Source organism: Metabacillus sp. 84, from assembly GCF_050107715.1.
Taxonomy (GTDB): domain Bacteria; phylum Bacillota; class Bacilli; order Bacillales; family Bacillaceae; genus Metabacillus_B.
The window spans coordinates 1-113842 of record NZ_JBNILN010000003.1; the positions used below are offsets into that span (position 1 = coordinate 1).

Sequence of the window (113842 nt, forward strand, 5' to 3'; positions counted from 1 at the left end):
CAATGAGATGCCCCTGTCTTGAAGGCTGTTCAAAACAGAAATGGACTGCGAACGTTTAGTCATTCAAGAATCCCACCCGTCACACCGTAAGGTGTAGGGCTTGCGGCTTTAGCCGTGGGAGTCTCAAATATGATAGGTACGGTTAGCAAGCAATGGAGGGACTTTGAATTATGCCAACACCCAGCATGGAAGATTACATTGAACAAATTTACAATCTTATAGAAGAAAAAGGGTATGCCAGAGTCTCAGACATAGCAGAAGCACTTGGTGTTCATCCCTCCTCTGTGACGAAAATGGTGCAGAAACTGGATAAAGACGAATATTTAGTGTATGAAAAATATAGAGGTCTCATCCTGACTCCTAAGGGGAAGAAAATCGGCAAGCGTCTCGTTTTCCGTCACGAATTGCTTGAGCAGTTCATGAGAATGATCGGAGTCGATGAAGAGATCATTTATGATGATGTGGAAGGAATTGAACATCATCTAAGCTGGAATGCTATTGACAGGATTGGAGACCTTGTCCAGTACTTTGAAGAGGACCCTAAAAGGGCCGAGGATTTAAAAACCGTCCGAAAACGCAGTGAGCAGGACCCTTCTTAGTTTAGCAGCCTGCCAAGCCTGCTTTTCCATCCCCTTCTTTTTAAGACCCCGTTTCCTGAATCGCTTTCCTGCACGCGTCCCGCATTCTTTCCGTCAGTTCTAAACCGCCAGCCTGGTGAAGTAGAATAAACAAAATTTTAAGACCCCGTTTCCTGAATCGCTTTCCTGCACGCGTCCCGCATTCTTTCCGTCAGTTCTAAACCGCCAGCCTGGTGAAGTAGAATAAACAAAACAGCGGACAGAGGGGGAATCCTGTGTATATAGATGGTGTTTTTTCCGGCGGAGGAATAAAAGGCCTTGCAATGGCCGGGGCTTACCAGGCTATCGAGAAAAAGGGTCTTGAGTTTACGAGTCTCGCCGGAACGAGTGCGGGCTCCATCGTAGCTGCTTATATCGCTGCCGGATATAAAAGTGAAGAAATCATCCGCTTGCTTGAGGATGTAAATTTAAAGGATTTTATGGATGAGCGGATTTCTTTTTTTCCTCTCCGATTCTTAAAGTGGATCTCCATTTACTGGAGGCTTGGTTTGTATAAAGGGGATAAGCTTGAAAATTGGATTGCCTCAAATTTAAAAGCGAAAGGGATTTCAACTTTCGGTGATCTCCAGCCTGGAGCTTTGAGGGTCGTTGCGTCGGACCTGACCAACGGGAAGATTGCCGTGCTGCCGGACGATCTGCCCTACTACGGAATCAATCCCGAAAACTTTTCAGTTGCGCGTGCGGTGCGCATGAGCTGCAGCCTGCCTTACTTTTTTGAGCCGGTAAAGCTAACATCACGGCAGGGGAATTGTGTTATTGTGGACGGCGGGGTGCTAAGCAATTTTCCTATTTGGCTCTTTGGGGAGGAACAATTTCGCAAAAGGCCGGTCCTCGGCATCCGGCTGACGCCGAACGAACAGGAACGGCCTAAAAATAAAATTACCAATGCGTTTGAGCTTTATGGAGCATTGTTTGAAACCATGAAGGATGCTCATGATGCCCGTCATATTTCACGGAGGCATGAGCGGAATATCATTTTTCTCCCGGTAGATCACATTTTAAGTACAGAGTTTGATCTGACGGAAGAAAAAAAGCTAGCTCTCATTGAGCTAGGCAGAAGTCAAACGGAGTTTTTCCTCCGAACATGGGCCTATTAATAAAGGGCCCTGTTTTTCTTTTTCCCTTTTTTTCCTTCAATCACTGTCAGGTGGCTTGAGCTCTTGCTTTTCTTTTTCAGCGGTTTGCTTTTCGTATACTTTTTAATCGGTGTTACCGTCTTGGAAGGGGATGCGGAATAAGTCTTTTCACGCGCAGGCCGTTTTTGCTGCTTTACCGCTTTTGAATACGATGAATGCTCAGCTCCCATTCTTTTTTTCATAAAATAACGGAACACAAGATAAACTATGGCGATGGTGATTCCGATAATCGCTGCCTGCCTGAGCAAGCCGGCCGGGTCCGTAATTAATGCCGTAATCAAGTACAATCCTGCAAGACCGACAATAGCCAGAAAAAACCAGTTTGATCCGCGTTTCATGAATCCACCTCCCAGGTTAGTAAAAAGAGTGCTAAACGATTTGTTCGTTTGAAAGCTGAGTTTCTTTCTCCAATTTCAGCAACTCCTCAAAGCTTGTAATCGCTACTTCAACCTGCTGATTGTCAGGTTCTTTTGTCGTTAACAGCTGCAGCCACAAACCGGGAAGACCGAGGGCTTTTAAAACCGGAACGTTTCGAAGCGAGTTCGTCAGCTGCAGAACCTCAAATGAAATGCCCAGCACAACCGGAATCAGCGCAATCCGGTTAGCGACCCTGACCCACAATGGATCGGTCGGAACAAGCAGATAAACGAAAACCCCGACGATGACGGTAAACAGGATGAAACTGCTTCCGCAGCGGTAATGAAGCCTCGATTGCATTTGAACGTTTTCGACCGTCAGCGGCAATTCGTTCTCATAGCAGTTAATGACTTTATGTTCAGCTCCATGATACTGAAACACTCGTTTGATCAAAGGTGTAAGCGAAATAAAATAGATGTATGCGAGCAGCAGAATCAGCTTGAAAGCTCCTTCAGCCATGATTTGGGAAAAGTCGCTGCTGAAAATAAAGCGTGTCGATTCTGCAAGGAAAACCGGAACTAGAGTGAAAATGAACTTTCCGAACAGGAACGACAGGATTCCGACTGCCGCGACCCCGAGAATCATGGACAGCTTTGACTCTTTTCTCTCCTCAGCTGCTTTTCCGTCATCTTCCGGAGCTACATCAAACCGTTCAGTTGAAAAATTCAAATGCTTCGTTCCGTTTGCACTTGCTTCCAATATAGCTACAATGCCCCTGATAAATGGGATCTTTTTTAGTTTTGCAAGTGTGGGATGGGTCTTTCTTGGTAAATGGAAAAACTCGATGGACTGATCCTTCCTCCGAATGGCTGTAACGTAGTGATGCTTCCCGCCGAACATCACACCTTCAACCACTGCCTGCCCGCCGTATGCGGGCTTTTTCTCTGTAGACATGAAACACCAACCTATCTAAAAGGGTCACTTCTGAAAAGCGAAACCGCCAAAAGTGTTATGATTCTATTTTACCTAAAAAACAGGCAAACCACTAGGCTGATCTTTCATTGTTTTTACTTTAATGTGCGGGTCCAGTCTTCTAGAAATAGTATACCCGTCCATTTTTTTCTTACACATTTATTCTGACTGTCATGGTCTGAAGCAAAACCGGGCATACTTATGCCGAGGTGAATGCATATGAACAGTCAAAATACCGGCGGGGGAAAAGCAGGTCCAACAGCTGTTTCGATTTTAGGAAGAGTGGCGTCAACGGGGTTTGCAGGAGGACTGCTATGGTCAGCGGGGGGCTTTATTGCTGCATTTTTTAAGCTTGCTGAAGTCAGTCCCAATATGATTCTGCAGCCCATATCGGCAGGAGCCTGGAAAGATGGCGCGGCAGGGAATATCGTCAGTATTTGCCTGCTGAGCGTGATCTCGATCGGGATCGCTTTTATTTATTACCTGATGTTTCGGAAAATCCATTCCATCTGGGGGGGGATCGGTTTTGGAATCGGCTTGTGGGGGTTGGTATTTTTTCTTGTTCTCCCATTGTTCCCGGTTCTTAAGACAGCGGCCCAGCTTAGCTCCGATACGATTGTCACAACGCTCTGCATCTACATTCTTTATGGAATGTTCATAGGCTACTCAATCTCCTATGACTACAGCGAGGTGCAAAAAGAAACAGAGTCCAAGAACTCTAAACCATTAGAGGAAAATAGCTGATTATGGTAATATAAAGAAGGATACATAGCATTTTGGCTTGCTGCGGCTTGGTTTTTCCAAGCTTTCTTTATTTTTTGGCTTTGGTGTTGATTTTAGCACCTGTTGATTGGAGCGGAACTGAGGAGAAGCGGACGCCTGCCAGCTGCACAGCCACGTTTAACAGAGCTTATTTTTCTGAGATGGGGGAGAGAGAATGAACAGGTATCTCGTTTTAAATGGACCCAATCTGAACCTCCTTGGAAAACGGGAACCGGGAGTTTACGGTATGAAAACGCTGACGGAGCTGGAACGGGAGCTGCTTCATTTTGGGGGGGAATCCGGAATAGAAGTGGTATGCTTCCAGTCAAATCATGAAGGGGATTTAATCGATGCCATTCATGAATCGGAAGGCCAGTATGAGGGAATTGTCCTGAATCCAGGGGCTTTTACCCATTACAGCTACGCAATTCGCGATGCGGTTGCAGGAGTATATGTTCCCGTTATGGAAGTACATATATCAAACGTTTATGCGCGGGAAGAATTCCGTCATCATTCAGTAATAGCACCTGCAGCAGCGGGACAAATTGCGGGTGTTGGATTTTACGGGTACAAACTGGCGCTTATGGCTTTAATGAATCAAAAAGGGGGAAATGAACATGCTTGAAAAATTAAGACATTCATTTAAAGATTCAGGGATTGACGGCTTGCTCCTGACAAGTGAGTACAACCGCAAATATGCAACAGGCTTTACCGGATCTGCAGGGCTTGCCATCATTTCAGAATCGAAGGCTGTTTTGATTACAGATTTCCGCTACACCGAGCAGGCTGCTAAGCAGGCGCAGGGCTTCGAAATTATCCAGCACACCGGTTCGATTGCCGAAGAGGCGGCTGTTCAGGCGAAGAAATTGGGGATCGTCAAGCTCGGGTTTGAACAGGACCACGTGACCTTTGCTTCTTACGAAGGATTTAAAAAAGCAATGGGAGGAATTGAACTGGTACCGGTTTCAGGAGCGGTGGAAAAGTTACGCTTGATTAAGTCCCCTTCAGAGATTAAGATATTAAAGGAAGCGGCGCAGATTGCAGATGCCGCATACTCTCATATCCTTCACTTCGTCCGACCGGGCTTAAAGGAGATCGATGTGTCAAACGAACTCGAATTTTTTATGAGAAAAAACGGGGCGGCTTCTTCTTCATTTGATATTATTGTAGCCTCCGGTTTCCGGTCAGCGCTTCCCCACGGAGCAGCGAGTGATAAAGTAATTGAGTCCGGTGACTTGGTGACACTTGACTTTGGCGCTTATTATAAAGGGTATTGCTCTGATATCACAAGAACCTTTGCAGTCGGAGAGCCTTCCGATAAGTTAAAAGAGATTTATTCCGTTGTCCTTGAAGCGCAGCTGCGGGGCATGAACGGGATAAAAGCAGGAATGACAGGCAAAGAAGCCGATGCATTGACCAGGGATCTCATTACGGAAAAAGGGTACGGTGAATACTTCGGTCACTCCACAGGCCATGGCCTTGGAATGGAAGTTCATGAAGGACCGGCTTTATCCAAGAGGTCTGAAACCATTTTGGAGCCAGGAATGGTTGTTACCGTTGAGCCAGGGATTTATATTGCAGGCCTTGGCGGCGTCAGGATCGAAGATGACACAGTGGTAACTGAAACAGGAAATGAATCCCTGACTTCTTCCCCAAAAGAACTGATTATCCTGTAAAAAAAGCCGCTATCGCTTTTTTACATAAGCTATCCGGGACCTTCCCGGAGCAAAAGATTGCTAGGAGGAACACATTTATGATTTCAGTTAACGATTTTCGTACAGGTTTAACAATAGAAGTGGACAACGGCATTTGGCGCGTTATTGATTTCCAGCACGTAAAACCTGGAAAAGGAGCGGCATTTGTACGCTCCAAGCTTCGCAACCTTCGTACAGGTGCGATTCAGGAGAAAACGTTCCGTGCAGGTGAAAAAGTGGGCAAAGCCCAAATTGATACCCGCAGAATGCAATACCTTTATGCAAACGGCGATATGCATGTTTTTATGGACAACGAATCCTACGAGCAGATCGAGCTTCCCGGAGGATCCATCGAATACGAATTGAAATTCCTAAAGGAAAATATGGAAGTTCAAATCATGATGTACCAGACGGAAACGCTCGGAGTGGAACTGCCGAACACCGTTGAGCTGAAAGTTACCGAAACAGAGCCAGGCATTAAAGGCGATACAGCATCAGGCGGCACGAAACCGGCTACACTTGAAACCGGCCTGACCGTTAACGTTCCGTTCTTCATCAATGAAGGGGATGTTTTGATTATTAATACAACAGAAGCATCTTACGTCTCAAGAGCTTAAATAACAGAAAACCCGCCATTCCGGCGGGTTTTTGTGTTTAGCAGCTGTAAGACCGAATAAAAGAATAACCAGCAGAAAATCACTCTCTTCCCCTCTTTTAAATCATCCAGATTTTCCCTTGTTTCGTCCTTCCTGGCAGAGGGTAATATATGAAAACCATCTGTGTAAAACTTTACCCCCAAAAATGAAGAAGACAATACGGTTTATTTATTAAACGATTGATTTTTTAACAGGCATTGCTGCAACTGGTTTTTCATGACTGCTGCCGCTCATTCCTCTTCAAAGTCAGCTCAAACCGGTTCTTTTCCATTATCATTCATTGCTTCATTGGCAGTTACTCTAAATATCTGTGAGGTCATATATGCGCATTCATTTTAATCACTTATCAGAAGTCCCAGTAAAAAAAATATTCGGTCCGCCTTCACAGCAAATCCATCATTTAACGTTTGATTCCCGCCAAGCAAACGATAACTCTGTATTTTTCAGCATGAGAGGGGAAAATCACGACGGGCATCAATATATAGAAGACGCATTGAAGAAAGGAACGGTTGCCGTCTTCGGTTCAGATTATGTGCAGCTTCAGCAATTAAGTGTAAAATACCCGGCCTGCACCTTCCTCACTGTGGATAACGTACGGGAAGCGATGGCGAAATTCTCTAAACACTATTACCATCATGCAGATGAACAACTGAAAACGATAGGCATTACAGGAACAAACGGAAAAACGACAGTCGCCGCATATGTCCGTTCGCTCCTGACTTTGCTTGGAATGTCTACGGGATCTATCGGAACAACGGGCATATGGTCTTCACGAAAGAAGCTTTCCTACAAAAAAAGTACGCCGACCACTCCTGAGTCCCTGGATCTGCAGCGAATATTCCGGGATCTGGCTGATCTGGGAGAGGAAGCTGTGGCGATGGAGGTTTCATCCATCGCTCTGGACCAGCACCGGGTAGATGACATTTTATTTGATGTAGCCATTCATACGAATCTTTCAGAGGAACATTTGGAATATCATGGTACATTTGAGCATTACAAAGAATGCAAGCTGCGTCTGTTCAGGCAGGCTAAGTATGCCGTTATCAATATTGATGACAACGGGATGGGGAAGGAGCTCGCAGGCACGTTCTCCGGGCTACATTTCACCTACAGCATGTCAGAGGACAAGCAGGCCGATCTTTACGCATCGAATATTGAGATCTTGCATACAGGCACTGCCTTCGAACTGCGTTATGCAGGCAGCGACTACAGGGTGGAAGTTCCTGTATTTGGAGAATACAACATCGCAAATGTCCTGTCGGCCATCGGGGCGGCTCTGTTATTCGGGTACCACATAGAGGACATTATTAAAGTGCTTTCCAGTCTGGAGAGCCCTGAAGGCCGTTTTCAGATCATCAATGGACCCGGCAGCCGCAAAATCATTCTTGACTATGCTCATACGCCTGTTGCGCTGACCCGGCTTTTAGAAGAAGTAAGGAAGCTTCCGCACAGCCGATTAATTGTCATGATTGCAGGAATCGGCATCAGGGATTTTGCAAAAATGCCCAAAATGGCGGCTGTTGCTGAAAACAAAGCGGACGAGATCATCGTTACGGTAGACCACCCCGGAGAACATGACCCGCAGATCATTGTGAACCAGGTAACGAAGGGCTTTCGCAAGCCGCACCTGTCCTCCATTCATCAGGGACTGACGAGGAAAGATGGGGTTTTAAAGTCTTTAGAACTTAGTCAGAGCAACGATATTGTTCTGCTTACAAGCGGGTGCATCAATGGGGCCCAAATCGTTAAGGGAGAAGCCATTCCGCATTCTGACGAAGAAATTATTGAAACCTTTTTTAAATCCTGGAAACAGGGAAAAGCCGGCCGGAGGGTATCACATAAAAAGCTAATCCTGAAAAGAACCGAGCGGCTCCCGGTTGCGTGCAGAAAAAATGGATAACCAGATAAACCCGGTTCAAACGTGAACCGGTTTTTTTTTATTTGGCTTTGTTCATGCATGATGCTGATTTATTAACAGCTGTTGATTGGAGTGGAAGCCATGAGACTGCTCCGTAAAAAGAGAAGCGGTAAAGGTGGAACCACAAAGGCTCAAAGCGGCGGGGAGGCTCACCGCCCTTGGATAAGCGAATGTCTGCTAACTGCAATCAACAGCTGAGTGAGCCAATAACAAAACTAAAATACATCCTGGAGAGGCAATGAGAGCAAGTCAGACTTTAATGTGAAAAAAAATCGCAATAGAAAATAGTGGAATGCAAAGCCTCCGGATACCGGAGGTTTTCTTTGTGGGTACCGTTTCGATCTAAAAGTATTGGTTATAAGGCGGAAGGAGCGAAAAGCAGCGGGACAGATGAGATCGCGCAGCCGATCAGAAGCGGGTTTTCACTGCCCCGCCCGCGGCCGCAGAGCTTTAAAACGGACTGAACGAACAGCCTCTTTAGTATAAAACCATTGACGGGAATAAGGCTGCCGTTATCTCCAACCCTGATATTCAGCGGATCTTAAAGAGTTTTCTTTCTATTTCTTGTCCATTCCGCATAGGCTGTACAAAACGGATTTGAGGTGAGGGTATGAGAAATTGGTGGGGCGGACTGGATCAGACTGTGCTTGCGATGGCCGGCCTTAGACTGCTGTCTGCAAGCATTGAGCTGACGGCAGCCATTTGTATGCTTTTGGTCAATGACGTTCGAAAGGCGATTGCGATTAATTCTGTCCTGGCGATTGTTGGACCGGCCATTTTTATCGGGACGATGGCGATCGGGATTTACCAGATTGCTGGCGATGTTTCATATGGGAAGATGGTGTTTATTGCACTCGGAGTGGTTTTTATTTTAGTGGGGATTTACAAGTAAGCAGTAGCATAAAGCGGACAGGCGTGCATACATTTTTTATAACAGGCGGTATAAGGAGGAGTCCTCAATGGATGAGATTATGCGGGTCCTTCCTGATTCGATCAGAAGGCATTTGCAGGAGCTTTCTGAATCAGAGCGCAGCCAGCTTGAAGAAATACGGATTCGTATTTTCAGGCCAGTAGAGATTCTATTAGGCGGCGGTCACCTGTTCTTGCCTTATGCTGCGAGTCCTGATGATGGACAAGTGCTTCTGAATGAAATAAGCGGATTCTCAATTTATACCCTGGAAGAGGAGCTTCGAAGGGGGTACATTACCATTTCAGGAGGACACCGGATCGGACTTGCCGGAAAAGTCATTACGGCTGGAGGACGCGTGAAAATGATCCGGGATGTAACCTCTTTTAATATAAGGGTTGCTAAGCAGAAGATTGGGGCAGCCGATCCGCTGCATCCTGTTTTATTTAATGGATACTGGATGAACACGCTTATAGTTGGCCCTCCTCAAACCGGAAAAACGACCTTGCTGCGGGACTTGGCGAGAATCATCAGTTCAGGGACAGACAGTGAAAAGAGCAGGAAGGTCGGAATTGTAGATGAACGATCTGAAATTGCAGGCTGTGTAAACGGGATCCCGCAGCATGAGTTAGGCCATAGAGTGGACGTGCTGGACTCCTGTCCAAAAGCTGAAGGAATGATGATGATGATCCGGTCTCTCAGTCCGGACGTCATGATAGCAGATGAAATCGGTTCAAGCGAGGATTGCGGGGCCATTATGGAAGCTGTCCACGCAGGCGTGCGAATTATAGTCAGTGCCCACGGATTCGATGCTGAGGATGCAGCGAAGCGTCCATCTATTTTGCCGCTGTTTGAAAACCGTGTCTTTGAGAGGGTTATCGAGCTGAGCCGGAAGAATGGAGTCAGGAGTCTGCGCATTCTGGATGCAGATCTGAATTTAGTCAGCGGGGAGGAACGGATATGGTCAAGCTGATCGGAGCGGTCATGATCCTGTTTGCTTCAACTTGGATTGGGTTTGAGATTGCCGGCAGATTCGGGAAACGCACGAGGCTGCTGCGGGAGTTAAAGGTAGCTCTTCAATCACTGGAGGCAGAGATCGTGTTCAGCCAAAAGCCAATAAAAGCAGCCGCATCGGATTTAGCAGGACAGCTTGAACAGCCGCTTTCCCATTTCTTTTCCCAATTCTCCTCCATCCTTTCAGGAGGCGGAAAAAACACAAAAGCTGCCTGGGAGGAGAGCCTTGAGCAGCTGGCCGCTTCGAGCACCTTGCAGAAAAACGAGCTTGAGGTCATGCGGCAGTTTGGGGAGACCCTGGGCAGGCACGATCTCATTTCCCAGCAAAAGCATATTAAATTGGCCATGGTCCATTTGGAACGGGAAGAAACCGAGGCGGCAGACAGGCAGAACCGGTATGAACGGATGATCAAAAGCATCGGATTTTTAAGCGGGCTGCTGCTCGTGATCGTACTGCTGTAGCAGCGAAAGGAAGGAGCTTTTTAATGGGCGTCGATATCAATATCATCTTTCAAATTGCCGGAATCGGGATTGTGGTTGCTTTCCTTCATACCATTCTTGATCAGATGGGGAAGAAGGAATATGCACAGTGGGTTACGCTTCTTGGGTTTATTTATATCTTGTTTATGGTTGCCTCCATTGTGGACGATCTTTTCAAGAAAATTAAAGCGGTCTTTCTGTTCCAGGGATAGGGAGGCGGTCACAATCCAAATCATTCAGATTGTTGGTCTTGGCCTCGTTGCTACGTTTTTGGCGCTTGTATTGAAAGAGCAAAAGCCCACGTTCGCGTTCCTGCTTGTTGTGTTTACCGGCTGTGTCATCTTCCTTTATCTGGTAGATCAGGTGTATGAAATCATCCGGATGATTGAAAAAATCGCGGTCAACGCGAATGTGAATCTCATTTATGTTGAAACAATCATGAAAATCATCGGCATTGCCTACATTGCTGAATTTGGAGCCCAATTAACAAAAGATGCCGGACAGGGGGCCATCGCTTCAAAAATCGAGCTTGGCGGAAAAATTCTCATTTTGACGATGGCGATCCCAATCCTAACCGTCATTATTGAAACCGTTATTCAAATGATTCCTGAATTTTAACCGAAATGAGGGAGGGAAATGAACAGACTGGCCGCACTTGTTTTTTATTTGATTCTTTTTTGGCCGGCGATTGGACAGGCTGAGTCCGGTTCCTATACTGAAAGTCAGGACGAAAGCACACCTGAAGGAGAGATTTCACCTGTATCCGCACACCCCGCCGTACCGGAAGCCGTTGTGAAAGAGCAAGCAGACAGGCTGGATCTGGAGCGGGTCAAATCGTTTTGGGACGAGCTCTTGACCGAGTATGGAGGGTTTTTGCCTGAAAGCCAAAAAGGAAGTCTATATGATTTTGTGACCGGAGAAAAGCACTTTTCCATGACAGAATGGTTTCAGGCGCTGCTGAAATACTTATTCCATGAAATTCTCGCAAATGGCAAACTGCTTGGTACACTGATACTTCTTACCATCTTCAGCATGCTGCTTCAGCTTCTGCAAAACGCTTTTCAGCAAAGCACCGTCAGCAAAGTCGCGTATGCCCTTGTTTACATGGTGCTGATCATTATTGCCCTGAACAGTTTTCACATCGCCATCCAATATACAAGTGATGCCATCCGTTCGATGACCAACTTTATCATGGCTCTCATTCCATTGCTCCTGGCCCTGATGGCCTCTTCCGGCGGACTTGTATCCGCCGCCTTCTTTCATCCTGTGATTCTCTTCCTTATGAACACAAGCGGGGTGCTGATTCAAAACATTGTCCTGCCGCTCCTTTTTTTATCGGCACTTTTAAGTATTGTCAGCACGCTGACCGATCAGTATAAAGTCACCCAGCTGGCTCAGCTGATGAGACAGGCCGGGATCGGGCTCCTTGGAACCTTTTTGACGATTTTTCTCGGTGTCATATCTGTTCAGGGCGCATCCGCTGCTGTAACCGACGGCATCACCATCCGGACGGCCAAATTTTTAACGGGAAATTTCATTCCGGTCCTTGGGCGCATGTTCACAGATGCGACCGATACGGTGATCAGTGCGTCTGTTCTTCTGAAAAATACGGTAGGGATAGCAGGAGTAGCCATTCTTCTCGCCATTGCGGCCTTTCCTGCTCTGAAGGTGCTCTCTCTCGCGTTTATCTATAAATTTGCAGCAGCGATCCTGCAGCCTGTTGGCGGCGGACCGGTTATTAAATGCCTGGATATTATCAGCAAAAGTGTCATCTATATTTTCGCGGCTCTGGCAATCGTTTCTTTCATGTTTTTTCTGAGCCTGACCGTCATCATCGCTGCGGGCAACTTAACTTTAATGGTTCGATAGGAGGGCGAATATGGCATTTTTAACAAGCTGGATTACGAATATCATATTGTTTATTCTTCTTGCCATCGTCATTGATATGCTGCTTCCGAACTCCTCCATGCAGAAATATGCCAAGATTGTCATCGGACTAATGCTGATTGCGGTCATTTTAAACCCTGTCTTCCAGCTGTTTTCGGTGGATATCAATGAGCTGATCGAAAAATTTCAGTTGACTCAGGGGCAGCAGGATGAAGAATCAAATAAATTGATAGAATCTCAAAAAAAAGAAATACAAGCCTCCCACCGTGCATATATTTTAGAACAAATGGCTGTCCAAATGAAAAATGATGCCGGGGAGGAACTGAAGAAAGAATATCAGATGGAAATACAGGATATTGCGATTCACGTCTCTGAGGAGCAGGAAGCGATTGAAAGCAGCAAAGATGTAAGCACAGTCGAAGTATTGGTTCGCGCCCCCTCAGAAAAAAGAGCGAACGCCATTGAGGCCATTGAGCCCATCGAGATTGATGCATCAGAAGAAATCGTTCCGGAAGGGGAGCACGAGGCTGATCATCAGCTTCGGAGTATGGCCTCTTTGCTCGCGCAAATTTGGGAGCTGGATCAGAAGCAAATTCTAATCCGTGCGGAAGGAGGGGAGGGTCAGGTTCATGAGTGACAAAACGACGGTCATGGAAAAGGTGAAGAAGTTTTTCAATCAGCACGGCGGACAGTCTAAGCTAAACCCTAAGACATTGCTTATCCTGCTGGCAGCGGGAATCGGCTTAATGCTTCTGAGCAATCTGACAAGTGGAGGAGCCAAACCGGAATCCCCACGGTCTGCAGCCGTTACAGGCAGCAGCGGGACAGCTGAAGATCAGGAAGTGTTCAAGCAGTCCGGCGATACTGAAAAGGACTTGATTGCAGGATATGAACAGGAATATGAGAACCAGCTAAAAGAAGCCCTGGAGACCATCAGTGGGATTGATGATGTATCAGTTGTAGTGAATGTAGATGCGACCTCCTTAAAGATATTGGAAAAAAACCGCAATTCGCAAAGCCAGGTCACCAATGAAACCGATCGGGACGGAGGCGAACGCAAGGTGGATGACCGGACGGTTGATGAACAGGTCGTCATCATCAAGCAGGGCGATAAAGAAACACCGATCGTTCTTCAATATACAAAACCTTCTATCAGGGGTGTTCTCGTTGTAGCCAAAGGGGCGGACAACGTTCAAATAAAAAAACTGATCGTGGACTCTGTAACACGGGTGCTTGGTGTAGAAAGCTTCAAAGTTGCAGTAGCTCCGAAAAAAATAAAGGAGGGCTCATAATATGATGCTCAAAAAACAAACCGTTTGGCTGCTTACCATGCTTAGCTTAGTCGTAGTTCTGTCTGTTTACTACATTACCTCTCCAGAGGGCGGAACCAATATGGCAGGTGTCAGCCCGGATCAAAAGCAGGAAGAAAAGGAACAGGGGAAAGAAACGTCAGCTCAGGAATCAAAAGAAGCTGCCCAGACGAAGGAAGAAGCAAAATCGGCAGAAGGTGAGGGTGGAACGGTCGTGTCCACCGTTGAAAGCGATGAGCTGTTTACATCTCTGCGCATGGAGCTTGAAGATCAGCGAAGCCAGCTGAAAAGCGAATTAGAGGGAATCGTGTCCAGTAAAGATGCTTCAGCGGAAGAGAAAAGCAAAGCCTATGAGCAAATGAAGGAGCTTTCAGATACAGCTGGCAAGGAGGCGATTCTTGAAACCCTGATCAAATCAGAGGATTACGATGATGCACTGGTAAGAGTAGAGGACAACCAAGTGCTGATCACCGTTAAAGCAAAAGAGCATAGTGCAGCAAATGCGAATGATATTATCGCTCTTGTAAGAAGCGAAATCGCCGGTATGGAAAATGTAGCCGTTTCCTTTGAACCGGCCAAGTAATGATTACCAGCCCGCATCAGCCTGCAACCGCCTATTAGAGCGGCTGCAGGCTGATTTCATTTTCTGCATGGGATGACAGGGTGACCATCTGCATACATTTTGGAAAATATGGGCATCGTTTGAAAGCGGGAGGGGTGTAATTAAGCGTGTTTATAAGGCCTGGAATCAGAAAAGTATATTTCTGCTTAAGATAACTGCCCCTGTGTACCTGCAGCTGGAGGCCAGCTCACGGATGCTGCTGAAATGTGCTGTAGGAGAAAATCCTTGCGGTTTTTACACATTTTTGCTCTTCCAGCCAATCAAAAGCCATTATGACAGCCTGATTACAAATGATGACAGCGTTTCAAAAACAGGTAAGTTCGACTATAATAGGTACAGGGTTATTCCTTTATGAATCCTTCCAAAGTCGTATAGCGAATCAATTATAGTTGAATTAAGCTTGCATAGTATCGTAAGATGTTTATGAGACTTACTTTTAGTACTAGATGATAATGCACGTGCCATCATCACGTAACTTTCCATTAAGGGGTGCCAGTTTATGTTGAAAATCCAGGAGATTCGGGAACTGATCAAGCTAATCGACCAATCTTCAATTGACGAATTTACATACGAAAATGAAGGGGCCAAGCTTTTATTGAAAAAGTCGGCTCCTGAAGTGGTTTACAGCAGTCATGCTCAAGCTCCCGCAGAGGCGCAGCAGACTGCACCGGCTGCACCACAGCAGCAAGCAGAGCAAGCAGTTCCAAAGACAGACAGCAAACCGGCTGGAGAGCCGGCACAGGATGAAAGCCTCGTGAAGATCACTTCACCGATGGTCGGAACCTTCTATGCCGCCTCTTCACCAGAAACAGGGAACTATGTTGAAATTGGTTCCAAGGTAAAAGACGATACAGTTGTATGTATTGTTGAAGCGATGAAGCTGTTTAACGAAATTGAAGCAGAAACTAAAGGAGAAATCGTGGAAATTCTGGCGGAAAACGGTCAGCTTGTAGAGTACGGCCAGCCCCTCTTCCTCGTAAAGCCTGAATAAGGAGCGAACGTTATGATCAAGAAGCTACTCATTGCGAATCGGGGAGAAATCGCTGTCAGAATTATCCGTGCGTGCAAGGAACTTGAAATCGAGACAGTTGCGGTATTTTCAGAGGCAGACAGAGATGCCCTGCATGTCCAGCTGGCAGATGAAGCGTATTGCATCGGACCGACTTCTTCAAAAGACAGTTACTTAAATTTTACAAACATCATCAGTGTTGCGAATTTAACCGGATCCGATGCGATTCACCCAGGCTACGGGTTTCTCGCTGAAAACTCCGACTTCGCTGAGCTTTGCAGAGAGTGCAATGTAACATTTGTCGGCCCAAGCCCGGAAGCCATTTCCAAAATGGGAACGAAGGATGTAGCAAGAGAAACGATGCGGGAGGCGAATGTGCCAATCGTTCCCGGATCTAAAGGTATTATTAAAAATCCGGAAGAAGCGGTTTCCCTGGCAGAGGAAATTGGGTATCCCGTAATTATAAAGGCCACCGCAGGCGGAGGCGGGAAAGGAATCCGTGTTGCCAGAGATCAGAAGGACCTTGAGAAAGGGATTCGGATTACGCAGCAGGAGGCAGAAACAGCCTTTGGAAACCCGGGCGTATACATTGAAAAATTCATCGAAGACTTCCGCCATGTTGAAATTCAGGTCATGGCCGATACCCATGGCAATACGATTCACCTGGGAGAACGGGACTGCACCATCCAGCGCCGTCTTCAAAAGCTTGTCGAGGAATCTCCTTCCCCCGCGTTAACTCCTGAAGTCCGTGAAGCAATGGGACAGGCAGCGGTGAGAGCGGCAGAGGCAGTCCGCTATACAGGGGCCGGCACGGTTGAGTTCATTTACGATTACCGTGAGCAAAAGTATTATTTCATGGAAATGAACACAAGAATACAGGTAGAGCATCCAGTTACTGAGATGGTGACCGGAATGGATTTGATCAAAGAGCAGATCAAAGTCGCTTCCGGAGAAAAACTCAGTACGAAACAGGAAGACGTTGAATTTAAAGGATGGTCAATCGAGTGCCGCATAAATGCGGAGAATCCAGCCAAAAATTTCATGCCTTCACCTGGTAAAATTGAGATGTATCTCCCTCCGGGCGGGCTTGGAGTTCGTGTGGACTCTGCAGTTTATCCCGGCTATTCCATTCCTCCATACTACGACTCCATGATTGCCAAGCTGATTACATATGGGGAAACAAGGGAAGAAGCAATTGCACGAATGAAGCGCGCTCTTTCGGAATTTGTTATCGAAGGGATTTCAACAACGATTCCCTTCCATCTGAAATTGCTCGATCATGAAACCTTTAAAAGCGGAAACTTTAACACAAAGTTTCTTGAATTGTATCCGGTCATGGAAACTTAATTTGATGGAGGTGCGGGAAATGAAAGAAAATCGCTTGTTAGAAATGAACCAGGAAGACAGTACCCTTGGAAAAGTGGAAATTGCTCCGGAGGTTATCGAAGTGATTGCCGGCATTGCAGCATCTGAAGTAGAAGGTGTTGGAAATATGCGCGGGAATTTTGCATCCGGTGTAGCTGAGCGCCTTGGCAAGAAAAATCACGGCAAAGGTGTGAAAGTGGATCTTTCTGAAGAGGGGATCTCGATCGATATCTACTGCACAATGGCATTTGGAGTGTCTATTCCGAATGTTGCACAGTCTATTCAGGACAACATCCGTCAGGCGCTGATTACCATGACGGCCCTTGATATTACAGAAATCAATGTCCATGTTGTCGGAATTCTTTTCGACTCAAAAACACCTGAAGTGGAAATTGATCAGGAAATGTAAGCTGAAAGAAAAGCAGCGGGAGGCTGGCCTTAGGGCCGGCTCCTTTTTTTATGCGCAGTAACAGAGGATGGAGAATGCAGCCTTCATTGTTCCTCAGCTGGTAAAATGCCGAATGTTTAACCGATTACAAAAGATTTTATTCGGATATTGTGCTTTTGTACGTATTTTGGAAGTGATTCACGTTCAGAATTATGATATGATTTGGCTAGACATGGACATGGAATAACTGAATGTACATAAACGGATGGTAAAAGGAGCAGAAACAGAATGAACAGAAGAGCAGCCCGAGAAAAAGCTTTGCAGGCATTATTTCAAATAGACGTCAGCCAGATTGACCCGGCAGAAGCACTGCAGCATGCATTTGATGAAGAAGAGGTCAACTCTTTCACGCGCGATCTTGTAACGGGAACGGTCGGACACTTGGAGGAAATCGACGGATTAATCAGACCTCATTTGGTTAAATGGAAGCTGGAACGATTGGCTAATGTGGATCGGGGCATTTTGCGCCTCGCTGTCTATGAGATGAAATTTGAAGAAGAGATTCCGGCCTCAGTCTCAATTGATGAGGCAATTGAACTTGCTAAAGCATTCGGTGATGATCAGTCAAGCCGCTTTGTAAACGGAGTACTTTCTAACATCAGAAAAGATATCGAATCTAAGTAATCAGTCTGGAGGAATGTACGATGACCGCTTCCATCATCAGCGGAACAGAGATAGCCAAGCAAACTAGAAGTCAGCTTGCAAAAGAGGTGGCACAATTGAGGGAGGAGGGAGTAGCCCCTGGCCTTGTAATCATTCTAGTCGGGGACAACCCTGCCTCCCTATCCTACATAAAGGGAAAAAGGAAGGCTTCCGAGGAAATAGGAATTGACTTCAAGCTGGAGCAGTTTCCTGAATCCCTTTCTGAAGAGGACCTTCTGCGAGTTATAGACAGCTACAACGAGGACAGCCGCTTTCATGGAATCCTTGTTCAGCTTCCTCTTCCGAAGCATATTGATGAAATTGCTGTCATTGAAAAGATTTCTCCGGAAAAAGATGTGGATGGATTCCACCCGGTCAATTTGGGGAGAATGCTGACAGGGCAGAAATGCTTCCTTTCATGCACACCTGCAGGCATTATGGAAATGCTTCGCATAAAAGGGGTAGATCCTGCAGGAAAGCATGCAGTAGTCGTTGGAAGAAGCAACATTGTCGGGAAACCAGTCGGTCAGCTTTTATTGAAGGAAAATGCCACGGTTTCCTATTGCCACTCCAGAACAAGAGATTTGTCCTCAATTACGAAGCAGGCAGATATCCTTGTAGTAGCTGCGGGCAAGGCGAATTTAATAACTGGGAACGATATCAAACCGGGTGCGGTTGTAATTGATGTGGGTATGAACCGGAATGAGCATGGCAAGCTATGCGGTGATGTAGCGTTTGATGAGGCGAAGGAAGTTGCGTCTCTTATTACCCCGGTGCCGGGCGGAGTTGGTCCTATGACCATCACGATGCTTGCCTATAATACAGTTGAAGCAGCAAAAAAAACACGTTCGTAACCCGTCATGCCTCCGGGAACGGAAGAAAGGAGCGGCGGATTTGAGTGATATCAGGCACGTAACCGTTACAGCCTTAACAAAGTACATTAAACGGAAGTTTGATGTGGACCCGCATTTAAGGGATATTTGGGTGAAGGGCGAGCTTTCGAATGTGAAGATCCATTCAAGAGGCCATTTGTATTTCACGCTGAAGGACGAACAATCCCGTATTTTAGGAGTAATGTTCTCCAGTCAAAATAAAGCCTTGAAATTCCGTCCTGAAAATGGGATGAAGGTGCTTCTCCGCGGTGAAATCAGCGTTTATGAACAAAGTGGCCAGTATCAGATTTACGCGAAGGAAATGCAGCCTGACGGAATCGGCAGCCTGTATCTCGCCTATGAGGAACTTAAGAAAAAGCTTCAAAAGGAAGGGCTTTTTGACGAAAAATACAAAAAGCCCATCCCGGCTTTCCCTCAAACAATCGGAGTCGTGACATCCCCTACAGGAGCGGCTGTTCGGGATATCCTCATTACAATCAAAAGAAGGTACCCGCTCGCCAAAGTCATTATTATCCCTGCCCTTGTTCAGGGCCTGAGTGCAGGGGAATCTGTCGCTAGCTCAATCGGTAAAGCAAACCGCCTAGGTGTTCTCGATACGCTTATAGTAGGGCGGGGCGGCGGATCCATTGAAGAACTATGGGCATTCAATGAAGAAGTGGTTGCCAGAGCCATTTTTGATTCAGAGGTTCCTATCATTTCTGCTGTAGGCCATGAAACAGATTATACCATTTCGGACTTTGCAGCAGACCTCAGGGCTCCTACCCCAACTGGCGCAGCAGAGCTCGCCGTACCCCATTTCGCCGATTTGCTGGAGAGAGCAGCGGAACGGAAAGCCCGGCTGATGAGAGCGATGCAGGAGAGAGTTACGAGGGACAAAGAACGGCTGAAAGCTTTTAAAAGATCATATGCCTTCCGCTACCCAAAGCAGCTGTATGAGCAAAAAGAACAGCAGCTTGACGATTTAGTTGAGGACCTTCAGCGGGAAATGCTGCGGGCCCTAACCTATAAGAAGGATCTTTTCCGGAATAAGGAAAACCGCTTGCTGAGAGTTCATCCTAAAACCCAGGCTACCGCTGCCATGCGGAGGCACGAACAGGCAGTAAAAGCATTGACGAGAGAAATGACACAGTCCCTGACTGAAAAACAGCGGGAGTTTCAGCATGCCCTTGAAAAACTTAATGCTCTTAATCCCTTGAGTATTATGGAGCGCGGGTATAGTCTCGTTTATAAGGAAGATCAGCTCGTTAAATCAATTAGCGGAACAGCCGAAGGAGAAAAAGTAACGGTCAGACTTCAGGATGGGACCCTATTTTGCGAAGTCATAGAGAAGGTGGAGGAAACAAATGAGCCAACAAAGGAATCAGGAAGAAGTGACATTTGAAGAAGCGATGGAACAGCTTGAAGAAATAGTGGGAAAGCTTGAACAGGGAGATGTTCCCTTAGAGCAGGCGATCAATTTTTTTCAGGATGGAATGAAATTGTCCAAGCTGTGCCATGACAAGCTTCAGCGTGTAGAAAAACAGATGGATTATATCCTTCGTGAAGGCGGAGAATTGGAGCCTTTCGAAATTCAGGAGGAAGAATAACTTGCCGGAATTGTTTAAGGATTTCATGAAAAGCAGAAAAGAACGGATTGAAAAGGAGCTTCCGGTTCTGATTGGAAGTCTGGAAGCTCCTTCTCATCTTAAAGAGTCCATGCTTTATTCCTTGAATGCGGGGGGGAAGAGGCTGCGGCCGATTCTTGTGTTAGCCACTCTCCATGCGTTTGGAAAAGAAGAGGATCCAGGTATGCCTGCTGCCTGTGCAGTGGAGATGATTCATACGTATTCTCTCATCCATGATGACCTTCCATGCATGGACGACGATGACCTTAGACGCGGAAAGCCGACCAATCATAAAATGTTTGGAGAAGCTATGGCGGTACTGGCGGGGGACGGCCTGCTTACCCATAGCTTTCAGGCATTAATCGCAGGGGATTCAATCAGCCCCGAACAAAAAATCCTGCTTGTAGCCGAGCTTGTTCATGCGTCCGGCGCCGAGGGTATGGCAGGCGGTCAGGCTGCGGATATGGAAGGTGAAGCAAAATCTCTTTCCTTAAGCGAGCTCGAGTACATACATACACATAAAACCGCGAAGCTGCTGACGTTCAGTCTTGTAGCCGGAGCCATAATCGCCGGAGCGGACAAAGAAAAAATAGAAAAAATACGGGGTTTTGGGCAGCATATCGGCATCGCTTTTCAAATCAGAGATGATATTCTGGATATTGAAGGAACAGTGGAAAAAATAGGCAAGCCAGTCGGATCTGATACGGAAAATCAAAAGACGACGTATCCTTCCCTGCTGACTCTTGATGGCGCCAAGGATAAATTGGACAGCCATATTGCTCTGGCAAAAAATGCTCTGCAGGAGCTTGATCTGCACGGGACTTTTCTGCAGGATCTAACCGATCTTGTCGCGCTTAGAGATTCCTGAGAAATAGGAAAATGAGCCTGCTAGTAAATTTTGTGCTATAATGTCCTAAACTAATCGGGTTGTTTGGGACTTCATAATGATCCTCAGCAGCCGTTACCACAATAGTGCTAGCGGTTTTTGTTTTCCTGCAGCCCTCTTGGATGGATGAACCATTGATTCCAGCCTGCACATTGGTAAAATGGTTCATGGCTCCAAAACATGTTCAATCCGGTAAAAGTAGTTTAACATGGAGAAAATAGGATAAAGAATTAAAATACGCATCCATATAGAAACCACCGAAAGTGAGTGATCCAATTGGATCTATTATCCATTAAAAATCCAAGGTTCCTGAAAAAGCTTTCAACAAACGAGCTTGAGAAATTAAGCGGGGAGATCAGAGAATTTCTAATTGAGAAATTGGCCGCTACAGGAGGCCATATCGGTCCCAACCTTGGGGTTGTAGAACTGACAGTTGCCTTGCATAAAGTGTTTGACAGTCCCAAGGATAAATTTCTATGGGATGTCGGCCATCAATCCTATGTTCATAAAATATTAACCGGGCGTGCAGGGGAGTTTGACACGCTGCGCCAGTATCAGGGGCTTTGCGGTTTTCCGAAAAGAAGCGAAAGCGAGCATGACGTCTGGGAAACAGGGCACAGCTCAACTTCACTCTCCGCAGCGATGGGAATGGTGCTTGCCAGGGATCTGAAAAAGACAGACGATGTCATCATCCCGATTATAGGGGACGGTGCACTAACAGGCGGTATGGCGCTTGAAGCACTAAATCACATCGGGCATGAGCAGAAAGATATGATTGTCATCCTGAATGATAATGAAATGTCCATCGCCCCGAACGTTGGAGCGCTTCATAACGTACTTGGCAGACTGCGGACAGCCGGCAAGTACCAATGGGCGAAAGATGAGCTTGAGCTTTTGCTTAAGCGGATTCCTGCCGTTGGGGGAGCACTTGCTTCAACAGCTGAACGGATTAAAGATTCCCTGAAGTATTTACTTGTATCCGGTGTGTTTTTCGAGGAGCTTGGGTTTACGTACCTTGGGCCAATCGACGGCCATAATTATGAGGATTTGCTGGAAAATCTGCGTTATGCCAAAAAAACAAAAGGTCCGGTTCTCATGCACGTGATTACGAAGAAAGGGAAAGGCTATGAACCAGCAGAAGCCGATAAACTGGGCAACTGGCACGGAACCCCTGCTTATAAAATTGAAACAGGCGACTTTGTCAAACCTGTAATCTCTGCTCCGTCCTGGAGCGGGCTTGTGAGTGAAACGGTCCGCAAAATCGCAAGAGAGGACAGCCGCGTCGTTGCCGTGACCCCAGCTATGCCTGTTGGCTCCAAGCTGCTCGGATTTGCAGAAGAATTTCCGGAACGCATGTATGATGTTGGAATTGCAGAACAGCATGCCACGACAATGGCTGCCGGTCTTGCAACTCAGAACATGAAGCCTTTCCTGGCGATTTATTCTACATTCCTGCAGCGGGCGTATGATCAGGTTGTGCATGATGTGTGCCGTCAGAACTTAAACGTCTTTTTCGGAATTGACAGGGCGGGTCTGGTCGGTGCCGATGGAGAAACGCACCAGGGCGTGTTTGACATCGCCTTCATGAGACATCTGCCAAATATGGTGCTCATGATGCCTAAAGATGAAAATGAAGGCCAGCACATGGTTCATACAGCGCTGAAGTATGATGATGGTCCAATTGCTATGCGCTACCCCCGCGGCAACGGTCTGGGTGTTAAGATGGATGAAGAATTGAAACAGATTCCGATCGGTTCCTGGGAAGTTCTCAGAGAAGGTACCGATGCTGCCATCCTGACGTTCGGCACTACCATTGGAATGGCTCTGGAGGCTGCTGAAGTTCTGGAAAAGCAAGACATTTCAGTGAAAGTAGTCAATGCCCGGTTTATCAAGCCGCTGGATGATAATATGCTGAGCGGACTCCTCCGAAAAGACATTCCGATTCTTACAATAGAAGAGGCTGTTCTGCAAGGCGGATTTGGAAGTGCTGTGCTGGAATATGCGCATGAGCAGCATTACCACCATGCAGTTATTGAAAGAATGGGAATTCCAGACCGCTTTATCGAGCACGGAAGCGTATCTAAGCTCTTGAATGAAATCGGCATGACAACCGAGCACACGATTGCTGCTATTAAGAAAATTACACCACTTAAAGAAAAAAGGGCCTAATAATGAGCAAAAAAGAACGATTGGATATACTCCTCGTCGAAAAAGGCTTGATTGAGACGAGGGAAAAAGCAAAAAGAGCGGTCATGGCCGGGATTGTTTTTGCCAATGAAATGAGATTGGATAAACCCGGTGAAAAAGTGGATAGGGATTTGCCGCTCACGATAAAAGGAAATGTACTTCCATACGTCAGCCGTGGTGGACTCAAGCTTGAGAAGGCCCTCAGGGAATTTGATGTAGAAGCTGAGGGCAAAATTCTGATTGATATAGGATCATCCACAGGGGGATTCACCGATTGCGCGCTTCAAAACGGGGCAATAAAATCCTATGCGGTGGATGTCGGCTATAATCAGCTTGCCTGGAAGCTCAGACAGGACCCAAGAGTCATTGTTATGGAGCGGACAAATTTCCGCTACTCAGAGCCGGCTGATTTTCAGGAAGGGCTGCCGGAGCTTGCAACAATTGATGTTTCATTTATTTCCCTCAAGCTTATCTTGCCGGCATTAAAAAAGATTCTTGTTCCTGGCGGAGACTGCCTGGCGCTTGTGAAGCCGCAATTTGAAGCCGGCAGGGACCAGGTAGGCAAAAAAGGCATCGTCAGGGACCCGGCCGTGCATGAACGGGTCGTTTCCGGAATGATTGATTTTGCAGTAAAAGAAGGCTTCGATTGCTTGAATCTTTCTTTCTCGCCTATAACCGGAGGAGATGGAAACATCGAGTTTCTATTGCACCTCCGCTGGACTGGGAATGATAATCAGGGAAAGGTGATTCTTCCGGTCCTGACAGCAGAAGTTGTTAAAAAGGCTCATGAAGGATTAAAATCCAAGGCCTTGCCGGAAGCGGAATGAAACGTTGTTTCATTCCGTTTTTACATAAATTCTGCCGCAAGCTGGCGGATAAGAAAAACCGAAATGGAAAAAACATACATAGAAACATGCCTGACTGCTTCGTTTGGCAAAAGGATGTACTTTTATTATCCTTTCATTTAACATGTAGGGTATAAACACAAGATGGCGATAAAGACAGTAAGGGGTGCCGCATGAATAAAGGGCAGAGACACATAAAAATCCGAGAAATCATAACACATGATGAGATTGAAACTCAGGATGATCTGGTGGACCATTTGAAAAGCGCAGGCTATAACGTCACACAGGCCACAGTTTCAAGAGATATCAAAGAGCTGCATCTTGTTAAAGTGCCGATGATTGATGGCCGCTACAAATACAGCCTGCCTGCTGATCAGCGCTTTAATCCTCTGGCTAAGCTGAAGCGTGCGCTAATCGATGCTTTCGTAAAGGTTAATTCCGCCGGTCACATGATTGTTATGAAAACATTGCCTGGGAATGCCAATGCGATCGGCGCCCTCATTGATAACCTGGATTGGGATGATATTCTGGGGACTATTTGCGGGGATGACACCATCCTCATCATCTGCAGGTCACCGGAAGTCACAGAAGAAATCACCAACCGGTTCCTTGATATGCTGTAACCATTAACAGCAGAAAAAATGGAGCTGCGTCATGCTGTCCATAGAATGATGCTTGATCTAAAGGCAATTTAGCCAAATAAAAAGTCGAGGTGAATTCTGTCTTGCTAGCGGAATTGACGATTAAAAACTTTGCCATAATTGAGTCCATCACCATATCTTTTGAAAAAGGATTGACCGTTTTAACCGGAGAAACAGGAGCCGGTAAATCCATTATTATTGATGCCATCCATTTGCTCGCTGGAGGACGCGGTTCCTCTGAGTTTGTCCGGTACGGAGAAAACAAAGCAGAGCTGGAAGGCTTATTTCTGCTGGATAACGATCAGCATGCCTGCTATGAGAAGTGCACTGAATTTGGAATAGACGTCTCTGATGGGATGGTCGTGCTGCGCCGGGACATTTCCTCAACCGGCAAAAGCGTATGCCGGATCAATGGGAAGCTTGTAACCATAGCCATCTTAAGAGAAGTAGGCAGAATGCTGATTGATATTCACGGGCAGCATGATAATCAGGAGCTGATGAATGAAGAGCATCATCAGCCTCTCCTGGATCAGTTTGGCTCCGAAAAAATCATCCCGGCACTTGAAGCGTATCGGGAGCTGTTTGTAAACTATTCGGCTTTAAAGAAAAAAATCAAGCAGCTCAGCAACAATGAACAGGAAATTGCCCACCGCCTTGATCTTATCCAATTTCAGCTGAATGAAATTGAGGAGGCAGGACTGACGCCGGATGAAGACGTTAAGCTCCAGGAAGAACGCAGTGAAATTGCCAATTTCGAAAAAATATTTGAGGCTCTGCAAAATGCCTACAATGCGCTGAATGGGGAACAAAAGGGATTGGATTGGACGGGCCTTGCCATGAGCAGTCTGGAAGAGGTTGCAGCCATTAATGAAGATCTCAAGAATATGTCTGAGAGCATGTCCAACAGTTTTTATATTTTAGAGGACCTTTCCTATCAGCTCCGTTCACATCTTGATGAACTTGAATACGATCCGGAGCGTCTCAATTTTATAGAGGGCCGGTTAAATGAAATCAGCCACCTGAAAAGAAAATACGGCAGCTCGGTAGAGGAAATTCTGACGTATTCTGCGAAAATTGAAGAAGAAATCGAAACGCTCCAAAACAGGGATAGCCATGTGGATAAAATGAAGTCTGAACTGTCTTCATTGTTCATGGATATGAAGGTTGAGGCGGAGAATTTGACCGCTGTCCGGAAGCAGGCCGCTAAGAAGCTTTCTTCAGATATACGCCGGGAACTGAAGGAGCTGTATATGGATAAGTCCTCGTTTGATGTTATATTCAGCCGAAGACAAGGGGGGAAGGATGACCCCGAACTGGATGGTGAGACCGTTAAATTCACTTTGGATGGAGCGGACTTTACTGAGTTTTACATCTCCACCAATCCGGGAGAACCGCTCAAGCCCCTCTCCAAGACAGCCTCCGGCGGTGAATTGTCACGGATTATGCTGGCGATGAAAAGCATTTTTTCCAGACATCAAGGCGTCACGTCCATCATTTTCGATGAAGTGGATACGGGAGTAAGCGGACGCGTTGCCCAGTCCATTGCCGAAAAAATCTACCGCGTGTCCGCAGGATCCCAAGTATTGTGCATCACACATCTCCCGCAAGTAGCGGCAATGGCAGATACCCATCTCTTCATTTCCAAGGAAACGAAGAAAGGTCGGACCAAAACAAGCGTCAAGCCGCTTACAGAAGAGGAGAAAATTAAAGAAATCGGCCGCATGATTGCCGGTGTAGAGGTAACAAACTTAACAAAAGAGCATGCTAAAGAACTGCTCTCCCTTGCAAGCTCCTCCAAAAAGTAAGGCTTGGTTACATTTTACGCCCTTTGATTGGAGTGGAAGCATGAGACCCTGAGCTAAGAGCAGCGGGACAGGGGAGAGCCCCAGTGGCGAAGCAGGAAGCTCGCTCACCGCCTGTCTGCTGCAATTGCCTAAAAGAGCGAAAATAATTCAAAATGCCATGGCCGGTTAATCCATGGCATTTTTTTTGCCATCGGCGCGGAGGCCTTCATTCAGCTTAAGCGATTTATTCTCCTTCTAAAAATCCATATAATTCCCATAAAACCCTCGTTTTAATCAATTTTTTCTCGCTTCGCAAGTTATAAACAAGCTCTATGAAGGCAAAAGTAATGAGTGTAGCCACCTGTGGTGTGGGTAAGGAGCGAGGAGAGTGGAAGTGTGTTATTAGAAAAAGCAAGAAAAATAATTGGTGTAATTCTCCTTGTATCTTTGATAAGCATAGGGTTTCTCAAACCTGTGAAAGAATACATTCAGCTCCCTAAAACCGTTACGATTTTTGAATCTCAAACAGCAAGCCTTGCTTCAGCGATACCAGCGTCAGCTGATTCTCATACAGAAGCATTCAGTATAGAGCAAACGGATTCTGAAATTAACCTGGAAGGTAAAAAAGCAGGGGAATCAAATGTTGTATTTGAATGGGGCGGACTGCCGCTGAAAAAAACCGAAGTGCGCGTGATCCCTGATTTAAAAGTGATTCCGGGGGGACAGTCCATTGGTGTAAAGCTTAACACCCTTGGAGTGCTGGTCGTCGGACATCATCAAGTTAATACTCAAAAAGGGAAACAGTCACCTGGAGAACTGGCAGGCATTGAAGTAGGAGATATCATAACGGAAATCGACGGAACGAAAATAGAAAAAATGAATGATGTAACCCCGTTTATTCAATCTTCCGGAAAAACCGGGAAGCCCCTGGACCTTGTCATTTTCAGAAACGGCCGTTCCCATAAAGCGAAGCTGTATCCGTTAAAAGATGTTAATGACGAGGCATACAGGATTGGATTATACATCCGCGACTCGGCTGCCGGCATAGGAACGATGACATTTATAGAACCAAACTCAAAAAAATACGGGGCTCTTGGCCACGTTATATCGGATATGGATACGAAAAAGCCAATCGTCGTCCATGATGGCGAAGTCATGAGATCTACGGTCACATCGATTGAAAAAGGAAGCAACGGCAACCCTGGAGAAAAACTGGCACGATTCTCAAATGACCGGGTGATTGTGGGAGATATTTCACGGAACAGCCCGTTTGGCATCTTTGGAAAGCTCAATCAGGGCATGGCGAATGGCGTATCTGACCAGCCTTTGCCTGTCACTCTGTCCTATGAAGTAAAAGAAGGGCCGGCAAAAATTCTAACGGTTGTAGAGGATGACAAGGTAGAGGAATTTGATGTGAACATTGTCAGCACGATTCCACAAAAATTTCCTGCAACAAAAGGACTCGTCATTAAAGTGACAGATAAAAGGCTCCTGGATAAAACCGGCGGTATAGTCCAGGGAATGAGCGGAAGCCCGATCATTCAAAATGGAAAGGTCATCGGAGCCGTCACTCACGTATTTGTCAATGACCCAACTTCAGGCTACGGGGTCCATATTGAGTGGATGCTGAACGAAGCGGGAATTGAATTGTATGATAAAGAGCAGAAAAGAGCAGCGAGTTAAGAACCGCCGGTTAAGCCGGCGGTTTTTGTTTGATTTGCAGCCAGCGGTGCCGGTGCTTTCCTGCTATAAAGGAGCCGGATACAGAGACTTGACGCATTTAAGCCTTGCCTGCCCAGGAACAGCTGGGCAGGTAACGGATCAGTCGGTTATAGAGTGAGGGTCAGTGAAGGCTGTTTAAAGCGGCTCTCCTCATAAGAATGAGTCCCAATCCGCGCTGGGCCGAATTATTAAATCATTCTTTCAGACAAACCTTAGCCAAAGATGTAAAATTCCCTTTATTTATCCCTGAATATTGGTTACAATATCCATAGAAAGATTTTTCGACATCATTGTCAGAAAATTTAAATGTCAAATTGCATATATAGTCGAAATTGTGAGTAAAATGAAGAAAAACAGAGATATATTTAAATTTTGAATTTTTTTCAAAAATTTAGAGGGTTTTATTCACGATTGTCGAAAACTTCTTTTACATGACCAACACTATTTTGGTGATTGAAGACTGAGGAGGAAAACTGGTGAATAAAATCAAAGTGTGTATCGTAGATGATAATCGTGAGTTAGTGGGGCTTCTTGAGGAATACATTTCAAGCCAGAATGATATGGAAGTGCAGGGTGTGGCGTATAATGGCCAGGAATGTCTGCAAATGCTGGAAGAAAAGAAACCAGACGTATTGGTGCTTGATATAATCATGCCTCATCTCGACGGGCTTGCTGTGCTGGAAAAGCTTAGAGATCTGAACCTGGAAAAGCAGCCAAACGTTATCATGCTGACGGCATTCGGGCAGGAAGATGTAACAAAGAAAGCTGTAGATCTTGGTGCCTCTTATTTTATTCTCAAGCCGTTCGATATGGAAAACCTCGCGAGCCACATCCGTCAGGTCAGCGGGAATGCATCACCGGTCATGAAAAGGTCATCCAACTCCATCCTCAGCTCTAAACCTGAAAATAAATCCAGAAACCTTGACGCCAACATTACAAGCATTATCCATGAAATTGGAGTGCCTGCCCACATTAAGGGATATCTTTACCTGCGTGAGGCTATTTCAATGGTCTATAATGACATTGAGCTGCTCGGGTCCATTACGAAGGTTCTATACCCGGACATTGCTAAGAAGTACAACACGACCGCAAGCCGTGTAGAGCGAGCGATCCGCCATGCGATTGAAGTAGCCTGGAGCCGCGGGAACATTGAATCCATCTCTTCGCTGTTCGGCTACACCGTCAGCATGACAAAAGCAAAACCGACGAATTCCGAATTTATCGCCATGGTTGCCGATAAGCTTCGTTTGGAGCATATGGCCAGCTGAAAGGGTTAGAATAGGTGAGAAGAACGCCCGTTGCTGCGGGTGTTTTTTTATGGACCGTTTCTTCTCCGGCACCAGCCTCGGCTCACCCGCTCAGATGAAGCAGTGTATCAGGTCTCTCTCTATCCGGCAGAAGCCTATCCACCTGACAGCATTTCATTAATATTGACCAAGGAATTTTAAGAAAACCACTTTTTCTCCCGCAAAATACCCGCTGCTTCCTTCCTGTTTTACATAATTTACAAAAAATAAACAAAAAGGGATGAACAGCTTTACAATTCCAATTTAGTATATGGAGTAACGTGTCACCAATCATCAAACATAGGAAGGTGCGGGCCATGAGCAGAAGAATCAGGCGTTCGATCCAGCAGAGACTGAAAAAAGCAGCCCTTGCATTCAAAGGGCATCAGAAGGGAACATCACCAGGCTCACCGTCAGCAGCATAAAAAACTTTTCGGAAGAGTACCCATGATAAAATCGAAAGTCCCTGGAAACTGGCTTAACTTGTCTCTCGCTTCTGCTGTAGTCCTAAGTGCGATTGCTATCCCTTCTGCCTTTCCTGCAGCTGCCCAGTCTGAAACGGCAGAATCCATCGTCAAAATGCGCCTCATGGAAACGACGGATATACATACCTTTATTATGGATTATGACTATTACTCCGACTCATTCAAGCAGACTAACGAAAAACCGCAAGCCTGATTAATGAAATGAGAAGTGAAGCCAAAAACTCAATCCTCTTAGATAACTGAGATTTGAAGAAATACAGAGTGGGTTAACACAGGTGGTACTTATTTTGCGAGGGTCGAAAGAAGGATTTTTATTTACAATGGCAAACTGCTAATAAAAGGCGACGTGAAGATGTATGCTCCCAATGGATCGGTTTTTCGGACATTGAAAAGAGGAGAATTAATAAAAGTTTACGGAAAAGACAATAAAGGATACAGAGTGGGAGGAGGCTACTATATAAAGACAGCCTCCAGTACCCGGTATTATGAAGGAATGGTCACATTAAAAACCGACCTTATAATGACGAAGAAAGGCAGCCCCTCCATCAGGCTGAATAAAGGTCAGCGCTACCGTGTCTTCGGCACAGAAGGAAGATTGCTGAACCTGGGTGGAGGGTACATGCTCCAGAATGACAAAAGCAAAGTAAGCTATACGAAAAACTGAAGTACGAGCCGGGCAGTCCATTCATTTTAATGGACAAGTCCGGCGTTTTTTAATTAAGGAATAAGTGGTATAGAATAGGGATTAGACTAATTCGAAAGCAGGTGACGTCATGACGATGATTTTTGGACATAGAGGGGCAGCGGGAACGAGCCCGGAAAATACAATGATTTCTTTTAAAGAAGCCATTCATGCCGGAGCGGACGGAATTGAGCTGGATGTCCATTTAAGCAAGGATCAAATTCCGGTTGTCATTCACGATGAAACGGTGGATCGGACTACGAATGGAACCGGCTATGTAAAAGATCATCTTGCTGAAGAGTTAATTCGTCTGAATGCCGGCCGGTTATTTAATGAAGAGGCTCCCATTCCGTTGCTAAAAGACGTACTAAAATGGGCTTGTGAAAGTGAAAAGCCGTTTATTATCAACATTGAGCTTAAAAACAACATGATTGAATACTCAAATATTGAAGAAATAGTGATCCAGCTCGTAAAGGAATACAATTTATCCGAGCGGATTATTTTGTCATCCTTCAATCATTCCAGTATGGTCCAGGCGCTTAAAACGGATCCGGTTATTGAAACGGCACTGCTGTATTCAGATGGTATTTATAAACCGTATGACTACGCGAGGAGGGCCGGTGCAAGGGCCATCCATCCGCTGATGCGAACGGTAAAAAACGAATTGATCAATCAGGCAAGGGAAAACAGTGTGGCCGTCAGACCTTTTACCGTAAATGACGAGGAGGAAATGAGAACGCTGTTTGAATGGGGAGCATCCGCCTTTTTCACCGATTATCCGGAAAAGGCGGTCCGCATAAGAGAATCGATTACATGAAAAGAGGCTGCACCCAGGCGGATTAAACCTGACCTGGGTGTCAGCCCTTTTATCTTTTTGGAAGAACCGCTTGCTGCCTGGCGGAGTGGGCGCATCGCATTCCCTGGAACGAATCCATTACCTCCGGCTGAATCTTTTCTGCACTTTATTGTGTTTGCGGTCCCGGTAAAAAATAAATCCTGCAGTAAATCCAAGGCCTGCAATAAACAAAGTCAGACCAATCAAAAATTGAATCAGCAGGGAAGGGATAGGCGGCTGAAGGATTCCGAAAAAAAGGTCACGAATCAGTTTAATTCCATAGGCGGCCATGATTCCCGGTATGAGGACAATGATCAATGCGATTATTCTCGACATTTTTGTAACCCTTTCCAATTGCGCAATTTAGCTTTATTCTTTGCTTTTTAAAAAGATTTGTCAAGCAGGATTTCTATGATAAAATTGATTAATGCAATAATTTGCAAAAAAATAAAGGTGGATATGAAAATTTTTTCATAATCAAAGGGGATTTGTATGCAAAATGTGTTGCTTGTCGGCGCGGGGAAGGGCGGAACAGCGTTATTGAAAATGCTGGTTGAGACTCAAGTGATGAGAACGGCAGCAGTAGCGGATATTAACAGCCAGGCTCCCGGCATTCTTTATGCAAAGGAGGCGGGCATCCCTGTTCATTCGGATTGGAGGATGCTTCTGACCAATGACATTGATGTGGTGATGGAAGCTACTGGAAAAACTGAAGTGCTGGAAGCATTGCTAAAAGAAAGAAAGAGCCACACCATTGTTGTCCCATCCTCAGTCGCACTCATCATATCGAGTCTTACGAGTGAAAAAGAACAATTGATTAACAGGCTTAAGGAACAGACTAATAAGTATTCAACCATCCTGGATGCCACCAATGACGGGATGATTGTAATAGATGCAAGTGAAGATATCATCTTTATTAATCGGGTGGCAGAAAATGTGACAGGGAACATGAGAAAAAATGTTCTTGGCCGCAAAATAAGAGAGGTCATTCCGAATTCAAGACTTCCGGAAGTCCTTTACAGCCAAAAGCCTGAATACAATCAGGAGCAGATTTTGGATAATGGGCTCAAAATCATCACAACCAGGATTCCGATTTTGAATCCAGATGGGTCGCTTAGAGGGGCCCTCTCCCTGTTTAAGGATATTACAGAGGCGGTTCAGCTTGCTGAGGAATTAACCAATCTGCGCGAAATTGAAACGATGCTGACAGCGATCATTCAATCCTCCGATGAAGCGATATCTGTAGTTGATGAACATGGCAGGGGGATTCTTGTTAACCCTGCTTACACAAGAATGACTGGGTTAAGGGAAGAAGACATCATCGGTCTCCCGGCTACCGCGGATATTTCAGAAGGGGAAAGCATGCATTTGCGTGTCCTGCAGACGAGGCGTCCGGTCCGGGGAGTAAGGATGAAGGTTGGCAGCAGCCGGAAAGATGTGCTTGTCAATGTCGCTCCTGTCATAGTGGACGGGAAGCTGAAGGGGAGCGTCGGAGTCATTCACGATGTTTCCGAAATTAAGACGTTAACAGCAGAATTAGACCGTGCCAGGCAGATTATCCGTACACTTGAAGCGAAATATACGTTCCAGGACATCATCGGCGAAAGCGAGGAAATGAAGCTTGCGATTGAGCAGGCGAAGCTTGGTGCGAAAACTCCCGCCACAGTTCTGTTAAGGGGAGAATCGGGTACGGGAAAAGAGCTGTTTGCCCACGCGATACATAATGAAAGCGACCGAAAGTACAATACATTCATCCGTGTGAATTGTGCCGCCATCGCAGAGAATCTTTTGGAAAGCGAATTGTTCGGCTACGAGGAGGGGGCTTTCTCGGGGGCAAAAAGGGGCGGCAAGAAAGGGTTTTTTGAGGAAGCGAATAATGGGAGTATCTTTCTCGATGAAATTGGAGAGCTGTCTCCGCAAATGCAGGCCAAGCTTTTAAGGGTTCTTCAGGAAAAGGAAATCGTCCGTGTTGGCGGAACAAAAGCGATTCCGGTGAACGTCAGGGTTATTGCGGCAACCAATCTGAAAATTGAAAAGGCTATGACGGAAGGAGCTTTTCGTGAAGACCTTTATTACCGGCTGAACAGATACCCGATCTCCATTCCGCCTCTTAGACAAAGAAAAGGGGATATTCCAGCATTGAGCGCCCATTTGATCCGGAAAATCAACCAGGATTACGGGAAGTACATTGAAGAAATTTCTTCTGAAGCAGCGGATATCCTTTTCAGCCATGATTGGCCGGGGAACGTGCGTGAGCTTGAAAATATTTTGGGGAGGGCGATGATTTTTATGCACCCTTCAGAGAGGTGCATTCATTCCTCGCATTTGCCGGATTTTGTAGCCAAAAGACAAGCTGTCCATCAAATAGGAATAAATCCTGAGGAGAATCTGCCATCGCTTTCAGAAGCAGTGGAAAAAACCGAAAAAGACGTAATAACTGCGGCTCTTCAAAAATTCGGGTATAATCGGACCCGAACTGCAAAATCTTTAGGCATCTCTCTCAGAACACTGTATTATAAAATGGAAAAATACGAAATTGCAAACATTAGCACGCAATAAATTGCATAAAGTGCAGGTTTTTGCATTCTTTTAAAAGGCTAACGCCTGCCACTGTATGCCTTTTCAGTTTGGCACGCTTCTTGCAGTATATAGTTTGGGTGCGAATTTACATGAGAGGGTGATTCTTACTTGAAATTACAAACAATTCTCGAAAATGCAGCCCGGACTTCCGGTAAAAAGGTGGCCGTCGCTTCTTCAGAGGATATCGAAATCATCAACATGATCCTGATGGCCCAAAACCTCAGCATGGCCGAATTCATTTTATTTGGGGATGAAGAAGGAATCCACTCCTTGCTTCAGGAGAAAAACGCTGTGATGGGACATATTAAGGTTGTCCATGCCTCATCGCATAAAGAGGCAGCAGAGCTTGCGGTCAAAGCCGTCAGCAGCGGTGAAGCAGACGTGTTAATGAAAGGCGGATTGCCTACAGGCGTCCTCATGAAGGAAGTATTACATAAGGAGTATGGTCTCAGAACGGGAAAAGTACTTTCCCACGTGGCGGTGTTTGAGGTTCCTGCCTGTGACCGGCTTTTATTCTTAACGGATGTCGCCATGAACGTGGATCCTGATTTGCAGCAAAAAGTACAGATCCTTCAGAATGCGGTACATACAGCAAACCGGCTCGGGCTTCCGCTGCCAAAAGCTGTACCGATTGCGGCAGTTGAACTGGTAAATCCTTCGATGCAGGCTACACTGGATGCTGCCGCTCTTACACAGATGAACAGAAGAGGCCAAATCCTAAATTGCCTCATTGACGGCCCGATGGCGCTCGATGTAGCTGTGTCAGAGGAGGCGGCCCGTCATAAAGGTGTTAGCGGAGAGGTAGCCGGTAAAGCGGACATTTTGTTAATGCCAAATATGGAAGCTGGAAATGTATTTTATAAATCGCTGGTTTATTTTGCCCAAGGGAAGGTGGGCGGCCTGATAGCCGGAGCAAAAGCTCCAATCGTATTGACAAGCCGTTCAGATTCTGCTGAAAGCAAGCTGTATTCCCTCGCAATAGCGATTTGCACGTCTGAATCGTAAACTCTTCATCTTTGTACATCAGCCATTACGTTTAACCGAGCCAAAAAAACAAAGAAAACCAGGGAGGAACTACAAATGGAACTTTTTAAATATATGGAGCACTATGATTACGAGCAAGTACTTTTCTGCCAGGATCAACAGTCAGGGCTAAAGGCAATCATCGCCATACATGATACAACACTTGGACCTGCACTTGGCGGAACGCGTATGTGGACCTATGAATCAGAGGAAGCAGCAGTAGAGGACGCGCTGAGGCTTGCGCGGGGAATGACGTATAAGAATGCAGCGGCCGGCTTAAACCTCGGCGGCGGGAAGACCGTAATCATCGGTGATCCCCGGAAAGACAAAAATGAAGAAATGTTCCGTGCATTTGGACGCTACATTCAAGGCTTGAACGGAAGATACATAACTGCTGAAGATGTGGGGACAACGGTAGCGGACATGGACATCATCCACGAGGAGACAAGCTATGTAACCGGAATTTCCCCTGCATTCGGCTCTTCCGGCAATCCATCTCCTGTAACGGCATTCGGTGTATACAGAGGCATGAAGGCAGCTGCTAAAGAAGCGTTCGGAACAGATTCGCTGGAAGGCAAAGTAATCGCGGTACAGGGGATTGGCAATGTAGCGTTTAACCTTTGCCGCTACCTCCATGAAGAAGGTGCACAGCTGATTGTGACGGATATCAATAAAGAAGCGGTTCAAAAAGCTGTCGATGAATTTGGTGCAAAAGCTGTGGATCCAAATGAAATCTATAGCGTAAACTGCGATATTTATGCACCTTGTGCATTGGGAGCAACAATTAATGATGATACGATTCCACAGCTGAAAGCACGTGTAATTGCCGGCGCAGCAAACAATCAGCTGAAAGAAACCCGTCATGGAGACACCATACATGAGATGGGCATCATCTACGCTCCGGACTATGTAATCAACGCGGGTGGTGTCATTAACGTAGCAGACGAGCTTTACGGCTATAACCGTGACCGTGCTCTAAAAAAAGTAGAAGGAATCTACAGCAACATTGAGAGTGTCCTTGAAATTGCTAAGCGTGACAGTATTCCGACATATAAAGCAGCTGACCGTCTTGCAGAGGAAAGAATTGAGCGGATGAGAAATTCAAGAAGTCAATTTCTTCAAAACGGCCATCATATCCTAAGCCGCCGGTAAACGGAAAGGCAGCCGGAAATGCGCATCAGTTTAGAAACGGAGGATTCACTTTTGCAGGAGACAGAGTATCGGATTTTGGTTATCAACCCGGGGTCCACATCAACGAAAATCGGTGTTTTTGATTCAGATCGGCCTATTTTAGAAAAAACCATCAGGCATAGTACAGAAGAGCTTAGTTCTTTCCAAACAGTGATTAGCCAATACCAGTTCAGGAAAGATGCGGTTTTGGAAGCGATGGATGAGGAAGGAATCAACATATCCAGGCTCTCTGCTGTGTGTGGAAGAGGAGGGCTTCTGCGTCCCATTGAAGGGGGGACGTATGAGGTGAACAGCCAAATGCTGGAGGACCTTGAAAAAGGGTACTCCGGTCAGCACGCTTCAAATCTCGGCGGTATCATCGCCCGGGAAATAGCTGCCGGACTGAACATCCCGGCCTATATTGTGGATCCTGTTGTGGTGGACGAAATGGCCCCGATTGCTAAACTATCCGGAATGCCATCTATTGAACGCAAAAGCATCTTCCATGCGCTGAATCAAAAAGCAATGGCCAGGAAAGCAGCCGCGCAGTATGGAAGGAACTATGAAGATTTAAACCTGATCGTGACGCATATGGGCGGAGGAATCACGGTCGGTGTTCATAAAAACGGGAAGGTCATTGATGTAAACAACGGGCTTCACGGAGATGGGCCGTTCAGTCCCGAACGGGCAGGAACGGTTCCGGCAGGCGACCTGATTTCCATGTGCTACTCCGGTGACTACTACCGTGAGGAAGTCATGAAGAAGCTTGTAGGACAAGGCGGTATGGTCGGGTACTTGGGAACCAGCGACGCGATTCAAGCAGAAAAAATGGTTGAAGCCGGAGATGAAAAGGCAAAACTTGTAATGGACGCGATGGCCTACCAGGTCGGCAAGGAAATTGGATCCGCAAGTGCTGTGTTAAAAGGAAAAGTGGACGCCATTATACTTACCGGCGGCCTTGCTTATGGAAAACGGTTTACGTCTCTGATCTCAAGCCATGTGGATTGGATTGCGGATGTCATCGTGTTTCCCGGTGAAAATGAACTTCAATCGTTAGCCGAAGGTGCTCTAAGGGTCCTTAGAAAAGAAGAACAGGCGAAAGAATATCCAGGAAACAAAAAGACTGTGCGAATCTTTTAACGAGCAGAAAGGAGCATTTTCATGGCCACAGAATATGATTTAGTCATTGTTGGCGGCGGTACCGGCGGATATGTAGCCGCCATCCGCGCTTCCCAGCTTGGACTTAAAACAGCAATTGTTGAAAAGGGCAAGATTGGAGGCACATGTCTCCATGCAGGATGCATCCCAAGTAAAGCGCTTCTCCGCAGTGCCGAAGTGTATGCACAGACGAAAAACGCTGCGGAATTCGGCGTTGAAACAGCGGGTGTGGAGCTGAACTTTTTAAAAGTGCAGGAACGAAAACAAAAAATAGTGGATCAGCTCCATAAAGGCGTCCAGCACTTAATGAAACAAGGGAAAATTGATGTGTATGAAGGAATTGGGCGAATCCTGGGTCCTTCAATATTTTCTCCGATGCCAGGAACGATTTCTGTAGAAATGAACGACGGGACCGAAAACGAAATGCTAATCCCAAAAAACGTCATTATTGCTACCGGTTCGAGACCGCGTACATTGCCTGGACTCGAATTGGATGGAGAAACGGTCTTGTCTTCAGATGATGCATTAACCCTTGAACGTCTGCCAGAATCCATCGTGATTGTGGGAGGCGGAGTCATTGGAATTGAGTGGGCTTCCATGCTTTGTGATTTTGGAGTGAAAGTTACGGTTATTGAATATGCAGACCGGATTCTTCCTTTAGAGGATGCTGAAATCTCTAAGGAAATGCAAAGGCTTTTGAAGAAAAAAGGAATCACGGTTGTCACTGGAGCAAAAGTATTGCCTGAAACAATGAAAATAGAGAATGGTGTTTTCATTGAAGCCGAAATGAACGGCAGCAGCCAGACCTTTGAAGCAGAGAAAATGCTTGTATCTGTCGGACGCCAGGCTAATGTCGAAGGGATCGGGCTCGAAAATACAGATATCGCTTTAGATAAAGGATTCATCAAAGTCAATCCTTATATGCAGACAAAGGAATCGCATATTTATGCGATTGGAGATGTGAACGGGGGGCTTCAGCTTGCTCATGTTGCCTCCCACGAGGGAATCCTAGCAGCTGAGCATATCGCTAACGAACAGCCACATCCGCTTGACTATTCCCTTGTCTCCAAATGTATCTACTCCTCTCCGGAGGCGGCCAGTGTTGGCTATACAGAAGAGGAAGCGAAAGATAAAGGATTTCATGTCAAGACCGGCAAATTCCCATTCCGGGCTATCGGAAAAGCACTTGTTTTCGGAGAAGCTGATGGCTTTGTTAAAATCGTAGCTGACAAAGATACAGATGATATTCTTGGCATTCATATGATCGGTCCGCATGTGACAGACATGATATCTGAAGCCGGACTTGCCAAGGTGCTTGATGCGACCCCTTGGGAGATTGGTCATACAATCCATCCCCACCCGACGCTCTCAGAAGCGATTGGCGAGGCGGCGCTTGCAGTAGATGGGAAAGCAATTCATGGCTGATGCCATTCATTTAGGAGGGATTTCCATGGCTGAAAATCGTCATGCAGCACTCGGTTTAACCGATGAACAAGTGCTGGAAATGTATAAAACTATGGTTATGGCCAGAAAAATTGACGAGCGGATGTGGCTTTTGAACCGTTCTGGAAAAATACCATTTGTTATTTCCTGCCAGGGACAGGAAGCGGCTCAGGTCGGAGCTGCTTTTGCACTTGACCGCCAAAAGGATTATGCGCTCCCTTATTACCGCGACATGGGCGTGGTGCTTGCCTTTGGGATGACGGCAAAGGATTTAATGCTATCCGGATTTGCTAAGGCAGAGGACCCGAATTCCGGCGGACGGCAGATGCCTGGTCACTTTGGACAAAAGGTGAACCGTATCGTAACGGGCTCATCCCCTGTAACAACCCAGGTGCCGCATGCAGTGGGAATTGCCCTTGCAGGAAAAATGGAGAAAAAGGACCTTGTAACATTTGTGACCTTTGGTGAAGGATCGTCAAATCAAGGGGATTTCCACGAAGGCGCGAACTTTGCAGGAGTACATAAACTGCCGGTCATTTTTATGTGTGAAAATAATAAATACGCAATATCCGTTCCTTACGAAAAACAGGTCGCTGCCAAAAATGTTTCCGACCGTGCGATCGGATACGGCATGCCGGGCTTTACTATTGACGGAAACGATCCTCTGGAAGTGTATAAAGCAGTGAAGGAAGCGGCTGACCGGGGACGCCGAGGAGAAGGGCCAACATTAATCGAAACCATTTCCTACAGGCTCACTCCGCACTCCAGTGATGATGATGACCGCAGCTACCGGGAACAGGAGGAAGTGGCAGAAGCGAAAAAGAATGACCCCAATGCAAAATTTGCTGCTTACCTGAGAGAAGCCGGCATCTTGACCGATGAAATCGAAAAATCGATCTTAGATGAAATCATGAAGGAAGTAAATGAAGCGACCGATTACGCAGAACATGCTCCTTATGCAGATCCTGAATCTGCATTAAAGCACGTATACGCGGAGTAAGGAGGAGAAAAAATGGCAGTTATATCTTATATCGATGCTGTCACAATGGCCATCCGCGAGGAGATGGAACGTGACGATAAAGTATTTGTACTTGGGGAGGATGTCGGAAAAAAAGGCGGCGTTTTTAAAGCGACCCATGGACTGTACGACCAATTCGGGGAAGAGCGTGTAATCGATACACCTCTCGCTGAATCTGCGATTGCCGGTGTTGGCATCGGTGCAGCCATGTATGGAATGCGGCCGATTGCTGAAATGCAGTTTGCAGATTTCATTATGCCGGCTGTCAATCAGATTGTTTCAGAAGCAGCCAAAATCCGCTACCGGTCGAACAGCGACTGGAGCTGTCCCATGGTCATTCGCGCCCCTTACGGCGGTGGAGTGCACGGAGCCCTTTATCATTCACAATCAGTCGAAGCGCTGTTTGCCAATACCCCTGGACTGAAAATTGTCATGCCTTCTACCCCATACGATGTAAAAGGGCTGCTGAAGGCGGCAATCCGCGATGAAGACCCCGTGCTGTTCTTCGAGCACAAACGTGCCTACCGTTTAATAAAAGGGGAAGTTCCAGCAGATGATTACGTTCTCCCTATCGGCAAAGCGGACGTAAAACGCAAGGGAGAGGATCTCACGGTCATTACATACGGCCTATGTGTCCACTTCGCTCTTCAGGCAGCTGAAAGACTTGCACAGGATGGAATATCAGCACACATTCTTGACCTAAGAACAGTTTATCCGCTGGATAAAGACGCCATCATAGAAGCCGCTTCGAAGACAGGAAAAGTCCTGCTGCTGACGGAAGACAATAAGGAAGGAAGCATCATGAGCGAGGTTTCAGCCATCATCGCGGAAAACTGCCTGTTTGACCTGGATGCTCCAATTATGCGTCTCGCAGGTCCGGACGTTCCAGCAATGCCATACGCTCCTACAATGGAAAAATACTTTATGGTAAACCCGGATAAAGTCGAAGAGGCCATGAGAAAACTCGCTGAATTTTAATCTGAATGGGATTGAAATGGTGGCTCGGAGCAATTTTTGTGCCATGAAAAGCAGGGATTTACAAAGCCAATCTTTCAAAAAAGGAGTGCCGAACAATGGGAATGGAACAGATGACCATGCCCCAGCTGGGGGAGAGTGTTACAGAAGGTACAATCAGCAAATGGCTTGTTTCGGTTGGTGATCAGGTAAACAAGTACGATCCAATCGCTGAAGTAATGACGGATAAGGTAAACGCAGAAGTTCCATCATCCTTTACAGGTGTAATTAAAGAGCTTACTGCAGCTGAAGGAGATACGCTTGAAGTCGGACAAGTCATCTGTAAAGTTGAGGTAGAAGGCAGCCCGGCCAAGGAACCAGCTGCTGCTGAGGCGCCTCCAGAGGAGACCGCTCAAGCTCAGGAAAGCGACGATGCCCAGCCAAATAAGAAACGGTATTCGCCTGCCGTGCTGCGTCTTGCCCAGGATAATGGAATCGACCTTGAGCAGGTTAACGGAAGCGGTGCAGGAGGAAGAATCACCAGAAAGGATCTGCAGCAGCTGATTGATAGCGGCACAGCTCCTAAAGCCGGTTCCCAGGCCGCCTCCGGCAAGCAGCCAGAACTGTCCGTAACCGAAAAAGAGAAGAGTCCGGCCGAAGCGTCTGTACAGCCGAAGGCGCAAGGAACAGCTCAGCCGGTGTCTGCAGCTCCCGGGGACATTGAAATCCCCCTTACCGGCATTAGAAAAGCAATAGCAGCCAACATGCTGAAGAGCAAGCACGAAGCTCCGCATGCATGGACAATGGTGGAAGTAGACGTCACAAATCTCGTAGAGTACCGCGGATCCATCAAAGATGAATTCAAGAAAAAAGAAGGCTTTAACCTTACCTTCTTCGCCTTCTTTGTAAAAGCCGTTTCTCAGGCCCTAAAAGAATTCCCGCAAATGAATTCCATGTGGGCCGGCGATAAAATCATCCAAAAGAAAGACATCAATATCTCGATTGCCGTCGCCACTGACGACGCCCTGTTCGTGCCTGTCATCAAACAGGCAGATGAAAAAACAATCAAAGGCATCGCCCGTGAAATCACCGAGCTTGCTGGCAAAGTCCGTACCGGCAAACTTGGTGCCGAAGACATGAAAGGCGGCACCTTTACAGTGAACAACACCGGCTCTTTCGGCTCTGTCCAATCGATGGGCATCATCAATTACCCGCAGGCTGCCATCCTGCAGGTTGAATCCATCGTCAAACGTCCCGTAGTCATGAATAACGGCATGATTGCTGTCAGGGACATGGTCAACCTCTGTCTCTCCCTCGACCATCGCGTCCTGGATGGATTAGTCTGCGGACGTTTCCTGGCAAGAGTAAAAGAAATACTTGAAACGATTTCAAAGGAAAATACTTCGGTTTACTAAGGCATGAAGGAGATTTAAAGCTGGAGCAGAGCGTATTGTATACGGTCTGCTCAGTATGTTCAGTATGCTTAGTCTGGTGTTGTATGGACTTGTGGATTTGGGCTCTTGTGCTATTGTGCTCTTTTGCTCTTTTGTGCTGTGCCTCCGTCCCCCGCTGCGGTGAAGGATAGAGGGACAGAGACAGAATTCCCCTATCCTTACTCTCCCAACACTTTATAAGCTTAGGGGACAAAGGCAGACCAGTAGACATAACAGGGGTCGGAGGCATCCTCCGACCTCTGTTTTTCGCTGATATGGGGACGGAGCATCAACCTTGCGTTCCCATGACCTCCAAGGTGTGAGGCAAAGTGGTGCCGGAGCTTTAATCCTTTAGCAGAGTGAGGGTCGGAGGCAGCCAACCCGCAGGCACCATGGTATGCCCCACCCAAAGCCACCGTGGTTTTCCGGTTATAACGGTGCCGGAGCTTTACTGCTGTAAAGGGGCGGGGGACAGAGACGTGGAACTGCCAGCCCTTGCGCAGCAAGGATTGGCGGATCAGGTGCCGGAGCTTTAGTACGGCAGCGAAAGTGGGGCCAGGCACTGTGCCTGGCCCCTGCTGCTTTAATGCAAAGCGGTACGGAGACTTGTTCTTTCAAAGCCTTGCGGTACAACGGTTCAGAGAGATGGTGCCGGAGCTTTAATCCTTTAGCAGAGTAAGGGTCGGAGGCAGGCAACCCGCAGCCACCAGCCACCAACAGCCACCAGCATTCCCCACGGTAACCACGGAAAATAACCTCCTAAACTAAAGTTTGATCGCGCCCCGCTTATTCCACCTCAGGAACCAGAAATTCAATATGCTGCTTCAATACTGTGATTTCCTCCGGTGTGCCGGAGTATACCTCACCGTCGGTATCGGCTTTCATCGGATGTTCTGTTGTGATTTCAATTCTTTTTCCTGTAAAATGCAGAAGATCGGATTCGTTGTTATCCCACTTGGAAGCGTCTTTCATCGTGAGCATGTCCCGGATTGCTGCAAGGTTGGTGTTTTTTAGTATAAATACATCGGCTTTCCCGTCTTCAGGGGAGATCCCCGGGTAAGGGAGGGCATTTGTTCCGATGAATTTTCCGTTTGCGACGAGCACCATCACGGCTTCGCCTTCAAAGTGATCCTGATCAGCCTGGATTCTGACTGGGAATGGATCCATTTTCTGTACGGTGCGGAATGCGCTTAGGAAGTAGCTGATTTTACCGAGCATTGCTTTTTCTGAATCAACGATATTTTCAGAGGTTTCGGTGACCAGTCCGATTCCCCAGAAGTTTAGAAGAAAATGTTCACTTGTCTGAATCACATCAATTGGCTGTCTGGATCCGCTTGAAATAACTTGGACGGCCTCTTTCAGGTTTTGCGGAATGCCGAGTGTTCTGGCGAAATCGTTGCACGTTCCGCCGGGAAGTATTCCCACTGCCGGTCTTTTCTTTAGCTTGGCAAGGCCATTGATGCACTCGTGGACCGTGCCGTCTCCCCCCAATATATAAACAAAATCCATTTCTTCCCCGTAAATTTCACAATATCTCTTTGCATCGAAACGCCGTTGTGTCTGAAGGATTAAAAGATGCGGATGGCCCTCAGCGAGTACGGGGACGATCATTTGAAGGTTTTTATCAATATTCTTTTGTCCGGCATTGCCGTTTATAATCAGCATGGCTTTTTCCATCTTCAATCGTCCTTTTCAAACAGAGTTTATTATTATGGTTAGTATACCACTTGGAGAGACCGGAGAAACCAGGGCGGACAATTGCTGGATGTGGATAGTTATAATACAATGAAGGCAGGGACGGTTTTGTTTTTCTTATAAAATGAAAACGCATTCTTAGGGGGTGGGCTTCCTGTTGGAAGCACAAGATGGATAAGAAGCAGGAAACGCAGATTCATTATCAAAACGGTACAGAACAAGCCTGGCTGAATGCTGTTGAAAAAGCACTTAAAGGGGAATCGGCTGAGACGCTTAAAACGAAAACAAAAGAAAACATTATTTTGAAACCGCTTTATTTGAAGGAAGATTCGACTGCCGTTCCAGAGCCTGGGGTTTTTCCGTATATACGCGGCACCGCTGAACAAAGAGGGATGTGGAAAGCGTCTCAATCGCTGAATCACCACCAGACGCTAGATGAATTGGTGCTGGGAATAAAGAAGGCAGCAGGACTGGGGCACAATTCTTTTTATTTATCGGATTTTAAAGCCTTGTCATCGTCTCAGGATGTGATGGTACTGGCGGATGCAATAAAAAAATATACTCTTCATTTTATGATTGATTTTGAGGAAGCTCCCCATTGGATGACGGTTTTTTCAGGCAGGGTTCCTGAACTTGGAGAAGGGGGAGCAGGCTGTGATCCTTATGAAGCATTGATGAAAGGATACATAGATGAACCGGGCCTCGGGTCTGCATTGAACTGGATGGCTGATTATACGGATGCTTGCGGGTCCCGTCCTGATCAGAAAACGATCTGGTTTAAAAGCGGCTGTCTCCATGAAGCGGGGGCAGACGCTGTTCAGGAGCTTGCCTGCACATTTGCAAAAGCTCTTGATTTTCTGAATTGGTGCAGGCAGAACGGCAAGCCTATTCAGCTGCTTGCCGGAAAAACAGCTTTTCAGTTTTCTGCCGGTTCCCATTTTTTTATGGAAACGGCAAAGCTGCGTGCAGCAAGACTGATTTGGAGTTCGATTCTTTCTGCCTTCGGAGAAACTGGGGAAGCTCAAAAAATGTATACTCATGTTCTTACTTCGTCTTTAAATAAATCAAAGCTTGATGTGCATGTGAATCTTCTGCGTACCACAACCGAAGCGTTTTCGGCCGTGATCGGAAATGCGGATGCGATTACAGTTCTTCCGTTTGATGAGGTGATCGGAGGTTCTGTCATGTCCGAGCGGATTGCGGGTAATATTCATTACTTGCTGAGTGAAGAAAGTCTTCTGGAAAAAGTCAGCGATCCCGGTGGGGGTTCATGGTATTTAGAAGCCCTTACGAAAGAAATTTCAGAAAAGGCATGGGAAAAAATTATGAAGATTGAGGCTAAAGGGGGGTTCGTACCATTCTTATCGAGCGGAGAATTGCAGTCTGAAATAAGCGGGAGTTATCAATACCAGGCCGAAGCCCTTCATTTGCATAGAAAAAAAATGATTGGCGTTAATGATTATGCGAATCCGGAAGATCGGATAGGTGCCCGGGAAAAAAAAGAACTCCGCGGTATGTGGCCTAAAGAATCGTTCCGCCATGTGCGGTCTGCTTTAGCAAACGGTCAACACCCCGAATTTTCCGCCCCGGATATGGACAGCCCGTGGGCTGCTCCGGAAAGACTGGCTGTTCCATTTGAAAGATTAAGAGAATCCGCCCAGGAGTATGAGGGAGGGGTACCTGCTGTCCAGATTGCGGTTTTTGGAACGCTGAAAGAATACAAGCCGCGTCTGGACTTCCTTAAGGGCTTGCTTGCTTCAGGCGGAATAGGGGGGGCAGTGACGGCACTCGATTTGCTTGATTTCAGCCGACCGGTCTTCTTGTGCGGAACTGGACGGAGCTATATTGAAAATGAGGCTGACATTAAGCACGTTCTGTTTTATTGCCGGAACAATGTATTCATTGCAGGAGAAAAACCGGAAAACTGGAAGGAAACCTTTCCTAAAATGAAGGAAGTGGCTTCTGGAATGAACCGGCTCGAATTTTTAGAAGAATTGCAGAGAGCATTGGGGGTGAAATGCTGATGGAAAGAGTGCATCTTAAAGCCGGCCATCTAAAAACCGATTGGTCTGAGTCGGGAAACTGTGCAGAGCCTGTATTTGAGACGAATGAAAAAATAACTTTGAAGCAGTGGTACAGCGAATCAGATGGTCAAACTGAAAATACCTTTCCCGGTCTGCCTCCGTTTACGAGAGGTCCATATGCGGCGATGTACGTTAACCGTCCATGGACGATCCGCCAATATGCAGGTTTTTCAACGGCGGAAGAGAGCAACGCGTTTTACAGACGCAATTTGGCTATGGGTCAAAAAGGGCTCTCTGTCGCCTTCGATCTTGCAACCCACAGGGGCTATGATTCCGATCACCCACGGGTAGAAGGGGACGTTGGCAAAGCCGGGGTGGCCATTGATTCGATCTTGGATATGAACATTCTGTTTGATGGAATTCCGCTCGATGAGATGAGTGTCTCGATGACGATGAACGGGGCCGTTCTGCCAATCATGGCCTTTTATATTGTATCAGCTGAGGAGCAGGGAGTTTCAAAGGATAAGCTTACCGGAACCATTCAAAATGATATTTTAAAAGAGTATATGGTACGGAACACGTACATTTATCCGCCTGAAATGTCGATGAGAATAATCGGTGATATTTTTAAATACACATCTGAGCATATGCCGAAATTCAACAGCATCAGCATATCCGGCTATCATATGCAGGAAGCGGGAGCCCCGAATGATATAGAGCTTGCCTATACTCTCGCCGATGGGCTGGAATATGTAAGGACCGGGCTGAAGGCCGGGATGGACATTGACACATTTGCTCCAAGACTCTCCTTTTTCTGGGCCATCGGGATGAACTATTTTATGGAAGTGGCTAAAATGAGAGCGGCGAGAAAATTGTGGGCGGAGCTGATTGCACCGTTCCATCCTGCAAATCCTAAATCACTGGCACTCAGAACGCATTCGCAAACATCCGGCTGGAGCCTAACCGAGCAGGACCCATTTAACAATGTGGCAAGAACCTGCATGGAAGCTCATGCTGCGGCCATGGGCCATACCCAGTCGCTGCATACGAATGCGCTGGATGAAGCCATTGCTCTTCCGACGGACTTCAGTGCAAGGATTGCCAGGAATACGCAGCTCTATCTTCAGGAGGAAACCGGAATTTGCGATGTGATTGATCCTTGGGGCGGTTCCTATTATGTCGAATCGCTGACACATGATCTAATCGAACGGGCCCGGACATTAATTACAGAGGTCGAGGAGCTTGGCGGAATGGCCAAAGCCATTGAAACGGGTCTTCCCAAGATGCGGATTGAAGAGGCTGCAGCCAGGAGACAGGCAAGGATTGACTCGGGGAAGGAAACCATCGTCGGTGTGAATCGTTTCAGGCTTGAGAAGGAAGATGAACTCGATGTCCTGACTATCGATAACAGCGAGGTCCGAAGCAAGCAAATCCTGCGCCTTGAACGCTTGAAGGCTGATAGGGACGATGCGAAGACTGTGGAATCGCTTAGAGCCCTTACGCAGGCAGCGGAGACGGGCGGAGGCAATCTGCTCGAACTAGCCGTGGCAGCCGCGAGGAACAGAGCAACACTTGGCGAAATTTCCTATGCCATTGAACGTGTTTCAAAACGTCATCAGGCGGTGATTCGATCTGTGAGCGGAGTGTATAGTTCAGAATACTCAAACGACGAAGAAATCCGGGCGGTCAGAAGGGCCGCGGATGAATTTCAGGAGCTTGAAGGGAGGAGACCGAGAATCCTCATTGCCAAGATGGGCCAGGATGGACATGACAGGGGAGCAAAGGTTATCGCTACGGCGTTTGCGGATTTAGGCTTTGATGTTGACATTGGTCCGCTTTTCCAGACACCTGCAGAGACAGCTGCCCAGGCAGCCGAAAATGATGTCCATGTTATCGGCATGAGTTCGCTTGCAGCCGGTCACAAAACCTTATTGCCTCAGCTTAAAGCTGAGCTGAAGAAATTGGGGCGGGAAGATATTCTGGTTATTATCGGGGGGGTCATCCCGTTTGGGGACTATGAATTTTTAAAGGAAAATGGAGCGGCCGAAATCTTTGGACCTGGAACGGTAATTCCTGCAGCAGCCATGAAGGTGCTGAACAAGCTCTATGATGTTCTTGGGTATGAGGACGTGAAGGACGAGGCATGAAAAGAAGAAAGCATAATCATGAGCCGGTAAATACAGAGCAGCTGGCAGAAGGCCTTCTGAGAGGGGACCGCCATATTCTGGCCCAATCCATCACGCTGGTCGAGAGCGGGGCATGGCGCCATTTCGAGGCTGCTCAAAGCCTGCTTGAAAAAGTACTGGCAAAACGGACCGAGTCCATCAGGATTGGGATCACAGGTGTCCCCGGGGCCGGAAAAAGCACGTTTATTGATGCATTCGGTACGTACCTGTGCCAGCAAGGGCATAAAGTAGCCGTCCTGGCAGTCGATCCGTCCAGCCACGTTTCTAAGGGGAGTATCCTCGGGGATAAAACGAGAATGGAAAGACTCTCCATTAATCCGGATGCTTTTATCCGCCCTACCCCATCGGGAGGGACGCTCGGCGGGGTGAGCCGGAAGACGAGGGAAACCATCCTGCTTTGTGAAGCGGCGGGCTTTGACGTCATCCTGGTAGAAACGATGGGTGTGGGTCAGGGGGAATTTCTCGTACGCGGCATGGTGGATTTCTTTCTGCTTCTCGTTCTTACAGGAGCAGGAGATGAACTTCAGACAATGAAAAAAGGGATTATGGAACTCCCGGACCTTGTCGTTGTAAATAAGGCAGATGGGGATAATCTGCCCCTTGCCAAAAAGGCGGTTCAAGAATACAACTCCATGCTGCACTTTCTTAAGCCTTATACAGAAGGCTGGACGGCAGAAGCAATGCCTGCGAGCGCGCTAAAAGAAACCGGAATCCAGGAAATCTGGAATTCCATTCAGACTTTCCGGACGGAGACGAAAGCATCGGGTATATTCGGCTCCCGCAGACGGGCACAGCGGAAGGACTGGCTGCATGAAAGCATTAAAAGCGAGCTTCTTCAGGCTTTTTATCAGGATTCTGCAGTAAGTATGCTCCTTCCTGGGGCAGAGCAGGACACGATGGAGGAGAAAGCGGCCGTTTCATCCATTGTACACAAGCTCGTTTCCGGATTTCTTGATAAAAAAAGCTGAACGGTCTGTTTGCGGAAACGGCCTTACAATTGGTAAAATGGAAAAAGTAGCGCACTTATACGGTTTCATCCAGCAGACCGATGCTGCAGAGGAAAGGAGAAATTAGAATGAACATTGATTTTAACCTGTTTATGAACGATGTGGTCAGGCAGGCACGCCAGGAAATTACGGCTGCAGGCTATACAGAGCTGACGACATCTGCAGATGTAGAGGATGTATTCAAACAAGAAGGCACCACGCTTGTGATGGTTAACTCCGTTTGCGGCTGTGCAGGGGGAATTGCAAGACCTGCTGCTGCCCATTCTGTCCATTATGATAAACGGCCGGACCGGCTTGTTACGGTTTTTGCCGGCCAGGACAAAGAAGCAACGGCGAGAGCCCGTGAGCACTTTACAGGCTATCCGCCATCTTCCCCGTCATTTGCCTTGCTGAAGGACGGTGAGCTTGTTGCTATGGTCGAGCGTCATGAAATTGAAGGACATGAGCCAATGGCCGTTGTATCAAAACTTCAGGAAGCTTTCGAGCAGCACTGTAAAGAAGTTTAATCATGATTTTGTATAAATATTAAGTGGAAGAGACCTTTTGGGAAAAAGGTCTCTTTTTGCATTTTAATTTAAAATGTTACTATAGCTGGGTTTATAGTGTTTTATGAAAATAATAAAATAAAAAATAAAATTTATTTTTAATAGAGATATTGCATAAATATGTATACGTGTTAAAATACAGAATATCGTATAAATATAAGTTAAAAATTTCTTGATTAGTTCCACTATTTAAGACATAATTTTATTAAATTTAGAATATTTTAATTTTTTAAAAACTATAGGGGGAAACAAATGATGAAAAAGTGGTTTATGATGGTAATTGGTCTGGTGATGATGTTTGCTCTTGCTGCCTGCGGCACTGCAGAAAATGCATCAGGAGATGGCGGAAAAGAAGAAAAAGTACTCAAAATGGCAACATCTGCGGATTATCCGCCGTTTGAATACAAGGATACGGCTAAAGGCGACGAGATCATCGGCTTTGATGTGGATTTGGTCAATGCTCTGGCTGATGAGCTCGGGTACAAAGTGGAAATTCAGGATATGGATTTCAACGGACTCGTCGCTGCCTTGCAGGCTAAGCAGGTAGATATGGTGTTAGCCGGTATGACTCCTACAGAAGAACGCAAAAAAAATGTAGATTTTACGGATGTATATTACGTAGCTAAGCATATGATTGTCTCCAAGAAAGGAAGCGGAATTGAATCCATTGAGGATCTGGAAGGCAAAACCGTAGGGGTGCAGCTTGGATCCATACAGGAGGGCGAAGCGGAAAAGATTGCAGAAAAAACGGAAATCAAGGTTGAAAACCGCAATAAGATTCCGGAGCTTATCCAGGAGATCAAAGCTGGGCGTTTTGATGCCGCCATTATTGAAGATACCGTAGCAAAAGGCTTCTTTGAGAAAGATAAAGAACTTGAAGGCTTTACGATGGATACGAATGAAGAAGAGGCCGGCTCTGCTATTGCCTTCCAAAAAGGCAGCGAATATACGGAAGAATTTAATAAAGCATTAAATAAAATGAAAGAGAACGGCGAGCTGGAAAAATTAGTGGTTGAATGGTTCGGCCAGGATCAGAAATAAACATGGAAGAAGAACGTTCAACTGGATGAAGGTTGAACGTTTCTTATTCACTTTTAGAAAGGAGCTGCAGCATGGTTATCGATTTTGGCGCAATTTCTGATTCCATCCCTTTTATCATTCAAGGACTTGGCATCACATTCAAGGTAGTGGCTCTCTCTGCCCTGTTCGGCTTCGCATTGGCCATTATTCTCGCTCTCTTAAAAATCAGCCGCATCAAGCCTCTAAACTGGTTTGCAGATTTTTATACGTCCATATTCCGCGGGACTCCGCTCGTTCTTCAGCTCGTTATTATTTACTTCGGACTCCCCCAGTTTATAGGACCGATTGATCAGTACTGGGCAGCTGTAGCGGCATTCTCATTAAATTCGGCCGCTTATATTTCAGAAGTAATTCGTGCCGGGATTATGGCCGTTGATAAAGGGCAAAGAGAAGCCGCTATGGCGCTTGGGGTACCCTACAATCAGACGATGAAAGATATCATCCTGCCGCAGGCGTTTAAAAATATCCTGCCGGCTTTAGTCAATGAATTTATTACTCTTACAAAAGAGTCAGCCATTGTCACCGTAATCGGATTGGGAGATGTGATGAGGAGAGCCCAGCAGGTAGGAGGAAACACCTACAAGTTTTTTGAGCCCCTCCTTATAGCCGGACTCATCTATTACATACTGGTGATGATATTGACCTTAATCGGGAAGCTGGTTGAAAGGAGATTGAGACAAAGTGATTAACGTGGACAAGCTGCATAAATCTTTTGGCAAAAACGAAGTTCTGCATAACATTTCTGTCTCGATACCAAAGGGGCAGGTTGTGGCGGTGATTGGTCCGTCAGGCTCAGGAAAATCAACTTTCCTGAGATGTTTAAACCTGCTGGAGGTTCCAACCAGCGGCCAGATAGAAATTGATGGCTATACTGTAACGGATCCAAAAGCAAAAATAAACACAATCCGCCAAAACGTAGGTATGGTATTCCAGCATTTTTATTTATTCCCGCACAAAACCGTTCTTCAAAACTTAATGTACGCCCCTATGACGGTTCGAAAGGTACCAAAGGCTGAGGCGGAAGAGAAAGCGCAGGAGCTGCTGAAGAAAGTGGGATTAAGCGAAAAGGCTTTCGAATATCCAAGCCGGCTTTCCGGAGGCCAGAAGCAAAGGGTGGCCATCGCCAGAGCTCTCGCCATGAACCCGGATGTGATGCTGTTTGACGAGCCCACTTCAGCTCTTGATCCGGAAATGGTGAAGGAAGTGCTGGATGTTATGAAGGATCTGGCCCATACCGGAATGACCATGATCATCGTTACGCATGAAATGGGATTTGCGAGAGAAGCAGCAGACCGGGTGCTGTTTCTGGATGGAGGATCTCTAGTAGAGGACGCCCCGCCGGCTGAATTTTTTGCCCAGCCAAAAACAAAAAGGGCACAAGACTTTTTAAGCAAAATATTATAAACTGGTAAAGGACTCGAGGAGCTGGCCAAACGGTGGCGGATTCCTTTCAGCCTGGCTGAGGGGAAGGACATTTCCGTTTGAACCGGTTCTTTTTTAGGTTAAAATAAAGGAACAATGAAATAGGAGTTTTTGAATGAATCGATTTCGAATTGGGTACAGAACCATCAAAACAGCACTGGGGACGGCGGCAGCCATCAGCATAGCCCAGATGGCCGGCCTCGAAAACTTTCCTTCCGCAGGAATCATTGCGATTTTATGTATTCAGGTCACGAAGAAAAAATCATTGCAAAGCTCTTGGGCAAGGTTTTTAGCCTGCTCCATCGCCATTTTGTTCTCGTTTGTTTTTTTTGAACTGTTTGGCTACTCACCGCTCGTCATCGGGATGATGCTCCTCTTGTTTATACCCACAGCCGTTCTCGCGCAAGCAAAAGAAGGGATTGTAACGAGCTCGGTGATCATCCTGCATTTGTATGCATCCAATCATATTACGTTTGAACTGGTCCTGAATGAGCTGGCGCTTATTGCCATCGGAATCGGAGTTGCTCTCATTATGAATCTATACATGCCAAGTGTAGACAGAAGGCTTGGGGAGTATCAGATTAAAATTGAAGGGAGTTTTGCGGCTATTTTCCGGCAAATGGAATTGTATCTGCTTGAAGGGGATAATGAATGGGACGGAAAAGAAATTACCGACACCGCCCGCCTCCTTCATGAGGCAAAAACCCTTGCCTTCCGTGACGTCGAAAATCATTTTCTCCGCAATGAAAATCTTTACTATCACTATTTTAAAATGAGGGAAAAGCAATTTGAATTAATTGAAAGGCTCCTCCCGCTCATATCCAATCTGTCCGTTACTGTAGAGCAGGGTGAAATGATCGCAGACTTTATTAAAGATCTGAGAGAACACATTCATCCTGGAAATACAGCCCATATCTTTTTAAGAAAGCTTCATCATATGAAAACAACCTTTCAGGAAATGCCGCTGCCGCAAACAAGAGAAGAGTTCGAAACAAGGGCAGCTCTGCTTCACCTCGTTCGGGAGCTGGAGCAATATTTGGTGATGAAAAGCTATTTTAAAGGATTAAGTAAGGATGGAAGGCCCTCAGATTCCGCATAATAAGGGAAAAAGAAGGTGCCGCAAATGAAATGGCTGATCGTTCTTTCCATCCTTATGGCCTCCCCGGTCTGGCCGCTTGGACAAAATCCAATAGCCGGCGATCCTTATCTAATCATGAACAAACAGACAAACGAGCTTGCTTTTATTGATGATGGAGCCATCCAAAAGGTATATTCTGTAGCGAGCGGCAAAAATTCAGAGCTCACTCCGGAGGGGGAGTTTTCCATTGTAGTCAAGGCAGTCAACCCCTATTACAGGAAAAAGAACATTGCGGGCGGCGATCCGAATAATCCCCTTGGACCGCGCTGGATTGGATTTGACGCAAAAGGGACAGATGGGAGGATTTATGGAATCCATGGGACAAATGCCGAAACCTCCATCGGTTTCTTTGTCACTCAAGGATGTGTCAGGATGCACAATGAAGAAGTGAAACAGCTGTTTTCACAAATTCCAATCGGAACAAAGCTGTGGATTACCGACTCAGACCGTTCCTTCAGGACACTTGCTCAGGAAAAAGGAGCCATCTCCAAGGATTCAGAACTATGATCCCTGTCCGGCTTCATCTTCAAGAACTCAATGATCATTCAAAAATTGCTTAGAGATTCTAAGCAATTTTTTTGTGCGCCCGCCTGCGTATTGCAGCGGCAGATTTGGCCGGAAAAAGGCATGTTTTATTTTGAAAGGAGAATGGTTCGGCCAGAAAGAAGAGTTTGGCTGAAAGGGGAGTGGTTCGATTTGAAAAAAAAGAGACGGAACACTGTTCGCATCCCGTACATCCAATTCAAGGTACCATGTCGTAACGCAGAAGGCTGTAACCACAGGTAAGGTCTGCTTATATGCTGAAGGTGGTCAAAGCCGGGCTCTGCCTCCGGGTGGGAAAGCATTTAAAAACCGATAAAAGATGAAAGGCCTGCAAGAAGGGTAGTTAAAAGCATAACCCCGAGCATGACGTAAACGACGACTTTTTGTACTTTTTTATTAGACAATATATTCACTCCTAAAAATCAATAGTTTTATTTTACCGTGAAATCCTTTAGCGAACAAGTATATTCCAATTAATTAGAGGAGTGGCTGATCAGGTTTTTTAAACCAGCCGGCTGGTGATAAACCTTGCTTTCTAACTCCTTCTTCCAGAATGTTCCATCAACAGTTCTGTTAAGAGAATCACTCGAATAAGAAGGAATTGCGGCGGATTTTGGAGAATGTATGAGTGTATCCGTTTACAGAATGGGGGAGATGGAGCGTGATGAACAAAGTAGATCACATAGGGATTGCAGTAAAATCAATCAAGGATTCTGTGCCATTTTACGCGAAAACTCTTGGCATGAAGGTTTTGGGAGAAGAGGAAGTGGCTTCTCAGCTCGTAAAAGTGGCCTTTCTGGATGCGGGGAATATTAAGGTTGAACTGCTCGAACCGACTTCAGCTGACAGCCCGGTAGCAAGGTTTTTGGAAAAACGGGGTGAGGGCATTCACCATATAGCGTATAAAGTTGAAAGCATTGAAGAGCGGATTGAAGAACTGAAACACCAGGGGGTTTCCATGATTGATCATCAGCCCCGACTCGGTGCAGGAGGAGCTCATATCGCTTTTCTTCATCCTAAATCAACCGGGGGAACGCTGACAGAGCTATGCGAAAAAAAGGGGATGGATCGCAGATGAGTATGGATATTTACGACAAAATTAACGAATTATATGACCGCCGGCGTGAAATTGAGAGAGGCGGCGGGGACGATAAAATTGAAAAGCAGCATGAAAAAGGCAAGCTTACGGCAAGGGAGAGAATTGATCTTTTTGTGGATGAAGGCACATTTGTGGAGCTGAATGCGTTTATCGAGCATCGCTGCAATGATTTTGGGCTGCAGGGGAAAAAAGGGCCGGGCGATGGCGTAGTGACGGGTTATGCAAAGGTCCATGGAAGGCCGGTTTATTTATTTTCCCAGGATTTCACGGTATTTGGAGGAGCCCTGGGGGAAATGCATGCCAAAAAAATTGCAGCTGTTATGGATTTGGCAGCTCAGAATAAAACACCATTCATTGGCCTGAACGACTCCGGAGGTGCGAGAATTCAGGAGGGTGTGGTATCCTTAGATGGTTACGGACACATTTTCTACAGGAACAGCATATATTCCGGGGTGATCCCGCAGATATCTGTCGTATTGGGACCTTGTGCCGGCGGTGCTGTATATTCTCCTGCGATTACAGACTTTGTTTTTATGGTCGAGAAAACAAGCCAAATGTTTATTACAGGTCCGAAGGTCATCGAAACGGTAACCGGTGAAAAAATCAGCTCTGAAGATCTCGGAGGGGCGCACGTACATAATACAGTCAGCGGAAATGCTCACTTTTCCGGAGAAACGGAAGAAGCCGTTTTGGGTAAGGTACGGCATCTTTTAAGCTATCTTCCTCAGAATAATGAGGAAAAGCCGCCTGGCGGGCAGGAACCGGAAGGAAGCGATTACCGCCCTGATCTGACGGATCTGATCCCATTTGATGCGATCAGACCCTATGATGTGAGAACGGTGATTCATTCCATAATGGATCCTGATTCGTTTATGGAGGTTCATGAAGGGTTTGCTAAAAATATGGTCGTCGGTTTTGCAAGAATCAAAGGCAAAACAGTCGGGCTAGTATGCAATCAGCCTAAATATATGGCTGGAGGGCTTGACATCGACTCCTCCGACAAAGCTGCACGGTTTATCCGTTTTTGTGATTCCTTTAACATCCCTCTGATTACCTTTGAGGATGTTACGGGATTCTTCCCCGGCGTAAAACAGGAGCATGGCGGGATCATCCGCCACGGGGCAAAAATACTGTATGCCTATTCAGAAGCGGTCGTTCCGAAAATAACGGTTATTTTAAGGAAAGCCTACGGAGGAGCCTACGTCGCACTGAACAGCAAATCCATCGGGGCAGATCTGGTCTATGCTTGGCCGAATGCAGAAATTGCTGTGATGGGGCCTCAAGGGGCTGCGAACATTATTTTCGCCAGGGATATCCAGAACAGTGATGACCCGGAGGCGGAAAGAGCCAGGAAAATCGAAGAATACCGCGAAAAATTTGCCAATCCTTATGTAGCGGCAAGCCAGGGTATGGTCGATGATGTCATCGATCCGCGCGAAACAAGAATCAAACTGATACAGGCCCTGGATATGCTTTCAGGGAAAAATGTAACGCGTCCCTATAAAAAGCATGGGAATATTCCGCTTTAACTGAGCAGAAAACGGAGGGAACCTTATGGTAAACGAACAAAGACTCGTCGACGAATTTCTGGAACTGGTAAAAGTAGATTCTGAAACAAAATTCGAAGCAGAGATTTCCAGTGTTTTAAAGGAAAAATTTTCAAGTCTTGGCTTGAAAGTTAAGGAAGACGATACGGCCGGAAAGACAGGTCATGGAGCAGGAAATTTGATTTGCACCCTTGAAGGAACAAAAGAAGGGGCGGATCCGATTTACTTTACTTCTCATATGGATACCGTAGTGCCGGGAAAAAACATTAAGCCTTCCATTAAAGACGGCTATATTGTAACCGATGGAACGACAATTCTTGGTGCGGATGACAAAGCAGGTCTTGCTGCCATGCTTGAGGCGATCCGTATTCTAAAGGAAAAAAACATCGGGCACGGAAAAATCGAATTTGTGATAACGGCAGGTGAGGAGTCCGGGCTGGTCGGTGCAAAAGCTCTGGATCCTGAATGGATGACGGCTAAGTATGGCTATGCTTTGGACAGTGACGGCAAAGTAGGGGACATCATCGTCGCAGCTCCGACTCAGGCGAAAGTGAAGGCCACCATCAAGGGCAAAACCGCTCATGCAGGGGTTGCTCCTGAAAAAGGGGTTTCCGCTATTACGATTGCAGCAAAAGCAATCTCTAAAATGCCGCTTGGCCGTCTTGATAAGGAGACAACAGCCAACATCGGACGCTTCGAAGGAGGCACACAGACAAACATTGTGTGCGACCATGTTGATATTCTTGCAGAAGCAAGGTCCTTAGTTCCTGAAAAAATGGAAGCACAGACCGAAAAAATGAAAGCTGCATTTGAAGAAGCAGCAAAAGAGCTTGGCGGAGAGGCTGAGGTTGAGATCCAGGTAATGTACCCAGGATTTAAATTCGGCGAAGGCGACCATGTCGTTGAAGTGGCAAAGCGTGCGGCGGCGGCAATTGGCCGGGAAAGCCGATTGCTCACAAGCGGTGGCGGCAGTGATGCCAATGTTATTGCAGGAAACGGGATTCCGACCGTAAATCTTGCTGTCGGATATGAAGATATTCATACAACTAATGAAAAAATGCCTGTTGAAGAATTGGTGAAGACGGCTGAAATGGTTGTAGCAGTCATTAAAGAAGCGGCAAAATAAACGATGGAAAGCAGTGAACTCCGGATGGTTGGAGTCACTGCTTTTCTTTACTTCAGAGCTTACTTGTTTTTTGCTCTGCCAGCCTTTAGCCATGGAGATGGCTGGAGGTATGCGGTCGCCGGGTAATTTTCTTAAACAATTTCCCCTATCTTTTAGCCTCAACCGAAGAGAAATTTAGTTTCAGCGGAAAGCTTTTCCAAAAAACAGATCCATAGTATGATAAGGAAGGACGAACTTTGGAAGGAGCTACCCGATAATGAAAGCCGTTATTTTTCAAATTCAGAATGAAGATTTTGGAATCCCGATTGACTATGTCGTCTCCATAGAAAAGGTACAGGATTTAAAACCGATTCCGAACCTTCCCGACTTCGTGAAAGGCATAATGCCAATCAGAGATGAACTTGTTCCGATTATGGATGTAGCTTATTTATTTATAAAAAAAGAAATAACGGACCTGGACGAGGCGAAGGTCATTACGGTCCAGGCTGAAGAATTTACAGCGGGTCTTTTAGTAGGAGAAGCAAAGGAAATCCTTGAACTGGAAGAGAACACGTTAAAGCCGCTGCCGATCGGGGCGGGAGATTCTTCTAAATGGTTCTCCTCTATTGCCATGGAAGAAAACAGACTGATTACGATTGTTAATCCGGACTCGTTTATCGGGACACTGGAAGGATTGGATGATATTAAGGCAGAATTGGAAAATGTAAGAAATGAAGAAAAAGCATCCCTTTAAGAGGATGCTTCTTGAGGAAGTCGAACATCTTCGTCATACAGACGAGAATAATAGCATCTATGCAAAACGAAAAGAAACCATTAAACGGATTTTTGCTGATGCGAAAGAAAAGCATGGTATGCGATGGACAACATTGAGAGTGCAAGCGATGCTTACTTTTGCTGCCATGAACTTAAAGAAGATGGCAACTTGGACGCGGGTATCTGGAAAAATGGCATAATAGCATCCAAGGGAAAGGTCTGTAAAGCGAAAAAATACTTAAAAATACACAAAAAGGCATCCGGATAGAGACATCGGGATGCCTTTTGTTTATAAACTGAAGGCTTTGAACATGATTAGAGGCTTTTTTGTCTGGCGGATACTATGGCTCTCTTTTTACAGCGCCACAGGGGTTTTTTTCATGGAATTAAGCGTCGATTACTGGTCCAAGCCATTTATTTCGTGTATTTAAGACGTGATGATCGCAACTTTTCACTTATATCGGCTATTTTTTACTTATATCGGCTATTTTTTACTTATATCGGCTATTTCTGCTGGATATCGGCTATTGCTCCAATATATCGGCTATTTTTTGATTTTATCGACCGAAATGAGGCATATATCGATTTTTCGGCAGCATACGACAAAGATGCCAATTCCGGCAGACAGGCTCCAAGCCTTCACCCTGAAGCATTCCCTTTAAGTGGATGCTTTTATTTTTTCTCCTCAGAACGGTTTATCTCCCCGGCCATACTTTGTATTCCTTCGATTTGTTTTGACAAATCCGTATTGCTTTTCATATCTTCTGTATACGCGTCGTTTTCAATCGCTGTTAAGTATTCGTCGATACTGCTGAGTGCCCTGCGGTTTTTGCTGACCAGCTCCTGACGGTGTGCCATCAGCTGCTCGGGTGCTCTCATCTTATTAAATTCTTCGATTTGCTGCTTCATGCTGATCAGAATGGTTTCGAGCTCCATCCTCGCTGTCTCGCTTTCAGCTGCATCTATGAACAGGGTAGAAGTGTTCTCTGCCTGTGCGGATAATTTCCGGGCAAACATTGCCGCCTCTTCTCCATATGGAGCCGGTTTGCTTGGCATGCTGCATCCAAATAATAAAAGTGTGTTTAGTATGGAGCAGGATAAGATGAAGCCTTTCACATGGATTCCTCCGGTCAAAGTTTCTTTACCAGTCAATATTCTAGTTTTCCCTCTCTGTTCCTTTTTTATTCCTTATAAGTTTCGCAATTAATGAAAGAATCGTGTCTGTGATAAAATAAAAGAAGGACCTTAATAGGGGAAGTGAACGGAATGCAAGCGGAAGTGAAAAAAAACAGGATTATTTTTCACATCGATATGAATAGTTTTTATGCATCAGTTGAAATGGCCTATGACCCTGAGCTGAGAGGAAAGCCTGTTGCGATCGCCGGAAACGCAGAGGAACGGAAAGGAATCATTGTGACATGCTCCTACGAAGCAAGAAAATACGGAGTGAAAACAACGATGCAGCTATGGCAGGCAAAAAGGCTGTGTCCAGGTCTGATTGTAAGAAAACCTAATTTTGACCGTTACCGCCAGTCTTCAAAAGCGATGTTCGAGGTGCTTAGGGAATATACTCCACTTGTAGAGCCGGTCAGTATTGATGAAGGATACATGGACATCACAGACCAAGCCCGCGGTCGAAATCCTGTTAAAATGGCAGAAGAATTGCAGGCCCGGCTTCTGGAGGAGCTGATGCTGCCATCAAGCATCGGCATTGCCCCAAACAAATTTTTAGCGAAAATGGCGTCCAATATGAAAAAGCCTCTTGGTATAACGGTGCTCCGCAAGAGAGAGCTTGATCAGCACTTATGGCCGCTTCCGGTAGGTGCGATGCATGGAATTGGTGAAAAGACGGCAGAAAAGCTGAACAGCATCGGAATCAAAACCGTGTATGATCTTGTTCAGACAGAGGAAGGAATACTGAAGGAGCTGCTCGGGATTAATGGGGGAAGACTGAAAAAAAGAGCAGCCGGCATCGATGACCGCCCGGTGGATCCTGAATCGATCTATGATTTTAAAAGCATTGGCAATTCTTCTACATTGCCGAAGGATTCATCAAACCCAAGGGAACTGGACAAACTGATTATAGCGCTTTCAGAATCCGTCAGCAGGAGAATGAACAGGAAGAATGTCCTTGCTTCCAGATTATCAGTGATGATCCGCTACGGGAACCGTCAGACCTATACAAGAACAGCAAAGCTGAAAAATCCGGTTTCCGCTGCAGATGACATTGAAAAGGAAGCGAAAAGGATATTTTACAAGCACTGGTCGGGTGATCCCATACGCCTCCTCGGCATAACCGGAATGGATCTTCTGGATAAAGAAGAAGCAGTGAAACAGCTTGACCTATTTTCTTATGAAGAAGATGCAAAAGAGGAGCCTTTATGGAACGTGCTTGATCAGATCAATGGAAAATTTGGACAGAACACCATCAAGCGAGGGATGAAAGGCAGCTTTAAAGAAGAAAACACAAGTGGGACAAGCTTTAATAAGGACTTCCTGAGAGACCAATAGGAAATTTGTTCCCCCCGCCCTTTTTCTCCTCCCAGGCCGCTTTGCTTGAAAGCTTTAGAGAAAGTATGATATTTTCATGAATGTAATGAACCAATCGCACAGGAAAGGACGTTTTGACATGTCAAAACAGCAAATAGGAGTCATCGGTCTCGCCGTAATGGGCAAAAACCTTGCATTAAACATTGAAAGCCGCGGATATTCCGTTTCCGTTTATAACCGTTCTTCAGAAAAGACAGAGGATTTTGTCAAAGAATCCGAAGGCAAAAAGGTAACAGGTACATACAGCATAGAGGAGTTTGTACAGTCGCTGGAAACTCCCAGAAAGATTCTCCTTATGGTAAAAGCAGGTCCTGCGACGGATGCTACCATTGAAACCCTTCTTCCTTATTTAGACAAAGGCGATATTCTCATTGACGGTGGCAACACGTTTTTCAAGGATACACAGCGCAGAAATACCGAGCTTGCTGAGAGCGGAATCCATTTCATCGGCACCGGGGTTTCCGGCGGTGAAGAGGGAGCTCTTAAAGGACCTTCCATCATGCCTGGAGGACAAAAAGAAGCTCATGATCTCGTAAAACCGATTCTTGAAGCCATTTCAGCCAAAGTAGATGGAGAAGCTTGTACAACCTACATTGGTCCCGATGGGGCAGGGCACTATGTTAAAATGGTTCATAACGGAATCGAGTACGGCGATATGCAGCTGATTTCAGAAGCCTATTTCCTGTTAAAAAACGTACTTGGACTATCAGCAGAAGAGTTTCATGAAGTGTTTGCGGAGTGGAACAAGGGAGAGCTTGACAGCTATCTGATCGAAATCACTGCGGACATCTTCACAAAGAAAGATGACGATACCGGTAAACCGCTGGTAGATGTGATTCTTGACACTGCCGGCCAAAAAGGAACCGGAAAATGGACGAGCAGCAATGCTCTGGACTTGGGTGTTCCACTGCCTATCATTACAGAATCTGTATTCTCACGCTTTATCTCTGCCATGAAAGAAGAACGTGTTAAAGCGAGCCGTGTCCTATCCGGACCTGAAGCAGGGGAATACAGCGGAGATAAAGAAGAGCTGATTGAGGCAGTCCGCCAGGCGTTGTTTATGAGTAAAATCTGCTCCTATGCCCAAGGCTTCGCCCAAATGAAAGCTGCTTCAGAAGAATATGGCTGGGACCTGAAGTATGGCGAAATTGCCATGATTTTCAGAGGAGGATGCATCATCCGCGCCGCATTCCTTCAGCAGATCAAGGAAGCGTTCGACCGGGATGCCAATCTCTCCAACCTGATGCTTGATCCTTACTTCAAAGAGATTGTTGAAACGTATCAAGTATCTCTGAGAAAAACTCTTGCTGTGGCGATTGAGCGCGGAGTAGCCGTGCCTGGATTCTCAAGTGCACTTGCTTACTTTGACAGCTACCGCACAGAAGTCCTTCCTGCCAATCTTATTCAGGCACAGCGCGACTATTTCGGTGCGCATACGTATCAGCGCATTGATAAAGAAGGGGTCTTCCATACAGACTGGATGAGCAAATAATAATCATGGGACTGGCTTTTATAGCCAGCCCTTTTTTTCAATTATACTCGGGAAAACTCTGAACATAAAAGCAGGCGATTGCAGCAAACTAACATCAACGCCAGTCTAAGCTGTCTAGTATGTTTACCAATTCACGAATTGAGGAATTATAAAAAAGCACAATTAACCAACACAGTTTCGTCATAATAGGAGTCGATGAGCATGGCAGGAATTTTATTGGCATTAATCCCGGCAATAACATGGGGCAGTTTAGTATTAATCAGTGTAAAGCTTGGCGGAGACGCAAAAAGCCAGACACTTGGCATTACAGTCGGGGCCTTGATTTTCGCTATCGTTACATATTTTATTACCTTCCCTGACATTTCAGGTCTGGCATGGGGAATCGGGATTGTCTCCGGTATCATGTGGGCCATCGGCCAATTCGGACAGCTATCCAGTGTGAAATACATAGGGGTTGCAAAGACGGTACCGATTTCAACAGGGCTTCAGCTGATGGGCACGACCCTTTTTGGAGTGCTGATTTTCAAAGAGTGGGATACCCAAACAGCGATTGTTCTTGGATCAATCGCCGTAGCCTCCATCATTGCCGGAGTGATTCTGACTTCGGTCGGACAAAAAGCAGAGGATGAAGAAGACAAAAAGCACTTAAAACGGGGGCTTCTCATCCTGCTGATTTCTTCACTTGGCTATATTGGATATGTCGTTATCATCCGTCAGTTTAATATCGACGGGTGGGCTGCAATCCTTCCGCAGGGAATTGGAATGGTGGCGGGGGCGCTTGTCCTCACGTTTAAAAGCAAGCCATTTAATAAGTACGCAGTCCGGAACATCCTGACAGGTGTATGGTGGTCAGCAGGTAACCTCGGACTTCTTCTTTCCCTCCCGCTGATCGGAGTAGCCACAAGCTTCTCTCTTTCTCAAACCGGAATCGTCATCTCTACATTGGGAGGACTTTTCCTGCTTAAAGAAAAATCAACAAAAAAACAGATTGTCTTTGTCATCATTGGCTGTCTGCTTATTATCGCGGGCGGCGTATTGCTTGGATACACGAAAAGCTAAAGAATGGAGCTGAAGAGCTATGTTTAAAGATTTAGAAGGAAAAGTGGTCGTAGTAACCGGAGCAAGCTCAGGTCTTGGACGTGCCATTGCCAAACGGTTTGGCGAAGAAAAGGCCAAAGTGGTCATTAACTATTACAAAAGCGAAGGCAAATCAGATGAACTGATCGGCGAAATTAAGGAAGCAGGCGGAGAAGCAGTCAAGGTCCAGGGAGATGTGTCAAAGGAAGAGGATGTTAAGAAAATCATCCAATTTGCCATTGACACCTACGGAACTTTGGATGTTCTGGTTAATAATGCGGGCATCCAAAACGAAGTTCCAACAGAAGACTTATCCATTGAGGATTGGAATAAAGTGATATCCACGAACCTTACAGGAATCTTTGTGGGCTGCAGGGAAGCCATTGACTACATGCTTGAAAACAATATCAAGGGAAGCATTATCAATATGTCTTCCGTGCACCAGATCATTCCCTGGCCGCATTTTGCTCATTATGCTGCATCCAAAGGCGGAATTAAAATGCTGAGCGAAACCTTGGCACTCGAATTTGCACCACATGGGATCCGTGTGAACTGTCTCGCTCCAGGAGCCATCAATACACCGATTAATAAAGAAAAATTCAGCGATCCCGCTGCGAAAGAGGAAGTGCTGAAAATGATTCCTCTCGGCAAGATCGGTGAGCCGGAGGAAGTAGCAGCCGCTGCAGTTTGGCTCGCTTCTAAAGAGGCAAGCTACGTGACAGGTACGACGCTTTATATCGATGGAGGGATGTCAAACTATCCAAGCTTTCAGGCAGGAAAAGGGTAAGCTTTAGCGTTAATAAAAAAGTGTTCAGAGAGGCTCTGAGCACTTTTTTTATTTTAGGGCTGGAAGCGGAAAGCGCAGCTTTGCCTCCGGCCTTCACTGTGCTAAAGCATTAACCTCTGTCCCCTTCCTGTCTGACACCATGCAGGGCAAGGGATGAGAGAGTCTTCTCTCCGTCCCCGATATAGCCGCAAAAAGGGGTCGGAGGCTGCCTCCGACCCTGATTATGTCTGCTGGTTTTCCTGCGTCCCCATGGCATCAAAGGAGTTGGGGGAGTAAGGATAAGAAGTCACTTCCTCCCGCCCCCGGCGCTTTACCGCAACAGGGACCGGAGGCGCACGAGTCTTGTGCGGACCGTAAAAGCTGAATGGATCTGATGAACCCCGGAAAGTGAAAATCCATTGAGCACCATTATGCATCGCTTATAAATCTGCTTAATGCCAGACCGTTCTATCGCATCCAAGCAGACTTTAATTTAGCGCGGAAGAACACGTGAGCAAGAACCTGAAAAAAGAAGGTGCCGATTAAAAACCGGCACCCTCTCTCTTATTCCGCCTTCAAACCTTCAAACAGCATGATTCTTGCAGGTGCTGCGTCTTTCCCTAAAATTTTAAGCGGAGCTGCCACCATAAAGTAACTGCCCTCGGGGACTTCTTTTAAACGAAGTCCCTCGATAATAATCACTTCATGCTTGAAAAGTGTTTTGTGTGTAGGATGGCCTTCCTGGCTGCGCTCGACACCTAATGCGTCGATTCCAACCCCTCTTACGCCTGTTTCCGCTAAGTGCCTGGCTGCACATTCAGCTACAAAAATAAAATCAAAATTGAACTCGTCTTCAAGGGAGTTTTTTGTTTTGAACAGGACAAAGTCTCCCTTTTTTATATCAAGGTGTTCAATGTCCTCTTTGCGGATCCGGTCTTCTGCCCCTGTAAGGTCGAACACTTTTGCTTCTCCTACTAAATCGTTAAGAGAAATGGATTCCATTGTCTCTCCTTCAACAATCATGTGAAGAGGGGAGTCGACATGGGTGCCGGTATGGAGGTCCATGGCGATCCGCGTTTCTGTTACGTAGCCATTTGTGGCTGTGTTTAACACAGGCTGCTTTTCTTCCTTGTTTTTGTAAACCGGCATCCCTTCAAAAATCGGTGCCGAAACGTCATACATTTTCATCGTGCAGGTTCCCCCTTTAGTATTGGATAAAACGCCCTGCAGAACAGGGCGCTGAATCTGGATTATTCGGTATCGGTAACAGGCCACCAGTGGAAGCCGTCTTTGGCAAGCAGTTCGTCCGATGCGTCAGGCCCCATTGTGCCGGATGCGTAATTCGGGAATTCTGCTGCCACCTTTGACCAGGCTTTGGCGATTGTATCGACATAGCTCCAAGTCAAAGCGACTTCATCCCAATGGGTAAAGTTGGTCGCGTCCCCGTGCAGGCAGTCATCAAACAGTTTTTCATAAGCTTCCGGAGTATTAATGCCGTCGATGCAATTGTTGCAGTAATCAAGCTTGATTGGACGGGCGTAAGATCCGTCGCCCGTTTTCTTCGCATTTAGATGCAGCGTGATGCCCTCGTCCGGCTGAATGTTGATAACGAGAAGATTCGGGTGCATGCTGTCTCCATTGTTATAGTAGAGATTCATTGGAATATCTTTAAACTGGACGACAATCTTTGTTGATTTAGCCGGCATGCGTTTCCCCGTCCGGATATAAATCGGCGTTCCTGCCCAGCGGAAATTATCAATCGTCAGTTTTCCTGCAACAAAGGTTTCGGTATTTGAATTCGGATCGACATTGCTTTCCTCTCGGTAGCCTGGTACATTTTCGTTCCGGATGCTGCCTTTTCCATATTGGCCGCGTACAAAGTAGTCAGATACTTCATTTTCGTTCAGCGGACGAAGAGCGCGAAGAACCTTTACCTTTTCGCTGCGGATCTCTTCATCGGTCAATTTGATCGGCGGTTCCATTGCCAATAATGCAACCATCTGAAGAATATGGTTCTGCACCATATCCTTAAGAGCACCGGAGGACTCATAATAACGTCCGCGGTCTTCTACTCCAAGCCATTCGCTGGATGTAATCTGAATATTGGCGATATAGCGGTTGTTCCAAAGCGGTTCAAAAATAGCATTCGCGAACCGGATTACTTCGATATTCTGGACCATGGCCTTCCCAAGGTAGTGATCGATGCGGTAAATCTGATCTTCGGAAAAAGCGGCGCGGATTTCATTGTTCAGCTTTTGGGCACTCGGAAGGTCGGTTCCGAATGGTTTTTCTATAACAAGACGGCTCCATCCCTCAGTGGAGGTGAGCCCTTCGTTTTTCAGGTTCATGGCAATAGTGCCGAAAAATTCAGGCGCCATGGCCATATAGAACATCCGGTTGCCCGGTATATCGTATGTATGATCAAGTTTTTCAAGCAGTCCTTTTAATTCTGTGTAGGACCCCGGGTTGGTTACGTCGAAAGGATGGTAGTGAAAATGAGTAAGAAATTCCTCCATGCCTTCATGCTCCGGAACATTGCTCTCAATGGAGGCATTAACATTCTGGCGGAATTCTTCATTCGACCATGGTCTCCGGCCAACTCCGACCACGGCGAATTCATTGCCGATCCGGCCGCTTTTTAAAAGACGGTAGATGGAAGGATAAAGTTTGCGCTTAGCCAGGTCGCCCGTCGCTCCAAAAATAACAATTACGGCTTTTGGGTTAAATTCTGTATTCACGTTAAAGACCTCACTTTTCATATAGTCAAGTGCCAGTTCTTTGGCTTTGTCACGATTCCGAATAAGCATGCAGATGCTCTAAAAAAGGTCCCGTACAGATTCTTAATTTTAAAGCTTCATTCCGGTTAAAGCAAACATTTGAGCCAGGTTTCCTTTCATTAGTATAGACACCCTGGGAAAAAACATTAATCCTGATCTTGTTTCACCTTTTTTTTCCATAAAAGATTTTTAATTATAAAAATATGAAATATATATGTTAAATCATTTCATAAAATTCCTTGAAGGAGTATAATACGTATTGAAATAAAAACATCCAAATAGTTCATAAATTAGGGGGATTACTCATGAGTATCGTCTTTAAAAATGTTCAGAAAACCTATATCTCAGGGGATCATACCGTGTTTGCGCTTCAGAACGTCTCTTTAGAGGTCCAGGAGGGTGAGCTTGCAGTCATATTGGGGCCTTCAGGCTCCGGAAAATCAACTCTATTAAATGTTGCGGGAGGCATTGACACGGCAGACAGCGGGGAAGTCATGGCGGGTGTCTTTAACCTCCATACGCTGAATGAGAAGCAGCTGACCTCTTACCGCAGAGAAATGGCGGGTTTTATTTTTCAGTCCTATAACCTTCTCCCTGCTCTTACGGTTGAGGAAAATGTAGAAATCGGAAAAGAAATCAGCAAAAACCCGTTATCTATAGATGAGATCCTGGAGCGTACGGGGATGCTGGATAAGAGAAACAAGCTTCCTCATCAGCTGAGCGGGGGGGAGCAGCAGAGGACCGCAATTGCAAGGGCTCTCGTGAAAAATCCAAAGCTGCTGTTCTGCGATGAACCGACAGGAGCTCTGGATGAAGAAACCGGCAAAAAGATTCTTGGTTTGCTGCAGGAAATCAATCAAAAGTACGGGACTACCGTTTTTATCATCACCCATAACCCCGGTATTGCTGACATGGCAGATAAGGTCATTAAGATGAAAAGCGGGAAGATTGCCGATATCACTCAAAACGATCAGCCGATTGCAGCCGAAAAGGTAAAATGGGTATGAAACTAATTAAAAATGTTTGGAGAACCTTGAAAAGCAGCGCTTTGGAGCTGGCAGGTACGGTTGCACTGGCAGCCCTGGCGATTATGCTATATGTCATGCTTTCTGCCTCAATGACGGCCGTTTCTGAGAGCGCAGCCCGTTTTCAGGAGGAGTACAATCAGGAGGATCTGCAATTTCAGACAGCCGAACCTTTGAGTGCGGAAGCGGTAAAGAAACTGGAACAAACCTATAAGATAGAAGTGAATAAGCGGAGCTATTTGGACATTCAGGTTAAGGAGGGCGTGACATTACGGCTTCTTTCATTGACCCGGTCTATAAACCGTCCGTACGCCGCAGAAGGAGACCTTCCCAAGACGGATGAGGAAATTGCTCTTGCCAAGCAATTTGCTGATGCGCATTCCATTAAGCCTGGTGATATTGTTGAAGCGGGTGGCACCAGTTATCACGTCACCGGCACCGTTTTTCTTCCAGATTATATTTACCCTTTGAAATCAGAGTCGGATATCATTCAGGATCCTGAATCTTTTGGTGCTGCAATTGTTTCTGAGGAGGCAATTTCTGCTCAGTCCTCAAGCCCTCCAATCTATTACACTGCGGTATACGGCGAAGAACCGTTAAATGAAAAACAGCTGAAGAAAGCCATCACCGCTGAAGCTCCGCTTATAAAGTGGCTGACCCGAGATGAAAACCCGAGGATTGCGTTTTTGGAATCAAAGATGGAGTCTGCAGCATCCATAACCGGGGTGGTTCCGGTATTTATTCTTATTCTGGCGATGGCAATGGTCATGCTTGTCGTAAAAAGAAGGCTGGAGCTTCAGCGTAAACAAATAGGTACTCTGATGGCGTTAGGATATTACCGCAGAGAAGTAGCCGGTGCTTATATGCTGTTCCCGGTCCTGGCCGGACTCGCTGGAACAGCAGCAGGAGGAGCGGCAGGGTGGGCGCTTGCTGTGCCGCTTACCGGCTATTACACGGAATATTTTAATTTGCCGATTTTGGAGGCTGTCCGGCTGGGTCCTGTCCAATTTGTTCTTGCTTGTGTGCTGCCGGTTTTCCTATTGAGCGCAGGCGGATTTTGGACCATTTGGAAGACCGTGTCTGCCAGACCGCTGACTCTGCTCAAGCCTTTTTCAGGCACCAAAAAAGCAAGGGGGCGGATCACCCTCAAGAAAGCACCGTTTAAAACGAGATTCCGTTTCAAGATGCTTACACGAAACCCTTCAAAGGCTGTCATTATGCTATTGGGCATTATGTCTTCAGCTATCCTTGTATCCTATGGGTTTCTCATGATGAACTCAGCTTCTGATCTTATCGGCAAAACCTATCAGGAAGCATACCGCTTTAACTACACCGTGTACTATGCGGCTCCGCAGTCAGACCAGCCCTCTAAAGAAAACTTTTCCCTGTTTGGAGCTGATGCAGAGGCAGTAAACGGTGAAAAAATCAATGGCAAGCCGATTCAGATAGTTGGGATGGAACCGGAGAGCGAACGGATGAACCTTGAGGATGAAGCGGGAGTGAAGCTTAACACAAGCCTTGAAGATGGAATTATCCTTTCCAAAGCACTCGCTATGTCCCTTGATGCAAAGCCCGGGGATAAATTGACATTTTCACCGGAGGGGGCTTCAGAAAACATCACGTATTCTGTTGCCGGTGTTGCAGAATTGTACATTGGAGAATCCATTTATATGAACAAAGCCGATGCTAATCAGATAATGGGTCTTCCGGGATCCTCCTACACCGGCGAATGGACGATGAAAGCGCCGGATGAGAAGGATAAATCCATTTTGAGGATCGATGATAAGCAGATGTCGCAGAAAAGCTTTGAAACCTTGCTTGGTCCCACTCAATATTCAGCAGGGATTATCAGTATATTTGCGTTCATCATTGGCTTTATCATGATCAGCCTTATCACCGGTCTCATGGTGGACGAAAGCGCTCAAACCATTTCGCTATTAAAAGTGATGGGGTATGAGGATAAAGAGATATCCTCGATGCTCCTGGACATCTATATACCTGTTGTCGTGCTTGGTTATGCCCTTGGAGTGCCGGCAGCGGTCCTGTCGATTGATTCTATTATGAAGTCCGCGGCCGATTCAGCTGGATTTGCTCTGCCGGTGGCAGCGAGTCCCTTCATGATTGCAGGCAGTCTTGCAATCATCCTGCTGACCTATTGGATTTCGCTTCAGTTTTCGAAGAGAAAACTGAAGCGGGTCTCCCTGCAGGAAGTGCTGAAAATGCAGGAATAAAGAAGAGGAGCATGCATAGCCGGTTGTGCATGCTTCTTTTTTTCATGTATTCTAAGAAGAGAGCATTACAAATAGGAGGATTACACGGTGAACGTATTATTCTTAGGAACAGGTGCAGGCGTACCGTCCAAGCAGAGAAATGTCTCTTCCACCGCACTGGAGCTGCTGGAAGAGCGGGGAACGGTGTGGCTGTTTGACTGCGGAGAAGGGACCCAGCATCAAATCCTGCACACGACGTTAAAGCCCCGCAAAATCGAAAAAATCTTCATAACCCATATGCACGGGGATCACATATTTGGCCTTCCGGGTCTTCTTGGCAGCCGGTCCTTTCAAGGTGGAGAGGATCCGCTAAAAATTTATGGACCTAAGGGAATTGCTCAATTTGTAAAGGCTGCACTTTCCCACAGCCAAACCAATCTCCGCTACCCGATTGAAGTGATCGAAGGAGAAGGGGGAACAGTTTTCGAAGACGGCCAGTTTATTGTTGAAGCCATCCTGCTTGAGCACGGACTGCCAAGCTACGGCTACAGAATTATTGAAAAAGATAAACCAGGCACGCTCATGGCAGATCGCCTAATGGCAGCGGGAATTAAACCAGGCCCTGCTTACCAGGCCCTTAAGGAAGGCGGCACGATTAAACTCGAGGACGGCACCCTTATTCGCGGAGCTGATTATTTGGGAGCTCCCAAGAAAGGAAGGGTAATAGCGATCGCAGGAGACACAAGAAGCTGCCCTCAGCTCACAGCGCTCGCTGCAAATGCAGATGTTCTCATTCATGAGGCCACTTTCAGCGGGGACGATGGAAGGCTCGCCTATGAATACTACCACTCCACCACGATTCAGGCAGCAGAGCTTGCCAGGGAAAATAGAGTAAAGCAGCTCATTTTGACGCACATTAGCGCGAGGTATCAGGGAGAGCAAGTAGACATGCTTCTGAATGAAGCTCAGAAAGTCTTTCCGGATACGCGGCTTGCTGAGGATTTATTGAGAATTGAAATCTGATGATCTGTTACTTAAAAAAGCCATTATGCGGGGCAAACATGATTGACAGTCTCTCGACTTGCAGGTAGAATATAAATAAATCGTAATTATTACGTTTTATATATTTGTACACTGGAGGGACTATCATGCGAGTAAACATTACGCTGGCCTGCACTGAATCGGGCGACAGAAATTATATCACAACGAAAAACAAGCGAAACAATCCGGACAGAATTGAAATGAAAAAGTACTGCCCGAGATTAAAACGCGTCACGCTGCACAGAGAAACCAAATAATTCTAAGTAAGAGGCTTGCCATAAAAAGGGCATGGCCTCTTTTTGATTTCCCCGTACAAGTATCCATACCATTTCCGCAAATGTGCTTATGATGTAGTATCTTTTTTTATTCTGAAAGGAGAACCGTTTGTGGAAAACTTTATCGACCTCGTGCTTCCTTATGTACTGAAAGTGCAAAAAGAAGAAAACATTGCTGCCTCTGTGCTCCTTGCCCAATCAATTTTGGAAACCGGCTGGGGCGAAAGCTATTTAGCCAAAACCGCCTTTAACTTATTTGGTATTAAAGGCTCTTATAAAGGTCAGTCCCTCGTTGTGAGAACGATTGAATATATAGAAGGAGAAGAACGTGTGGTTTCTTCATCCTTTAAGCGCTATCCGTCCTGGTATGAGTCATTTAAAGATTTGGTCGAATTTTATAAAAGAGGGACTAGATACGCGCCGATCTTTGCCGAAACGGACTATAAAAAAGCCTGTGCTGCGCTTCAGCAGGCAGGGTATGCAAGTGATCCAAACTATGCCAATAAACTGATCGGCATCATCGAAAGAAACGGTCTTTCCAAATATGACCGGATGAGCGAGTCCCCGCCGCCGCCTTCTGCCGTCAATCCATATCCCGGAGAGCTAATAAAAAAAGGCTCCAAGGGAGTTCTCGTCCAGCAGGTTCAAAAGCAGTTGAACATGCACAAGTTCAAATTAGCGGAAGACGGGGTTTTTGGCTCGAAAACAGAGAGGGCAGTCAGGACGTTTCAGCAGATGAAGGGGCTGTCTTCGGATGGAATAGTCGGCCCGAAAACATGGAGCGCCCTTTTTGCCAATTAGCTCTTGCAGGTTAACAAACAAGCCCTGCTCTTCAGGATGTACACGCAGAGGTGCTGTCAGGTAAATAGATCGACTGGAAAAATGGTTGCTGAATTGCCTATGCCGCCTGAAGGGGAAAATTGCCGCCGGAATGATCATGGATGCAGGAAGTCGGCGATACAATTGAGAATCGCCCTTAAAACTGAAAAATCGAAGATAGGCTGTACAAATCGCAAATAAACCTGTATCACGAAGACCAAGGGGCAGCTGTGCCCCCTTTCTTGAACCGAAAGCTTATTTAAGCAGAATCGAAAACAGGCTTGGAGATTGTTCTCCAAGCCTGTTTGCAGGTTAATTAGCCTTGCAGTTATGCCGTATCGTTTGCCCCTTGTTCAACGGGATGGCTCCTCGTTATTTCCAGCCCCGCTCATATTGCACCGGTGGCTCAATAGACGTTCCCAGCTGCTTCGCTGCAGTTCGCGGCCAATATGGATCCCGGAGAAGCTCGCGGGCTACAAAAATCAAATCAGCACGCTCGCTTCTAAGAATTTCTTCAGCCTGTAATCCGTGTGTGATCATCCCGACCGCACCTGTCGGAATGCCTGCTTCGCTGCGGATTTTGTCTGCGAAAGGGACCTGATAGCCGGGATAAACAGGAATATCCGCCGGTACAAGTGCTCCGGAGCTTACATCAATCAGGTCAACTCCCTGCTCCCGCATCCATTTTGCGAACACAACATGATCATCCGGGGTTAAGCCGTCCGGATGATAATCCGTCGCTGAAATCCGTACAAATATCGGCCCTGTCCAGACTTCTTTTACCGTTTCAATCACTTCTCTTAAAAAGCGGTAGCGGTTTTCAGCAGACCCGCCATACTCATCATCCCGATGGTTGGAAAGCGGAGATAAAAATTGATTGATCAAATAGCCGTGAGCGCCGTGCAGCTCGATAATATCAAAGCCTGCTTCTTTCGAACGGCGTGCTCCTTCACGAAAAGCCTGAATGGTTTCGCTGATTTTTTCTTTTGTCATAGCGACTGGTTTTTTTGAATTTTCATTAAAAGCGAGAGCGGTCGGTGCTGTGATCTCTTCTTTCAGGACCGCTTTCCGGCCTGCATGGGCAAGCTGGATGGCAGCCGCAGATCCGTAGCTTTTGATTTCCTTTACAAGGCTTTTAAGATCTGCTATATGGTCATCGCTCCAAATTCCTAAATCATTTGGAGAAATTCGGCCCTGAGGAGTTACGGCTGATGCTTCGAGCATGATCAGTCCGGTTTGTCCGGCCGCTCTGCTTACATAGTGCGTCCGGTGAAAGCTTTCAAGTTTGCCATCTTCATTCATGGAAGAATACATGCACATTGGAGACATCACAATCCGGTTCTTCAGCTCTACATTTTTTATTCTATATGGCTCGAATAATTTTCGATTCAAGATTTTCGCCTCCGTTAAATAAATTCAAAAAAAGTATACCAGCGTACAATCAGCAAGTCACCCAATCTGCCCTCTGGAAGATTTTCTTCTGCAGTGTATTGAAAGATTCGGGGATTTCTATACAATGGATTCAAATGGGGATTGGAGGGGACTGCATGAAATCATTATGGCAATCAAAAGAACAGCTGACCGAACTGCTGGCAAAATTAGTGGAATACGATAGTGTAACCGGTACCCCTGGAGAAGCTTCGTTTCCGGAATATGTTCAGTATTTGCTGAATCAGACGGAATATTTCACCCGTAATCCAGATTTTTTAACTCTTCATCCTCTTAAAGACGGCAGGCGTTTTTTATCAGCTCTTGTAAAAGGGTCATCCAATCATACGCTTGTATTGCTCAGCCACTTTGACACGGTGGATGTTATTGATTACGGGGAGCTTCGCCACCTCGCTTTCAGGCCGTATGAGCTGACAGATACGTTAAAGGAAAAGCAGGAATGGCTTCCTGATGCGGTTCAGCAGGATTTAGCAAGCGGTGATTGGCTTTTCGGCAGAGGAACGATGGATATGAAGGCTGGTCTGGCGGTTCAGATGGGGGTTCTTGAAAAGGCAATGAACGGAGAGTTCAAAGGAAACCTGCTGCTTCTTACCGTGCCGGACGAAGAGGTCAATTCAGAAGGAATGCTTGAGGCCGTTCATGCTTTGAACGAACTGAAAAAGCAACATTCTCTCGACTACACAGCCTGTATTAATTCTGAGCCCATGTTTACGAAATACCCGAATGATCCAGATTATTACTTATATACAGGTTCAATAGGAAAAGTACTCGCAGGGTTTCTTTGCTATGGAAAGGAAACCCATGTAGGAGAGCCTTTTTCCGGATTAAACGCCAATCTGATGGTGTCAAAAATCAGTGAACAGCTTGAGTTGAACACCGATTTTTGTGAGACATTAGAGGGGGAAACGACCCCTCCGCCCACAAGTCTTATGCAAAAGGATCTGAAGGAGGAATACTCCGTTCAAATCCCGCACATTTCTGTCGCGCTGTTTAATGTGCTGACGATGCGGCGGCCGCTTGAAAAGCTGCATCAGATGCTTATGGCTTCAGCTGAGGCAGCCGCTAAAGAGATCGAAGAGCACTATATGGAGAGAGCGCGTGTGTTTTCGGAAAAAGTACACTACAAGCCGGAACCTTTCTCTGTTAAAACTGTCAGCTATGATGAACTGTTCAGGCATGCAGTTGAAAAAGCAGGGCTCCAGGAGGTCGAGCGAAGAATTGCGAATTTAGAGACAGCCGCAGCCGGTGAATTGGACAGCCGTCAGCAAGCCATCCGCATTGTTGCTGAATTGGCCGGGCTGTGCAAGGAGCAGTCCCCCATGATTGTCCTTTTCTACGGACCGCCATTTTATCCGGCAGTTTCATCAAACGAAGATCCAATGATTACCCATATAGCTGATTATGTCTCAAATTTGGCCAAAGAGGACCACGGCATCAATTTAAAACGCCAGGTGTATTTTCAAGGCCTCTCTGATCTGAGCTTCCTGCAGCTGAATGATACAGAAGAATCTCTGGAAAAATTGACTGGAAGCATGCCCGTGTATGGAAGAGGCTACTCCCTTCCGGCTAAGGAAATAAAAGATCTCAGTTTGCCGGTCATCAACATTGGTCCTATGGGGCGAGACGCCCATCAATGGACAGAGCGTCTCTATCTGCCCTATTCTTTCGGACAGCTGCCTGCCATTCTGGAAAAAAGCATCCATGAATTTTTCAGATGGACCGGAAAGGAGAATTGAAAAACAATGCCTTCGGGTAAACAGGCGGTAAAAAAACCCGGAATGCCAGGCAGGCGCTCCGGGTTTCATTTTTTTTAGGTGATTTGCTGTTTACTAACTCAAAACGCTCACAGACCAGCATCATATCTTCCGAATATTGCAGTCCTAGCGCCTGTAGCTCTTTCATGAAAAATTCTTCGTGGACTTCTTTCCAATATCGGTATGTTCGGTCGCCTTCTCCGGCTGCATATTCCTCAGCAACCTCATTCATGGGCATGATTTCTACAGCTGTTGTTTTGATAATCGCCATAGGTTCATCTTTACTATTTAAATGATGCTGTAATCTTCAGCAGAAGGGAGCGGCTCGTGTTCAATTTCGTAGAAAACCAGTCCTGAACAAGTGGCCGATTTTACGCCATCTATTACTAATTGAGCTAATTGGTCTGGATCGGCTCCGAATTGAGAGGACTTTACTTGTTTTGGTTTTTCCTGGCCTTGAGATTTCCAAAACTTCTCCAAGTACATTTGCGATGCTTTATTCATAGGTTTTCTCTCCTTAATAAAATAGCTCTGTTAAACTAGGCTGTTGATTTCCGCTGCAGGCGTTCGCTTATCCTTGGGCTGGCGGTGAGCCTCCTCCTCGCTTCGCGGCTGCAGGGTCTCACCTGTCCCGCTGTTCTTAGCTCGGAGTCTCACGCCTTCCGCTCCAATCAACAGGTGTGAAAAATCAACACCACACTTTAACATATCCAATAAAACAAATAGGCATTATCTAAAATATACCAGTTCTCCTATCACAGCGAACCTCTATGCAGGAGCCAGTATTTTATTTAGAAAGCAGGCCGCGAACTTTTTCTGTCCCCAAATATTCCTCTATTATTTTACTTTAAAAGGAAATAGAATAAGATTATGGGATAAGCAAAGGGGGAAAGGCTATGAAGGCAATTGTCGTTGAGGAGTTTGGCAGTTCGGAGCATATGAAGTACATAGATGTCGACGTTCCTGAACCGGATGCACAGGAGGTATTGATCCAGGTTGAAAAAACAAGTGTAAACTTTGCCGATGTGAAAGGGAGATATGGAAAAAAGGCTGCGAAAACACCATATATTCCAGGTCTTGACTTAACAGGAACGGTTATTGGAATCGGAGAAGAGGTGACGGGATTTCAGCCTGGACAGCGGGTAATCGCATTTCCTTCAGGAGGTTCTTACACAGAGTATGCGGTAGCAGATCAGCGGCTCACATTTGCGATACCGGATTCGATGGATTGGAGTGCGGCTGCTGCTTTTCCCCTTGTTTCCTTCACTGCGTATCAGCTTTTGGCTGATGTTGCGAGGGTCCAGCCTGGGGAGACGGTTCTGATCCATGCCGCTGCCGGGGGGATTGGAACGACTGCTATCCAGCTTGCCAAGCGGATGGGTGCTGTTCAAGTCATCGGCACCGTCGGAAAAGTAGAGAAAATCAAAGCGGCCTATCAGGCTGGGGCGGATCATGTTATCTGCCTTGAGAGCGAAGATTTTCCTCCGGTTGTGATGGAGTCAACGAATGGCCTGGGAGCGGATGTGATTTTGGATTCCATTTCAGGAGAGGTTTCAGAGAAAAGCCTCACCTGCCTGGCTTCATTTGGGAGGCTCGTTCACTTCGGGAATGCAGGAGGAGAGCCGGGACGGTTTAAAACCTCGGATCTTCATGCCGGCTGCCGTTCTATTTTAGGCTTCAGCTTTGGAACAACGCGTAAAAAGCGGCCAGAGACCCTTCAGAAAACAGCGGAAAAAGTGTTCGCTTTGCATCAGGAAGGGAAGCTTTCCATCCAAGTTGGGAGCCGTTTCCCCCTGGAGGAAGCGGCCGCCGCTCATGAGTTAATGGAAAGCAGGCTGAGTACAGGGAAAATCCTGCTCGATGTAAGGTAACCGAAAAAAACAGGGAGTCCGCTATGTGCGGGCTCCCTGTCAGGCTTTTCGAATCTTTTTCAGTCCGCCGTCGGCGATTAGCGCCTCTAATTCTGCAGACCTCTCTGCGGCTCTTTTCACACATGCAATAATGGCTTCGTTAAATTGATACCCTTTGAGAGCTTCAATACCGGCTTCTGTCGTTCCTCCCGGACTGGTCACTTCCTTGCGCAGGAGGGAGGCCTGTTTATCGGACTGCATCAGCATTTCCGAAGCGCCTGCAAGGGTTTGAAGGATTAGACTTTTGGCAGTGTCGCCTTGCAGCCCGACTTCCGCAGCTGCGTTTTCCATTGCTTCGATAAAATAATACACGTAAGCGGGACCGCTTCCGGAAAGTGCTGTTACCGCGTCGAGATGATGTTCTTCTACAACCGTAACCAGCCCAATCGTCTCCAGCAGATGCTTTGCCATTTTAACCTGATGCATGGTCACTTCTTCGCTTGGTGAAATAGCGGTGGCGGACATGCGGATGGCCGCCGAGGTGTTTGGCATCGCGCGGATTACGGGTGCTTGTTTGCCAAGAAGTTTTTGGATGCTTTGGATCGTAACGCCTGCGAGGACAGAAAGGAACAGCTGATTTTTTACAAAAGGTCTGATAGAAAGAATCGCCTCTTCAGCGTCCTTCGGTTTCATCGCTAAAATGATTACATCTGATTGGGCGAGGAGCTCGGCTTTCGTTTTCGTTATTTCAATCCCATACTGATCCTGCAAATAAAGGAGCTTGCTGCGGTCGCTGCGGTTGCACACTGAGATTTGATCCGGTCTTACGACATTTCCGTTAATCAATCCCGAAATCATCGCTTCTGCCATCGAGCCGGCTCCGATCAAGCCAATGTTCATCCTTCTCATCCTTCCTTTTTAAAAAAACTGAATTTGTGCAGCATAAAAAAACCCTTCCATCCTTATACAGAAAAGGACGGAAGGGTCTCCGCGGTACCACCTTAGTTGGCGCAAGCGTTCTGCACCCAGCTCAATGTGCCTGTAACGCGGGCTGCGTTTAGGTTTGCCTAACAGCTGGCAGGGTAGGTTCGATCCTCAAGCGGGCTGCACAGTTTTTCAGCCGGTGAACTGTGCTCTCTTTCGCCATTGATGGATGTACTGGTCCTGATCATCGCCGATTCCGATATCTTGTTTATATTTGTACTCCATTATGCAAGGGTGGACAAGCTAATGTCAATAAGGGAAATAACCTTTTTTTAGCTGAATTATTTGAATATAATGACAAAATTAACGAATAAGGGTAAAATTGGTTTGTACATATTCCAGGAGATCAAATTTTGTATGCAAAAATAATAAATGGGGGAAAAAAATGAATCCAATCACTGACCGGGAAGCGATCAAAGCGCTCCCTATCCCGACTCCTTTTCCGGTAGGGGATATCAATGCGTACCTGTATAAAGGCGACTCCCTTACACTGATTGACGCAGGACCTAAAACAGAAGAGGCCCTGGATGCACTCAAAGATCATTTAGGAGAGTGCGGATACGGGCTCGGGGATATTGAACAGGTCATTGTTACCCACCATCATCCTGACCATGTCGGATTGCTGGATGAGCTGAAGGGGGCGCAAATCATCGGGCACCCCTATAATGAACCATGGCTTTCCCGCGATCCGGAATTTCTTGAAAACCAGAAGGGATTTTTCCACGGACTGCTGCTGGAGTTCGGTGTGGATCCTGTCTTTCTTAAATATATTAAAAACTTAGAGCGGTCCCTTGCCTTTTCTTGTACCGTTTCGCTCAGTCAATCCATTCGGAGCGGGGATCCGGTTCCAGGAATGCCCGGATTCAAGGTTTTGGAAACACCAGGGCACGCCCAGTCTCATATTGCCCTGTACCGGGAAAAGGATGGAGTCTTATTTGGCGGAGATGTCCTGCTGAAAAAAATTTCCGCCAACCCGCTGCTTGAGCCGCCAATGGAAGGATTGGAACGCCCTAAGCCCCAGCTTCAGTTTAACGAAACGTTTGAACAACTGCTCGGCTTACGGATTACGAAGGTGTATTCAGGGCATGGAGAAGTGATCGAAAACGCACATGAACTGATTGCCTACAGGCAAAAGCGGCAGGGCGACCGTGCAGAGGAAGTGCGCCGGATGCTTGCGGAAAAGCCCATGACGGCCTTTCAAGTCTGTACGGAGCTGTTTCCGACCGTTTTTCATAAAGAGCTGATGCTGACCATGTCGGAAAGCGTTGCCCAGTTGGATTATTTAGAGAACCTAGGTAAAATAACATCAAATGGTTCAAAGGAAAACCGAATGTATTTTACTTAGGATGGTGGAGCATGGATTTAAAGAATAAAGTGGTGTTTATCACCGGTGCATCAGGCGGAATCGGAGAAGCAATGGCGCGGAAAAGCGCTGCTGCAGGAGCGGTTCCAGTCCTGATGGCACGCAGAGAAGACCGGCTCAAATCACTCGCTCTCGAGCTGAAGCAAACATATGGTGCAGAAGTGTTTTACGCAAAACTGGATGTTTCAGATACGAAAGAAATAGCCTCTGTTTTTCAGCAGCTGGCCGCAAAGACAGGCCGCGTGGATGTCCTCGTTAACAATGCGGGATTTGGTGTGTTCAAAACCGTTGAGGAATCTGCTCTCGAGGAAATGAAAAGGATGTTTGAGGTAAATGTATTCGGGCTGATTGCCTGCACGAAGGCTGTGCTTCCCGCAATGAAAAAGCAGGGGGGCGGACAGATCATCAACATTGCCTCCCAAGCCGGAAAAATTGCAACGCCTAAATCAAGCCTTTACGCTGCAACGAAGCATGCCGTGCTCGGGTTCTCCAACAGCTTGCGAATGGAGTGCACCGGTACAGGAATCAAGGTGACCACTGTGAATCCGGGTCCCATTAGAACAGATTTTTTTGAAACCGCTGATGAGAGCGGCGACTATACAAAGAATGTAGAGCGCTGGATGCTCACTCCTGATTTTGTTGCAGAGAAAGTCGTACGCTCCATGGTCCGGTATAAACGGGAAATCAATCTGCCGCGCTGGATGAATGCAGGGAGCACGCTGTATCAGATGGCCCCGGGGCTGATTGAAAAGCTTGCCGGGAATGCTTTCAATAAGAAATAACGGAACGGTCTGCAGCATAAGCCCGCCGCTTGAGGATTTGTCTGCCTCACACGGCGGGTTTTGCTATGGCATCGGGTTCCATTATTTGATAGAAAAGTCAGAATTGACGTACAATCCGGGTTCTTTTGCTTAGAAGCTTTTTCATTCTTCTGTTCTATTCATCTGTTAAGCTTTCAGCGTTACACTAATCTAAACGGAATGAATGTTCATTCCGTTTAGAAGGGGGATTTGAATGACCGTCAATGCAGGAGGGAAAGAAAATCAGATCTTAGAGGCCGGGCTCATCTTGTTTGCCGGACGCGGATTTGATGCGACGGCCGTACCTGCAATAGCTGATAAGGCTGGAGTAGGGGCGGGCACCATTTACCGTTATTTTGACAATAAAGAAACGCTCGGCAACGTACTTTTTCAGCAATGTTCAAGACAGCTTGAAGCTGCGCTGTCACATGGTCCCCGAGATGCGGTGGATCTGAGGGAGCAGTTTCGGCACTTTTTCTATGGAATGGTCACTTTTACCAATAAACATGAGCATGCTCTGTGCTTCATAAGGAATCACGCCCATGCGCACTTTTTGAATCAAAAGAGCACGGATCAATTTATACAGGCCCTGTCCGGCCTCTATGATTTTTTTGAAGAAGGAAAAAAGAAGCGGATGATCCGGAATTTGCCCTCCAACGGCTTGATCGCGATTTTATTCGGAGCTTTCTTGGAGCTTCACCGCCTTATTCGTGCCGGACACCTGGAAGAGACGGCGGAGCTGTTAAGCGGAATCGAAGAAAGCTGCTGGGATGCTGTAAGAATTCATCAATAAGAAAGAAGGAATGCTGTATGACGCTAATGAGCAAAATTCCACAGCCGGAGCTTCATGGAGAGAATTTGCAAGTGCCGCTGCTGAATCCGGAAAAGCCGGTTCAGTCACTTATGAAGATTGCGGAGCAGATGGGACCAATCTTTCAATTTCAGAAACAAACTCAATCCACTGTCTATCTGTCGGGGCGGGCGCTGACAGCAGAGGTATCAGATGAATCAAGGTTTGATAAAAGTGTAAGCCAGGCGCTGAAAAATGTCCGCGCTTTTTCTGGTGACGGCTTGTTTACGAGCTGGACGCATGAGCCAAACTGGAAAAAAGCACATAATATTCTGCTGCCGAGCTTCAGTCAGAAGGCCATGAAAGGATACCACAGCATGATGGCCGACATCGCGATTCAGCTGGTGCAGAAATGGGAGCGCCTTAATGCCGGGGATACGGTGGATGTCTCAGAGGATATGACAAGGCTGACTCTTGATACGATCGGACTTTGTGGATTTAACTTCAGGTTCAACAGCTATTACCGCGAGAAATTCCATCCATTTATTGAGAGTATGAACGGGGCACTCGGGGAAGCGATGAGCAAGCTGCAGCGCACCGAAACAGACGAAGCCTTCCTAAAGAAAAAGGAGGAAGCCTTTCAGGAGAATATTCAGTCTATGTTCAGCCTGGTTGACGAGCTGATTGCGGAGCGCAGACAAATGAAGGCGGAGGAATGGGCGGACGACTTGCTTTCTCACATGCTGAGAAGCAAAGATCCGGAAACAGGGGAAGGTCTCGATGATGAAAACATCCGTTTTCAGATTATCACCTTTTTAATTGCCGGCCATGAGACAACAAGCGGCCTTCTCTCGTTTGCCCTCTATTATTTACTGAAAAACAAGGATGTTTTGAAAAAAGCTCAAGAGGAGGCGGACCGTGTTTTGACAGAACCGGTTCCGGGCTACAAAGAGGTCAAAAAGCTTAAATACGTGCAAATGATCTTAAATGAAACCCTGCGGCTCTGGCCGACCGCTCCTGCTTTTTCCCTATATGCCAAAGAAGATGAAATAATCGGCGGAGAATTCGCCATTGCCAAAGGGGAGGAAGTCACTGTTCTGCTTCCGCAGCTGCACCGCGATCCGGAAGTTTGGGGGGAGAATCCCTCACAATTTAAGCCGGAAAGGTTTGAGGACATGAGCGGGATTCCGCCGCATGCATTCAAGCCGTTCGGGAATGGACAGCGGGCCTGTATCGGCCAGCAGTTTGCCCTGCATGAAGCAACATTAGTCCTCGGCCTGCTTCTGAAGCATTTTGATTTTGACGACCATACCAATTATGAACTGAATGTTAAAGAGACTCTTACTCTTAAGCCGAATGAGTTTACGATGAAGGTTAAATCCAGGAAAAGATGGATGGGCTTTGCGGTTTCAGCAGAGCAGCCGGTAAAAAAAGAACAGCGTGCTGCTGCCGGTGAGCCCGACGAGGATGCCCATCAGACACCGATGCTTGTCCTTTTCGGCTCCAATATGGGCACAGCTGAAGGTTTAGCAAAGGAGCTGGCTGAAAAAGGTGTGCAGCTGGGATTCAAAGCAGAGGCTGCGCCGCTTGATGACTTTGCAGGAAAGCTTCCTAAAAAAGGAGCCGTTGTTATTCTCACGGCCTCCTATAACGGAAATCCGCCTGATAATGCACAAGCGTTTGTGCATTGGCTGGAGTCGGCCGGTCCGGAAGAACTGAAAGGGGTTCAGTATACCGTATTCGGATGCGGAGACCGGAATTGGTCGAGCACGTATCAGCGTATTCCTCAGCTCATTGACCGGACGATGGAGGAGAAAGGCGCGATTAAAATTGCAAGCCGCGGCGAGGGAGATGCAGATACAGATTTTGAAGCGGATTTTGAACTGTGGCAAGAAGGGTTCTGGACAGAGGCTGCTTCCCATTTTGATGCAGAACTTCCATCCGGAGCCGGGGAAGGTGCTTCTCTTACGGCAGAGTTCGTGCCGGGTGTGCAGGTGACCCCTCTTGGGGAAGCTTATAAGGCATTTTCAGCCGAGGCTGCCGTATCAGCAGAGCTTCAAGCCGAGGCGAGCGGACGGAGCACCCGCCACGTGGAGCTGATCCTGCCGGCTGACAAAACGTACAAGGAGGGCGGACATATCGGTATCTTTCCCAAGAACAGCCCGGAGCTTATCAGCCGGGTTCTCCGCCGCTTTCAGCTGAGCGGAGAAGAACAGCTTCTGCTGCATGGAGAAGGGGCCAGTACGTCTCACCTGCCAAAAGAACAGCCAATTGGTGTGCGGGAGCTGCTTTCCGCCTATGCAGAGCTGCAGGAGCCGGTTACGAGGACACAGCTGAAGGTCTTAGCTTACGTTAATGTGTGTCCGCCGCACCGGATGGAGCTAGAATCCATGCTGGACCGCTATCAGGAGGAGGTTCTCTCCAAGCGGGTTACAATGCTTGAGCTGCTGGAAAAGTACATGGCATGCGAGCTTTCATTTGAACGGTTCCTAAGCCTGCTTCCGCCGCTTAAACCGCGCTATTATTCGATTTCCAGCTCTCCGGATGCATCCCCCGGCAGAGTCAGCCTGACCGTCAGTGTTTTAAAGGATTCTGCGTGGAGCGGTGCCGGAGAATACAATGGAGTGGCTTCGGGCTACCTCGCCCGTATTATGCCGGGAGAACGCGTCTCCTGCTTTATAAAAGGACCGCAGGACGGCTTTGAAAGGCCGGAAGACCCGGAAATTCCCCTGATCATGGTCGGCCCCGGTACGGGAGTTGCTCCATTCAGAGGCTTTCTGCAAGGCCGGCGTGTCCTGAAAGAGAAAGGGGCAAAGCTTGGAGAAGCCCATCTCTATTTTGGCTGCAGAGCCCGTGAGCACGATTATTTGTATGAAAAGGAATTGAAGGAAGCGGAACGGGATGGTTTAGTGACCCTTCACACAGCTTTTTCGCGGGAAGAAGGCAAGGCAAAAACCTATGTTCAGCACCTGATTAAAAAAGAGGCTTCCTCACTCATTCGGCTGCTGGAACAGAACGGCCGCCTTTACATTTGCGGCGACGGCAGCAAAATGGCGCCTGATGTAGAAAATGTCATAAAAGAAAGCTATCAGTCTGAAAAAAATGCATCAGAAGAAGAAGCGGCCTCCTGGCTTGCCAATCTTCAAATGCAGGGACGCTTTGCAAAAGATGTATGGGCAGGGAAATAATATTTCAGCACAAAGGAAAGCAGCCTGGCGAAGGCTGCTTTTTCCTTTGGCGAATCAGGGCTTTAAAATCAGTTTTTTTGCAGGAATTCGATGTTTTGTCCAGCCAAATGTGCAAAAACAGCATATTTATATAGCATTCATAAGTTTTTGCGGAACGGCAGAACTTTTCATCTTGAGCGAATGAAACAGAATCATAACTGAAAGAGGGAAATGCTATATGACGTCTTTAAGACAAATCCCGGAGCTGCATGTGAAAGAGCCGGATGGGGGCAAGTCTATTCTGGACCCTGGAAATATCATTCAGTCCCTTATCGAAATCTCTAAAAAAGCCGGTCCCATATTCAGGTTCGACAGACCCCGGAATGGAGCTGTTTTTCTTTCAAGCCATAAATTCGCAGCAGAAGTATTCGATGAGGCGCGGTTTGATAAAAGTGTGGGCGCTGCTTTGCAAAACCTCCGCCCGTTTTCCGGAGATGGGCTATTTACAAGCTGGACTCATGAGCCCAACTGGAAAAAAGCTCATGGAATTCTTATGCCAAGCTTCAGCCAGAAAGCAATGAAAGGCTATCACATGATGATGGCGGATATTGCAGTCCAGCTTGTCCAGAAATGGGAGCGCATGAATGAAGGGGAATCCATCCATATCCCGGAAGATATGACAAAGCTTACGCTCGATACAATCGGTCTTTGCGGCTTTAACTATCGTTTCAACAGCTTTTACAGGACAGGATTCCATCCATTTGTGGAAAGCATGAATGCCGCCCTTCTTGAGGCAATGAGCCAGCTGACGAGGTCCCATAAAGAGGAGGCATTATACAAGAAAGAGCTGGACGCTTTTCACGCCGATATCGGAATCATGTTCGGACTCGTCGACCAGCTTATAGCGAGCCGCAGGAAACAGCCGGAAAACCGGTGGCCCGGGGATCTGCTTTCACACATGCTTCGCAGCAGGGACCCCGAAACCGGGGAAATGCTGAACGATGAAAACATCCGCTATCAGATGATTACGTTTTTAATCGCGGGCCATGAGACAACAAGCGGGTTGCTCTCCTTTACCATGTACGAGCTCTGCAAAAATCCGGCTGTTCTGAAAAAAGCACAGGAAGAAGCCGACCGTGTCCTTACTTCTCCCGTGCCTTCGTACAAAGAAGTGAAAAAGCTGAAATATATTCAGATGATTGTAAACGAAGCACTCCGTCTTTGGCCCACCGTTCCTGCCATTTCGCTCTATGCAAAAAATGATGAAATAATCGGCGGTGAATTTGCCCTTCAGAAAGGACAGGAGGTAACCGTTCTTCTTCCCCGGCTTCACCGCGATCCTGCTGTATGGGGGAAGGATGCTGACGTGTTCAAACCCGGGAGATTTGAAGATATGAGCACCATTCCCCCTCATGCCTACAAGCCTTTTGGGAACGGGCAGCGAGCCTGTATCGGCCAGCAGTTTGCCCTGCATGAGGCAACCCTTGCACTCGGGCTTCTGCTAAAGCATTTTGACTTCGCAGATGACGCGAATTATCAGCTGGCAATAAAAGAAACGCTGAGCTGGAAGCCGCACAGTTTTACACTAAAAGCTGTATCCAGGAAAAAATGGACGGGATCAGCAATGATCGCTGAACATCCATCAGCAGCCTCATCCACAAGGAATTCGCTTCAGGAACCTGCTGAAGATGCTCATCGGACACCGCTCCTCATTCTTTACGGGTCTAATATGGGAACCTCGGAGGAACTGGCAATGGAGCTTGCGGGGACAGCGGGCCGGCTTGGGTTTCAAGCAAAAACGGGAGCTTTGGATGATTTTTCCGGCAAGCTGCCGAAAAAGGGTGCCGTACTCATTATTACCTCCTCCTACAATGGAAATCCCCCGGATAACGCCGTGAAATTTTTTCACTGGCTCGGTAAAGCTGGCAGAAATGAACTGGAAGGGGTGACGTACACCGTGTTCGGATGCGGCGATCGAAGCTGGTCTGCGACGTATCAGCGAGTTCCTGCAGATATGGACCAAAAGCTGGAGGAGAAAGGTGCTTTTCGATTGTGTGTCCGGGGCGAAGGCGATGCAGATGGTGATTTTTTCGGCAGTTTTAAAGCTTGGGAGCACGAGATGTGGAGAGCGCTTGCTGCTCGCTTTGAGCTGGATGATGCCGCTGCCAGCCCAGAGGAGGATGAGACCTTATCCATTGAATTTGTCAGCAGTGAACCAATGGCTCCTGCTGCCCTGAAGCATCAGGCGTTCATCGCTGAAGTGACAGTGAACAAAGAGCTTCAATCGGCTGCCAGCGCACGGAGCACCCGCTATCTTGAATTGTCCCTGCCAAAAGATGTGACCTACAGAGAAGGGGGGCATATTGGCATCCTGCCTCATAATTGTGAAGAGTTAGTGAATCGCGTCCTGCTGCGCTTTGGGCTCAGCGGCAGGGAAAGGGTTGTTCTGAGGGGAGAAGGAGCAAAGACTGCACATCTTCCAAAGGGGGAAACCATCGAAGTTCGCAGACTGCTTACCGAGTACGTGGAGCTGCAGGATCCTGTTACAAAGACCCAGCTGAAAATACTCGCAGAAGCCACGGTCTGTCCTCCTCACAGATTTGAACTGGAAGCAATGCTGAAAAGGTATGAGGAAGATATTCTGCCTAAGCGGATTTCCATGCTTGAACTTTTGGAAAACTATTTGGCCTGTGAGCTGAATTTTGAACGGTATATTAGCCTGCTGCCGCCCCTCAAGCCGCGTTACTACTCCGTCTCCAGCTCTCCTCAGCGTTCTCCTGGAAAGGTGAGCTTAACCGTAAGTGTGCTTAAGGAACAGGCATGGAGCGGATCAGGAGAATACCATGGGATTGCTTCATGCTATCTTGCCCGCCTGCTGCCGGGAGCTCAAGTTACGTGTTTTATTAAAGAGCCCCAAGCCGGCTTTGAAATGCCTTCGAACCCTGCGACACCTATTATTATGGTCGGGCCTGGCACTGGAATTGCCCCATTCAGAGGTTTTCTGCAGAGACGGAGGATTCTTCAGGAGCAGGGATACAGTCTTGGGGAAGCTCACTTGTACTTTGGCTGCAGAACACGGAAACACGACTTTCTTTACGAAGAGGAACTGAAAGAAGCAGAACGGGATGGGCTCGTAATCCTTCATACCGCTTTCTCCCGGGAGGATGGGAAAGCGAAAACGTATGTGCAGCATCTTATGAAAAAACATGCATCTCAAGTGATATCGCTTTTTGACCAGCATGCACATCTATACATTTGCGGGGATGGCAGCAAAATGGCACCGGATGTGGAAGCGGCAATGAAAGAAATCTACCAGGCCGAAAGAGATTCATCCGAAGAAGAAGCGGCCGAGTGGCTCGCTGATCTGCAGCAGCAGGGCCGTGTTGCGAAAGACGTTTGGGCAGGAAAATGATTGCAGAGAAAGCAGCTCTTATCGGGGCTGCTTTCTTACACTTGAAAGGAGAATATATCCGAAAGCCGTTCCGCAGATCGAGCTGATCATGAGATTTTGCAATGTCCCATAGCCTCCTGTGAGAAAACCTGGAAAAGGCAGGAGGTGCTCGCCGGTAAGAAATTGAAGGTTTGCTCCGGTCAAGTATGCAAGCGGCAGGCCAATGATCAGGAGCTTTAGCCACCCGATTTTCCAGCGCCCTTCCCGCCAGATGTCCAGTATCAGCTCTGGAGCTGCAAACAGCATTCCGGCTGCAACCGGGAAGAGATATTGAAACGCTGAAAATGTTCTAAGGTCATAAATTTCTTTCGCTTCCTTTTCTAACACCATTCCGAATCGCACACCGCTATATAAGAACCATCCCGCCACAAGTAAAAATAAGAAATAAACAATCCCATTTCTAACGGAATTTTCCATATTATCCCTCCTCACCCTTTATACCATTATATTCCATTAATGATGGATTTACACTCTTAATACTCCTGCGCCGGTCCTTCATCTTCCCAAAGTTCCGTCTATAATGGTTGAATGAACAGATCAGCCTATTCTCCAGCGGTGCTTTTTGCAACGTCACAGCTGCTTGCTATTTCCCCTGTTATAAAGCCATTCCTTCTGCCTGAAAAAAGATTTCCCCCCAGGAAGGCTTTCTTTTTGCCTGCTATCATGCAGTTTTTCACTGTTCGCCAAAAACTACCATTGAACACGAACGTTTATTCGATTATGATTAGCGGTATAATAGAACTACGAACACACATTCTTGTTGGAGGGGTAAGTGAGATGGAGTATGACCAGCTTCCCAAAAAGAAAATTCTTTGCATTGATATGAAAAGCTTTTATGCGAGCTGCGCGGCGGTTCTGATGGGGCTTGATCCGCACACGTGCTATCTTGCTGTAGTCGGTGATACCGAACGGCAGGGAAGCGTGGTGCTGGCCGCATCTCCCCGGCTGAAAAAGGATTTCAATATTAAAACAGGATCAAGAAAGTTTGAAATTCCGGACGATCCCCGGATTCATGTGGTAAATCCGAAGATGGCGATGTTTATCCGGATTTCAACGGAGCTTTCCAAAATGTTTCACCGGTATGTTCCGCGGGAGGCAATCCACATTTACAGCGTCGATGAAAGCTTTATTCAAGTAGACGGGGTGGAGCACCTTTGGGGGGATGCGACCACAATCGCCTGGAAAATCAGAAGTGAAATGGAACGGGAATTCCAGCTTCCATGTGCAATCGGCATCGGTCCGAATATGCTGCTGTCCAAGGTTTGCCTTGACATCGAGGCGAAAAAGACCGGTGTGGCGGAATGGACCTATGATGACGTAGAAACGAAGCTTTGGAATCTAAAGCCTTTGAGCCAAATGTGGGGCATTGGCGGCAGAATGGAAAAAAACCTGAACCGGATGGGGATTTTCAGCATCGGCCAGCTCGCCCGCTACCCGCTTGAGCGGCTGGAGAAAAAATTCGGCATCATGGGAAATCAGCTTTATTATCATGCATGGGGGGTGGATCTCTCTGATATTGGCGAACCGATTTTGCAGGGGCAGATCAGCTTCGGCAAAAGCCAGATTCTGATGCGCGATTATACCGATCCAAAGGAAATCAGGCATGTGATCCTTGAAATGTGCGAGGAAGTAGCTCGGAGGGCCCGCCATCACTGCCGGGCCGGCCGAACGGTCAGCTTCGGAGTCGGATACAGCAAGGATGAGCTCGGCGGAGGTTTTTACCGCTCGCGGACGATGGAGGAGCCGACCAATATTACGATGGACCTCTACCGCACGTGTCTTGAGCTGTTTGATGAATTTTATGATGGAAAAACGGTCCGCAAAATTTCAATTGCTCTTTCCAATATTGAAGAGGACGCGGAAAGCCAGCTTAACCTGTTTCAGCCCGACCGGGAGAAGCACCGGACTCTCGGGTATGTCATGGATTCTATCCGAAGCAAATACGGCTCTGACTCCCTGCTCCGCGCCGTTTCCTATACGAAGGCGGGAACCGCGAGACACCGTGCAACACTCGTCGGCGGGCATAAGGCTTAAGAAAGGGGGAAACGGAAACGTATGATACGCGATCGGGGAAACATCAAATGGACCTCCATGATGCTGCCGGAGCATGTCAAGCTGCTGCGGCAATGGAAAGAGGAAGAGCGGCATACAGCGAAGCCGGAAATCGACGAACAGCAGCTGGAAGAGTTTAACGAAATCATCTGCATAGCAATGGAACATCATCAGCCGCTCCGCTTCACCATTCACGAGCACGAACAGCTTGTTCCTTATACCGGGCACATTCATTTTCTCGACCAAACGGCACAGGCGATTCGGGTAGTCGATGCAGCGGGAAAGCGCCGCACGATTCCAATCACACAGATTGTCAGGATTGAGGAGCACGGGGAGTAAACGGGAAAGACCAATTGGCATCACCCAATTGGTCTTTCTTGAAATTATTCCTTTTCAAAAAGTCCCAGACCGAGAAATGCTTCCTCTGCCGAAGCACTTCCTTCCGCCGCAATTTCAACTGCATCCCCAGGCTGAAGGGAAAGGGCCAGTACCCCTAAAAGGCTCTTCGCATCAATGACCCAATGCTCTTTTTGAATCAGGATTCTTTCTTCAAACTGGTTAGCTGTATGAACGAGCTGGCTGGCTGAATCAGCAAAAACAGGCTTTAACACGCGGACCTTCATATTCCCACCCCCCAATGAAATTAATCCAGTTCTTTTTCAGCACGCACGCATGAGTCAAATTTGCCTTTATGTGTAGCGTCACAGTAAGGCATTTTTTGAGACTGGCCGCAGCGGCATAACGAGAAAGCGGGCTTCGCCGGATACACATTTCCATCTGCGTCAATCAGCTCCACATCGCCAGTCACACGGAAAGGGCCATTATCCAATATTTTGATCTGAACTTTAGACACAAGAGTCCTCCTTTCCAGAAAAAAGATACTCTAATGTTAATCTGAACCAATTGAAAAAGCAACGGTCCCTTGCATCATCCAGGCATTGCGCATAAGAATGTGATACACTGTCCATACATCATCTAAAAGAAGGTGCAGGACATGAAGGTAACATTTACAGAAAAAGCAATAGAACGAATTGAGCCAAGTTTAACTGAAAACCCGGAAGCTTATCTAAAGCTGAAATATGATACAGAGGGTTGCGGCTGTGTCGTATCAGGGGTCGCAGCACTGTGGCTTGTGAAGGAAACAGATGAGGATGATCTGAAGATTGAAACCAATTTTCAGCCGGTCTATCTGGAAAAGACAAAAATGGTCTTTTTAGATGAAAACATGACCGTAGATTTTCTTGAATCCGCCAACACCTTTGCGCTGAAAAGCCCGTCACAAATGCTCAATCCGCGCATGAGTTTAGTCGTTAAGTGAGGAAGACATCATGAAAAAAGACAAATTCCAATCGATGAAAAACATTGCCCAGGACAAGACATGGGTATCATTCTTAAACAACAATCATCCATTCAGTCTGATGCACTGGTCAATCGGAGGAATCCATGACGAGCAAAAGAACGTCTGGCTCCTGCAGGACGAAATGACGTTCCAGGCCCAGGAATTTCCGACGATTGATGATGCAATTGCCTGGATGCGCGAAAATATGGAAGATGTAACGGATGTACTATAAGAAGAGAGGCGCTGAAGCGCCTCTCTTTTTTTACGCGGCGAAGAGCCGGTTTGGCAGCGGAAAAAGGGTGTGTTCAGGTGGATGTCAGATAAACTTGTCAGACAACGCGTGGGTTTCATGTTTGTCAGACAAAACGCGTAAAAAACAGGGATGCGCAAGAGCGATCCCTGCATGAAGATTAAATAGATGCTTTGCGGAGAAGCAAGTAAGAGAAGAAAGGGCAAGCCAGGCTGATGAAAAGAATGGATAATGCGGCATTGTCCGGATGGTCTGCAAAAAATTGAAAGAAAGGAGCCCACCATTGAAAATAGGTAAAAACAAAGCTTAATCCTGTCACCAGAAGTCCAAGAACAGAGAAGAAAATATAAAGACCGTTTTTGCCAAATCGCTGATACAGGCTCGCTATTAAAAATCCGAACATAAAGTTGTAGATTAATAGAACGAAGAAGATCCAGAACTGCCAGAGCGGGTTTTGATTAAAGACGTTCAGCAGGCTGAAATAATGGATTTGAAAGCCCCAGCCTCCGGTCACCCGGCTTTCGAGAATGGAAAAGACAGAAAGAAGCAGAGCGGTTGCTATACTGGTTATAATAAAAACAGCCATCGTTCCTTTAAAGTAATCCTTCCGCCGCAGGCTCAAGTCGAGAGAAAAAGGGAATATTTGAGAAGTGAGAACGATGCCTGAGACAAACATAAATACAAATATGGTCATGATTCCGCCCGTATAAAATCCCTCTTCCGTTTGAATGATAAAAGCAATCAGATAGTTAATCGCAAGGCTTGACAAGGTGATGATCCAAGGAAGGTATAAAAGAGTGAATTTGTATTTCACATGCATTTTCATGACTGCAGTCATTGAATTCATTGAGCTTTTGCCTCCTTTAAATTGGCTGAAGCGCTTGTTAAATGGATAATCAGCTGCTGCATGGAGACCGGGGCAATTTCCAGGCCTGATTGATCTGCAAGCAGTTTATCGGATGGGCTTAAATGCCCCAGGACTGTAGCCGAAATAAGTCCTCCAAACGCTTCCCGCTTCAGTGCTTCTTTCCCTTTTATATATTCAGTGACTTTTAAAGCAGGGCCCACCACAGTAAAGGCTTTTCCGCGAATGTCCTCGGCGTCTTCATTAATAATCAGATTCCCATTGTCAATGACCAGTACATGCTCCAGAATTTTGCTGACCTCGTCAATCAGGTGTGTCGATAGAATAATGGTTCGAGGGTGTTGGCTGTAATCCTCAATCAGGTGATCATAGAAAATGTTTCTGGCTACAGCATCAAGGCCAAGGTAAGGTTCATCAAATATAGTTAAGGGCGCTCTGCTTGCAAGACCAATGACAATCCCTGCAGAGGAGAGCATCCCGCGGGACAGTTTTTTCATCTTGCGGTTGAGAGGAAGGGTAAAGTCTTTAATTAAGGAATCAGCGTATTTCTGGTCCCAATTTGGGAAGATCGCAGAGCAAATATCCAGCAAATCAGCAATATGGATGATATCAGGGTATTTCTGACTCTCTTTAATGAAGCACACCTGGCTCAGAACCGCTTGATTTTCAAATGGGGCTTCTCCAAACACCTTAATGTCTCCCTCAGACGGGAAAAGCCGGGCTGTAATCATATTCATGATGGTGGTTTTGCCTGCACCGTTCCTTCCCAGCAGGCCATAAATTTTATTAGGCTCCAGTGAAAAGCTGATGTTTTTCACCGCTGCTGTATCACCGTAAGTCTTTGTAAGTCCGTTTACCTCTAGAATAGGATTCATCGTATGTTCGCCCCTTTTTGGATCATTTCCTGCAGCTGCACAGCAGTAATCCCTATCTTTTCAGCCTCATGAAGCATGGTAACAATATATTGATCGTAAAACTGTTTTTTCCTTTTCTCCATTAACTTTTCAAGAGCTCCTGCCGCGACAAACATGCCAACCCCTCTTTTCTTATAAAGAACTCCCTGATCCACTAACAGATTGACTCCTTTCCCGGCGGTAGCAGGATTGATCTGGTAAAAAGCGGCGAACTGATTGGTTGAGGGAACTTGAGTTTCTTCCGGCAGACTGCCTTCAATAATGTCATTCTCAATCCTTTCAGCAATTTGTACATAAATTGGCCGGCTGTCATCAATCAAATGAGCAAGACCTCCTTTATACTATGTTGGTTAATTACTTATGTAACTAACTATATAAGCTTAGGGAGATTATGTCAATGGGCGGAAAAGAAAAATCTCAGTTCTGATTTCCAGCCCCGGAGCGCACAAAAAAAGGATGCGGCGATGGCATCCTTTGGACAACGCAATTCGTTTATAAAAGGTGGCTGGCTTATTTTTGTATAGGGTTCAGCAAATAGTCCAAAACCTTGGGAAACCGTTTCTTGAAATCCGAATAGTGATGACATCCGTGATCAATAACTTCAAATCGAGCTTCCTTCACTTTATTACTCACAATCCCAAAGATCCTTTGATTGGATCGCAGGAACTCCTGGCTTACGGTTTGATGCCCGCTGCCCTCATCTGTCCCGCAATCCAAATAAAGCCGGTTAAGGAAGGACAAGTCAGTATCCTTCGAAAGCCTCTCCATTTCTTCCTGATTGCGGTAAAACGCGGATGAAAGCCCTGCTACTCTCGTGAAAATTTGGGGATACATACAAGCTGCATAAACTGAAATGGCGCCGCCTAATGAAATGCCGGCCATATAGTTTTCGTGTGGGAGGGTGCGGTAAGAATCATCGATAAAGGGCTTCAGCTCTTGAACGATAAAATCAAGATAAGCGGATCCTTTCCCTCCAGCCGTGCTTATGCCGCCAAGCAGCTTTTCCGAATACAGGCCGCTGACCCAAGGACATAACTCGTTGATTCGCTCTTCCCCTGCAGGATTTAAATCAATGGCCGCAATGATAATTTCATATTGTTTTTTTTCTAATACATTTGCCAAGTCAAGAGAAACGCCGCCAAACGCCGATTCATCTGTAAAAACATTCTGTCCATCATGTAAATAGAGAACAGGATATCTTTTAGTGCTGATGGAGGAGGGAGGCTGGTATATGCGGATCGTTCGCTCCTGCTGAAAAACATTCATTGGAAGCTGAATGCAATCGATCATCTCTTCGCCTGCTTTCTATCGTTTTATTCTACTTTCGCCTAAAGGCTTAATAATCCTGCCGTTTGGATTATTTTGCAAGAATAGTTCTATAATTATTGAATTAATAATTCTAAAAATATAGAATATATAAGGAGGTGCTGAAAATGGAATTCATATTTGAAACAGGAAGAGAACGGGAAACCTATGAGGTTGAAGTCCGCTATTCATTACTGTGGGAGGCCGCCCTTGGCATTGCGGCCATTACGAACACTCCGCTTCTTAAAACACTCGAGAAGCCAGAGGAGGAGTGGGAGCGAATAAAAGACTCTCTTACGGAAGAGATGCTGCGTCATCTGGAATACACAGAAAAAAACAACACATGGAAGGCTCTTCTTCAGCTGCTGCATGAAGAGAGCTTTGAGAATCTTTCAACATTCACAGCCTATGTCCATTCCCTGTCAAAAGAAGCCTTCACCTTCATTTGTCTCCCATTCCTTGGATCCCGCTTGCAGAATACGAGACTAAAAGCGGCGAGTGGAGAGGAAGCTGCAATGGAAGAGCTGAAAAATGCGGCCGGCTGGAATCCGTTTTTTCCAGCTTATATTGACCTGATCTGCACGGAAGATACGGAATGGCTGAAAAAGCATCTAATTGAAACGCTTGCCGGCTGGTATGAGGCGGCAGTAAAGCCTGATGAAGAAAGACTTGCCGGCATCCTGAAAAGAGAGGTTGAATCGAAAAAGAGGATGGCCGAGAAAATGAAGCCTGAGCCATTTGTAGAATGGGCGACAGAGGGGAGGACGTATTCCCCTGAGCCGAGTATTCACCACGTTCTGCTCATCCCCCACACCATTTACCGTCCGTGGAACATTGAAGCGGATTTGCCGGACACGAAAGTATTTTATTATCCGGCATCCAATGAAAGTCTTTATCCGGATGATCCATTTATTCCGCCTGCCCCCCTCATTCAAAAACATAAAGCGCTTGGAGATGAAACCAGGCTGAAAATCATCAAAATGCTTTCCGTAAAAGGCCGGACTTTGCAGGAAATAACCGATGAACTCGGGATGGGGAAGACGACGGTCCATCATCATCTAAAAACACTTAAAGGGGCAAGGCTGGTAGAGGTAAAAGAATCCAGATACTTGCTGAAACAATTCTCGCTGCAAGGACTTTCTGAAGAACTCGATGATTTTTTGAAAGGGAAGTGAAGCAGGATGGGGGAACACGCATATCGAATGGGGGGCATAAAACCAGGGCTAAAGAAAAATAAAGAAATCCACAAGCTTTTGAGCAGCAATTTTATTTCATTCTTCGGAGATCAAATCTATTTGATTGCTGTGCCGCTTATGGTGCTCTCTCTTTCGGGATCGGCTATCATGATGGGACTTGCCGCTGCCGCTGAACGGCTGCCCGTTCTCCTGCAGCCGGCTGCAGGGGTTTTAGCTGATCGGATGGATAGAAGAAAGCTGCTGCTGATCTGCGACTTTGGAAGATTTGTGCTGACCGGATTGTTGGGGATTCTTTTTCTTGCGGAAGCTTTGCCGCTTTGGGTGCTGTTCTGCGGTGCTTTTTCAATAGGCGTCTTCAGCCAGGTATATCAGACTGCACAATTTGCATACGTTCCAAATCTTGTAAATAAAGAGGATCTTGCTGCTGTCAACTCTATTAATTCGGCCATCCTGAATACGTCTGTTCTGATGGCGCCAGCGGCAGGGGGACTGGTCATCTCCCTGTACAGTCCGGGCGCCGGGCTGATTATAAACAGTCTCAGCTTTTTAGCCGCTTTTGCCGCCGTTGCCGGCATTTCTGTTCCAGCAGCGGGAGTGGCTAAAAGAAGCCAATCCTTCTGGAAGGATGCCAATGAAGGGTTTCATTTTGTCCTAAAAACAAAACCGCTTTTTTACACCAATCTGGCCTTGCTGCTTTCCGTCTTTGGAACGACCCTGTTTTTAACGATCCTGATCTTTCATCTGAAAGATACGATCAGACTTTCTGTGTTTGAAATTGGAATTTTGCTTTCATTTAGCGGGGCTGGGGCAATCGGGGGGTCTCTAATGGCTGGTTACTTTAATAAAAGGGCATCCTACCGGAAACTGCTGTTCTTCTCCTCTTTTACCGGAGGTATATCAATCGTATTATTCGGCTTTACGGGAACGTTCTGGCTCCTTGTCCTGTTAAATAGTGCGGGTACGGCTGCTGCATCCATCATGAACCCATGCATTGCCACGCTCCGCCAAAACGTGACGCCTGATCATCTAATGGGGAGAGTGCAGGCAACGAGCCGGCTGATGACGTGGTCACTCATGCCTGGAGCTGCTTTTCTGGCTGGCCTGATTGCAGAAGGCTTAGGGACCTCTGCTGTTATTATTATAGGCGGAATGTTTTCAGCCGCTGCTTCGGCTGTTTACGTTAAAGCCGGGGCATAATCGTTCACAAAACTTCTATTATAAGATAAAATCAATCTAATCCAATAAGCAAGGTGGGAAATTATGAAAACCATACCTAAACCTCTCGTACTGACCAACCAATGGTTTATTGTTCTCTCCGTGCTGGCTGCATGGCTGACAGGACTGGGCTGGATTCTTCTGCTTCCTTTAGCCGCCGGACTTTCCGGTCTGCTGTTTAAGGTCAACCCTGTCATGAAAATAGCCAGAACGTTTCTGAAAAAACCGGCTTCCGCCTATATTCCGGAAGACTTCGATCAGCAGCAGTTCAATCAAAAGATCGCCGTCATCTGCTTGGGCGGCGGTTTGATCGGATACACCATGGGCTGGACGATTCTTTTTTATGTCTTTACCGCCATGGTCTTCCTCGCAGCTTTTGTTGCCATACTGGGCTTCTGCATCGGATGCTTTATCCGGTTCCAATGGCAGCAGTACCGGTACCGGAAGCAGGCTGATTAAGAAAGTGTAAAGAGATGGCAGAGCCTTGGCCTTACCGCCATTAATCCTGATTATAGACAGTCAAACAGAGCGGGACAGAGACTTATGGACAACGAATGGATAGATGGAGCTCTCGGTCTTTATCAGAATCAGAGGGCCCCGCTATAACGGAAAGAGGCTGAGACAAAAGGTTCCCGGTTAATTAAAAAACCGAACTATTATTTGAAACTCTGATATAGAGCTTCGTAATCGTTCGGTTTTGTTAGTTTTCATGTTTTTTTCAAAGGCTTTGTTCATGTATGATGTTGATTTATTACCACCTGTTGTTTGGAGTGGAAGGCATGAGACTCCTGCGGGACCAGCAGGAAAGGTGAGACCCCGCAGGCGCAAAGCGGCGAGGAGGCTCACCGCCCGCCCATGGATAAGCGAATGCCTGCTAACTGCAATCAACAGCCGAGTTAAAGAGCTTTTTCAAAAGAAATATTCGGCTTTAATGACATCAATTTTAGATATGTCCCAGCCTCTTTGAAAGGCAGTCCTTTTCTTGGGGGAGTTGGAGGTATTCAGTGGTATGCGGGGAGGCTGGGAAACGGGGAAAAGAGCCTTTACAAAAATAAAGGGGCTGTCTAAAAGTCCTGCTCTGCAGAGATTCTTACCTGAAAAGGATCCGAAAGACCATTTTTTCCCATAGAGTCCATGGCAGAATTCTTTTTAGCAGGATGGTCAGCCTTACCCCTTTGCCTATAGGATACCTGAGCTTTTTAACACGTTCTTTCTCACATAGCTTTACAATTAAATCAGCAACTTCCTGAGGGTGGCCGTGATGTTTGCTTCCGCGCTCGAGCTGTTTCTCAATCTTCCTCATATAAGAAGAGTAAGGGGAGGTTCCTTCCATTAAACCAGCTGATACCTTTTTTCCTGCAGTCCATATGTTTGTAGAGTAGGATCCCGGCTCTACGAGCACGACATCAATCCCAAATGGCTGCAGCTCAAGGCGCAGACTCTCGCTGAATCCTTCCAGCGCATGTTTGGACGAAACATAAGGAGACACTCCCGGGAACCCGGCCAGGCCGCTGATGCTGCTCAAATTAATGATCGTTCCGCTTTTTGCAGACCGCATAAATGGCAGAACAGCCTGGGTCACGGCAATCGCTCCAAAAAAGTTCGTCTCAAACTGTTCGCGGTATTCCTGAATGGTTACTTCCTCGCCGAATCCTCCGTGAGCATAACCGGCGTTATTTATGAGAACGTCAATCTTTTCTATTTCCTTCAGAAAGCCTTGAATCCCGGCAATGGAATCAGATGAGGTGACGTCCAGGTTTAGAACTTTGATTTGCTCAGCAAAACCGCCTTTTGTGGCAAGCCTGATCAGATCATCGGATTTTTCCAGGCTGCGCATGGAAGCCAGCACCCGATGCCCCTTTTTCCCAAGTTCAAGGGCAGCGAGCATGCCGAAGCCGGACGAAGCTCCTGTAATTAGAATATGTTTAGCCATAGTGCCTCCAATTTAATAGGTAGTAAGAATAGAATAACAGGGAACAGAAAAAAGAACAGCGGCAGCCGCTGTTCTTTTGCAAACTTTTATTAACTGTTAAGGACTTTTTCCATAACCTTTCTCGTTTCAGGACCGTAAATGCCGTCATTTGCAAGTTCTGGAAACCGCTGCTGAAACTTAAGGATGGCTGCTTTTGTTTTAGGACCATAGATTCCGTCCTCAGCGAGACCGGAACTCAGATCATTCAATCCTTGCTGAACTTTTAAAACGTCACTTCCCCGGTCGCCTATTTTAAGGATAGTATTAGGGAGGCCAAAAGAATTTATTTCAATAGACAGGGCTTCATGTGTTTTTGGTCCGTAAATGCCGTCGGCTTTTAAGCCTTTCGCTTTTTGATAATGATACACCCAGCTTGTGGTCTTAGGCCCGAAGATTCCGTCAACTGAGAGATTTGCCTCTGCCGCCTTATTCAATGAACGCTGAATAATTTCTACATTTTCCCCGCGGGAGCCCTCTTGTACAATTCCGGAATCAGGAAGTGTGAAAATATAAGGAACATGATTGTGTGCGCTTGCTCCTTGAGGGACTGTGATCACCAATGCAGAAGCAGTCAGAATACTTGCTGAAATTTTTTTCCATGTTTTCATGTTTTTCTCCCCTTTATTCGCTGTATACCCGTGAAACGGAAGAGGTGAGAAAATTGTTTCATTATTTTAACGAATTTTCCTGTGATTTCCGATGAAAGAGCAGAAAACAGCTTTGCTGGATTGTTAAACGGGTAAGGGAAATAATGTGAATCCATTTAAAGAGGCTTAAAGAAAGGGGAGAATAGCCATTAAAGAAAAAGAAGAAAACCTGACACTCTATTGGAATCTTGCGTTGGGGACGGCTGGAATGATTTTGCTCGGATTGGGGCTGCTTCGTTATTACACGGCAGCAGAGGCCCAGGCTGCTCATTATTTGTGGTTATTCGGCTTTATCTTAACTAATGGGTACATATTTTCAAAAGAGAATGGGAGTATCCAGAAAAATTCTTAGGATTCAGACGGCAGTGTTCGTTATCAGCATTGGTGCGGGAGGCTATTTTATAAATTTTGGCTGAAACTGAATAGGGAGAAGCGAGCGTTTGGCAAAACTCTTGATCAGCTATCAGCTGGCAAACAAATGTCTATGCCCGCAGGGATGAGCCGGTTCGCTGCAAAATCACTCATCCCGATTCGCTCGCAGCTATGGCCGGCCGGTACGGTAACACCTCGTATTATCCGCTTGCAAATTCACGAAGGCCCGCTTCCAGCTATCGATTTACATAACGGTATTAGGGAAAAGAGAAGAGCAACTAAAATGAGATGCTCTTTTTTGAATGAATATTATTGGAGAGTGTTATTTGCTGCTCCTGCTCTTTCGGTCGTTTGGATCTCTCCCAAAAACTCATCAACAATCCGTTCATACTCCTCCCGGTTCTCTGTATAGGACATGGCATGGTCTCCCTTTTCGGCAAAATAAAGCTTCTTCAGCCCGTTTTTCTTTTCATAAAGAAGCTTGGAAGAATCCGAGGGAATGTAGGCGTCGTCCCTGCTGTGTATAAATAAAACCGGATGGCCGATTTGATCGATGACATGGATGGGAGATACATCTTTTAAGGAATAGCCGTCCCGCCATTTTAAAAAAGGTCTTGCGATGGGCATGACGAGGAAGCCTGGTATCCTGAATTCTTCTTTAAGCCTGAAAAGCAGCTGTTTTTCGAGGCTGTCAAACGGACAGTCTGCAATATAAAAGTCGGCTCCGTCTTCCAGCATGCCGGCGTAAAGCAGCATTGTGACGGACCCCATGGATTCGCCATGAATGCCAAGCGTAATGTGCTGACCGTAGTTCTCTTTCAGCCAATGGACAACAGACCGCAGATCGTATTTTTCATAGTGTCCATAGCTTGTTGTTTTTCCGCCTGATTCTCCATGCCTGCGGTGGTCGTAGATTAATACGTTATAGCCGCGCTTTAAGAAAAGATTCATATATTTTACTGAGTTGTAGCGGTTTACCGTAACTCCATGGCAAATGATGACGAATTGATCCGATTGATAAGGAGCGACGAGGTATCCTTTTATATCATAGCCGAAATCCGACGGAATGCTGACTTCTGCCTTTTTAAGTTCATCGAAATCCTTTTGAACGTAATGGCCATCCAGCGTTTCGCGCTCAAGAATTTCTTCATCTGACCGCTTTTTTATGTACATCATCATATTGGTGAAAAAGAAGCCGACAATGAATATGTAGGAGAGGGCAATGCCGAGACCAATCCAGACTTTTTTCAACTGCGATTCCTCCCTATGGTTTTGCTTTAATTGTAGCGTTGAGACCGGTGAAAGAAAAGGAAAAACCAGGTAGAATGGGAAATGAAAAGTCAAGCTTACCTGCTGCATATTATTAGATTTGCTATAGCAGGACAGACAAAAGGAGGTTTATAGCCTCCTCCCTGCGTCTGATTTGTGCTGTCCGATTTCTTCGAGAAACTCATCTATTGCTTTTTCATAATCGTGCTGATTTTTTGTATAGGTGTCTTCATGCCCGCCTGCTTCCGGCATAAATAGTTTTTTATACCCTTTTTTCTTTTCATACAGGTTCCTGGAAAAGGAGGACGGGATAGTCTCATCATTCTTACTGTGGATAAAGAGGATGGGCTTGTCAATTTTGTCTATCACATTAATGGGCGAAACTTCTTTCATGGAATAGCCATCACGCATTTTAAGAAAGACCCGCCCTATCGGCATAATCATGAATTCAGGAATTTGAATTTCTTTTTGCATCCGGTACAGAAGAAGTTTTTCTAAATCCTCGAAGGGGCAGTCAGCGATATAAAAGTCGGCTCCGTCTTCAAGCATTCCGGCGTACAGAAGCATGGCAGCCGACCCAAGGGACTCACCGTGAATGCCCAGGGTCATCTCCTCTCCATACCGGTTTTTAAGCCATTGGATGACTGAGCGGAGATCGTATTTTTCATAGTGTCCGAAGCTCGTTGTATTCCCGCCGGATTCACCGTGTCTGCGGGCATCATAAATAAAAACATTGTAGCCCCGCTTTAAAAAGATGTTCATAAACTTGACAGAATTGTAGCGGCTCATGGAAATGCCGTGGCAGATGATCATGACTTTTTTGGTGTCATGAGGAGCGGCTAGGTGGCCTTTGATTTCGTATCCAAATTCTGACATTACGGTTACATCCAGCTTTTCCAGCCGGTCAAATTCATCTTTATCGAAATGGCCGATCTGCGATTCTTGTTCCATAATCTCTTCATCTGAGCGCCTTTTCGGATACATCAGCCCCTGCGTGAGGGAGAAACCGACCAGAGCCGTATAGGCCAGCGCAATTCCGGGAATCATCCACAGCTTTTTCACTCCAGCACCTCCTTTTATTCTTCCTTCTATCTATACCTTAAAAGAGAACGGGCAAAACGTTCTTTCTTTTCCCGCTAACCATCCACCGGCAGATCAACATAGGCTGAGAAATGCAGAAAAAAATGGTTTGATTCTTGAGATTCCCTTTTCAGTAAAAATAAGGTAATGTTATGGGGAGAAAAACAAAGGAGAAGCTTATGGCGAAATTTGAACGGTTTATAGATGCGATGATGATGGCAATTCTTGCTTTCAAAGGAATCTATTTTTGGGGGATTCCAGCATGGGTCTTTGCTGTTTTTTTTTGCTGGCTGTTCTGCTGTGTGTATACTATCATTTCAAGTTTTAGAGGGGAGAAAAGCAGGGAGTTATTAAATACTAGCTGACAAAAGGAAGTGTCCCTCCTTTTTGTCAGCTAGTTTCATTTCGTGTCCCGACAAGGAATTCCGCTACGGTTTTTTCATATTGAGCGGGATTTTCCGTATAGGACATGGCGTGGCCTGTTTGCTCTTGTATAAAAAGCTGCTTTGGCCCTTTTTTCTTTTTAAACAAGTGCTGAGAGGAAGTAAAAGGAATCGTCTGATCATCTCTGCCATGGATGAAAAGGATGGGTTTCCGGATACGGTCAATCACCCGGATTGGAGAGACCTCGTTCATGCTGTAGCCATCGCGAAGCTTCAGGAAGAGCCGGCCAATGGGTATGAAAAGCCAGCCTGGTATTCTGATCTCAGCCTGTATGCGATGCAGCAGCAGCTTTTCCATATCTTCAAACGGACAGTCTGCGATATAGAAGTCGGCCCCATCCTCGAGGATGCCTGCATATAGCAGCATAGCAGCTGCTCCCATTGATTCCCCGTGAATCCCGAGCGTAGCATCATGCCCGTACTTTTCTTTCAGCCAGTGAACGGCTGAGTGCAAATCATATTTTTCATAATAGCCGAAGCTCGTCGTCTTGCCGCCGGAATTCCCGTGTCTTCTATGATCATACAGGAGTACATTATAGCCCAGTTTAAGAAACAGATTCATGTATTTCACGGAATTATAACGGTTCATCGTAACTCCGTGGCATATGATAACAAACTTCTTCTCTTTATGCGGGGCTGCAATAAGCCCTTTAATACTATAGCCGAAAGATGATGGGATAACAATCTCCTCTTTTTCAAGACAGTCAAAGTCCTTTTGGTTAAAATGTCCGTTCCGTGTTTCAAGCTCGATAACCTCTTTTTCTTTCTTTGGCTTCGAATACATGATCAGCTGAGTGAAAAGAAAGCCTGCTGAAAAAAAATAAGAGAGAGCAGCACCGAAACCGATTGAAATTTTCTTTAAAATGTCCGTTCCCCCCATTCAAGACTTTGCTCAATTCTACCGCTTACATATGAGGAACGGAAATAAAAGGCTCTTCGGAATGTGCTGAGCAGCAGCGTCTGAACCGGGAGGCAAGCAAGGGGACGGCCTCCGATGGGACAGTACTCTTTTTTAGGCCTTCGCAGCCTGTTTTGCTTTCCAAAGGATGTATTGTCTGCTTGAAATCGGTTTATCCAAATAAGCTTCGATTCCTTGCACAGCTTCAAGTACCTTTTCGAGGGATAGACCGGTTTCAATGTTCATGCCCTGAAGCATATACAGAACATCCTCGGTAGCTGCATTTCCGCTTGCACCGGGCGCAAACGGACAGCCGCCGAGACCGCCCGCGGAGGTATCAAACCGGTCGACACCTGCCTGCAGAGCAGCCAGGATATTAGCCAGGCCAAGCCCTCTTGTGTCATGAAAATGGGCAGTTATCAGGGTTTCTTTAAACTCCTGCTTTAAACGGCTGAAAAGGGAATACACCTCGTGGGGAAGAGCCATACCGACCGTATCGGCTACACTCAAATCGTCTACTCCAGCCTTCACAAATTGCCTGCAGATATCCATCACTGCTCCCTCGGCTATTTTTCCTTCATAAGGACAATAAAAGGCTGTGGAAATACAGGCCCGGATGAATAAACCGCGTTCCTTCGTGCTCCGGATGAGAGGAAGGAGTGACCTCATGGACTCTTCCAGCGGCCGGTTGATGTTTTTTAGGTTGAATGTATTGCTTGCGCCGACAAAGAAAGCAACCGCCGTGCATCCGCTGTCAAGTGCAAGAGAAAGGCCCTTTTCATTCGGAGTGAGGACGATGCTTCGGCCCGCTGCGGAGCCATGCTTTACGATGTTTTCAGCATCAGCCATCTGGGGAACCCATTTTGGTGAAACAAAAGAAGCAATTTCCATTTCCTTAAACCCGGCCCCGCTTAAATCGTGTATAAATTGCAGCTTTTGATCCGCTGGCAGAATGTTTTTTTCATTTTGAAGTCCGTCACGGGGTCCAACCTCTATCAGCACTGCCTTTTCCGGTAGTTTCAATCCGCACACCGCCTTTTGTTTGTAAGGGTTTACATATTGTTATTTTAATAGGAAAATAAAGGGGAAGGCAAATGCTATTTTCAGAGTATTGCAATCTTTTCAAAGGGGATGAAGAAACGTGGATGCAAAAGAAATCGTCATTGTAAGTGCAGTAAGGACCGCAGTAGGAAGCTTTGGAGGGGCGCTGAAGGGGGTATCTGCCCCGGAGCTTGGAGGCATCGTGATTAAGGAGGCGCTGGAAAAAGCAGGTGTTTCCGCTGAGCACGTCGATGAAGTGATTATGGGCAATGTACTTCAGGCTGGATTAGGCCAGAACCCGGCGAGGCAGGCTGCCATGAAAGCCGGGCTGCCGGATAACATACCTTCGATGACCATTAATAAAGTATGCGGTTCCGGACTGAAAGCCGTTCACCTTGCTTTTCAGGCCATTGCTTCCGGTGAAGCGGATGTCATTGTTGCAGGAGGCATGGAAAATATGAGCCAGGCCCCATTTTTAGTGAAAGGGGCGCGCGATGGATTCCGGATGGGGGATCAAAAGCTAATTGACAGCATGACCTCAGATGGGCTGACCTGTGTGTTTAACGACTACCATATGGGAGTAACAGCCGAAAACCTGGCTGATCAATACGAGATATCAAGAGAAGAGCAGGATCAGTTCGCAGCGGACAGCCAGATGAAGGCGGTTCGGGCGGTTAAGGAAGGAACATTCAAGGGAGAAATCGTACCGGTCACCATCCCGCAGCGCAAAGGCGATCCGGTTGTGTTTGATACAGACGAGTACCCGAGAGAAGGGACGACGGCAGAAGGACTTGGAAAGCTTCGTCCTGCATTCAGAAAAGATGGAAGCGTTACCGCAGGGAATGCTTCCGGCATTAATGATGGAGCTGCGGCTGTCGTCGTGATGAGCAGGGAGAAGGCAGAGGAGCTCGGCCTTAAGCCGCTTATGAGAATCCTTGGAAACGGAAATGCCGGCGTGGATCCCAGCATAATGGGCATCGGACCTGTAAAAGCGATAAAAAAGGCGCTGGACCGTGCCGGTGAAGAGCTTTCCGGCATTGAATTGATTGAAGCGAATGAAGCCTTTGCGGCCCAGACACTGGCTGTGGATAAGGAGCTCCATTTTAATAAAGAAATTCTAAATGTGAACGGAGGAGCGATTGCACTGGGGCATCCGATTGGCGCAAGCGGCACAAGAATTCTCGTAACGCTTATCCACGAAATGAAACGCAGGGGTGCGAAGAAAGGACTGGCAGCTCTTTGCATTGGCGGAGGCCAGGGAATAGCAACCGTTGTAGAAAATCTGGATTAATGGAGGGGAAAGAATGAAGTCTGTCTATCACTCTTATAATGAGGCAGTAAAGGACATTCAGGATGGAGCTGTGCTGATGGTTGGAGGCTTTGGCCTGTGCGGAATTCCAGAGAATCTGATTCTCGCACTGGCTGAATCGGGAACCAAGGATCTGACAGTGATTTCAAATAATTGCGGAGTAGATGACTGGGGGCTTGGCCTGCTTCTGAAAAATAAGCAGATCAAAAAAATGATCAGCTCTTATGTAGGAGAAAATAAGGAGTTCGAGCGCCAAGTGCTTGCCGGAGAACTGGAAGTGGAATTGCTTCCCCAAGGCACTCTTGCAGAAAAAATCCGTGCGGGAGGAACGGGAATTCCCGCTTTTTACACGCCGGCCGGCTTCGGAACAGAAGTTGCAGAAGGAAAAGAAACAAGAAACTTCAACGGGAAGGATTACGTGCTGGAGGAAGTGCTCACCGCCGATTTCAGCCTGGTAAGAGCAATCCAGGCAGATAAGATGGGAAATCTGGTATACAGCAAAACCGCCCGGAATTTTAATCCGATGATGGCGGCGGCAGGCAAAGTAACCATTGCGGAGACAGAGGAGCTAGTCGAAACGGGACAAATCAATCCAGACCATATCCATACGCCCGGTATATACGTACAGCGTCTCATTGTAGGAGAGCAGCAGAAAAAAATCGAACGGAGAACCGTGAAGAAAACAGGCTAAGGAGGAGCGGATATGATAGAAGACAAAGTGCTGGTTAGAGAAAAGATAGCGAGAAGGGCAGAAAAGGAGATTCAGGACGGGTACTATGTGAATCTTGGAATTGGCATGCCAACGCTCGTTGCCAATTTTATTCAGGAGAATAAGCAGGTTGTTCTGCAGTCAGAGAATGGCCTCCTTGGAATCGGACCGTATCCTGAAGAAAACGAAGTGGATCCGGACCTGATCAATGCAGGCAAGGAAACGGTAACCGCCATTGCAGGAGCATCCTATTTTGACAGCGCGGAATCTTTCGGAATGATACGCGGAGGGCATGTAAACCTGGCCATTCTTGGCGGAATGGAAGTTTCGGAAAGCGGGGACCTCGCAAATTGGATGATTCCTGGTAAAATGATTAAGGGAATGGGCGGAGCCATGGATCTCGTCCATGGGGCTCAGCGGATCATTGTCATCATGGAGCATGTAAGCAAAAATGGATCACCGAAAATTTTAAAGGAATGCTCGCTCCCGCTTACAGGGAAGACCGTTGTAAACCGCATTATTACGGACCGGGCTGTACTTGACGTGACTGAACTTGGTCTGAAGCTCATAGAGGTGGCTAAAGGATTTACAGCAGAAGATATCCAGCAATGTACAGAGCCGGAATTGATCGTGTCCGGAGATGTTAAACTGGAAGCCTTTTAGTCTGCAGGGGCAGGATGGCGTGAGCCGATTCTGCCCTTCATTTTCTAAGGGGGTGCAAAGATGGGGAGAATGGTGGAATTAGGGGAGGACAAAGCGATTGTCAGACTAACCGGGCTGACTTGGTTTTTTGCCATTAAAATGAAGCTTGAAGTTCCGTATGAGACCATCAGCCAAGTATATGTCGATACATTTGAAGCGCCAAGAATCATGCTGAGGATGCCTGGAACATCAGTCAGTTTTTTAAATATTTACGAAGGAAGCTTCAAATACCGGGATGAGTGGTTTTTTCTTTCATTCAGCGGGAATGGCCCGTTTTTAATCCTGGAGCTGAATGGCCATCTAAAGTACCGGTTCATCGTCCTTCAGGTCGTGAATCCAACAGGAACGGCTGCGGAAATCCGCAAGCAGATCCGGCTGAATGAAGAGGATGACCTATAGTCCGGCGGGAACGGTACAGGCACTTTGGCTGACTATTTCACCATGTAAAAGCGTGGAGGTGCTGGATTCGGGCATAAAAAAAGAGCGGAAACTAAGTTCCGCCGATTGGTTTTATAAAAGGGATTCCGCACCATCAATGTAAATTTCAGTTCCCGTAATATGTGAGGACTGTTCAGAAGCAAGGAAATAGACGAGGTCTGCAACCTGCTCAGGCTGTCCCGATCCTTCCGCCAGCGGCTGATTGCCTTCTGGATATTCAACCGGTATTTCAACCTCATCCAGGTTCTCCTGCTTTTCAGTCGTGTCATCAATATTTGTATCGATAGCACCTGGACAAATCGCATTCACACGGATTTTAAATTGGGAGAGTTCAAGGGCGGCCATCTTCATAAAGGCTACCTGAGCTGCTTTTGTCGTGCTGTAGGCAGACATGCCAAAGTTTTTAAAGGTTCTGTTTCCATTGATGGAGCTTGTAATAATAATGCTGCCTCCGTTTTCCTTAAGCAGCGGAATGCTGTATTTGACAAAGAGAAAGGTGCTCCGAATATTGGTATGAATGGTTTTATCCCAATCGGCAGCTTCCATTTCCTCGATGGAGGAGAATACTCCATTGATTCCCGCATTGTTAAAGATGATATCCAAGTTACCCCAGTGGTTCTTTACTTCATTAAGTGCATCCTTCACCATTTTTTCATCTGCCATATCCGTCTCAATGGCAATCGCTTCTCCGCCGAGATGATTAATCTCATCCTTCACTTCAAGCGCTCTTTCTTTATCCAAATCAAGGATGCACACCCGGATTCCTTCACGCGCAAACCGCAGTGCCGTTGCTCTCCCAATCCCTGACCCGCCGCCTGATACAATCGCAACCTTCGTATTTTTCACAGAACTGTTAGCCATGGTTATGTTCCTCCAAAAGGTTATTTACAAATAAATACCCTATTTTTATGAAGAAGTAAACTTCGAAAAGCGGGGAGCTGGAACTTGTTTCATAGACAAGCATTAGGACGAATCGATTTCAACCACATGAATAATACAGGAGCGTATGTATATCTGCTCCGGCAACCTGTAACTCATCCAGTGGCATCGGGCATTGCTGGAGCAAAGGCTGCTAATCCTGAAATAAATGAGCAATTTCCTTAAAGTCTTTCTCTTTTATTGTAAAGGTCATTCAGCTTAGTTGTTGATTTCCGCTTCAGGCGTTCGCTTATCCTCCTCTTGCTGCGAGAATACGGGATCTCTCCTGTTCAGCTGCTCTCAGCACGAAGTCTCACGCCTTCCGCTCCAATCAACAGGTATTAAAAAATCAACACCATGCTTTAACAAAGCCTATTGTAAAAAAACCGATTTATTACTTTGGGATTTAATGATGGGGTTTAGACATATGCCTCACCTCTGCGGACTATACCAGGTTGAACCATATGAAATGCTGGCCTGGAGCCACTTGAAGTACCTTCTGTATGAACAGATAAAAAACCAGCCTGCGATCCTTTCGCAAGCTGGTTTCATTAGCTGGTACTGGCATGAAGTGCACAAGAGTTCTTCATGACCAAAAGGTTTTGGAGATTACATCGTTTCCAAGAAGGCTGTTCATGGGGCATTCAGTCTCCTCTTATACCCGGTGCTGCTCGTACTGGCCGGCTTTGCTGATTTGCTGCAGCAAAGCTATTTCTCCTTCATTTAAAGGTTCAGCGTTTACAGCTTCCGCATTTTGCTGCAGCTGTGCAATCTTGCTTGCTCCCGGTATAACGGCTGCTACTGCAGGGGAGGCGAGACAGTATTGAAGGGCAGCCTCCGTATAGGAGTGCCCCGGTGCCGCATTTTTAATAGAGTCCCTAAGCTCAGCAAGCTCCTCAAAGGAATAATTCATGTACCCTTTTTCCTTGATTCTGTCTCCTGCCTGGTCCAGGCCGCGTTCAGAGAGGATCCCTTTTGCAAGCGGCCCCCGGGCAATGACGCTTACGCCGTGCTCTTCAACAAGTGGAAACCATTCTTCCGGCCTGCGGTCTGCCAGACTGTACTGCATCATAATGGAGACGATAGAGGATTTCTCCAGATACTCTTTAATGACGTTGGGGCGGATGGACGAAATGCCATACTCCCGGATCAGACCATCCTTTTTCAGCTCTTCGAACGCTTCAATTGTCTCATCAATTGGGTCTTCAATCGTCCCCCCGTGCAGCTGATAGAGGTCAATGTAATCTGTTCCGAGTCTGCGGAGGCTGTCTTTTACCGCTTTATGGATGTGGGACTTGGATGGGTCCCACGTCCAGCCGTCTTTCCCTTCTTCCCAGCGGTTACCGGCTTTTGTGGCAAGGATCAGCTCCTGCCGGCGGTTTTGAATCGCTCTTCCGATAAACTCCTCATTCAAGCCGAAATCATAAAGATCGGCTGTATCAAAATAATTGATCCCGAGCTCTATGGCCTCGTCAATAAGTGATTTGGCGCGGGATTCTTCTTTTCCAAGCGACATACAGCCAAGTCCCATTTTGCTTACAAATAACTCAGATCGTCCAAGCTGTCTTTTATCCAACTGCCATCCCTCCCGTCTAGTCTAACCTGACAGTAGTATACGGCGGCTGAATTTGCAAACAAGAAGGCTCCCTAAGCCCTGTCAATCCATTCTTTTACGGTCGTGAACTGTTTGCTGTATTCCTTTAGCTTCATTCTGATTTCCCAGGCTTTTCCGACGAGAATGACGCCTTTCTCCAATTTGTATACTTTCATGCAGAAGGTCTCCTCTCATAAAATAAAATGGGCAGGGATCAATGAGAATGGGGATAAATTCAGCAGCCAGCCGCGGGTAAGAGCTGCGGCACACAAGGTGCTCTGCAATGCCGATTGTTAAACAGGGTATGATAAAATGTATGAAGAAACAGTGAATCATACAACAGGAGGCATAACATGGACCATTTAAAAGAAAAGGAACTATCTTCTGAGCAAATATACTCCGGAAAAATCATTGATTTGTATGTACAGGAAGTAGAGCTTCCCAATGGAAAGACATCAAAGCGTGAAGTGATTAAACATCCTGGAGCCGTAGCGGTTATTGCCATAACGCCGGAAGGGAAGCTGCTGATGGTGGAGCAGTTCAGGAAGGCGCTGGAGCGGACATTGATTGAGATTCCGGCAGGAAAGCTTGAACCCGGTGAGGAACCTGAAAAGACGGCGGTCAGGGAGCTGGAAGAAGAAACAGGTTTTACAGCCCGCAGTATCGACCATCTCGTATCGTTCTATACCTCTCCAGGGTTTGCAGATGAACTTGTCCACTTGTACATAACGGAAGATCTGGCGCCAATTGAAAACGAAGCACACCTTGATGAAGACGAGTTCGTTGACTTGATGGAAGTTACACTGGAAGAAGCGGAGGCGTTGCTTAAGGACGGACGGATCTACGATGCGAAGACAGCCTATGCGGTACAGTATGTTAGGCTTCAAAAAGCGCTGAAGAAGAAATGAACGAGTGCTTCGCCGATTTGCATATTCATATCGGTTCAGCCAAATCAGGAAAGCCCGTCAAAATAACAGCTTCAAAATCCTTGACGCTGTCTTCCATTCTAAAAGCAGCGAGTGAAGAAAAAGGGATGGATATGATTGGAATCATTGATGCCCACGTTCCCGAGGTGCTCGAAGAATTGGAACAATGGCTGCAATCAGGCAGAGGCAGGGAGCTGGATGGAGGCGGGATCAAGGTTCATCAAACAACACTGATTCTTGGCTCAGAGCTTGAGGTCTTCGACCGGAACTGCTCAGGCCCCATCCATGTTCTCATCTACATGCCACACTATGAAGCGATGGTCCGTTTTTCAAAATGGATTGCTCAATTTATGAAAAATAACACGCTTAGTTCGCAGCGGGTATATGTACCGGGGAAAGTTCTTCAAAAGAAAACAAAGGAACTCGGAGGACTATTTATTCCCGCTCACATTTTTACACCATTTAAAAGCCTGTATGGCAGAGGCGTGCTTCGTTCTTTAACGGAAGTTTTCGACCCGGAGCTCATAGATGCAGTAGAGCTTGGTTTGAGTGCAGATACAGAAATGGCTTCCTCCATAAAGGAACTGGATCCTTATCCCTTTCTGGCGAATTCGGATGCTCATTCGGCTGGGAAAATTTCCAGGGAATACCAAAAGTTTTGGCTGGAAGAGCCTGCATTTGATGAGCTTGTACTAGCCCTGAATAACCTGAAAGGGAGAAAAATCCTGACTACATACGGGTTAAATCCTCTGCTCGGGAAATATCACCAAACGGTATGCGAAAAGTGTGGTGCTGTAATTGCCGGAAAATCATTGCAGTGCTCAGAGTGCGGCTCTCACCGGGTAATTAAAGGAGTCAGCGAAAGACTTAGAGAGCTGGCTGACACTGAAAACGGGGTGAGGGGAAGGCCGCCATACATCCATCAGGTACCGCTTCAGTTTATTCCGGGAATTGGCCCAATAACCTTGCAAAAGCTAAAAGAACGATTCGGAACGGAGATGGATATTCTGCACCGGGTCTCAAGAAGTGATTTGGAAACAGCCGTCTCCGGTAAAGTGGCCGGTATGATCGCAGATGCAAGGAGCGGGAAGCTTCCTGTCTCAAGCGGAGGCGGCGGAATATACGGAAAAGTCCAAAAGGATAGGACCTGAATAAATGCATACGCTGACTTACTCCTGAGTGGATCGGGAGAAGGGAAGCTGAAGAATCAACCTTTAATGAATATCTTGTCCTCTCCCGCATACAATCTAGTAATTGGAATTTCGGGAGGGACATGCCAGTGAAAAGGCCGCCGGTTAAAGCAATGATGGCAAACCATATAAAAAACCATTCTTCCATTTATCTGTTTGTATGTGTGCTTTTTATGATGGGAGTTATTTTCGGAGCAATTATTGTGAACAGTATGACCTTTTCACAAAAGGAAGACCTTTTCTTCTATTTGAGCCGATTTTTTGGCCAGGTTACGGACGGAAAAGTAGCAGACGCAGGCGAAATGTTTCAGCAGAGCTTTATGCACAATATAAAATATCTCGGGTTGATTTGGATCCTCGGCATATCGATTATCGGGCTCCCAATCATTTTAATTATGCTGTTTCTTAAAGGCATGGTCGTAGGCTTTACTGTCGGGTTTCTCGTGAACCAAATGGGCTGGAATGGATTTGTTCTTTCATTCGTCTCCATCCTGCCGCAGAATGTGCTGATCATTCCTTGCTTTATTGTTCTCAGCGCAGCCTCCATCTCTTTTTCATTAAAGCTTGCCATGTATCTGCTGAACAAAAAAAGGAGCATGCAGGATTCACCGCTGCAATCCTTCTCAAAATACGCCTTTATTTTTGCCGGCATTTTTGTTTTGATTGCCGGGGCTTCCATCCTTGAGGCCTTTGCTTCTCCTGAGCTGATGAAAGCCGTCGTCCAATTGGTTAATAAATGATATTAATTATTAAATTAAAATGATTATAAACGTTTAATTGTAATTATTTTAGTTGGAACCCTTTCTTTCTTCTGCTATAATGGTTGAGGAAGCGGCGAGGGAGGAAATTGTTCATGGAAAACCGCATTGACCGGATAAAAAAACAGCTCCATTCATCAAGCTATAAGTTAACGCCTCAGCGCGAAGCGACCGTTCGGGTACTTCTGG

At 46.6% G+C, this 113842-nt stretch carries 111 protein-coding genes and 4 pseudogenes (1 of these 115 cut by a window edge); 88 read left to right on the top strand and 27 right to left on the bottom strand.

Going from position 1 to position 113842, the window contains the following annotated elements; translation table 11 throughout:
• Positions 1 to 170: 170 nt before the first annotated feature.
• Positions 171 to 599: a transcriptional regulator MntR gene (gene mntR, locus ACQCV8_RS06745; RefSeq protein ID WP_426843818.1), complete on the top strand. Its 429-nt coding sequence runs from the start codon at positions 171 to 173 to the stop codon at positions 597 to 599.
• Positions 600 to 853: 254 nt separating this feature from the next.
• Positions 854 to 1735, top strand: a complete 882-nt coding sequence (locus ACQCV8_RS06750; RefSeq protein ID WP_426843819.1) for a patatin-like phospholipase family protein — start codon at positions 854 to 856, stop codon at positions 1733 to 1735.
• Here the strand turns inward: ACQCV8_RS06750 and ACQCV8_RS06755 are convergent.
• Positions 1732 to 2112, bottom strand: coding sequence for an SA1362 family protein (locus ACQCV8_RS06755; RefSeq protein ID WP_426843820.1), 381 nt, complete (start codon positions 2110 to 2112; stop codon positions 1732 to 1734). The two genes, ACQCV8_RS06750 and ACQCV8_RS06755, sit on opposite strands and share 4 nt — an antisense overlap.
• A gap of 31 nt (positions 2113 to 2143) precedes the next feature.
• Positions 2144 to 3085, bottom strand: a complete 942-nt coding sequence (locus ACQCV8_RS06760) for a DUF1385 domain-containing protein (RefSeq protein WP_426843822.1) — start codon at positions 3083 to 3085, stop codon at positions 2144 to 2146.
• 237 nt (positions 3086 to 3322) lie between these two features.
• Between ACQCV8_RS06760 and ACQCV8_RS06765 the strand changes: the two genes are divergently transcribed.
• From ACQCV8_RS06765 to ACQCV8_RS06915, 31 genes are all read left to right on the top strand, one after another.
• Positions 3323 to 3847, top strand: a complete 525-nt coding sequence (locus ACQCV8_RS06765) for a YqhR family membrane protein (RefSeq protein ID WP_426843823.1) — start codon at positions 3323 to 3325, stop codon at positions 3845 to 3847.
• A gap of 193 nt (positions 3848 to 4040) precedes the next feature.
• On the top strand, positions 4041 to 4490 hold the full coding sequence (gene aroQ / locus ACQCV8_RS06770; protein WP_426843824.1) for a type II 3-dehydroquinate dehydratase: 450 nt from the start codon (positions 4041 to 4043) through the stop codon (positions 4488 to 4490).
• Positions 4477 to 5541, top strand: a complete 1065-nt coding sequence (locus tag ACQCV8_RS06775) for a M24 family metallopeptidase (protein WP_426843825.1) — start codon at positions 4477 to 4479, stop codon at positions 5539 to 5541. The genes aroQ and ACQCV8_RS06775 overlap by 14 nt, the downstream gene beginning before the upstream one ends.
• Before the next feature lie 77 nt (positions 5542 to 5618).
• Positions 5619 to 6176 (top strand): elongation factor P, encoded by a 558-nt coding sequence (gene efp / locus ACQCV8_RS06780; RefSeq protein ID WP_426843826.1) that lies wholly within the window; start codon positions 5619 to 5621, stop codon positions 6174 to 6176.
• 361 nt (positions 6177 to 6537) lie between these two features.
• Positions 6538 to 8115 carry a UDP-N-acetylmuramoyl-L-alanyl-D-glutamate--2,6-diaminopimelate ligase gene (locus ACQCV8_RS06785; RefSeq protein ID WP_426843827.1) on the top strand — a complete coding sequence of 526 codons (1578 nt, stop codon included), beginning with the start codon at positions 6538 to 6540 and terminating at the stop codon, positions 8113 to 8115.
• A 628-nt stretch (positions 8116 to 8743) separates the two neighbouring features.
• On the top strand, positions 8744 to 9025 hold the full coding sequence (locus tag ACQCV8_RS06790) for a YqhV family protein (RefSeq protein WP_426843828.1): 282 nt from the start codon (positions 8744 to 8746) through the stop codon (positions 9023 to 9025).
• 67 nt (positions 9026 to 9092) lie between these two features.
• The gene (spoIIIAA, locus tag ACQCV8_RS06795; RefSeq protein WP_426843829.1) at positions 9093 to 10013 is read left to right on the top strand and encodes a stage III sporulation protein AA; all 921 of its coding nucleotides are present in this window, start codon (positions 9093 to 9095) and stop codon (positions 10011 to 10013) included.
• Positions 10001 to 10516, top strand: coding sequence for a stage III sporulation protein SpoIIIAB (gene spoIIIAB, locus ACQCV8_RS06800; protein ID WP_426843830.1), 516 nt, complete (start codon positions 10001 to 10003; stop codon positions 10514 to 10516). Before spoIIIAA ends, spoIIIAB begins: the two co-directional genes overlap by 13 nt.
• Before the next feature lie 23 nt (positions 10517 to 10539).
• Complete coding sequence (gene spoIIIAC / locus ACQCV8_RS06805; protein WP_035404031.1) at positions 10540 to 10746, top strand: stage III sporulation protein AC; 207 nt, start codon at positions 10540 to 10542, stop codon at positions 10744 to 10746.
• A gap of 13 nt (positions 10747 to 10759) precedes the next feature.
• A complete protein-coding gene (gene spoIIIAD, locus ACQCV8_RS06810) occupies positions 10760 to 11152 on the top strand; it encodes a stage III sporulation protein AD (protein WP_426844234.1) in 393 nt (130 codons plus the stop codon).
• An 18-nt stretch (positions 11153 to 11170) separates the two neighbouring features.
• On the top strand, positions 11171 to 12403 hold the full coding sequence (gene spoIIIAE / locus ACQCV8_RS06815; RefSeq protein ID WP_426843831.1) for a stage III sporulation protein AE: 1233 nt from the start codon (positions 11171 to 11173) through the stop codon (positions 12401 to 12403).
• Positions 12404 to 12413: 10 nt separating this feature from the next.
• On the top strand, positions 12414 to 13058 hold the full coding sequence (spoIIIAF, locus tag ACQCV8_RS06820; RefSeq protein ID WP_426843832.1) for a stage III sporulation protein AF: 645 nt from the start codon (positions 12414 to 12416) through the stop codon (positions 13056 to 13058).
• Positions 13051 to 13713 carry a stage III sporulation protein AG gene (gene spoIIIAG, locus ACQCV8_RS06825; protein ID WP_426843833.1) on the top strand — a complete coding sequence of 221 codons (663 nt, stop codon included), beginning with the start codon at positions 13051 to 13053 and terminating at the stop codon, positions 13711 to 13713. Before spoIIIAF ends, spoIIIAG begins: the two co-directional genes overlap by 8 nt.
• 4 nt (positions 13714 to 13717) lie before the next feature.
• Entirely contained in the window at positions 13718 to 14314 is a 597-nt protein-coding gene (locus ACQCV8_RS06830; RefSeq protein ID WP_426844235.1) for a SpoIIIAH-like family protein, read from the top strand.
• Positions 14315 to 14852: 538 nt separating this feature from the next.
• Positions 14853 to 15344, top strand: coding sequence for an acetyl-CoA carboxylase biotin carboxyl carrier protein (accB, locus tag ACQCV8_RS06835; protein WP_426843834.1), 492 nt, complete (start codon positions 14853 to 14855; stop codon positions 15342 to 15344).
• Positions 15345 to 15356: 12 nt separating this feature from the next.
• Complete coding sequence (accC, locus tag ACQCV8_RS06840; protein WP_426843835.1) at positions 15357 to 16709, top strand: acetyl-CoA carboxylase biotin carboxylase subunit; 1353 nt, start codon at positions 15357 to 15359, stop codon at positions 16707 to 16709.
• A 19-nt stretch (positions 16710 to 16728) separates the two neighbouring features.
• The gene (locus tag ACQCV8_RS06845; protein ID WP_426843837.1) at positions 16729 to 17136 is read left to right on the top strand and encodes an Asp23/Gls24 family envelope stress response protein; all 408 of its coding nucleotides are present in this window, start codon (positions 16729 to 16731) and stop codon (positions 17134 to 17136) included.
• 267 nt (positions 17137 to 17403) lie between these two features.
• Positions 17404 to 17799 (top strand): transcription antitermination factor NusB, encoded by a 396-nt coding sequence (nusB, locus tag ACQCV8_RS06850; RefSeq protein WP_426843838.1) that lies wholly within the window; start codon positions 17404 to 17406, stop codon positions 17797 to 17799.
• Positions 17800 to 17819: 20 nt separating this feature from the next.
• Entirely contained in the window at positions 17820 to 18671 is an 852-nt protein-coding gene (folD, locus tag ACQCV8_RS06855) for a bifunctional methylenetetrahydrofolate dehydrogenase/methenyltetrahydrofolate cyclohydrolase FolD (protein ID WP_426843839.1), read from the top strand.
• 40 nt (positions 18672 to 18711) lie between these two features.
• Entirely contained in the window at positions 18712 to 20091 is a 1380-nt protein-coding gene (xseA, locus tag ACQCV8_RS06860) for an exodeoxyribonuclease VII large subunit (RefSeq protein ID WP_426843840.1), read from the top strand.
• Positions 20054 to 20296 (top strand): exodeoxyribonuclease VII small subunit, encoded by a 243-nt coding sequence (locus ACQCV8_RS06865; RefSeq protein WP_426843841.1) that lies wholly within the window; start codon positions 20054 to 20056, stop codon positions 20294 to 20296. The genes xseA and ACQCV8_RS06865 overlap by 38 nt, the downstream gene beginning before the upstream one ends.
• Before the next feature lie 25 nt (positions 20297 to 20321).
• Entirely contained in the window at positions 20322 to 21182 is an 861-nt protein-coding gene (locus ACQCV8_RS06870) for a polyprenyl synthetase family protein (RefSeq protein WP_426844236.1), read from the top strand.
• Between the two features lie 294 nt (positions 21183 to 21476).
• Positions 21477 to 23369, top strand: a complete 1893-nt coding sequence (gene dxs, locus ACQCV8_RS06875) for a 1-deoxy-D-xylulose-5-phosphate synthase (RefSeq protein WP_426843842.1) — start codon at positions 21477 to 21479, stop codon at positions 23367 to 23369.
• On the top strand, positions 23369 to 24214 hold the full coding sequence (locus ACQCV8_RS06880; RefSeq protein ID WP_426844237.1) for a TlyA family RNA methyltransferase: 846 nt from the start codon (positions 23369 to 23371) through the stop codon (positions 24212 to 24214). Before dxs ends, ACQCV8_RS06880 begins: the two co-directional genes overlap by 1 nt.
• Before the next feature lie 191 nt (positions 24215 to 24405).
• Positions 24406 to 24855 (top strand): transcriptional regulator AhrC/ArgR, encoded by a 450-nt coding sequence (ahrC, locus tag ACQCV8_RS06885; RefSeq protein WP_426843843.1) that lies wholly within the window; start codon positions 24406 to 24408, stop codon positions 24853 to 24855.
• 101 nt (positions 24856 to 24956) lie between these two features.
• Complete coding sequence (gene recN, locus ACQCV8_RS06890) at positions 24957 to 26678, top strand: DNA repair protein RecN (RefSeq protein ID WP_426843844.1); 1722 nt, start codon at positions 24957 to 24959, stop codon at positions 26676 to 26678.
• Positions 26679 to 27053: 375 nt separating this feature from the next.
• Positions 27054 to 28340: a SpoIVB peptidase gene (gene spoIVB, locus ACQCV8_RS06895; protein WP_426843845.1), complete on the top strand. Its 1287-nt coding sequence runs from the start codon at positions 27054 to 27056 to the stop codon at positions 28338 to 28340.
• 515 nt (positions 28341 to 28855) lie between these two features.
• A complete protein-coding gene (gene spo0A / locus ACQCV8_RS06900) occupies positions 28856 to 29647 on the top strand; it encodes a sporulation transcription factor Spo0A (RefSeq protein WP_426843847.1) in 792 nt (263 codons plus the stop codon).
• Positions 29648 to 30112: 465 nt separating this feature from the next.
• Complete coding sequence (locus tag ACQCV8_RS06905) at positions 30113 to 30343, top strand: hypothetical protein (RefSeq protein WP_426843848.1); 231 nt, start codon at positions 30113 to 30115, stop codon at positions 30341 to 30343.
• A 159-nt stretch (positions 30344 to 30502) separates the two neighbouring features.
• Positions 30503 to 30814, top strand: coding sequence for a hypothetical protein (locus tag ACQCV8_RS06910; RefSeq protein WP_426843849.1), 312 nt, complete (start codon positions 30503 to 30505; stop codon positions 30812 to 30814).
• Positions 30815 to 30923: 109 nt separating this feature from the next.
• Positions 30924 to 31649, top strand: coding sequence for a glycerophosphodiester phosphodiesterase (locus ACQCV8_RS06915; RefSeq protein ID WP_426843850.1), 726 nt, complete (start codon positions 30924 to 30926; stop codon positions 31647 to 31649).
• Between the two features lie 117 nt (positions 31650 to 31766).
• Here ACQCV8_RS06915 and ACQCV8_RS06920 read toward each other — a convergent pair whose 3' ends face one another.
• A complete protein-coding gene (locus ACQCV8_RS06920; protein ID WP_426843851.1) occupies positions 31767 to 32003 on the bottom strand; it encodes a DUF2627 domain-containing protein in 237 nt (78 codons plus the stop codon).
• 156 nt (positions 32004 to 32159) lie between these two features.
• On the opposite strand from ACQCV8_RS06920, the gene ACQCV8_RS06925 reads away from it, so the two are divergent.
• The 9 genes and pseudogenes from ACQCV8_RS06925 to ACQCV8_RS06965 form a co-directional block, all read left to right on the top strand.
• Positions 32160 to 34226 carry a sigma 54-interacting transcriptional regulator gene (locus tag ACQCV8_RS06925; RefSeq protein ID WP_426843852.1) on the top strand — a complete coding sequence of 689 codons (2067 nt, stop codon included), beginning with the start codon at positions 32160 to 32162 and terminating at the stop codon, positions 34224 to 34226.
• 129 nt (positions 34227 to 34355) lie between these two features.
• Positions 34356 to 35252, top strand: coding sequence for a phosphate butyryltransferase (yqiS, locus tag ACQCV8_RS06930; RefSeq protein ID WP_426843853.1), 897 nt, complete (start codon positions 34356 to 34358; stop codon positions 35250 to 35252).
• A gap of 75 nt (positions 35253 to 35327) precedes the next feature.
• Entirely contained in the window at positions 35328 to 36422 is a 1095-nt protein-coding gene (bcd, locus tag ACQCV8_RS06935; RefSeq protein WP_426843854.1) for a branched-chain amino acid dehydrogenase, read from the top strand.
• Between the two features lie 18 nt (positions 36423 to 36440).
• Complete coding sequence (gene buk, locus ACQCV8_RS06940) at positions 36441 to 37580, top strand: butyrate kinase (protein WP_426843855.1); 1140 nt, start codon at positions 36441 to 36443, stop codon at positions 37578 to 37580.
• A gap of 21 nt (positions 37581 to 37601) precedes the next feature.
• Positions 37602 to 39023: a dihydrolipoyl dehydrogenase gene (gene lpdA, locus ACQCV8_RS06945; RefSeq protein WP_426843856.1), complete on the top strand. Its 1422-nt coding sequence runs from the start codon at positions 37602 to 37604 to the stop codon at positions 39021 to 39023.
• A gap of 25 nt (positions 39024 to 39048) precedes the next feature.
• Entirely contained in the window at positions 39049 to 40041 is a 993-nt protein-coding gene (locus ACQCV8_RS06950; RefSeq protein WP_426843857.1) for a thiamine pyrophosphate-dependent dehydrogenase E1 component subunit alpha, read from the top strand.
• A 12-nt stretch (positions 40042 to 40053) separates the two neighbouring features.
• Positions 40054 to 41037 (top strand): alpha-ketoacid dehydrogenase subunit beta, encoded by a 984-nt coding sequence (locus ACQCV8_RS06955; protein ID WP_426843858.1) that lies wholly within the window; start codon positions 40054 to 40056, stop codon positions 41035 to 41037.
• 116 nt (positions 41038 to 41153) lie between these two features.
• Positions 41154 to 41300: pseudogene (locus tag ACQCV8_RS06960) on the top strand (biotin/lipoyl-containing protein); the annotation flags it as partial.
• Positions 41301 to 41459: 159 nt separating this feature from the next.
• A pseudogene (locus tag ACQCV8_RS06965) lies at positions 41460 to 42428 on the top strand (dihydrolipoamide acetyltransferase family protein); the annotation flags it as partial.
• An 804-nt stretch (positions 42429 to 43232) separates the two neighbouring features.
• On the opposite strand, the gene ACQCV8_RS06970 reads toward ACQCV8_RS06965, so the two are convergent.
• Positions 43233 to 44129 (bottom strand): YegS/Rv2252/BmrU family lipid kinase, encoded by an 897-nt coding sequence (locus ACQCV8_RS06970; protein WP_426843859.1) that lies wholly within the window; start codon positions 44127 to 44129, stop codon positions 43233 to 43235.
• Positions 44130 to 44311: 182 nt separating this feature from the next.
• Between ACQCV8_RS06970 and ACQCV8_RS06975 the strand changes: the two genes are divergently transcribed.
• The 9 genes from ACQCV8_RS06975 (at position 44312) to ACQCV8_RS07015 (ending at position 54050) form a co-directional block, all read left to right on the top strand.
• Positions 44312 to 46165 carry a methylmalonyl-CoA mutase family protein gene (locus ACQCV8_RS06975; protein WP_426843860.1) on the top strand — a complete coding sequence of 618 codons (1854 nt, stop codon included), beginning with the start codon at positions 44312 to 44314 and terminating at the stop codon, positions 46163 to 46165.
• The gene (scpA, locus tag ACQCV8_RS06980) at positions 46165 to 48312 is read left to right on the top strand and encodes a methylmalonyl-CoA mutase (RefSeq protein ID WP_426843861.1); all 2148 of its coding nucleotides are present in this window, start codon (positions 46165 to 46167) and stop codon (positions 48310 to 48312) included. The genes ACQCV8_RS06975 and scpA overlap by 1 nt, the downstream gene beginning before the upstream one ends.
• Entirely contained in the window at positions 48309 to 49319 is a 1011-nt protein-coding gene (meaB, locus tag ACQCV8_RS06985; protein ID WP_426843862.1) for a methylmalonyl Co-A mutase-associated GTPase MeaB, read from the top strand. Before scpA ends, meaB begins: the two co-directional genes overlap by 4 nt.
• Before the next feature lie 107 nt (positions 49320 to 49426).
• Entirely contained in the window at positions 49427 to 49864 is a 438-nt protein-coding gene (locus tag ACQCV8_RS06990) for a BrxA/BrxB family bacilliredoxin (RefSeq protein ID WP_426843863.1), read from the top strand.
• 294 nt (positions 49865 to 50158) lie between these two features.
• Complete coding sequence (locus tag ACQCV8_RS06995; protein ID WP_426844238.1) at positions 50159 to 50944, top strand: transporter substrate-binding domain-containing protein; 786 nt, start codon at positions 50159 to 50161, stop codon at positions 50942 to 50944.
• A gap of 71 nt (positions 50945 to 51015) precedes the next feature.
• Positions 51016 to 51672, top strand: coding sequence for an amino acid ABC transporter permease (locus ACQCV8_RS07000; RefSeq protein ID WP_426843864.1), 657 nt, complete (start codon positions 51016 to 51018; stop codon positions 51670 to 51672).
• A complete protein-coding gene (locus tag ACQCV8_RS07005; RefSeq protein ID WP_426843865.1) occupies positions 51665 to 52387 on the top strand; it encodes an amino acid ABC transporter ATP-binding protein in 723 nt (240 codons plus the stop codon). Before ACQCV8_RS07000 ends, ACQCV8_RS07005 begins: the two co-directional genes overlap by 8 nt.
• A 133-nt stretch (positions 52388 to 52520) precedes the next feature.
• A complete protein-coding gene (locus ACQCV8_RS07010; RefSeq protein ID WP_426843866.1) occupies positions 52521 to 53504 on the top strand; it encodes an aromatic acid exporter family protein in 984 nt (327 codons plus the stop codon).
• A 24-nt stretch (positions 53505 to 53528) separates the two neighbouring features.
• Positions 53529 to 54050, top strand: coding sequence for a L,D-transpeptidase (locus tag ACQCV8_RS07015; protein ID WP_426843867.1), 522 nt, complete (start codon positions 53529 to 53531; stop codon positions 54048 to 54050).
• Between the two features lie 338 nt (positions 54051 to 54388).
• Here ACQCV8_RS07015 and prli42 read toward each other — a convergent pair whose 3' ends face one another.
• A complete protein-coding gene (gene prli42 / locus ACQCV8_RS07020) occupies positions 54389 to 54490 on the bottom strand; it encodes a stressosome-associated protein Prli42 (RefSeq protein WP_426843868.1) in 102 nt (33 codons plus the stop codon).
• A 260-nt stretch (positions 54491 to 54750) separates the two neighbouring features.
• On the opposite strand from prli42, the gene mce reads away from it, so the two are divergent.
• The 5 genes and pseudogenes from mce to ACQCV8_RS07045 all read left to right on the top strand — a co-directional run.
• Positions 54751 to 55164 (top strand): methylmalonyl-CoA epimerase, encoded by a 414-nt coding sequence (gene mce / locus ACQCV8_RS07025; RefSeq protein ID WP_426843869.1) that lies wholly within the window; start codon positions 54751 to 54753, stop codon positions 55162 to 55164.
• Positions 55165 to 55166: 2 nt separating this feature from the next.
• Positions 55167 to 56714, top strand: a complete 1548-nt coding sequence (locus ACQCV8_RS07030) for an acyl-CoA carboxylase subunit beta (RefSeq protein ID WP_426844239.1) — start codon at positions 55167 to 55169, stop codon at positions 56712 to 56714.
• Positions 56715 to 56739: 25 nt separating this feature from the next.
• Positions 56740 to 57858 (top strand): tripeptidase T, encoded by a 1119-nt coding sequence (locus ACQCV8_RS07035; protein WP_426843870.1) that lies wholly within the window; start codon positions 56740 to 56742, stop codon positions 57856 to 57858.
• 256 nt (positions 57859 to 58114) lie between these two features.
• Entirely contained in the window at positions 58115 to 58591 is a 477-nt protein-coding gene (locus tag ACQCV8_RS07040; RefSeq protein WP_426843871.1) for a chemotaxis protein CheW, read from the top strand.
• A gap of 10 nt (positions 58592 to 58601) precedes the next feature.
• Positions 58602 to 58811: pseudogene (locus tag ACQCV8_RS07045) on the top strand (transposase); the annotation flags it as partial.
• A gap of 472 nt (positions 58812 to 59283) precedes the next feature.
• Here the strand turns inward: ACQCV8_RS07045 and ACQCV8_RS07050 are convergent.
• Positions 59284 to 59727: a DUF6376 family protein gene (locus ACQCV8_RS07050; RefSeq protein WP_426843872.1), complete on the bottom strand. Its 444-nt coding sequence runs from the start codon at positions 59725 to 59727 to the stop codon at positions 59284 to 59286.
• 150 nt (positions 59728 to 59877) lie between these two features.
• Between ACQCV8_RS07050 and ACQCV8_RS07055 the strand changes: the two genes are divergently transcribed.
• The 4 genes from ACQCV8_RS07055 to ACQCV8_RS07070 all read left to right on the top strand — a co-directional run bounded on the left by ACQCV8_RS07055 (position 59878) and on the right by ACQCV8_RS07070 (position 64517).
• Entirely contained in the window at positions 59878 to 61122 is a 1245-nt protein-coding gene (locus ACQCV8_RS07055; protein ID WP_426843873.1) for a DNA polymerase IV, read from the top strand.
• A 118-nt stretch (positions 61123 to 61240) separates the two neighbouring features.
• On the top strand, positions 61241 to 62653 hold the full coding sequence (gndA, locus tag ACQCV8_RS07060; RefSeq protein WP_426843874.1) for an NADP-dependent phosphogluconate dehydrogenase: 1413 nt from the start codon (positions 61241 to 61243) through the stop codon (positions 62651 to 62653).
• 201 nt (positions 62654 to 62854) lie between these two features.
• Positions 62855 to 63712 carry a GRP family sugar transporter gene (locus ACQCV8_RS07065; RefSeq protein WP_426843875.1) on the top strand — a complete coding sequence of 286 codons (858 nt, stop codon included), beginning with the start codon at positions 62855 to 62857 and terminating at the stop codon, positions 63710 to 63712.
• A gap of 19 nt (positions 63713 to 63731) precedes the next feature.
• Positions 63732 to 64517, top strand: coding sequence for a glucose-1-dehydrogenase (locus ACQCV8_RS07070; protein WP_426843876.1), 786 nt, complete (start codon positions 63732 to 63734; stop codon positions 64515 to 64517).
• 543 nt (positions 64518 to 65060) lie between these two features.
• On the opposite strand, the gene ACQCV8_RS07075 is transcribed toward ACQCV8_RS07070, so the two are convergent.
• Positions 65061 to 65684, bottom strand: a complete 624-nt coding sequence (locus ACQCV8_RS07075; RefSeq protein WP_426843877.1) for a cyclase family protein — start codon at positions 65682 to 65684, stop codon at positions 65061 to 65063.
• Between the two features lie 62 nt (positions 65685 to 65746).
• Positions 65747 to 67255 carry a glucose-6-phosphate dehydrogenase gene (gene zwf, locus ACQCV8_RS07080; protein ID WP_426844240.1) on the bottom strand — a complete coding sequence of 503 codons (1509 nt, stop codon included), beginning with the start codon at positions 67253 to 67255 and terminating at the stop codon, positions 65747 to 65749.
• 323 nt (positions 67256 to 67578) lie between these two features.
• Between zwf and ACQCV8_RS07085 the strand changes: the two genes are divergently transcribed.
• The 5 genes from ACQCV8_RS07085 (at position 67579) to ACQCV8_RS07105 (ending at position 72625) form a co-directional block, all read left to right on the top strand.
• Entirely contained in the window at positions 67579 to 68280 is a 702-nt protein-coding gene (locus tag ACQCV8_RS07085) for an ABC transporter ATP-binding protein (protein WP_426843878.1), read from the top strand.
• Positions 68277 to 70529, top strand: a complete 2253-nt coding sequence (locus ACQCV8_RS07090) for an FtsX-like permease family protein (protein WP_426843879.1) — start codon at positions 68277 to 68279, stop codon at positions 70527 to 70529. Before ACQCV8_RS07085 ends, ACQCV8_RS07090 begins: the two co-directional genes overlap by 4 nt.
• Positions 70530 to 70616: 87 nt before the next feature.
• Positions 70617 to 71531 carry a ribonuclease Z gene (gene rnz, locus ACQCV8_RS07095; protein WP_426843880.1) on the top strand — a complete coding sequence of 305 codons (915 nt, stop codon included), beginning with the start codon at positions 70617 to 70619 and terminating at the stop codon, positions 71529 to 71531.
• 125 nt (positions 71532 to 71656) lie between these two features.
• Positions 71657 to 71806, top strand: coding sequence for a 50S ribosomal protein L33 (rpmG, locus tag ACQCV8_RS07100; RefSeq protein ID WP_426843881.1), 150 nt, complete (start codon positions 71657 to 71659; stop codon positions 71804 to 71806).
• 129 nt (positions 71807 to 71935) lie between these two features.
• Positions 71936 to 72625 carry a glucosaminidase domain-containing protein gene (locus tag ACQCV8_RS07105; protein ID WP_426843882.1) on the top strand — a complete coding sequence of 230 codons (690 nt, stop codon included), beginning with the start codon at positions 71936 to 71938 and terminating at the stop codon, positions 72623 to 72625.
• Between the two features lie 390 nt (positions 72626 to 73015).
• On the opposite strand, the gene namA is transcribed toward ACQCV8_RS07105, so the two are convergent.
• Entirely contained in the window at positions 73016 to 74035 is a 1020-nt protein-coding gene (gene namA, locus ACQCV8_RS07110) for an NADPH dehydrogenase NamA (RefSeq protein ID WP_426843883.1), read from the bottom strand.
• A 155-nt stretch (positions 74036 to 74190) separates the two neighbouring features.
• Here namA and ACQCV8_RS07115 point away from each other — a divergent pair, with 155 nt between their 5' ends.
• Complete coding sequence (locus ACQCV8_RS07115; protein ID WP_426843884.1) at positions 74191 to 75828, top strand: M20/M25/M40 family metallo-hydrolase; 1638 nt, start codon at positions 74191 to 74193, stop codon at positions 75826 to 75828.
• A gap of 70 nt (positions 75829 to 75898) precedes the next feature.
• On the opposite strand, the pseudogene ACQCV8_RS07120 reads toward ACQCV8_RS07115, so the two are convergent.
• Positions 75899 to 76350: pseudogene (locus ACQCV8_RS07120) on the bottom strand (ASCH domain-containing protein); the annotation flags it as partial.
• A gap of 392 nt (positions 76351 to 76742) precedes the next feature.
• Here ACQCV8_RS07120 and ACQCV8_RS07125 point away from each other — a divergent pair.
• Positions 76743 to 77717 (top strand): quinone oxidoreductase family protein, encoded by a 975-nt coding sequence (locus ACQCV8_RS07125; RefSeq protein WP_426843885.1) that lies wholly within the window; start codon positions 76743 to 76745, stop codon positions 77715 to 77717.
• A 39-nt stretch (positions 77718 to 77756) separates the two neighbouring features.
• Here ACQCV8_RS07125 and proC read toward each other — a convergent pair whose 3' ends face one another.
• Positions 77757 to 78605, bottom strand: coding sequence for a pyrroline-5-carboxylate reductase (proC, locus tag ACQCV8_RS07130; RefSeq protein ID WP_426843886.1), 849 nt, complete (start codon positions 78603 to 78605; stop codon positions 77757 to 77759).
• Between the two features lie 460 nt (positions 78606 to 79065).
• Between proC and ACQCV8_RS07135 the strand changes: the two genes are divergently transcribed.
• From ACQCV8_RS07135 to ACQCV8_RS07155, 5 genes are all read left to right on the top strand, one after another.
• Positions 79066 to 80025, top strand: coding sequence for an MBL fold metallo-hydrolase (locus ACQCV8_RS07135; protein ID WP_426843887.1), 960 nt, complete (start codon positions 79066 to 79068; stop codon positions 80023 to 80025).
• Positions 80026 to 80036: 11 nt separating this feature from the next.
• Positions 80037 to 80825 carry an SDR family NAD(P)-dependent oxidoreductase gene (locus tag ACQCV8_RS07140; RefSeq protein ID WP_426843888.1) on the top strand — a complete coding sequence of 263 codons (789 nt, stop codon included), beginning with the start codon at positions 80037 to 80039 and terminating at the stop codon, positions 80823 to 80825.
• A 232-nt stretch (positions 80826 to 81057) separates the two neighbouring features.
• The gene (locus ACQCV8_RS07145) at positions 81058 to 81636 is read left to right on the top strand and encodes a TetR/AcrR family transcriptional regulator (RefSeq protein WP_426843889.1); all 579 of its coding nucleotides are present in this window, start codon (positions 81058 to 81060) and stop codon (positions 81634 to 81636) included.
• 17 nt (positions 81637 to 81653) lie between these two features.
• The gene (locus tag ACQCV8_RS07150; protein ID WP_426843890.1) at positions 81654 to 84821 is read left to right on the top strand and encodes a bifunctional cytochrome P450/NADPH--P450 reductase; all 3168 of its coding nucleotides are present in this window, start codon (positions 81654 to 81656) and stop codon (positions 84819 to 84821) included.
• Positions 84822 to 85038: 217 nt separating this feature from the next.
• Positions 85039 to 88212 carry a bifunctional cytochrome P450/NADPH--P450 reductase gene (locus ACQCV8_RS07155; protein WP_426843891.1) on the top strand — a complete coding sequence of 1058 codons (3174 nt, stop codon included), beginning with the start codon at positions 85039 to 85041 and terminating at the stop codon, positions 88210 to 88212.
• An 18-nt stretch (positions 88213 to 88230) separates the two neighbouring features.
• On the opposite strand, the gene ACQCV8_RS07160 is transcribed toward ACQCV8_RS07155, so the two are convergent.
• A complete protein-coding gene (locus ACQCV8_RS07160; protein ID WP_426843892.1) occupies positions 88231 to 88668 on the bottom strand; it encodes a hypothetical protein in 438 nt (145 codons plus the stop codon).
• 360 nt (positions 88669 to 89028) lie between these two features.
• Between ACQCV8_RS07160 and ACQCV8_RS07165 the strand changes: the two genes are divergently transcribed.
• Positions 89029 to 90285, top strand: a complete 1257-nt coding sequence (locus ACQCV8_RS07165) for a DNA polymerase thumb domain-containing protein (protein WP_426844242.1) — start codon at positions 89029 to 89031, stop codon at positions 90283 to 90285.
• Between the two features lie 21 nt (positions 90286 to 90306).
• Positions 90307 to 90642 (top strand): YolD-like family protein, encoded by a 336-nt coding sequence (locus tag ACQCV8_RS07170; protein WP_426843893.1) that lies wholly within the window; start codon positions 90307 to 90309, stop codon positions 90640 to 90642.
• 44 nt (positions 90643 to 90686) lie between these two features.
• Here ACQCV8_RS07170 and ACQCV8_RS07175 read toward each other — a convergent pair whose 3' ends face one another.
• Positions 90687 to 90926, bottom strand: a complete 240-nt coding sequence (locus tag ACQCV8_RS07175) for an HPr family phosphocarrier protein (RefSeq protein ID WP_426843894.1) — start codon at positions 90924 to 90926, stop codon at positions 90687 to 90689.
• Between the two features lie 20 nt (positions 90927 to 90946).
• Positions 90947 to 91156, bottom strand: coding sequence for a CDGSH iron-sulfur domain-containing protein (locus ACQCV8_RS07180; RefSeq protein WP_426843895.1), 210 nt, complete (start codon positions 91154 to 91156; stop codon positions 90947 to 90949).
• A gap of 141 nt (positions 91157 to 91297) precedes the next feature.
• On the opposite strand from ACQCV8_RS07180, the gene ACQCV8_RS07185 reads away from it, so the two are divergent.
• Positions 91298 to 91621, top strand: a complete 324-nt coding sequence (locus ACQCV8_RS07185) for an iron-sulfur cluster biosynthesis family protein (protein WP_426843896.1) — start codon at positions 91298 to 91300, stop codon at positions 91619 to 91621.
• 10 nt (positions 91622 to 91631) lie between these two features.
• Positions 91632 to 91874: a DUF2552 family protein gene (locus tag ACQCV8_RS07190; protein WP_123917490.1), complete on the top strand. Its 243-nt coding sequence runs from the start codon at positions 91632 to 91634 to the stop codon at positions 91872 to 91874.
• Positions 91875 to 92052: 178 nt separating this feature from the next.
• Here ACQCV8_RS07190 and ACQCV8_RS07195 read toward each other — a convergent pair whose 3' ends face one another.
• From ACQCV8_RS07195 to ACQCV8_RS07210, 4 genes are all read right to left on the bottom strand, one after another.
• Positions 92053 to 92739, bottom strand: coding sequence for a hypothetical protein (locus ACQCV8_RS07195; protein WP_426843897.1), 687 nt, complete (start codon positions 92737 to 92739; stop codon positions 92053 to 92055).
• Positions 92736 to 93632: an ABC transporter ATP-binding protein gene (locus tag ACQCV8_RS07200; RefSeq protein ID WP_426843898.1), complete on the bottom strand. Its 897-nt coding sequence runs from the start codon at positions 93630 to 93632 to the stop codon at positions 92736 to 92738. Before ACQCV8_RS07200 ends, ACQCV8_RS07195 begins: the two co-directional genes overlap by 4 nt.
• Positions 93629 to 93988, bottom strand: a complete 360-nt coding sequence (locus ACQCV8_RS07205; protein WP_426844243.1) for a GntR family transcriptional regulator — start codon at positions 93986 to 93988, stop codon at positions 93629 to 93631. The genes ACQCV8_RS07200 and ACQCV8_RS07205 overlap by 4 nt, the downstream gene beginning before the upstream one ends.
• 193 nt (positions 93989 to 94181) lie before the next feature.
• Positions 94182 to 94961: an alpha/beta hydrolase gene (locus ACQCV8_RS07210; protein ID WP_426843899.1), complete on the bottom strand. Its 780-nt coding sequence runs from the start codon at positions 94959 to 94961 to the stop codon at positions 94182 to 94184.
• Positions 94962 to 95104: 143 nt separating this feature from the next.
• On the opposite strand from ACQCV8_RS07210, the gene ACQCV8_RS07215 reads away from it, so the two are divergent.
• From ACQCV8_RS07215 to ACQCV8_RS07225, 3 genes are all read left to right on the top strand, one after another.
• The gene (locus ACQCV8_RS07215; RefSeq protein ID WP_426843900.1) at positions 95105 to 96151 is read left to right on the top strand and encodes an ArsR/SmtB family transcription factor; all 1047 of its coding nucleotides are present in this window, start codon (positions 95105 to 95107) and stop codon (positions 96149 to 96151) included.
• 6 nt (positions 96152 to 96157) lie between these two features.
• Complete coding sequence (locus ACQCV8_RS07220; RefSeq protein ID WP_426843901.1) at positions 96158 to 97369, top strand: MFS transporter; 1212 nt, start codon at positions 96158 to 96160, stop codon at positions 97367 to 97369.
• Positions 97370 to 97432: 63 nt separating this feature from the next.
• A complete protein-coding gene (locus tag ACQCV8_RS07225; protein ID WP_426843902.1) occupies positions 97433 to 97846 on the top strand; it encodes a DUF4395 domain-containing protein in 414 nt (137 codons plus the stop codon).
• Positions 97847 to 98477: 631 nt separating this feature from the next.
• Here ACQCV8_RS07225 and ACQCV8_RS07230 read toward each other — a convergent pair.
• From ACQCV8_RS07230 to ACQCV8_RS07245, 4 genes are all read right to left on the bottom strand, one after another.
• The gene (locus tag ACQCV8_RS07230; RefSeq protein ID WP_426843903.1) at positions 98478 to 99320 is read right to left on the bottom strand and encodes an SDR family oxidoreductase; all 843 of its coding nucleotides are present in this window, start codon (positions 99318 to 99320) and stop codon (positions 98478 to 98480) included.
• A gap of 89 nt (positions 99321 to 99409) precedes the next feature.
• The gene (locus tag ACQCV8_RS07235) at positions 99410 to 99967 is read right to left on the bottom strand and encodes a peptidoglycan-binding domain-containing protein (RefSeq protein ID WP_426843904.1); all 558 of its coding nucleotides are present in this window, start codon (positions 99965 to 99967) and stop codon (positions 99410 to 99412) included.
• Between the two features lie 720 nt (positions 99968 to 100687).
• Positions 100688 to 101629, bottom strand: a complete 942-nt coding sequence (locus tag ACQCV8_RS07240; protein WP_426843905.1) for an alpha/beta hydrolase — start codon at positions 101627 to 101629, stop codon at positions 100688 to 100690.
• Between the two features lie 147 nt (positions 101630 to 101776).
• Positions 101777 to 102694, bottom strand: coding sequence for an alpha/beta hydrolase (locus tag ACQCV8_RS07245; RefSeq protein ID WP_426844244.1), 918 nt, complete (start codon positions 102692 to 102694; stop codon positions 101777 to 101779).
• 212 nt (positions 102695 to 102906) lie between these two features.
• Here ACQCV8_RS07245 and ACQCV8_RS07250 point away from each other — a divergent pair, with 212 nt between their 5' ends.
• On the top strand, positions 102907 to 103092 hold the full coding sequence (locus ACQCV8_RS07250) for a hypothetical protein (protein ID WP_426843906.1): 186 nt from the start codon (positions 102907 to 102909) through the stop codon (positions 103090 to 103092).
• A 25-nt stretch (positions 103093 to 103117) separates the two neighbouring features.
• Here the strand turns inward: ACQCV8_RS07250 and ACQCV8_RS07255 are convergent, their stop codons facing one another.
• Positions 103118 to 104050 (bottom strand): alpha/beta hydrolase, encoded by a 933-nt coding sequence (locus tag ACQCV8_RS07255; RefSeq protein ID WP_426843907.1) that lies wholly within the window; start codon positions 104048 to 104050, stop codon positions 103118 to 103120.
• A 132-nt stretch (positions 104051 to 104182) separates the two neighbouring features.
• Positions 104183 to 105091, bottom strand: coding sequence for a hydroxymethylglutaryl-CoA lyase (locus tag ACQCV8_RS07260; RefSeq protein WP_426843908.1), 909 nt, complete (start codon positions 105089 to 105091; stop codon positions 104183 to 104185).
• A 118-nt stretch (positions 105092 to 105209) separates the two neighbouring features.
• Between ACQCV8_RS07260 and ACQCV8_RS07265 the strand changes: the two genes are divergently transcribed.
• Genes ACQCV8_RS07265 through ACQCV8_RS07280 form a run of 4 tightly spaced genes read left to right on the top strand, consistent with a single transcriptional unit; the run spans position 105210 to position 108228 of the window.
• Positions 105210 to 106400, top strand: a complete 1191-nt coding sequence (locus tag ACQCV8_RS07265; RefSeq protein WP_426843909.1) for an acetyl-CoA C-acetyltransferase — start codon at positions 105210 to 105212, stop codon at positions 106398 to 106400.
• Between the two features lie 13 nt (positions 106401 to 106413).
• Positions 106414 to 107109, top strand: coding sequence for a CoA transferase subunit A (locus tag ACQCV8_RS07270; RefSeq protein WP_426843910.1), 696 nt, complete (start codon positions 106414 to 106416; stop codon positions 107107 to 107109).
• A 12-nt stretch (positions 107110 to 107121) separates the two neighbouring features.
• Positions 107122 to 107790 (top strand): CoA transferase subunit B, encoded by a 669-nt coding sequence (locus tag ACQCV8_RS07275; protein WP_426843911.1) that lies wholly within the window; start codon positions 107122 to 107124, stop codon positions 107788 to 107790.
• A 60-nt stretch (positions 107791 to 107850) separates the two neighbouring features.
• Positions 107851 to 108228 (top strand): hypothetical protein, encoded by a 378-nt coding sequence (locus ACQCV8_RS07280; RefSeq protein WP_426843912.1) that lies wholly within the window; start codon positions 107851 to 107853, stop codon positions 108226 to 108228.
• A gap of 111 nt (positions 108229 to 108339) precedes the next feature.
• Here ACQCV8_RS07280 and ACQCV8_RS07285 read toward each other — a convergent pair whose 3' ends face one another.
• The 3 genes from ACQCV8_RS07285 to mciZ all read right to left on the bottom strand — a co-directional run bounded on the left by ACQCV8_RS07285 (position 108340) and on the right by mciZ (position 110955).
• The gene (locus ACQCV8_RS07285; protein WP_426843913.1) at positions 108340 to 109128 is read right to left on the bottom strand and encodes an SDR family oxidoreductase; all 789 of its coding nucleotides are present in this window, start codon (positions 109126 to 109128) and stop codon (positions 108340 to 108342) included.
• A 712-nt stretch (positions 109129 to 109840) separates the two neighbouring features.
• The gene (locus tag ACQCV8_RS07290; protein ID WP_426843914.1) at positions 109841 to 110761 is read right to left on the bottom strand and encodes an aldo/keto reductase; all 921 of its coding nucleotides are present in this window, start codon (positions 110759 to 110761) and stop codon (positions 109841 to 109843) included.
• A 71-nt stretch (positions 110762 to 110832) separates the two neighbouring features.
• Positions 110833 to 110955, bottom strand: coding sequence for a Z-ring formation inhibitor MciZ (mciZ, locus tag ACQCV8_RS07295; protein WP_426843916.1), 123 nt, complete (start codon positions 110953 to 110955; stop codon positions 110833 to 110835).
• Between the two features lie 177 nt (positions 110956 to 111132).
• Here mciZ and ACQCV8_RS07300 point away from each other — a divergent pair, with 177 nt between their 5' ends.
• The 4 genes from ACQCV8_RS07300 to ACQCV8_RS07315 form a co-directional block, all read left to right on the top strand.
• On the top strand, positions 111133 to 111687 hold the full coding sequence (locus tag ACQCV8_RS07300) for an NUDIX hydrolase (RefSeq protein ID WP_426843917.1): 555 nt from the start codon (positions 111133 to 111135) through the stop codon (positions 111685 to 111687).
• Entirely contained in the window at positions 111684 to 112856 is a 1173-nt protein-coding gene (locus tag ACQCV8_RS07305) for an endonuclease Q family protein (RefSeq protein WP_426843918.1), read from the top strand. The genes ACQCV8_RS07300 and ACQCV8_RS07305 overlap by 4 nt, the downstream gene beginning before the upstream one ends.
• Before the next feature lie 152 nt (positions 112857 to 113008).
• Positions 113009 to 113635: a stage II sporulation protein M gene (gene spoIIM, locus ACQCV8_RS07310; RefSeq protein WP_426844245.1), complete on the top strand. Its 627-nt coding sequence runs from the start codon at positions 113009 to 113011 to the stop codon at positions 113633 to 113635.
• Positions 113636 to 113748: 113 nt separating this feature from the next.
• Positions 113749 to 113842 carry the 5' portion of a Fur family transcriptional regulator gene (locus ACQCV8_RS07315; protein WP_426843919.1) on the top strand. It continues 371 nt past the right edge of the window, so 94 of the gene's 465 nt are visible here — the first part of the coding sequence; the start codon lies at positions 113749 to 113751; its stop codon lies beyond the right edge, outside the window.

Excerpts from the sequence above, each read along its gene's own strand:
- ACQCV8_RS06765 (WP_426843823.1), top strand. The coding sequence starts at position 3,323 with ATGAACAGTCAAAATACCGGCGGGGGAAAAGCAGGTCCAACAGCTGTT.
- zwf (WP_426844240.1), bottom strand. The coding sequence starts at position 67,255 with ATGAAAAGTGAGGTCTTTAACGTGAATACAGAATTTAACCCAAAAGCC.
- ACQCV8_RS06785 (WP_426843827.1), top strand. The coding sequence starts at position 6,538 with ATGCGCATTCATTTTAATCACTTATCAGAAGTCCCAGTAAAAAAAATA.
- proC (WP_426843886.1), bottom strand. The coding sequence starts at position 78,605 with ATGAGAAGGATGAACATTGGCTTGATCGGAGCCGGCTCGATGGCAGAA.
- ACQCV8_RS07040 (WP_426843871.1), top strand. The coding sequence starts at position 58,115 with ATGAAAGCCGTTATTTTTCAAATTCAGAATGAAGATTTTGGAATCCCG.
- rpmG (WP_426843881.1), top strand. The coding sequence starts at position 71,657 with ATGCGAGTAAACATTACGCTGGCCTGCACTGAATCGGGCGACAGAAAT.
- spoIIIAG (WP_426843833.1), top strand. The coding sequence starts at position 13,051 with ATGAGTGACAAAACGACGGTCATGGAAAAGGTGAAGAAGTTTTTCAAT.
- ACQCV8_RS07210 (WP_426843899.1), bottom strand. The coding sequence starts at position 94,961 with ATGATCGATTGCATTCAGCTTCCAATGAATGTTTTTCAGCAGGAGCGA.
- gndA (WP_426843874.1), top strand. The coding sequence starts at position 61,241 with ATGTCAAAACAGCAAATAGGAGTCATCGGTCTCGCCGTAATGGGCAAA.
- nusB (WP_426843838.1), top strand. The coding sequence starts at position 17,404 with ATGAACAGAAGAGCAGCCCGAGAAAAAGCTTTGCAGGCATTATTTCAA.
- ACQCV8_RS07125 (WP_426843885.1), top strand. The coding sequence starts at position 76,743 with ATGAAGGCAATTGTCGTTGAGGAGTTTGGCAGTTCGGAGCATATGAAG.
- ACQCV8_RS07140 (WP_426843888.1), top strand. The coding sequence starts at position 80,037 with ATGGATTTAAAGAATAAAGTGGTGTTTATCACCGGTGCATCAGGCGGA.
- ACQCV8_RS06920 (WP_426843851.1), bottom strand. The coding sequence starts at position 32,003 with ATGTCGAGAATAATCGCATTGATCATTGTCCTCATACCGGGAATCATG.
- spoIIIAB (WP_426843830.1), top strand. The coding sequence starts at position 10,001 with ATGGTCAAGCTGATCGGAGCGGTCATGATCCTGTTTGCTTCAACTTGG.
- accB (WP_426843834.1), top strand. The coding sequence starts at position 14,853 with ATGTTGAAAATCCAGGAGATTCGGGAACTGATCAAGCTAATCGACCAA.
- mce (WP_426843869.1), top strand. The coding sequence starts at position 54,751 with ATGAACAAAGTAGATCACATAGGGATTGCAGTAAAATCAATCAAGGAT.
- bcd (WP_426843854.1), top strand. The coding sequence starts at position 35,328 with ATGGAACTTTTTAAATATATGGAGCACTATGATTACGAGCAAGTACTT.
- efp (WP_426843826.1), top strand. The coding sequence starts at position 5,619 with ATGATTTCAGTTAACGATTTTCGTACAGGTTTAACAATAGAAGTGGAC.
- spoIIIAE (WP_426843831.1), top strand. The coding sequence starts at position 11,171 with ATGAACAGACTGGCCGCACTTGTTTTTTATTTGATTCTTTTTTGGCCG.
- ACQCV8_RS07165 (WP_426844242.1), top strand. The coding sequence starts at position 89,029 with ATGGAGTATGACCAGCTTCCCAAAAAGAAAATTCTTTGCATTGATATG.
- ACQCV8_RS07075 (WP_426843877.1), bottom strand. The coding sequence starts at position 65,684 with ATGAAAATGTATGACGTTTCGGCACCGATTTTTGAAGGGATGCCGGTT.
- ACQCV8_RS07090 (WP_426843879.1), top strand. The coding sequence starts at position 68,277 with ATGAAACTAATTAAAAATGTTTGGAGAACCTTGAAAAGCAGCGCTTTG.
- ACQCV8_RS06790 (WP_426843828.1), top strand. The coding sequence starts at position 8,744 with ATGAGAAATTGGTGGGGCGGACTGGATCAGACTGTGCTTGCGATGGCC.
- ACQCV8_RS06760 (WP_426843822.1), bottom strand. The coding sequence starts at position 3,085 with ATGTCTACAGAGAAAAAGCCCGCATACGGCGGGCAGGCAGTGGTTGAA.
- ACQCV8_RS07190 (WP_123917490.1), top strand. The coding sequence starts at position 91,632 with ATGAAAAAAGACAAATTCCAATCGATGAAAAACATTGCCCAGGACAAG.
- spoIIIAF (WP_426843832.1), top strand. The coding sequence starts at position 12,414 with ATGGCATTTTTAACAAGCTGGATTACGAATATCATATTGTTTATTCTT.
- ACQCV8_RS07000 (WP_426843864.1), top strand. The coding sequence starts at position 51,016 with ATGGTTATCGATTTTGGCGCAATTTCTGATTCCATCCCTTTTATCATT.
- ACQCV8_RS06910 (WP_426843849.1), top strand. The coding sequence starts at position 30,503 with ATGTATGCTCCCAATGGATCGGTTTTTCGGACATTGAAAAGAGGAGAA.
- ACQCV8_RS07015 (WP_426843867.1), top strand. The coding sequence starts at position 53,529 with ATGAAATGGCTGATCGTTCTTTCCATCCTTATGGCCTCCCCGGTCTGG.
- ACQCV8_RS07270 (WP_426843910.1), top strand. The coding sequence starts at position 106,414 with ATGAAGTCTGTCTATCACTCTTATAATGAGGCAGTAAAGGACATTCAG.
- folD (WP_426843839.1), top strand. The coding sequence starts at position 17,820 with ATGACCGCTTCCATCATCAGCGGAACAGAGATAGCCAAGCAAACTAGA.
- ACQCV8_RS07230 (WP_426843903.1), bottom strand. The coding sequence starts at position 99,320 with ATGGCTAAACATATTCTAATTACAGGAGCTTCGTCCGGCTTCGGCATG.
- spoIIIAA (WP_426843829.1), top strand. The coding sequence starts at position 9,093 with ATGGATGAGATTATGCGGGTCCTTCCTGATTCGATCAGAAGGCATTTG.
- ACQCV8_RS06925 (WP_426843852.1), top strand. The coding sequence starts at position 32,160 with ATGCAAAATGTGTTGCTTGTCGGCGCGGGGAAGGGCGGAACAGCGTTA.
- ACQCV8_RS07220 (WP_426843901.1), top strand. The coding sequence starts at position 96,158 with ATGGGGGAACACGCATATCGAATGGGGGGCATAAAACCAGGGCTAAAG.
- ACQCV8_RS07170 (WP_426843893.1), top strand. The coding sequence starts at position 90,307 with ATGATACGCGATCGGGGAAACATCAAATGGACCTCCATGATGCTGCCG.
- ACQCV8_RS06950 (WP_426843857.1), top strand. The coding sequence starts at position 39,049 with ATGGCTGAAAATCGTCATGCAGCACTCGGTTTAACCGATGAACAAGTG.
- buk (WP_426843855.1), top strand. The coding sequence starts at position 36,441 with ATGCGCATCAGTTTAGAAACGGAGGATTCACTTTTGCAGGAGACAGAG.
- ACQCV8_RS07245 (WP_426844244.1), bottom strand. The coding sequence starts at position 102,694 with ATGATTCCCGGAATTGCGCTGGCCTATACGGCTCTGGTCGGTTTCTCC.
- ACQCV8_RS06755 (WP_426843820.1), bottom strand. The coding sequence starts at position 2,112 with ATGAAACGCGGATCAAACTGGTTTTTTCTGGCTATTGTCGGTCTTGCA.
- accC (WP_426843835.1), top strand. The coding sequence starts at position 15,357 with ATGATCAAGAAGCTACTCATTGCGAATCGGGGAGAAATCGCTGTCAGA.
- ACQCV8_RS07155 (WP_426843891.1), top strand. The coding sequence starts at position 85,039 with ATGACGTCTTTAAGACAAATCCCGGAGCTGCATGTGAAAGAGCCGGAT.
- ACQCV8_RS06905 (WP_426843848.1), top strand. The coding sequence starts at position 30,113 with ATGATAAAATCGAAAGTCCCTGGAAACTGGCTTAACTTGTCTCTCGCT.
- ACQCV8_RS07195 (WP_426843897.1), bottom strand. The coding sequence starts at position 92,739 with ATGAATTCAATGACTGCAGTCATGAAAATGCATGTGAAATACAAATTC.
- ACQCV8_RS07115 (WP_426843884.1), top strand. The coding sequence starts at position 74,191 with ATGAAATCATTATGGCAATCAAAAGAACAGCTGACCGAACTGCTGGCA.
- spoIIIAC (WP_035404031.1), top strand. The coding sequence starts at position 10,540 with ATGGGCGTCGATATCAATATCATCTTTCAAATTGCCGGAATCGGGATT.
- ACQCV8_RS07215 (WP_426843900.1), top strand. The coding sequence starts at position 95,105 with ATGGAATTCATATTTGAAACAGGAAGAGAACGGGAAACCTATGAGGTT.
- aroQ (WP_426843824.1), top strand. The coding sequence starts at position 4,041 with ATGAACAGGTATCTCGTTTTAAATGGACCCAATCTGAACCTCCTTGGA.
- ACQCV8_RS07135 (WP_426843887.1), top strand. The coding sequence starts at position 79,066 with ATGAATCCAATCACTGACCGGGAAGCGATCAAAGCGCTCCCTATCCCG.
- ACQCV8_RS07145 (WP_426843889.1), top strand. The coding sequence starts at position 81,058 with ATGACCGTCAATGCAGGAGGGAAAGAAAATCAGATCTTAGAGGCCGGG.
- ACQCV8_RS07065 (WP_426843875.1), top strand. The coding sequence starts at position 62,855 with ATGGCAGGAATTTTATTGGCATTAATCCCGGCAATAACATGGGGCAGT.
- ACQCV8_RS07305 (WP_426843918.1), top strand. The coding sequence starts at position 111,684 with ATGAACGAGTGCTTCGCCGATTTGCATATTCATATCGGTTCAGCCAAA.
- ACQCV8_RS06845 (WP_426843837.1), top strand. The coding sequence starts at position 16,729 with ATGAAAGAAAATCGCTTGTTAGAAATGAACCAGGAAGACAGTACCCTT.
- ahrC (WP_426843843.1), top strand. The coding sequence starts at position 24,406 with ATGAATAAAGGGCAGAGACACATAAAAATCCGAGAAATCATAACACAT.
- mntR (WP_426843818.1), top strand. The coding sequence starts at position 171 with ATGCCAACACCCAGCATGGAAGATTACATTGAACAAATTTACAATCTT.
- ACQCV8_RS07030 (WP_426844239.1), top strand. The coding sequence starts at position 55,167 with ATGGATATTTACGACAAAATTAACGAATTATATGACCGCCGGCGTGAA.
- ACQCV8_RS07150 (WP_426843890.1), top strand. The coding sequence starts at position 81,654 with ATGACGCTAATGAGCAAAATTCCACAGCCGGAGCTTCATGGAGAGAAT.
- ACQCV8_RS07185 (WP_426843896.1), top strand. The coding sequence starts at position 91,298 with ATGAAGGTAACATTTACAGAAAAAGCAATAGAACGAATTGAGCCAAGT.
- ACQCV8_RS07255 (WP_426843907.1), bottom strand. The coding sequence starts at position 104,050 with ATGGGGGGAACGGACATTTTAAAGAAAATTTCAATCGGTTTCGGTGCT.
- lpdA (WP_426843856.1), top strand. The coding sequence starts at position 37,602 with ATGGCCACAGAATATGATTTAGTCATTGTTGGCGGCGGTACCGGCGGA.
- spoIIM (WP_426844245.1), top strand. The coding sequence starts at position 113,009 with ATGATGGCAAACCATATAAAAAACCATTCTTCCATTTATCTGTTTGTA.
- ACQCV8_RS07250 (WP_426843906.1), top strand. The coding sequence starts at position 102,907 with ATGGCGAAATTTGAACGGTTTATAGATGCGATGATGATGGCAATTCTT.
- ACQCV8_RS06990 (WP_426843863.1), top strand. The coding sequence starts at position 49,427 with ATGAACATTGATTTTAACCTGTTTATGAACGATGTGGTCAGGCAGGCA.
- ACQCV8_RS07225 (WP_426843902.1), top strand. The coding sequence starts at position 97,433 with ATGAAAACCATACCTAAACCTCTCGTACTGACCAACCAATGGTTTATT.
- ACQCV8_RS06775 (WP_426843825.1), top strand. The coding sequence starts at position 4,477 with ATGAACATGCTTGAAAAATTAAGACATTCATTTAAAGATTCAGGGATT.
- ACQCV8_RS07200 (WP_426843898.1), bottom strand. The coding sequence starts at position 93,632 with ATGAATCCTATTCTAGAGGTAAACGGACTTACAAAGACTTACGGTGAT.
- ACQCV8_RS07160 (WP_426843892.1), bottom strand. The coding sequence starts at position 88,668 with ATGGAAAATTCCGTTAGAAATGGGATTGTTTATTTCTTATTTTTACTT.
- ACQCV8_RS06865 (WP_426843841.1), top strand. The coding sequence starts at position 20,054 with ATGAGCCAACAAAGGAATCAGGAAGAAGTGACATTTGAAGAAGCGATG.
- ACQCV8_RS07285 (WP_426843913.1), bottom strand. The coding sequence starts at position 109,128 with ATGGCTAACAGTTCTGTGAAAAATACGAAGGTTGCGATTGTATCAGGC.
- ACQCV8_RS07035 (WP_426843870.1), top strand. The coding sequence starts at position 56,740 with ATGGTAAACGAACAAAGACTCGTCGACGAATTTCTGGAACTGGTAAAA.
- ACQCV8_RS07010 (WP_426843866.1), top strand. The coding sequence starts at position 52,521 with ATGAATCGATTTCGAATTGGGTACAGAACCATCAAAACAGCACTGGGG.
- ACQCV8_RS07235 (WP_426843904.1), bottom strand. The coding sequence starts at position 99,967 with ATGAAAACATGGAAAAAAATTTCAGCAAGTATTCTGACTGCTTCTGCA.
- ACQCV8_RS06830 (WP_426844235.1), top strand. The coding sequence starts at position 13,718 with ATGCTCAAAAAACAAACCGTTTGGCTGCTTACCATGCTTAGCTTAGTC.
- ACQCV8_RS07275 (WP_426843911.1), top strand. The coding sequence starts at position 107,122 with ATGATAGAAGACAAAGTGCTGGTTAGAGAAAAGATAGCGAGAAGGGCA.
- ACQCV8_RS06995 (WP_426844238.1), top strand. The coding sequence starts at position 50,159 with ATGAAAAAGTGGTTTATGATGGTAATTGGTCTGGTGATGATGTTTGCT.
- ACQCV8_RS07280 (WP_426843912.1), top strand. The coding sequence starts at position 107,851 with ATGGGGAGAATGGTGGAATTAGGGGAGGACAAAGCGATTGTCAGACTA.
- scpA (WP_426843861.1), top strand. The coding sequence starts at position 46,165 with ATGGAAAGAGTGCATCTTAAAGCCGGCCATCTAAAAACCGATTGGTCT.
- ACQCV8_RS07085 (WP_426843878.1), top strand. The coding sequence starts at position 67,579 with ATGAGTATCGTCTTTAAAAATGTTCAGAAAACCTATATCTCAGGGGAT.
- ACQCV8_RS07300 (WP_426843917.1), top strand. The coding sequence starts at position 111,133 with ATGGACCATTTAAAAGAAAAGGAACTATCTTCTGAGCAAATATACTCC.
- ACQCV8_RS06870 (WP_426844236.1), top strand. The coding sequence starts at position 20,322 with ATGAAAAGCAGAAAAGAACGGATTGAAAAGGAGCTTCCGGTTCTGATT.
- ACQCV8_RS06915 (WP_426843850.1), top strand. The coding sequence starts at position 30,924 with ATGACGATGATTTTTGGACATAGAGGGGCAGCGGGAACGAGCCCGGAA.
- ACQCV8_RS06975 (WP_426843860.1), top strand. The coding sequence starts at position 44,312 with ATGGATAAGAAGCAGGAAACGCAGATTCATTATCAAAACGGTACAGAA.
- ACQCV8_RS07175 (WP_426843894.1), bottom strand. The coding sequence starts at position 90,926 with ATGAAGGTCCGCGTGTTAAAGCCTGTTTTTGCTGATTCAGCCAGCCAG.
- ACQCV8_RS07070 (WP_426843876.1), top strand. The coding sequence starts at position 63,732 with ATGTTTAAAGATTTAGAAGGAAAAGTGGTCGTAGTAACCGGAGCAAGC.
- ACQCV8_RS07055 (WP_426843873.1), top strand. The coding sequence starts at position 59,878 with ATGCAAGCGGAAGTGAAAAAAAACAGGATTATTTTTCACATCGATATG.
- meaB (WP_426843862.1), top strand. The coding sequence starts at position 48,309 with ATGAAAAGAAGAAAGCATAATCATGAGCCGGTAAATACAGAGCAGCTG.
- ACQCV8_RS06955 (WP_426843858.1), top strand. The coding sequence starts at position 40,054 with ATGGCAGTTATATCTTATATCGATGCTGTCACAATGGCCATCCGCGAG.
- mciZ (WP_426843916.1), bottom strand. The coding sequence starts at position 110,955 with ATGAAAGTATACAAATTGGAGAAAGGCGTCATTCTCGTCGGAAAAGCC.